The sequence below is a fragment of the Pseudomonas sp. 9.3L genome (genome assembly GCF_058536285.1).
In genome coordinates this window covers 1,070,215-1,185,557 of record NZ_JBZUBK010000001.1, presented here as the reverse complement: position 1 = coordinate 1,185,557, position 115,343 = coordinate 1,070,215, and the positions used below count along the sequence as shown (strand labels likewise).

Sequence of the window (115,343 nt, the reverse complement as noted above, 5' to 3'; positions counted from 1 at the left end):
TTCAATCAGCTGATTACCTTGGGCGCGCTCAAGGCGCTGCGTGCCAAGGGGGTGCACCGTAGCGACCTGGCCATTTGTGGGATCGACCGGCTACCGTTCGCGGATATTTTCGATTTCCCCATTCCCTGCGTGGCGCACGATGGCGCCTTCGCTGGAGCGTCCGCCATGCGCTTGCTGCTGGAGCGCATCCGCGACCCTCTAAAGGCCCCGGCCAGGGAAATTGTGATAGGGCAATTGGTTAATGGCTGAGGCCGCTGCTCAGCAGGGCGCTGTGACGGTCACCAACCGCACGCCAGCCCTACCGACTGGTGTAGCCCCCATCCACGGGCAGGCACACCCCACTGATCATCCCTGCCCCTTCGCTCAGCAAGAACAGCACAGGCGCCGCGACCTGAGCCGGCTCTGCAAAACGGCCTAGCGGGATGGCTGCCAACATCGGGTCACGCTTGGCGGGGTCGCCCCAGGCCATGGCTGCCATGGGCGTGAGGGTAACGGTGGGGTTCACCGCGTTTACCCGAATGCCATGCCGGCCCCATTCACCGCATTGCACGCGGGTCATCGCATCCATGGCGGCCTTGGAGGCGCAGTAACTCAGGTGGCTGTCCAACCCCACCATGGAGGCCTGGCTGGACACGTTGACGATACTACCGGCGATGCCGTGGGCAATCATGCGCTCGGCTACGCTGCCTGCGATCATTGCGGCAGCCCGTACATTCACTGCCATGACCTGGTCGAATACGGCAGGGTCAAGGTGCACCGCCGGGTGCAGCAAGGCGATGCCAGCGCAGTTGACCAAGCCGTCGAGCACGGGCAGCGCTGTGCAGGCCCGTATCACCGCCTCAGGGTCGGCGACGTTCACCTGCAGGGGAATGGCGCCCTGCCCTGCCAGTTGCTCCAACGCTGCAGTGTCTCGGCCCATGGCATACACCGTGGCACCGGCGGCCAGCAACTGGTGAGCCACCTCCAGGCCGATGCCGCTGGTGGCGCCGGTCACCAGTATGCGCTGGCCACTGAAGTCAAACGTGAGCTTACTCATCCTGGGTGCTCCGCAAACGATGGAAAATGGCCTTGAGGGCCGGGTAGCACTGGCAATACGCCTCGAACAGAGGCTGATAGCGGGCATGGGCTACAGGGTCTGGCGAGGCACGATGACGAAGGCGCACCCAGCCCTCGTCCAGCTGAACGTCGGAGACCAGGCCGGCGGCATGGGCAGCCAGCAGTGCAGCACCGTAGGCGGCTTCCACCTCCTGGGCGATGGACACCACTTCAAACCCTGTGATGTCTGCAATGATCTGCATCCACAGGTCCGAATGGCTCGCCCCTCCCACTACGATCAGCTGGTTATCCAGCACCTCCACAGCCTGGCGCCCCGCTTCGATGTTGTGGCGCAGGGCGTAGGTAACGCCCTCCAGCACGGCGCGGTACAGGTGGGCTTTGCCATGGAGCAACCCAAGCCCGATAAACGCACCGCTGGCCTTGGCGTCCCAGATAGGGCTGCGTTCGCCCATCAGGTAAGGCAGGAACAACAACGCATCACTGCCCGCTGGCACCTGGGTAGCCAGTGCCTCCAGGGCCAGGTGAGGGTCGACCCCTTGGGCCGCAGCCTGCGCTTCTTCAGCCTGGCAGAATTGCTCGCGAAACCAGCTGACGGACGCGCCCGCCGTCAGCGCGCCACCAAAGCTGTACAGGTCGCGCTCGCCGCGGTTCACATGAGGGAAACTGACCAAACCGTGCCGGGCATCAGCATGGTGATCCACATACCCCCAACACATGCTGGTACCGATCATGGCCACGTGTTTACCTGGCCGGTTCACCCCGGCGGCAAAGGTCGCCATGGCCGCATCCACCCCACCGGCCAGCACCGCGGTGCCGGCGCGCAGCCCCAAACGCGCCGCAGCATCGGGCAGCAAGCCGCCTACGACGTCACCGGAGTACAACAACCGGGAGGGCAGTACGCGGCCATCGATGCCCAGCGCCGCCAGCATCGGCGCTGACCAGGCCCGAGCCTTGATGTCGTACAGGCCACCAAGGTTGCCAGCGCTACTGTGATCCACGGCCAGCTCACCGGTCAGTGCATGGTTCACGTAGCTGTTGGGCGGCAACAGCCAGCGCACCCGTTTCCAGACCTCCGGGCGCTCTTGCTGAAGCCATAAGATCTTGGTGAAGCCGTAGTAACTGTCCACGCCATTGCCAGTGATAGCCTGCAGGCGGTCAGGGTCTTGCTCAGCCTTTACCTGCGCCACCTGAGCTTCGGCGCGCCGGTCCATCCAGATCAGGCAGGGGTGCAACGGCACGAACGCGTCGTCCACCGGAATGCCAGACCCGCCGTACAAACTGCTCACACACAGGGCCTTGACCTGGTCAGGCGGCACCTGGGCACTGGCCATGCAGGCGGCTACGCAGTGGTAGACCGCCTCAAGCCATACCGCCGGCCATTGCTCCGCCCAACCGGGCCTCGGGGTGTCTACCCGGTAGGCCTGGCTGTGCTGGGCAAGCACCTGGCCCTTGGCATCGACCAGTAAGGCTTTAGTGCTTTGGGTGCCGATGTCTACACCGATGACGAACGCCATGGCCGCGACCTCAGGCTTGACCCACGGGCTTGAGCAGCACCTTGATGGACCGGGTGGAGTTGGCCAGCTCGAACGCCTCCTCGAAGTCATCCAACCCAAAGCTATGGGTAACGATGCCTTTGGAGGTGATCAAGCCACGCTCGAACAGGTCTATCGCAACCGGGTAGCAATAGGGCCCCAAGTGCGCACCCCGCACGTCCAGTTCCTTGCGGTCGCCAATGATGGACCAGTCCGCGCTGGTGTCTGCGCCGAACACGCTGAACTCCACGAACCGCCCTAATTTGCGGATCAGGTCCAAGCCCTGGGTCACACCTGCAGGCACGCCGGTGGTTTCGATGTACACGTCGCACCCGTAGCCATCGGTCAAGCCGGCAATGATCGCCTTGGCGTCTTCTTTTGCGGGGTTGATGACCACGTCGGCGCCAAACTGACGGGCCAGCTCCAGGCGCTCGTCGACCATGTCGATCACCACCAGCTTGCGCGGCGTTTTAAGGTGCGCCACCTGGACCATGCACAGCCCCAGGGTGCCCGCCCCGGCAATGACCAGCACGTCGTCGAGCTGCACATCGCCGCGGTTGACGGTGTGGATCGCGCAAGCCATGGGCTCGATCAGGGCGCAGTCTTCCAGTGCAATGGCCTCCGGGATCTTGTGCACGATGGCGGTACGTGGGATTCGCATGTACTGAGCCATCCCGCCTTCGGCCACTTCGCGCTGGAAGCCGAAGATGTTGTGGACTTCGCACATCCAGTACTTGCCACTCTTGCAGAAGCGGCACTTCTCGCAGGGCACGATCTGCTCGGCGATCACCTTATCGCCCACGTTCACGCCGAAATGCGCTTCGGCGCCTTCGCCTGCGCTTTCCACATACCCAAAGAACTCATGACCCGGCACCACCGGGGCCTTTACCCAAGGGTTTTCGCCGCCCCAGAACATGGCCGCACCGGAGTGGCACTTGCAGTCACTGGCACAAATGCCACACGCGCCAATGCGCAGTACCAGCTCAAGGGGTTTTGCCTGCGGCTTGCCGATGCGCTCGAGGCGGTAGTCTTTTGGCGCGTGACACACGACAGCCTGCATGGTGTTGGGGTTATTGTTGTCCATGACGGTTTCCTGTTGTTCAAGACGAAAAGGCCCGGCGGCTATCGACGTCGCGATGCCGGAATCGGTAACAGCGCTTAGCGCCGACGCTGACGGCTGATGAAGATGGCAAGCAAAATGATTGCGCCTTTGATCACACTTTGTACGTAGGGCGATACGCCCAGCATGTTCAGCCCATTATTGAGCACGCCCAGCAACATCGCCCCCACCAGGGTGCCGAGGATCACGCCTCGGCCGCCAGCAATAGACGCGCCGCCCAGCACCACGGCTGCGATGGCATCGAGTTCAAAGGAGGCCCCGGCATTGGGCTGCCCGCTCATTAACCGAGACGCCAGTACCAGCCCGGCCAGCGCCGCTGTGAAGCCGCTGATGGCGTACACCATCAACTTGAAGCGCGGGGCGCGAACACCAGACAGCCGTACGGCTTCTTCATTGCCACCGATGGCGTACACATAGCGACCGACGCGGGTGTGCTGGAGCAACACCCAAGCCAGCAGGTAAGCCACCAGCATGATCATGATTGGCACCTGAATGCCCAGCACCTTGCCCCGGCCAAAGAACGCGAACCACTCCGGCAGCCCGGCGATGGGGTAGCCATCGGTGTACAACAGCCCCAAGCCCCGGGCGATCCCCATGGTTGCCAAGGTGACGATAATCGGCGGCATCTGCAGGTAGGCCACGAGTACCCCGTTACCCAACCCGAAGCCTGCGCCGAGCACCAGGCCCGCGCCAATGGCCAGAGGCGCGGGCACCCCGGCCACCAGCAGCCCCGCCGTGAGGGTGCCGGACAACGCCATTACCGGCCCCACAGACAAGTCAATTCCACCCGTGAGAATCACGCAGGTCATGCCGACTGCGATGATGGCGTTGATGGACACCTGGCGAACGATGTTTTCCAGGTTAGCGCCTGTGAGGAAGTTATCGCTGGCGAAAATCATGAACGTGGTCACCAGCAGCAGACCCACGAACGGGTAGAAGGCAGGCGATCGGATCAACTGCCGGGCCCAGTCGCTGCCGGGTCGTGCATAAGGCAGCGTGGCCTTTTCAATGGGCGAGTTCAGGTCGCTGGCTTGCGGTCGCATGGCGCATTACCTCTTCAGGATTGATGGCGCTACCTTCCAGGGTGGTAACAATCGCGCCTTTGTTGAAGACCGCCACCCGGTCACTCATGCCAATGATTTCTGGAAGCTCGCTGGAAATCAGGATGATGGCGTAGCCTTGTTCGGTGAGCGTGCGCATCAGGGTGTAGATTTCCGCCTTGGCACCTACATCAATGCCACGGGTGGGCTCGTCGAAGATGAGCACCTTGCATTGATGGTTCACCCAGCGGGCAATCACCACCTTTTGCTGGTTACCACCACTGAGGTTGATGACGGCGGTTTCAGGGCCTGGTGCCTTGATCGCCAGGGCTTTCATCAGCCCCGTGACACTGTCCCGCTCACGGCCACGGTCGATCAGCTTGCTGGCGCGTTCGTACTTGCCCAGATTATTGAGCGAGATGTTTTCGCGAATGCTGAAGTCCACAATCAGCCCTTCACTTTTGCGGCTTTCGGGTAGCAAGCCAATGCCGTGGGCCAGCGCTACCGCCGGGTCGTGTAACTTCACCGGCACGCCATTGAGCAGCACTTCGCGGCTGAAGCTGGGGAGCGCGCCAATCACCGCCAGCGCCAGCTCCGTGCGGCCTGAACCCACCAGGCCGGCGAAACCCAGCACTTCGCCACGGTGCAGGACGAATGGGTTATCAGGGCCTTTGCGGGTCAGGCGCAGCTGCTTGACGTCCAGCACCACGTCCCTGCCCACCGCCGTGGTTTTGGGTGGAAAGGCGTTTTCCAGTTTGCGGCCTACCATCATCTGTACCAACTGGTCGATATCACTGTGAGCCGTGGTCATGCCGCCTGCGTTTGCGCCATCACGCAGCACCGTGATGCGATCACACACTTGGAAAATCTCTTCCAAGTGGTGAGAAATAAAGATCATCGCCACGCCTTGGCGCTTGAGCTCACGCATTACGTCGAACAGCAGATCCGCTTCGCCAGGGGTTAGCGTTGCAGTAGGCTCGTCCAGGATCAGCAGACGGGCATCAAGTGCCAAGGCCTTGGCGATTTCCACGAATTGCTGTTGGGCCACGCTCAAGTGGTGCACCGGGCAGCTCAGGTCGATCGTAACCCCCAACCGGGCACACAGTGCTTCGGCTTTTACCCGCATGGCACGCTTGCACAACACGCCAACACGGTTCACCTGCTCATGGCCGAGGAAGATGTTCTCCACGGCATTGAGGTAAGGGATGAGGCTGAACTCCTGGAAGACAATGCCGATGCCTACCGCGATAGCATCGTGGTACGTCGCGAACTGACGCACCTGGCCATCGAAATGAATCGTGCCGGTATCAGGGTGCTCGACGCCCACCAGGATCTTCATCAGGGTGGATTTGCCCGCGCCGTTTTCACCCAGGACGGCGTGAATCTCGCCCTGCTCCACATTCAGAGCAATGCCCTTAAGCGCTTGCACGCCGTAATACCGCTTGGAGATATCGCTCAACTGCAAAAGGCTGCCCATGGTTCACCTTGCTTGCCGCTGCCTGCCGTGCCGGTGGCGCCGCGTGGCGCCACGGCGCCTTACCAGCTAAAGGTCTTGGCCTTCTCGCGGTCGACCAACAGTATGTCCACGGGCACGGTCTTGGGCACCTGAGCACCCCACTTGCGGGCCAGGGCCAAGCCCAGGGCGATTCGAATCTGATCGCGGGGATACTGAGCAGACGTTGCGATGAACTTGCTGTCCGGCTTCTGAATGGCTTTGATCGCCTCGGGCGCGCCGTCCACGCTCACCAGTTTCACGTCCATGCCGCTGCCCTCGATGGCCGCCAGGGCACCCAGCGAACCGTTGTCGTTGACGCTGAACAGCCCCTTGAGGTTGGGCTGGGCCTGGAGCATGTTTTCAGTCACGGTCAACGCCTGGTCGCGCTCCTGCTTGCCGTTCTGGATGCTGACGATTTTCATCCCTGGGAATTTGCCCAAGGCCTCTTTACACCCGCGTACACGTTCTAGAATCGGGACCACTGCGATCCCGTCCAGAATACCGACGTCGCCCTTGCCACCGAGCTTCTCACCCAGGTACTGGCACGCCTGCACGCCAGCGTCGAAGTTCTTGGAGCCGACGAACGTGTCCAGCGGCCCTTCGGCCTGGGCATCGACCGCTACCACGACCACGCCCTTGTCATGGGCCATTTTCACGGCCGATTGCACCCCTACGGAGTCGGTAGGGTTGATGACTAGGATATCGATGCCTTTTTGCAGCATGTCTTCAATGTCGCTGAGCTGCTTGGAGACGTCGTGATGGGCATCGGTCACCAGCAAGGTCGCGCCGATGCTGCCAGTGGCCTCTTGGAGCGCGTCTTTCATGGTGACGAAATACGGGTTGTTGATTTCCTGGAAAGAGGCACCCACTTTCAGCGGGGTGGGCGCCGCAGTGGCGGCCAGCGGCAGCCCGGCTAGCAGCGCGGCAGCCAGACACGTACGGGCAAAGCGAAACCTGGGGAAGGTATGCATGGTGTTAGACCCTGTCGTTTGTTGTTTTTGTACAGAATGTCATCGTTAACATAGGCCACGCTAGCAGAGCCCGAATGCGCTGGCAAGGCTGCCTACTCGTAAATATATGGTAACAGTCTAGGAAAGCGACGGGGCTTACACCTAGGTAGGATCGCGGGCCTACCCCTAGAGAGGTTTCTATGATTTCTGCTCGTCTTCTCACCATCGCTGTCGCTGTTCCCTTGCTCATCAGCACCTCCGTGAGCGCTCATGGGCTCTGGACCGAACACCGCCGCGGGCACATCGAGGTAGTGCTCGGCGAAGGGGCCGAAGACGACGCCTTCGATGGGGCCAGCGTCAAAGGCGCCTGGGCCTACGGGCCAGACGGCAAACCTTTGCCGCTGACCATCGAGCGCCTCACCGACCATGCTCGTCTCGCGCCCAAAGGGGATGCAGCCGTCACGGTGGTTGAGCTGGATGCCGGTGCATGGAGCGAGGCCGCCGATGGCACCTGGTCGAACAAAGGCCGCACTGATGTTAAAGACGCCAAACAGGCCATGCAGGTGATCAAGTACAGCATGGCGATCAACGAGCATTACACCAAACTTCCGGCGGTCGATACGTTGGGGCTGGTGATCGTACCAGAGGTAGACCCCACTACCCTCGGCCCAGGCAAGGCCCTGCCGGTGAAGGTACTAAGCAATGGCAAGCCTATGGCCGACGTGGCGCTGTTCGGTGACTACCGAGGCGCGCCCACTGCCGTAAGTGGCAAGACGGATGCCCAGGGGCGTGTGAGCATCCCCATTCGCAACGAAGGGCTGAACGTATTGGCCGTGGAGGCCATGGTGCCGGTCAAAGGCGACAAAAACGTAGACAGCCACGCCTACTTTGCCTCGCTCACCTTTGTAGGGGCGCCTCACGCGGAGTGATTCCACGCGCGGTATTTCGCGTACCGGCCCTGGCCCGGTACGCGAAATACCTCGCCGCTTCGATTGAAGGAAACGCTTAGCGCCCTCTTAGTGTCTACCCCTTACACATTACGTAAGGAGCAAGACCATGCTGAAGTTTCTGGGCGGTACCATGGGCATCATTTTCCTGATCGGCCTGATCGTGGTAATTGCGCTATTCAAGTTCATTTTCTGAACCAACAAGCGCCGCATTACCGATCCGAGGTCTGCTCCCAGGCCTCGCCCGCCAACCGATAACCGCTACGGCCCTGTCGCTTGGCTTGATACATGGCAGCGTCCGCTTGGGCAAGAATGCCTTCTGGAGAGCCGCCAGCACCTTCAGCATGCAGGGCAACCCCAACACTTGCGCCAATTGTGATCGTTACACCGGACAATACGAAGGGCTTGGCCATCGCGGTGCAGAGGCTGTGGGCAATCCGCCTGGCCGTGCTTTCGGCGCTCACACCTTGGGCCAGCACGACGAACTCATCCCCTGCGAGGCGGCAGGCGAAATCTGCCTTGCGCACGGTGTGTTGCAAGCGCGTGGCGACCTCTCTTAGCAATGCATCACCAAAGTCGTGACCGTGTACATCGTTCACCGCCTTGAAGCCGTCGAGGTCCAGGAACAATAGCGCAAAGGCAGGCGCGCTCATCTGGGCCATCTCACTGAGCATGTCGTTGAAGGCCCGGCGGTTGGGCAAGCCCGTCAATGGGTCGCGCATGGCCTCGTCACGCAACGACCGCTCGACAATCTTGCGCTCTGTTACGTCTTGGGACATGACGAAGAACCCATGGACCTCCCCGTCGCGGGTATCTGGTATGTAAGTAACAGCCCACACACGCTCGCCGTTACCTTCGTAATGCACGTTATCGTGTACCACGCGCTCCCCTGCCAGGGCCCGGCGGAAGCACGGCAGCAGTTGTTTATAAAGGGAGGGGGCCAGCACCTCTTTGATCTGTTTACCTATCAGCGTCTGGGGGTCGATCCCGAAGATCTGACGGTACACATCGTTATTGAAGCGATAGCGCAGGTCGCGATCCACGTGGGAAATCAAGATAGGCAGGTTGTCCGTAATGGTCTGAAGCGCACCACGGCTCAAGCGCAGCTCTGCCGTTCGTTGTTCAACCCTGTGCTCAAGCTCGGCCTGGTGCTCCTTGACCAAGTCTTCGCTGTGCCGACGCAAAGAGATATCTAGAATGTCTGCGATCAAGTGCAAGGGCCGACGCTGCTCATCCCTTACAACGGCCACGTTTACCTCAACCCACACCCAGCCGCCACTTCGGCACTTGTAACGCTTTTCAATGGAGTAGGTATCACGCATGCCCTCCATCAGCTCGGCATACAGCGAGTGGTCCGCTGCCAGGTCATCAGGGTGCGTAGTGTCCGCCACACGTTTTTGCAGCAGCTGCTCGCGGGTATACCCGGTCATTTCACACAGCTTTGCATTCACTTCGGTAAAACGCCCTTCCAGGTCGACCAACGCCTTACCGGTAGGCGCTTGCTGAAACACCGTGGCGAAATGCGCCTCCACCACAGCACGCGCCTTGCGTTCCTCGTCGTTCATCTCGCGCGTGGCCGTGGCCATGGAACGTTGCAGCAACTCGCGCTCTACCATCCGGGCCAAGTCCAGGAACGCGGCTTTTTCGGCCTCAGTGAGCACGCGGGGGCGTATATCCAGTGCGCATAAGGTGCCCACGACCAAGCCGCTCTCCGTTCCCAAGGGCACGCCCGCGTAGAACCGGGTAAAAGGCTCGCCGGTGACTAGGGGGTTGTCACAAAAGCGAGGGTCTTTGAGGGTGTCTTCGACAACCAGCATGTTCCGGCTTCCCAGGGCATACGCACAAAAAGCCATGTCACGTGGGACCTCACACCCCTCTATGCCCACCTTGGACTTGAACCACTGGCGGTTTACGTCGGTCAGCGACACCAGTGCGATAGGCACCTGTAGAAGCTGCGCCAACACGCGCGTCGCACGGTCGAAGCTTTCTTCGGCGGGTGTGTCCAGCAACGCAAGGCTGTGTAGCAGGCGCACGCGTGCGGCTTCGTTGGGTGGAACAGGAGCAATGTGCATAAATACTGTGACCGCGACTAATCAGACCGGTGCCGCCCAAGGTGCCACGGCACATAAGGCAGGCACGGTCTGTATCGGAATCAGGCACGGAAAACTTGAGTCACTGACGTTACAACGAGTGCGATGCCTGCGGTATGAACCGCAGGCCACTTCAGGGGTCAGGCGACTTTGAACATCGCGACCTTTTCGGTAAGGCGATCGGCCAACCGAGCCAGCTCCTGGCTGGCAGCGGCAACCTGCCGTGAGCCGCTGGCGGACTCGACGGTAGAGGCATGGATGCGGTTGATGTTCTGCGCGACCTCTTCGGCAACCGCGTTCTGCTGAACAGTGGCACTGGCGATCTGTGCGTTCATGTGGTTGATCGCCCCTACTTCCTCACTGATTTTGGAGAGGGCCTGTTGAGCGCTGCGCGTATGGGCAACGGTACGGGTGACCAAGTCGCAACTGCTGCGCATTGTTTGTGCGGCCGCTTCGGTACCGCTTTGCAGGGTACTGATCATCTGACGGATTTCTTCAGTTGACTGCTGGGTACGGTTAGCCAATGAGCGTACTTCATCAGCCACCACTGCAAAGCCCCGGCCATGCTCGCCAGCACGGGCCGCTTCAATGGCAGCGTTCAGGGCCAACAGGTTGGTTTGCGACGCAATGGCATTGATCACTTCGATTACGGTTTCGATTTTTTCGCTGTGCTTTGACACCGCTTCTACCGCCGACGTGGTCTGCGCCAAGGTAACGGCCAACTCGTCGATCGCATGGGTCGTGTCCCCAACCAAGCGGTTACCGCTCACGACTTCGTTATCAGCCTGACGCGTGGCGCCTGCGGCTTCCGAGGCGTAACCCGACACTTCACCGACCGTAGCAGCCATTTGGGTGATTGCAGTCGCAACCTGCTCGGCTTCACGAATCTGGGCACTGATGTGATCGTTGTTGGTGTTGGAGGTGGCCGATAGTTGGGTAGAGGATTTATTCACTTCCTGTGCTGCGATGCGCACTTGGGTAATGGTGTCAGACAGCCGACCCAATGCTGTTTTAAGTACCCCCATCACGCTGTCGGGGTAGCGCGTAACGATGGTCTGCTGCAGGTCTCCGGCCGCCAGGCGCTCGATGGCCTGCGCCACTTCAGTAGGCTCTGCACCCAGGGTCGATTTCACAAAGCGAATGATGAACACCGACAAGGTAATGCTCAGCAGCAACGCTATGCCAGTCGCCAGCAGCATCAGCCCGCGGAACTGGCTGGCAGTGGCCTGTACGGCACTGAGCTGAGACTTGATCGACGCCTCTTCAAGGTCGATCAGCGCGTTGATACGCTTGAGCCATTCGCTATAGTCCGCCGAGGTTTCACGCAGCAACAACGCCTGCGAGCCTGCGATGTCACCCGTACGACGCAGGTCGATGACTGCTTTTGTAGAGGCAAGTGTCTTCTGCTCAATCTCTTTGATGGCCCGCAGCATGGTCTGCTCTTGCGCCGTGGCAGTAGGCGAGCTCAGCAGCTGATCCATGGGCGTGGCGGATTCGATATAGGCATTTTCGAGGCTGGTAACTTCAGCCAAGTGGCCTGCCAAGGCCGCGTCGTTATCTACCAGCACCGCATCCCGTATGGCGATCGCCCGGTTATGCACGCTGCCGCGGAAGTTGATGGCATACCGCTGGATCTGGGCGGCGCTGCGGCTGACCTCCCCCAGGGTTGAATCGATAAACCCTACTCGCTGGATACCCACAGCGGTGATCAGGATGAGAAGCGATACAACGGCCGCGAAGCCGAGGCCTATACGTGTGGCCAGGGAAAAAGAGCGTGTCATGAGGGCGATCTCGGGAATGAGCGAAACTACGCCAGCCACTGATATCACTGAGCCAGCATTCGTTTCAATACAATACGGGGTTGCCCCTCACTCACACAATTGAAATTAACCCAACAGGTAATAGGGCCTTGCTATGGAACAGTGCCGAGAACGCTCAAAGTCAAGGCCCATGGTTCAGTTGTTACTAAATTGTCATGTACAGTGCGTTCGCCTTTCATCTGAAACAAGGACTCAATTCATGCCGCGACTTCCCTTCTCCCCCCTTGCTCGCCGTTTGGCATTCGCCATAAGCCTCTCAGCGCTGAGCCCAGCCGTGATGGCGGAGCCTCATAAGCAGGTTCAAGCCAGTGCAACGCACTACCAGGATGAGGCGCTTAAATTGTTGGAGCGGCTGGTCAACATTGACTCCGGCTCGGGGTATGAACCGGGGCTGTCGCAGGTGGCTGCCCTTACGATCGACGAGCTGGAAAAACTTGGCGCAACCATCGAGAGGGTGCCTAACACCGCGCCTGATACCAGTAAGCATGTGATAGCGACCCTAAAAGGCACTGGCAAAGCGAAGATCTTGCTGATGGCCCACATGGACACGGTCTTCAAGGAAGGCACGGCAGCAGAACGGCCCTTCCGCATCGAAAAAGGGCGAGCATATGGCCCTGGGGTCATGGATGACAAAGGCGGCATCGTGGCAGGCATCTACGCCCTGAAGGCCCTCAAGGACATGGGGTTCAAGGACTACGCCCAGATTACCTTCCTGCTCGACGCCAGCGAGGAGACCGGATCGGACGCCGCCACCGCGTTAATCAAAAAGACCGCTAAAGCCCACGACGTGACGCTGAACCTTGAGCCAGGCCGGCCCGCTGATGGCTTGGTGGTATGGCGCAAGGGCAGCGCGACTGCCGTGGTGGACGTCAAAGGCAAGGCTGCCCATGCCGGTGTAGCGCCGGAGCTGGGCCGCAACGCCGCCATGGAGGCCGCGCACCAGATCCTGCAACTGGGCAAGCTAGGTGATGAGGAGAAGAAAACCACGGTCAACTTCACGGTGCTCAAGGCCGGCGACCGTACCAACGTCATCCCTGACCAGGCGACCGCCAAGGCGGACGTACGCGTGGCCGTGCCCGAAGAGTTCGACCGCGTGGAGCAGGACATGGCCAGGATCTCGGCCAATAAGCTGATTGCGGATACGCAGGTGACCACCAGCTTGTTACGCGGCCTACCGCCTATGCCTCAAACTGCTCAGTCCGACAAGTTGGTTGCCATGGCGCAATCGATCTATGGCGAGCTGGGCCGCACGCTCACCATTGAAGGCAGCGGGGGTGCCGCAGACTCTAGCCTGTCCGCCGGCGTGGGCACCCCTACCCTGGACGGCTTTGGCATCGTGGGTGGCAATATCCACACGCCTGAAGAGTACGCAGAAGTGGACAGTGTCGCCCCGCGCATCTACCTGCTCACCCGGATGATCATGGAGTTGAGTGGCAAGTACTAAGGCCGCCTAGGCCTTGCGCGCTCAGTAATGACTTAATGGCTTAAAGGGAATAAACGCTCAGGGGTAGCGTCAGGCTAGGTGACTATCCGGCCTGGAGCCTACAGCAATGTCGAAACGCCTTCCCCTGAGCCCTGCGGCAACCCTCGCCAGGCTTGGTTTGATCGCTGCGCCGGTGGTGGTACTGGCCACCACTATGGCGTATGTACACGGTTGGCTGGACCCACACCGCGTAACCCCGGCCTTGGTGGTGGATACGTTACAGGCCAATGCGGGGGAGCATCCCGGCTACCGCCGCAACCATGCAAAGGGCGTGTGCGTCAGTGGCTGGTTCGACAGCAGTGGCCAACTGGCACAAGCCTCCACAGCTGCGGTATTCGCCCAGGGGCGCACGCCCGTGGTGGGCCGCTTTGCGCTGCCGGGGGGCAACCCTTATGCCCCTGACAGCAGCGTGCCCATTCGTAGCCTGGCCCTGCGTTTCACCCAAGCGGATGGCCAGCAGTGGCGTACCGGCATGAACAGCATGCCGGTTTTCCCAGTGGGCACCCCCGAGGCCTTCTTTGCCAGCCTGCAAGCCAGCCGACCCGACCCTGCCACGGGCAAGCCAGACCCTGCCGCACAAAAAGCCTTTTATGCCAGCCACCCTGAAACCGCACCCTTCCTGGCGTGGGTAAAAACCGCCAAGCCGTCTGCCAGCTTTGCCACCGAGCGTTATGACGGGCTCAATGCGTTCTACCTGGTGGCCAGCGATGGCACCCGTCAAGCAGTGCGCTGGGAAGTGATCCCGCAGAGCGTGACCCCCTCCCCCAGCGCGGGCGAGGGCGCAGACTACCTTTCACAGGACCTGCAGCAGCGGCTGGCAGCTGGCCCCTTGCGCTGGACCCTGCGCGTGACCTTCGCGAACCCCGGCGACCCGGTGGATGATGCCAGCAAACGCTGGCCTGACGATCGACGCACCCTTGATGCAGGCACCCTCGTTCTGGACCGCGCCGTGTCGCAGCTCGATGGCCCGTGCCGGGACATCAACTACGACCCGACCATCCTGCCGCAGGGGATCGAAACCTCAGGCGATCCGTTGCTACCTGCCCGTTCAGCGGCCTATGCCGATGGCTACCTGCGTCGCACCCGCGAAGTCGACACCCTTCACTCGCCCCAGGAGCAGCGCCCATGAGCACCCCACCCCGTCACTTTGCACCCCTGGCGCGCTGGTTACATTGGTCAATGGCCCTTGGGCTAATGACCATGCTGTTCGTAGGTGCGGGCATGGTAGCGTCGGTCTCGGCCCGACACGAATGGCTGGTTCAATTGCACAAGCCACTCGGGATCGCCCTGCTCGCCTTGGCAGTCGTTCGCCTGGCGGTACGCCTGGCCACTCGTCAGCCGCCGTTGCCCGCAGACCTGCCGGCGCCTCAGGCACTGGCGGCCAAGGCTTCCCACTGGCTGCTCTACGGTTTGATGCTGAGCTTGCCACTCATAGGGTGGGCGATGTTGTCAGCGGCTGGCGACCCGATCACTCTCGGCGCCGGGGTATACCTTCCGCCGCTGCTCAAGCCCGATGCGGCAACCTTTGCCTTCCTGCGCACCGCCCACGGGTACCTGGCGTACATGCTGTTCTGCACCGTGCTTGTGCACTTGGCAGCTGCGCTGTACCACGGCCTGATCCGGCGTGATGGGGTGCTCAGGAGCATGGCACGCGGCCGCTGACTGGCGCCGTGGGTTAGTGCACCCGCGCCTCGTTCCCGGTAAGGGAATCCCGCAGCATGGAGTCGAGGTTTTTCTCGATGGTCTGGCAGATGGTGTCCATCTGGATCTCGTGCTCACTGGTATGGAAGGGGCTTTGCAGGTCTGTACCAATACGTTCGATCGCCAGCAGCATGAAACCTACTACCGTAGACGCCAAAGGTGTAAACCAGCCTAACGACTCCACCAACCCCACGGGGACGATGAGGCAGAACAGCGAAATGAACAGCCGTGGGAAATACACATAGGGGTAGGGCAACGGTGTATTGGCGATCCGCTCCATGCCGCCTTGGCTGTTAGACAAATCCACTAGGGTGGACTCCAACCTGGACAGCCGAATGCTGTCCAGACGCCCCGCTTTGTATTCCAGGGCCAATAATGCCGCAGAGCCGTTGAGGATATCGTTGGCAAAGTTGTTGGTGCTGCGATTGCGCTCGAATTCCTCGGCAGGCACATACGCTCGGATCCGCTCATGGCAAGGTTGGCCGCGCAGTTGAGACGCCACACAGTTCACATACCCCACCTGGCGGCGTATCAGCACCGCCTTGATGGGGTTCTCTTCCATACCGTCGTTGTCCACCAAGGTCAGTACTTGGCGGGCAAAGCTACGCGAACTGTTAACCATCGCGCCCCAAAGGGTACGAGCCTCCCACCAGCGGCCATAGGCACTGCTGTTGCGAAAACTGATCAACACCACCAGCGCCGAACCCAGCAGGGTCAACGGCATCAGTGGCAAATTGATTTTGCTGTCGAGCACCAGCATGAAGTCGACAGTGACGGCAATGTCCCACAGCAGTAGCCAGAATAGTGCCCAGCCCACATAGCCCATGGTCTTGATGATTAAACGGTACTTTTTAACGATGGCAGCTTTCAAGACGAACCTCGCACAGGCAATCAGCATTAATGCGTAGCTCGGACGCCAGTTTTGGGATAAAGGTTCGCACGTTACGAGGCAAACCGACGGGCGCCTGAACCGTTTCACTTAAATGTGGCGGTGGCACTCCAGAAGCTGCCAGGATCGCTGCTCGAACCCGCGAGAAGCCCCCTTCCCAGCCAATCCGGTTCCCCTCGGCGGCCAATGCCGGGGTGCGGGTGGAGGTAGCGATGCGTTTCATGTAGTGATCCCCGCCCTGCCAGGGTTTGGTTTCAGCGATAAGCCGAGCACACCCGGCTGGGGCGTGGGCAAAACAGCCATGGCCTGGATAACCCTGATGGAGCGGTTGGGCTACGGGCAGCGGTGGGCTGCTCAAGGGGGCAACTGGGGCGCAGCCGTTACTACTGCACTGGGGCATATGTGCCCGCCTGGGCTGGTGGGTATTCACCTCAACATGGTGACGTTCCAGCCCACTGAGAACGAGATTGCACAGGCTACGCCGCAGGAACAACGCATGCTGGCGGATGCGAAACGCTATGACCAGGTGTATTCGGGGTACATGAAGCTACAAAGCACGCGCCCACAATCAGTAGGGTTTGCCCTAGCGGATTCCCCTGTCGGCCTGGCGGCATGGATTTACGCGTTGTTCCAGGATGTATCGCAAAGCGACGGGCAACCAGAACAGGTCATCGCGCTGGACGCCCTGATCGACGACATCATGATGTACTGGTTGCCCAACGCCGGGGCCAGTTCGGCGCGTTTCTATTGGGAGGCCATCCGAGAGATGCAGCGAAGCGGCCTGCCCGCTGCCCTACCCACGCCTGCCGGGATAAGCATGTTTCCTGGCGAACAACTGCGTTTATCAGAGCGCTGGGCACGTGCGCGATTTGACAACCTGAGGTTCTTTGGCGAAGCCGACCAAGGCGGCCATTTCGCTGCGATGGAGAACCCCACAACGCTCGTGGCGCCTGTGCGTGAGACCTTCCGTTCGCTGCGTTGGCTCGAGCGTTACCCTCCATGCCCGGAAGGGCGAATGTTATTCAAGGCATGTACGCACCGGGCTCACTGCACGTAGTCTTCCTGTAGGCACTCTTGAAACAGGAACGTCTCATGCAGTTGGAATGGCTCGAAGACTTCATCGAACTGGCCCGCGTGCGTAGCCTGTCACGGGCGGCCGAGAATCGGTGTGTGACTCACCCGGCGTTCGGTCGCAGGATTCGGGCCTTGGAGGAGTGGGCAGGCGCGGCGCTGATCGAACGCAAACAGCCGCTATCGCTGACGCCGGCCGGCTTGCTGTTTTTGGATGCCGCAACCCAATCGCTTGAGCTGCTGAACACTGTGCGGGCGCAGTTCCAGGCGGCAGGCCATAACCCGGACACTCCCGTGCGCATTGCCACAGGCCGCACCCTGGCCAGCGACTTTTTCCCAGATTGGTACGAAACGTTAACTGACCGCTTCGGGGTCTTCCCTGTCTCTCTCGTGACCAGCGGCGCTCAGGAAGCGATCAGGCGCCTGGCCGCCAGTGAGGTTGACTTACTGCTGATTTTTTCCAGCCCGCAAACTCACCTGCTGATCGATCCCGAGCGGTTTGAATCCATGACGTTGACCACCGAGGCCCTCTTACCAGTGAGCGCGCCTTTACCCGATGGCACACCGAAGTTTTGTATTTCCGCCGAGGGCCAGGGGCCCGCGGTGCCATGGCTGGCACTGTCGCCTTCGCTCACCCTGCGCGGCGCCCTGGCTCGCCACTTGGCCAGCCTGCCGCAACGGCTCAGCCTGCGCATGATTTATGAAGCTGACTCCTACGAGGCGATTCTCGAAATGACTCGGCGCGGCAATGGCCTGGCCTGGCTGCCGCGCATGGCCGTGAAGACGGCATTGCGTACTAGGGAATTAGTGATCGCTGCCGGCCCGCAGTATCAATTCACCTTCGACATTTCGCTGCATCGGCTGCGCGCCAATCGCGGTGAATTGCTGATGAGCATCTGGAAAGGGCTGCAGGACGACGCACCAATGAGGGGCGCGGGCTAATTCTTTTTAGCCACTGACCGCGCGGTGATCGCGCGCCCTTGCACCCCGTGCCGAAACAGCCCGCGGCTGTGCCGAATCAGCAATTGTCCCTGGCGGTGTGCTGATTGAAAGTGGGTACCGCGTCTGATGCACGCCGATGACATGACCCTTGGCGTCACCTCAGCGGCGCTGCCGTTCGCAGCCACTTGGCTGCCTTCAAAAAAATAACTCGATCAATAGGGTTCCATGGCCGGGTTGCGGCCGTTGATCCTCTCGTGAACTCGCCGGGGCACCGCTATGACCACACCATCATCCGCTTTGAATTCTGCGCCCCTCACCGGCAAGCGTGGGCCCTGGAAGGAAATCGTCGCCGCCAGCTTTGGCAACGCACTGGAGTTTTACGACCTGCTCATCTACGGCTATTTCGCTGTGGTGATCGGCAAGCTGTTTTTCCCTTCTGATAATGAGACCACGTCGCTGCTGCTGAGCGTCGGCTCCTTTGGGATTTCGTTTCTGATGCGCCCACTCGGCGCCATCGTGTTGGGCTCGTATGCTGACCGCGCTGGCCGTAAGGCTTCGCTCACCCTGTCGATCCTCATCATGATGATCGGCACGCTGATGATCACCTGCACGCCGTCCTATGAGCAGATCGGCTTGGCGGCCCCCTTGCTGATCGTAGTGGCACGTATGCTCCAGGGGTTTTCCACCGGGGGTGAATTTGGCGCAGCCACCGCCTTCATGGTCGAGCATGCCGACGCGCGTCGCCGGGGCTTTTTTGCCAGCTGGCAACTGTCCACCCAAGGCTTGGCAACGGTATTGGCCGCAGGTGTCAGTGCGCTGCTCAGCTACCTGCTGACGGATGTACAACTGGCTGACTGGGGGTGGCGTGTCGCCTTCGGAATAGGTTTACTGATTGGCCCGGTGGGGTTTTACATTCGCAGCCAGATCGACGAAACCCCTGACTTCCAGAAAGTCGCTGCCGACAAGCCGCAGAAAACGCCGTTGCGTGATGTATTGGTGAAGGGCCGCCTTAGCCTGTTGCTGGCGGTTGGTGTGGTCGCTGGTGCGACCGCGTTCAACTACGTGCACAAGCTGTACATGCCCACCTACGCCCTCAAACAGCTGCACATTGCCGCCACGTCTTCCTACCTGGGCGCACTGGTAACCGGCTTGACGCTGATGGTCATGGCGCCCGTGTTCGGCACCTTGTCGGATCGGTACGGCCGCTTCACCGTGTTGACCGTAGCACTGCTGGCAACAGGGCTGTCATCTTACCCCCTGTTCCTGCTGCTCACTCACTTCCCTAGCGTAACGACCCTACTCTTGGTGCAAGCCTTGGTGGGCGTTTTGATCGCCGCTAGCCTAGGGCCTATTCCTGCCATGCTCGCGGACGTTTTCCCAACCAGCATCCGGGGCACCGGGCTGGCGTTGAGCTACAACTTCTCAGTCACGCTGTTCGGCGGGTTCGCCCCCTTGATCGTGACTTGGATGATTGACGCAACCGGCAGCAAGATGGCGCCCAGTTTCTACGTGATCGGCACCGCACTGATCAGTGTGCTGGCCGTGGTCTGCCTCGCCCGGCGCATGCGCAACACCGGGCTTTCAGCTGGCGACCCCGCCTTTCATTGATAACCCGCCGCGCCGTGCCGTTGGGTACGGCACGGTGCACGAGCCTTTTTTACTGCCGGAGACACCCTCATGAAAACACTCGAAGACGTACGAGCTACGCTTAAACCTTACCCCATCGAGGTCGAATTTCCTGACCTCACGCCGTGGAAGCACAGCGCATCAGGTATTGATTATGTGCATTGTTTCGACAGCGACGTGCCAGGGCCGCATGTGATGGTTATGGCGCTAACCCATGGCAACGAAGTCAGTGGCGCAATCACCCTTGACCGCTTTCTAAAAGCCGGGCTGCGCCCTCGTCGTGGCCGCTTGACGCTTGCGTTTGGCAACGTCGAGGCCTACCACCAGTTCGACCCCCAGAACATCGACGCCACCCGCTACCTTGACGAGGACATGAACCGTGTATGGGTCGAGAGCCGCCTTGATGGCCCTGAGCAAACGCGGGAGCTGTGCCGTGCCAGGGCACTGCGACCCGTAGTTGAAACGGTGGACCTACTCCTCGATATCCATTCCATGCATGAAGAAGCCGCGCCCATCATGATGAGCGGCGCCTGCAAAAAAGGCTTGAGCATGGCTTCAGAGCTGGGTGTGCCGGCACACGTGATTGCCGACGTTGGGCACAAAAACGGCCGACGGCTGCGCGACTTTCAAGGGTTTGGTGATGAGTCGAGTCCAAAGAACGCCTTGCTCATCGAGACAGGGCAGCATGTCTCTGCCATCAGCGCCACCGTGGCCCTGGACACCGCAGCGCGCTTTTTGATGCTTACCGGCACGGTCGATGAAGCTGACGTCGCCCCGTTTCTACAACCCGCCACACCCGTCGCTCAGCAGTTTCTTGAGGTGACCGAGCCGATTATCGCCAAGACCATGGATTTTCACTTCTCTGAAGACTTCAAGGGCCTGGAGCTGATCGAACGCGCCGGCACCGTCATTGCCCACGACGGCGAGGAGCAGGTAGTGACGCCCTACGACAACTGCGTGTTGATACAGCCTTCCGTGCGCCACCTTGGCGAAGGCGTGACAGTGGTGCGGTTGGCCAAGGTCATTGAGGCGCCGTGATTAAGTGCAGGGCAGCGCGAAATAACGTGCTGCCCTTGATTACCAGGGTGCAACTATTATTAAGCCCTAAGTACTCGCTGTTGAACGCTCACCGAAACGTTCTTGGGTTCGATTTTGAGTTTGCCAAGCTGCTTTAGCAGCATTGAGATGTTTACCCGCGTATAACCTTCATTGGCCAAACTCAGACGCTTGGCCCCCATGACTGAATCGCCGAGGCCGGCAGTGAAGGGGCGCGAAGAAGCAGTATCCGGATCAGCAAGCCATTCTGACCATGAGCGTGGTGCTTCTTTGGGGTTTTGCTTGGCGTATTTGTAAAACAGCGAGATAAATTCCAAGCGGTCACTGCGAAGGCCAGCGCGCGGTGAGAGGCGTGCGCCGCCTATGCAATGGCGTGCCCTGCACAACACAGGGAACCTTTTTTCGCGTTAATTCACTCAGTGTGTCCAAGCAGCTGTTTACTCAACAGTGGTTCCTTGTCAGCCGTAGGCTCAGCACACCTGACCTGCCTTATGCTCAAGAGTGAAAAATGTTTCCGATTTCGAACGCCTTCGCCCATCGTACTTCGCCGGCCGTTGCCGCGGATAATGCCCACATACAGCAGGCCGAAGCTGGACCGTCCAATACCGTCAGCAGCGAGGTAGCCGAGCGGCCCCGGATGGGGTACGTGGACCAGCGCCATCGAAATGACGACCATGTGGCGCATTATGTTATCGCCCTGGAGCAGGCTGCGCGTCTAGATGCAGGGGATGGCGGCAAGGTATTGAGCCCAGCTGCCATGCAGGTGCGCAAGAACATGGCACAGCGGCTAGTCTCTTATATGAGTGAGCGCGGTATCGAAGCCCAAAATCAAACGCCGGAGCAACTGAGCCAACTGAAAAACGAATTTCTCTTCGCCCGATTACCTGAGGGATTAATTGATGGCATTGGCGACAATAGCCGAGCGTCAATGGATTCCGCTTTAGAGAAGTACCTGGACTGGCGTAAAAATGGCTTGATCACCATTCAACAGGGCGTCGTTATCGCAATTACCGAGCGGCAGCAGGCAGTCGCGCAGGGTAATATGCAGAGCTTGCGCAATTACCGCGTGGCGCTACAGGAACAGAAAAATCGCCAAGCCGGCGATGGCACAACAATGATCAGTGCGGCCGTGGCCGAAGAGCGCGGCGTTACCGCGTCGGGTTATCTGCAATGGATGAGCATCAATGAACATGCAGTCAGCGAGCTGACACCTGCCGACCTCAAGGCGCGCGCGGATGAATATGTCGCAGGCCGGGAAAGACTGCGCAAACGCAAGCGCGAGGGCAGTGAAGGTGCCAATACATCGACTTCTCATGTACTCGCTAACCAAGTCGGCAAATATCTGGATTGGCTGCACGCCGAGGCTGTGCAGAAGCAACGCGGCGTGTTGACTAGTCAGGTGGAGGGCAGTGAAGAAGCACTCCAGGCCAACCGGGCGGTGCTTGAGGATTATCGAGCGGCGCTGAAGTCTGCGCAGAGCACACCCACGCCCATCATCAGCAAGCCCATCAGCGCCAAAACCGCGCAAAACCGTGCCAGCTCCGCTTCGGGCCTGATCAAACATCTCAGTGACAAGGGACTGAACGTTCGCACGCTAGCGCTGGATGCGATGTCCAGCGAACTGGATGAGCTATATCGTAAGACGGCCACCAAGGCCACCAAGGCCACCGTTGACAAGCTTAAAAGCGAAATCGGCAAGTTTCTCGAATGGCGCAACCATGCTTTCCAAGGCGGTAGCGCTACCGCCGCCACTGCGTTTAGCCAAGATCAACTGGCTTGCCTTGAAAGCAATGCACAGTATCTGAGCCAATACCATTGCGCGTTACGGGACGCTGCAACGCCAGCACCTGGGCAGGCGGCGGCCCTGATTGGGGAAAATCCGCGCAAGAATCGTGGCATTACTGCGTCCGCGTTCGTCTCTTGGATCCAGGGTAATCATACGCTTGAGTCACTCGATGAGGACGAATGGCATGGTTTGAAGAATGACTACCTGCAAGCTAAGTTCACGCTGACGGAAGGCGCAAAACCTAGTTCTAGCTGGCGTGCCGAAGAAAGCAATTTGAACAAGTACATTGAATGGGCCATCACCGGTAGCGTTTCTACGCAAAAGGGTGGTGCCACGGCTGCACCTACGGACCGTTGGGCGCACACCAATACGCAGCGGCTGAGCAATTATCGCAATGCGCTAGCGACTGCAGCGCAGACACCTGCTGGCGACGGTGGCAAGCTGATAAGCCCTTTCGTTCAACAGAGCCGTGGGGCTGCGGCGAAGAATTTCATGCAGTGGCTTTCAGCAAAGCACATAGATTCCACCACGCTTGACCTTCCAGGCCTATCCGAGGCAATGAATAATTTTATTTACGATCGTTATCCGGGCAACTTGGCTAATCGCGAAAAGCTTATGAGCAATGTGCGGCCTTTCGTCGATTGGCAGGTGGAGAAGACCGTCAAGCCACAGCGTGGGGTTGATATTGTTCACGATCGTGAAATACAGGCGATCATGGAACAGAACAAATTCTGGTTGTCGCGCTACCACGACTCATTAACGGATGCCTCTGACGAAGGCGCGCAACACTTGTCTGCTTCGGCGCTAAAAAATCGCAAGGTGCAGGCAAATGGGTTTACGCGCTATTGCAGCCTTGAAGGGCATGTCCTTAAAAGACTAAAGAAGGACAATATAGACACGCTGAGCGCTGCCTATTTGTCGGATAAGCTTCCCGAGGTACGCGCCAGTGCGCGGAGCTCGCTGCGGCCGTATTTGGACTGGTTTGTGACAGAACGTTCAATCGCCAGTGGAAGATCGAGCCCAGGGCTGTTCGTGAGTGACGGTGAATAAGCGCGCGTGGGTTACACGGCTATGGTGTTCAGGGGGTGCTGTTCATTACAGCCTTAAACGCTGGGTAGCGCTGACGCGCTACCTAGAAGACGGGGCCGTGCCCAATCGACAACAACCAGGACGAAAACCAGATACGAGCGTGGACACTGGAACGCTCAAGCATGAGCCTGATCCAATCGGCACCCATGAACAGGCATGATCCGTGTGCCTATCTGAAAGATGTGCTGACACGGCTGCCTACATAGCGGGCGAGTGAGATCGAAGAGCTGCTGCCGCATCGATGGCAACCAATTTAGTTACTCAAGATGAAATGCCCCGGCGCTTACAAAGCATCATGTTGAACAGTGTCTTCACCAGACGCTTGCACTCGGTAGGCTTTTAAGGGTGAAGTGTTCGTGCTCCCCAGAATTCGCACCAAGAAAGACCATATTTTGACTAATACCCTGAAAGCTAGAACACCTAAGGAAGCTCTGAAGTAGGCATCGATTTCTGATGCCCTCGTGGCCCGAGGTTCAAAAAAGCTAGCCTGGTCAGGTAAACAGGCTTTTCCTGCTTTTAACTCATCGTTTTTCCTTCGAACAGCACCTTTTCCAAGGCGCTTTTCCGCATTACAGGTGCACCTCGGCCGTTGAGGGCTTTAGTGCGACATTGAATCGTATGCCATTGGCGGCTCGTAAAACGCTGACGTATGACAGAGGTCGGGAAATGGCGCGGCACGCTGAAATCACTCAGCGCACCGGCGTGGCGATCTACTTCTGCGATCCACACAGCCCCTGGCAGCGGGGAAGCAACGAAAACATCAACGGATTCCGCCAGTATTTGCCCAAGGGGGCCGATCTGTCAGGTGTAAGTCAGGAGCAACTGGATGCCATTGCATACCAGTTGAACATCCGTCCGCGTCAGCGATTTGATTATAAGTGCCCCATTGAAATGATGACTGCCATGATGGCTAAGCATCACCAGCCCCCCTCCTCCTTAACTCAATAGCTGTGTTGCACTCAGCCTTTGCAACCGCCCTTTTAAGAAAGCTGATTCGGTACACGGAAGCCAACGCTTAAGCGGTGTCACGGTCCGCACCGCAGCAGGCAGTCAGGCAGCGCTTATATCGCTGCGCTTCGGAACTCTATGGCGGGATTTACCACTCATTTCGGTTAATCTTAATCATAGGAGTCGTGCAAATGGCCATTCAGTTTCCAGGCGAGCGCACCATGCTACACCCGCCTACAAACCAAGATATTGAGTTTCCAGGTGAAATTAAAATTTTGAACCCTAATGGCGGGGTACAAGTGGCGACTGCGGCAGTTGCAGATCAACACCGAACACCTGGAGACGCACGGCCGACGGTCCCCATATCACCCTTCCGTTTAGCTGATTTACCTACAGAGTTACAACAAGCTGTAGGCCGTGAGGTACAAGCTAATCCCAATAGGCTTCAGGGCGCGAGTTCGATGGAAGCATTGATGGTGGCAAACAAACACCTACGTACAGTTCTCGAAGGTGATAAAAACACCGCACTAAAACATAGGATGAATAAAAAAATTATTAATGCAGTACATAGATTACCTCTTACCAGTCTAAGCACCTGTCCTCTTTCAACTCTCCAATTGGTTACGGCAACCAAAAGAAGAGAGGCTTTGAAATTGGCATTTTCGAGCGACGATGAAGTAGAACAATTGGAAGCTCTTACTGATTGGGCGAGCCGGTTGCCAGCACTAAGCAAAGCAGAGCAGAAAGAGCTAGTTGACTTCGCGATCGAGTGTCAAGACCAAAACTTAGAAGATCACATAAGCGACTTTATAGGCAATATGGGTTCAGGGTTGCACGTGCTTGATTCTAGGCAACATGAGTCTTTGGTAAACACCATTATAGGTATGGAAAACGATGGTAAAAGTCGGGCCATTTTGCATTTCGGAGAAGGCTTGCATTCGCTTCATGAAGATCTAAAACAAGCTTTGGTCGATACCACCTTACATATTAGTGATGCTGATTACAGCAGCGCTGCTATTTGTGGAATGGCTGAGGGCCTTGATGCTCTTGCTCCGTTTCAATGCACCAAGCTTGCCAAAGCGGCCTTAGCCATTGAAGATGAAGAGCTACGGGCCGATGCGCTCAATGCTTTAAGCCCTCATTTGGCTTTACTGCAACCGGCAGAACAGAACGGATTGATAGATGCTGCCTTTTCCCTAACTGATCTTGATGATCGAGCTCGGGTTATCGATGCGCTTACCCATAGCCTAGCCAAGTTTGATAATACCCAATATATTGAAATACTCACCCAACTAAGTTTAAAAATATCTAATTTTCCAGATCAAGATAAAGCAAATTTTATTCATAGGTGTGGCACAGAGTTAAAATTTTTGAAGCACCCTATGGATCATAGCCTCCATCACGCCTTGGTCAATGATGCATTCGCTATTCCAATGGAAGCACATCGAAGCTATGCTATTAGGGGCCTCGCTGATGGACTGCATATGCTTAGTATCAGCGATAGGGACCGTTTGGTAACGGCTGCATCAGTATTTACGGAGGAAGAGCACAAGCGTGATGCTTTAATTGGGTTGATTAAAAACCAAGAATTTCTAACAGGGGATCAACAAGCCTCGCTATTTGAGGCTATGCTGGAAATGACCAGTGAAAATAAGGCGATCACTATTTCCGAGCTAGGCACAGCAATCGGGTTACTTACTTCACCCCAGCGCGAACAATTGGTCACGGCTACGCTTGCAATGAATAATGAAATTGAAAAAAGCTTAGCCATCGCAGGTTTAGGAAAGGCTATCAAGAATCTAACCGATAATCAATGTGGTCGGTTGGTTGACGCTACGTTACATATGGTAAATGAAGTAAATAAAACCCAGGCCATTGAAGGTCTAGCCGGAATACAAGGCGCACATAGAGAGCGTGTGATCGACTGTGCACAAACGCTATCTGTCAGTAATCAAATCAAAGCATTGCACGCTTTAACCGAGCACATGACATGAGAGACTAGCATGTTTCGGCATCGCGCCCTGGGCTGATCTTGCCCACTTCCAGTGGACACCCCGTTAAGCGATACACTGCAACGAGGTGAACCATGGCAAGCCAAGCAAAAACGATGAAACACACCCGTAATCGTCACTCTCAACCTACAAAGATGAAGCGCTGGCCTTGGCCGACCGGGTCGGCGTCAAACAGGCTGCTGAGCAGCTCGGACTTCATGCGTCGCAGCTCTACGGCTGGAAAAACAAGAAGCATCAGGCCAAGGACAGTACCGAGCGCGAGCAATCGCTTGCCGACGAGAATGCACGGCTCAAGCGGCAGTTGGCTGAGCAGGCGGAGGAGCTGGCCATCGTAAAAAAGGCCGCCGCGTACTTTGCCAAGAACCTCAAGTAAAGTACGCCTTCATGCAGGCTCATACCCTGGAGTTCTCGATCAAGGCCATGTGTCGCGTGCTGGGCGTTGCGCGTAGTGGCTATTACGCGTGGCACTCATGCAACGCATCAGCACGTCTGCAGCGAAGAACCCAGTTGGATCAGCAGGTGGCCCATGCTTACGCTGCTCGTAAGGGCCGTAGTGGTGCGCCGCGCTTGTGTCACGACCTACGAGACGTGGGGCTGACCTGCAACCGCAAGACCGTTGCTGCCTCGATGCGTAGGCAGGGGCTGCGCGCCAAAGCCGCCAGGAAGTTCAAAGCCACCACCTACTCGCGCCACACGCTGCCGGTAGCAAAGAACCTGCTCAACCAGGATTTCACCGCCTCGGCACCGAACCAGAAATGGGTAGGCGATATCACCTACCTGCACACCAATGAGGGTTGGCTCTATCTGGCAACGGTCATTGACCTGTACTCACGCATGGTAATCGGCTGGGCTATGAGCGAGCGCATGACGGCGGATCTGGTCTGCGATGCCTTGCGCATGGCGCTATGGCGGCGCAAACACCCCTGTGGTGTCATTGTGCATAGCGACCGTGGCAGCCAATATTGCTCTGCGGCCTACCAGCACTTGATCGTCGCCTACCAACTCAGATGCAGCATGAGCGCCAAGGGTAACTGCTACGATAACGCATGTGCAGAGAGCTTCTTCCACAGCTTGAAGGTCGAATGCATTCATGGCGAGCAATTCAGCAGTCGTGCTGAAATGCGTGAAGCGGTGTTTGAATACATCGAAATCGATTACAACCGCCAGCGTCGTCACAGCACACTGGGGCACATCAGCCCACATGCCTACGAGGCTCGGATGAGTGCTTAAACCCGTGTCCACTGGTGCCGGGCAAGATCACTGCAGAAGAACCGACAAAAGCCACCCGTAAGGCTCGGACAGTAAAGCGCTATAAACACCCTGATACCGGCGAAGTCGTTGAGACCAAAGGCGGCAATCACAAGACTTTGAAAGCTTGGAAAAATGAATACGGGTCTGAGACGGTTGAGGCTTGGGCCGAATAACTCGCTCGAGCGCTTATCAACAGCGAAGGGATGCCAATGAGCCGGTTCCTAATTGAAGAATACGAGACGATTGACGTAGATGTGGTACGCGCCAACTGCGACCAGGTGTACGCAGTTGAACTGACGCTGGACGGACACGTCTGCGCCGGTACCCTGTGCGTTCTGGCGGAGCCGAACACGTGTGGTATCCCTGTGCGCAAGGCCATCGTCAACGACACGCATGCACCTTTTTCAGATCAAGAGACAGAGCGTGAAGCCCTGCTTCACGCTCTACGCAAGCTTTACAAACTCGCCTCTGGCCGAACGCTGCGGGTGCCTAAAGCGTGTATTGGAGCGGGCCCCTATGGGCTTGCAGCCCATAGCCCTCGTATTTATAGCGACCTTTGCCAAATACTGGCTGACCACTTTGGTTATCACCAACCGTTCAGCACGGCTACCCATCCCATGACGGGCAACTACGTCGGTGAGACATACCACCACGAGATTTTCAAAGAGGTGTGCATGCGAGGCGGGTATTACATGACCTCCTTCGTTGCAGAGAAGCATGGTCTGACCCTAGAACAGCTGAAAGCATATTGCCTGATTGCCGGGAGAGAGCTTGATGCCCAGGGCAAGCTATTTCCTTCCCACCTTCCAACCTATCGGTGGGCGAGTGATGATTAGGTGAGTTAGCTGTTCACAAGGGAAACCTGAAGGGTATGGGGGCTGACTGATGCATGTGGCTGCATAGAACGGGTGTTATGTTAAATCAAGGCAACTGCAATGGGGTTGGTCAGGAGGTCTGCGGAAGGTTGCTGCGCATTCGACCTTACCAATGGCGCCCGCCATCGGACGCTGGGGACCCCACTGGCTTCCCTCCCTTCCCTTCTCTAGGATCGTTCCATGTTGGCCGTTCTGTTTGGCGCTCCAGCGCTGGGATCCAGTCCAAATGCGCAGTTGTTCGAATGAGGTTCAGCCAGGGTCGATCCCGATGGATGTTTCATGGCAGGCGGTGCCTTTCACCGGTAAGGGAGCAGCCCCTGATGATATTGTGCACACACAGATAGGAGGCGATCCTGGCTTGATGTTCCTGTCGCAGGAATCCGGTGAGGACGCTTGGGACCTGATGAACTTAGTTGTCAGGGAAAACGTAGGGATGTAACTTGAGCCAGATCATCATTTATCGAGACGAAGACCGCGAGGTCGCAGTCCGTCTTGAAGGGGAAACCGTCTGGCTCAGCCAGCGCCAAATGGCCGATATTTTCGACTCCTCGACTGACAACATCGGTCTCCACCTGAAAAACGTCTACGCCGAGGGCGAACTCGAGGAGAAAGGAACAACCGAGCAATCCTCGGTTGTTCAAACCGAAGGCAGCCGACAGGTAAGGCGTCGGGTAAAGCTGTACAACCTCGATGCAATCATTTCGGTCGCGTACCGGGTCAATTCCAAGCGCGGTGTACACTTCCGTCAGTGGGCCACACGGATCCTGAAAGAACACCTGACCCAGGGTTTTACCATCAACCGGGAGCGGTTCGAGGCCAACGCACGCGAGCTTGAGGCCGCCTTGGTCTTGGTCCGCAAGACCGCGCAAGCTCCCGCTCTCAACGTCGACAGTGGCCGCGGGCTGGTCGAGATAGTCAGTCGCTACACACAGACGTTTCTGTGGCTGCAACGCTATGATGAAGGAATGCTTTCCGATCCCGTGGGTAGCCCGGGACGCGATCTTCCGTCCCTGGGGGAGGTACGAACTGCGCTCCACAGCCTGAAAACCCATCTGATGGAGCATGGCGAGGCCTCCGATCTGTTCGCACTCGAGCGAGGCGACGGACTGGAGGCGTTGCTGGGCAACCTCGAGCAGAGTGTCTTCGGGGAGCCCGCTTACCCTACACTGGAAAGCAAGGCTGCCCACCTGCTGTATTTTGTGGTGAAGAACCACCCGTTTACCGACGGCAACAAACGCAGCGGTGCCTATCTGTTCGTGGATTTTCTTCACCGGAACGGACGCTTGCTGGATGACAACGGCGCAGCGGTCATCAACGACACTGGCCTGGCTGCCTTGACCTTGCTGGTTGCCGAGTCGGACCCTCTGCAGAAAGAGACGCTGATACGCCTGATCATGAACATGATCGCGCCGGGCAACTCGCCTGGTGCTCGCCCAGCCGTGACGGGATGATCGATTGCAAGGGCGCTCTACTGCTGGTAGCAACGCGTCCCTGATGCATCGGCCTGACCTGCGTAGTCTGTACTCACTGACCGCTTACAGCGGATCCTCTGGATTACACAACGTCGGTGGCAGGAAGTACCGGGTTAGTAATATCACCCGGCCCGTAGGAACAGGTCACAAGGCGCCCAGGCTGTAGGGGATAATGCCTTCGGCACCATGCCCTGCACTGGGGTAAAGCAAATACCTTGATAGTGATCAGGGACCATCTGCTAGCCGGGAGTAGCTGGTCAAGTACTTCTGAGGTCATGTGCCGTCGGTGCCCCGGTGTGCTGAAGAATGCGGATCCGACGGCATTCAAATCCCCACTCCACCCATGGCCTCGCGCATTCCTAACGACCGCAGCGGTTACCTGGTCTCACGTCTGCTTGGTCATGTCAGTCATGCTTGTCGGCTGTCAACACATGACTGTCAGGGCAAGCCTTCCATCGCGCAGGAGCATCGCTAAAGACCGACCGGGCCGCCAGGCGCTAGGCTTGATCAGATCTTTCCAACCATGTACCGACAGCCCGATACGCTTGGCTATCAGATGCAGCGGTAATCCCCCCATTTTTAGCACGCGCCAGAAGTAGAGATCAGGCCACGAGGGCCAACTTCTGTTTGGGGGTAATGCCTCCGAGAGCCATATTCGGACGCTTGTGATTGTATGTCCAGATCCAGTTTGTGCCGTAATCCTGAACCTCTGCGATTGATTCAAACAGGTAATGACCCAGCCAGTCATGACGCAGGGTACGGTTGTAGCGCTCAACATAGGCATTCTGCTGTGGATTACCCGGTTGAATGTATTCCAGGCGGATACCCCGTTTCTGGGCCCACAGCGTCAACTTCGTGCTGATGTACTCAGGACCGTTATCGCTGCGGATGGTGTGTGGTTTACCACGCCACTCAATCACTTGATCCAGTGCCCGAACCACACGTTCGGCCGGTAGCGACAGGTCGATCTCCATGCTCAAGGCTTCGCGGTTGAAGTCATCAATCACATTGAAAATCCGAAAGCTGCGTCCGTCAGCTAATTGGTCGTGCATGAAGTCCATCGACCAGCACTGATTGATCGCCTCTGGAACGGCCAGCGGCTCGGGCTTTTCCCGCACGATTCGTTTGCGCGGTTTGATCCGCAGATTCAGCTCAAGTCCGCGGTAAATTCGGTACACCCGTTTATGGTTCCAGCGATAGCCCTTCACATTACGCAGATACAGAAAGCACAAGCCAAAACCCCAGTTTCGCTGGTTATGGGTAAGCCGAATCAAGTGATCGGCAATCTCGGCATTTTTCGTCGCTAGACGCGGTTGGTAGCGATAGCAGCAGAGGCTGACTTTGAAGGCCATACACGCCAGCTTGATACCGATCTTTCCTGAACGTACAGCCTGTTGCGCCATCTCTCGTCGTCGAGATGGCTTCACCACTTTTTTGCCATCGCTTCCTGGATGACTTCGGCTTTGAGACGCTCCTCGGCGTACATTTTCTTTAATCGACGGTTTTTTCCTCAAGCTCGCGTAGTCGAGCCATCAACGATGCGTCCATACCACCGAACTTGGCTCGCCACTTGTAGAAGGTAGCTGAGCTGATACCGTGCTCACGACACAGCTCTGGTACTGGGCTTCCAGCCTCGGCTTGCTTGAGGATGGCAATGATCTGGCTGTCTGAAAAGCGGGATGTCTTCACGCAGAATTTCCTTGATCCGATTAGGAGAAAATTCTACTTCCGGCGAGTACTTTTTTTCAGGGGGGATTACCCAGCGACAGCTTGTCGCGAAAGTACATCCGCCGGATTTTCCCATCATTTCCATGCTGAACACCCTGTGTTCTCCTGCTCGGAACATGAGCAGAAGCAGTTGAACACCTAGGTCAGTTTTGGGTTGCAAAACAGCCTTTACTGGGTCAGTTTTCGGTCAGCGGCAACAGCAGTCAGCCAATCAGACGAAATTCGCCCCAAATCGGCCAAAAGCAGGCGAGGTTGTCAATAATAGCTGTCATTCGACTCGACAATGAGCACTAAAAATTTTGCAATTCACCATAGCTGGCCTTTTGCCATAAAATGTGATATTTATTCTTGAGCCAACTGCTGATTTATAATAGGGTTTATATATGCCTCTACGCTTTAGACAAACGTTTACACTTTTCCCAGGTGTCCGCCTGAATATTGGTAAGCGTGGGATAAGCGCAAGCATCGGTATACCCGGCGCTACAGTAAATTTTGGAAGCAAAGGAATTAAAGCGACAGTAGGGTTACCCGGTTCTGGCTTATATTATACAACGCCTACCTTGCCATACGACGATGGGCGCTCTGTTGCCGTTCAGGTTAATCCCTCTTCCACCTTGCCTAATCTTGAATCCCGTCTGCCCCAAACTAATACCCCAGCCAGCGCTAAGACATATATGCCACAGATTGGCATGAATGAAATATCCAGTGCTTCGGTTGAAGTTCTAACTAGCTCATCACTTGTTCCCTTAAGGGATTTGATCGCTAAAGCACGAGCGCAAAGAGTAGAGGTTAGGGCTGACTTGCTAGATGCTATTACGGAAGAGTTAAGACAAAACAGCGAATTGTCGCGGCGTAAATCGAGCTTTTTCCGCTGGTTTTATAAGCGCCGTATTGCCGAGATTGATACTGAACTCTCCCTCACGCAAGCGGAAGTCTCTCGCCTTTCTTCGTGGGAGGAAAACACAAAAATCTCTATAAATTTTGAAAGTAGTGATGCTTCCCAACGGGCTTATGCCACAATGGTTCGTGCGTTTGATGTATTAAAGAAAAGTACCAGAATCTGGGATATTACGGCGGACAAGGCAACAGACCGTTTCTATGATAGAACTTTAGCTACGCGATCTGTTGATCGTCACCCTGTTACTTTTGACTTCAGCTCTACTGATTTGATTGAGTTCGCGGGAAGCGCAATGCGGTTTGAAAATGTTAATGGCGATGATATATTGTTATACCCAGGAGTGGCCGTTATTCCGCGAGTCGATGAAGCATTCGCCTTGATCGATATACGCGAGCTACAAATCCATGCTACAAGTCGAGGGTTTTTTGAAACTGAAGAAGTTCCCAATGATGCTGATATAACTGGGTATACATGGGCAAAGACAAATAAAAATGGATCGCCAGACCTTAGATTTAAAGATAACTTTAAGATACCAATATGCAGTTATGGAAACATTACATTTAAATCAAAAACTGGAGTAACAGAGGAGTACATGGTGTCTAATGCTTATGCAGCTCAAGCTTTTGCTCATGCAGTCAATCGTTACCAGCTAGCTTTAGCTGAATCGGATAATCTGGTATGAATAATTACCTTATAGCAGCTAGAGGTGTAGCGAATTGATTTATGGTATGATAGCGGCAAAAACTGAGTGCAACACCTGACCTTTCCGGTACGGTATGCCTATGTCCTATCAAGAGCTCAACATCGAAGAACGCGTGACCATCCAAATAGGCACTCTTCAGGGCCTGAGCCTGAGGGCCATTGCCAGGATGCTCGACCGAAGCCCTTCGACCATCAGCCGCGAAGTGCGCCGCAACAGTCTGACCGCTCATCGCTATTCAGCCAGCCAAGCCCAGCAACACATGCGCTCTCGCCGCCAGGTCTGCCGCCCTGCGCTAAAGCTGGTCCCAGGCAGCGACCTGTTCGATCTTGTGGTCTATCTGTTGCGACAACGCTTTTCCCCACAGCAAATTGCAGGCAAGCTCAGGTCCATGGAATTTCCTAACTTTGAAGACACCTTCGTCTGTCGCGAGACCATCTACAACGCCATCTATGCGCTGCCAGTGGGCGAGCTTCGCAAGGAACTGATCATCTGCCTTCGCCAAGGCAACACCACCAGGCGCCCACGGTCTGGCGGTGTTGACCGGCGCGGTCAAATCCCTGATCTGGTCAGCATTCACGTACGACCGCCAGAGGTAGAGGATCGGCAAATGCCGGGCCATTGGGAAGGCGATCTCATAAAGGGCAAGGCCAATGCATCGGCTGTCGGGACCCTGGTGGAGCGAAGTACAGGCTATCTGATGCTGGTCAGGATGAACGATGCGACGGCCACCTCGGCTGTTGAGGGCTTTAGTGCGGCATTGAATCGTATGCCACTGGCGGCGCGTAAAACGCTGACGTATGACAGGGGTCGTGAAATGGCGCGGCACGCTGAAATCACCCAGCGCACTGGCGTGGCGATCTACTTCTGCGACCCGCACAGCCCTTGGCAGCGGGGCAGCAACGAAAACATTAACGGATTGATCCGCCAGTATTTGCCTAAGGGAGCCGATCTGTCAGGTGTAAGTCAGGAGCAACTGGATGCCATTGCGTACCAGTTGAACATCCGTCCGCGTCAGCGATTTGATTACAAATGCCCCATTGAAATGATGACGGCTATGATGGCTAAGCATCACCAGCCCCCCTCCTTAACTCAATAGCTGTGTTGCACTCAGCCTTGGCAACCGCCTATTTTAAAAGGGAGATTATGAATTTCGATAGTAAGAAATATTAGCAGCTTAGCTTCAAAGGATTGATAAAGCTTAATAGCTGAGCAGAACGCCTTAGATAAGCCCAACACTGCTGGTGCGCGCCGGCACATTATAATTGCTGGTGGAATATGGACTATCTCTTTGTGCGCTGCGTCTCTTGTGGAACTGTACAAAGGCGGCATAGGTATAGGTGTTTCCAGAACGACAGATTATGTTGAATTGTAAATGTGCCGCGCAAGCGCTAAGTACCTGTGGCGTACCGAATTGACCGAAAGAAAAAGGCGCTACACACTGGCTGGTCCAGCATCGTCTGTGGTCTTGCGCAGGTAATGCCGGAGACTAAATGCCAATTTCCTCGAGCCAATAGATATTGGGATATGGGGGGTGTGGAGAAAAAGAACGCTGTGGCGTTACCTGCACTGGCATAGAGTAGTTCTTTAAACTGAGCTGGTCTAATGGCCCCGGACACCTCGATAGGTGAAAATGACCTTATCGAGGAGCTCCCATGACCAAGAAATACAGAAAATTCGACCCCAGCTTCAAGCTGGAAGTTGTCAAGATGATCAAGGACCAAGGGCGCAGCATTGCTGAAGTTTGCCGTGACCTGGACCTAGGCGAAACCGGTGTGCGCCGATGGCTGCAGCAGTACGACGCAGAGAGGCTCGGTCAGCCCGGCATTGGTAACCCATTGACTGCGGAACAGCAGCGTATTCGCCAGCTTGAGCAGCAAGTCCGCGAGCTGAAAATGGACAACGACATACTAAAAAAAGCTACGGCCTTCTTTGCCCGCGAATTGAAGTAATCCATCAGTTGGTTGATCAATTACAACGCAAGGCCTTCCCGGTGGCGCGTGTCTGCCGGGTGCTGCGGATTAGTAAGTCAGGATTCTACGAGGCACGTCAGCGTGCCGCAGAGAGGCGAGTGATCAGTCCAGTGCCGATCAGGCTGCGTGCTGCTTTTGCGGCCAGCGGCGGTGCGTATGGAAGCCGTCGGTTGCGCGAGGTTCTGCGTCGACAACAGGTCAACATCGGGCGCTACAAAGTGCGTCGACTTATGAAGGAAAACGGCCTCAAACCGGTGTGGAAAAGAAAGTTCGTGCATACCACCCACAGTGACCATGGTCTGCCTGTGGCCCCAAACTTGCTCGCACGGCAGTTCACGGTGGCCGCCCCGAACCAAGCCTGGGTGGCGGATATCACCTACGTACGCACCGGTAGTGGCTGGCTGTACTTGGCGGCGGTGTTGGATCTTTACTCGCGCAAGATCGTGGGCTGGTCGATGGCGCCGCACATGCACGCAGAGCTGGTAAACAGCGCGTTGCAGCTGGCGATAACGCAGCGTGCTCCACCACCTGGCTTGATCATGCACACTGACCGTGGCAGCCAATATGCCAGCGCTTCCCATCGCGAACTGCTGAGCCGCCATAAAATACGGCAGAGCATGAGCCGAAAAGGCGACTGCTGGGACAACGCAGTGATGGAACGGTTTTTCCTAAGCCTGAAAATGGAACGGGTATGGCGTCAGAACTATGCAAACCAGGCTGAGGCGATCAAGGATGTGACGGACTACATCGTACGGTTCTACAACAGCGAACGGCTGCACTCAACGCTGGGCTACAAAGCCCCGAATGAGTACGAGCGACTAGCGGGCTAGACACCACCTATTGAGGTGTCCGGGAAAACTTGACCACTACACCGTCGTTCAGTTTGGTATCGAGCAGGGCTACCTGCAGCTGCTTGTTAATCCCTTCAAGGGCACGACAGTAATCCCGCCCACGAAACGGAAAAAGACAGTGGCTCACCATGCAATTGATGCAGCCCGAAATTGGCTGCTGATGCTGGAGCAAGATGAGCGAATCGAAATGAAACGTGCACGTATCACTCCCGCCTGGTTCTGGCTCACGGTGTTCGAAACCTTTCACCTCACCGGTATTCGCCTCAAAGCGTTGCTGTCGGTTCGGCTAAAGGACGTTGATCTCAGGCAGCGTTTGCTAATGATTCGTGGCGAAACCGAAAAAACTCACCGAGACCATATGGTCCCTATTCCCGAAGATCTTTATCCCCTGTTAAAGCAGTTGGTAGAAGCGGCTCATGCCACTGGCTTTTACCCTAATGACCAGCTGTTTAACGTTAACCGCTTTTCGACTTACTACCATCGGGATGAAATGGACACAAACCAAGTGGAGGCCATGTACAAAAAGCTGATTGCGCTCACTGGTACCCGCATGACGCCCCACCGTTTCAGGCACACCTTAGCCAGTGACCTTATGCGACAGCCTGAGCGGAATATTCATATCACCAAGCTACTGCTCAACCACTCAAACATCGCGACGACCATGGAATACATCGAACCTGACTACGATGTGATGCGCACGGTAATGAACGAGCGGGCCGATGTTCAACGTGGCCGACCACGCCACTATGCCAAGGTTGAAAGAACCTCTGCCTCGGCGAACCCGGCTACGGCGCAACTTCAAGCGTTCGCTGCCGAGGCGCTACAAGGGTTGTCAGCAAAGCATGGCCCATCACCGGCTGGAGCGACCCGCCAGGGCTTAGCTAAAGATCCAAAGCACTCAGCTGAAGCAACTCCCCCACCTCTGGACCAAGGTTTCAAGTTGCTAAGCCTGCTATTACAAGCGAGCTTGGCAGGCAACATAGGCAATGAAAAGGTGCAGAGCACTAGCAGAGAAGAGGACGGTCTGGCTGTGGCAGAAAGCGAGAACAAGAACTGGATAGCAGGAATGACGCCAGGGTATCTACGCCGCGGTTAGGCTGCTGAAACAGCTTGAAGCAGCTCGATTGTGATTTGACAGCATTCTGTTCGCGGTATATGTTTTGCGCCAGACGGCTGCAAGCCAGAGCTACGGAAACGCGAAAACCCTCCAATGTGGAGAATTCAGGCAGAATATGGTGGGTCGTGTGGGATTCGAACCTACGACCAATTGGTTAAAAGCCAACTGCTCTACCAACTGAGCTAACGACCCCTTTTGGTGTGCCGTATCATACTGATTTTTAAGCAGTAATCAACCCTATGATGGCAAAAAACTAGAAATAGCGCGTGGGGTCTGGCACGCCAGCGGCTGCGAAGCCTTCAGCGCGTAGCCGGCAGCTGTCGCATTTCGCACAGGCACGGCCTTCGCTGTCCGCCTGATAGCACGACACGGTTAGTGCGTAGTCCACGCCATGGGCTACGCCTGCCCGCACGATGTCGGCTTTGCTCATGTTTTGCAGAGGCGCCTGTATGCGAAAGCCCTGCCCTTCTACCCCGGCCTTGGTCGCCAGGTTGGCCAGCCGCTCGAAGGCTTCTACGAATTCAGGGCGGCAGTCAGGGTAGCCGGAGTAATCCACGGCATTCACTCCGATAAAGATATCCTGAGCCTCCAAGACCTCTGCCCACCCTAATGCCAAAGACAGGAACACTGTATTGCGGGCGGGCACGTAGGTGACAGGTATACCTTCGGTAGGAGCTTCTGGTACGTCGATGCTGCTATCGGTCAGGGCAGAACCGCCCATGCCATCGAGGTTCAGGCCTATGACCTTGTGCTCAACGGCGCCCAGATCCCTGGCGACCCTGGCGGCCGCCTGGAGCTCAGCACGGTGGCGCTGCCCATAGTCGAAGCTCATCGTATAGCACGCATAATCCTGAGCACGGGCCATGGCCAATACCGTTGCGGAGTCCAACCCACCAGACAATAAAATAACGGCTTTTTTGACAGACACAGGTCACTTCCTCGTTTAACGGCCGGGTTCGTCGTTCCAAAGCAATTTATGCAACTGCAACTGGAAGCGAACCGGCAGGTTGTCAGCAACGACCCAATCCGCCAACTCGGACGCCTTGATATCGTGATGGCTTGGGGAGAACAGCACGTCTCCTGCACGCTCGGCCAAGTTGTACTCGATCATTTTGGAAACGGCCCAGTCGTAATCCTCTCGTGAACAGATCACAAACTTCACTTGGTCATGGGGCGTGAGCAGCGCCATGTTTTCGTACCGATTGCGGTGAGCCTCCCGCGAGCCGGGGGTTTTAAGGTCTACTACCCGGCTTACTCGGGTGTCTGTGGCACTGATGTCCAACGCGCCACTGGTTTCCAGGGACACGTCATAACCAGCCTCGCACAACCGCTGCAACAGGGGGATTGCATTAGGTTGCGCCAGGGGCTCGCCTCCTGTCACACATACGTAGCGAGGCCGGAAGGTCGCGACCTGTTCCATGATGCTATCAAGCGTATGGAGGGTGCCGCCGGTGAATGCATAAGCGCTGTCACAGTATTGGCACCGTAGGGGGCAGCCGGTAAGGCGCACGAATACGGTAGGTAGGCCAGCCGTTCGTGTCTCCCCCTGTAACGAGTGGAAGATTTCGGTAATGCGCAACGTATCAGACATAATCGCCACGGGCGTGGCAGCTAAACAGGCCACCCGCCTCCGCTAGCATCCGCACTCGCCGGCGCTGCCGGCGAGGTGAAGATCGTGAATAAGGGGCGCAGATTCTAACGAAAAAACCCGCGTCATGCGCGGGTTGGTTCATGAAGCTTGGCCGTGTGGTCAGAGTTTTTGCAGATCCCGCTGTGCCAACTGGGCGGCTGCAGTACCTGGATACTGGCTGATGACCTGCTGAAGGATCGGCTTAACGCGGTCGGTGTGGCCGAGGCGACGCTCGACATCTGCAAGCTTGTACAGGGCATCTGGCACTTTAGGGTGCTTAGGATACGCCTGGCTGACCCTTGCAAAGGCCTGGCCTGCACCCTGAAGATCGCCTTTGGCAAGGTTTACCTCACCCAACCAATACTGCGCGTTGCCAGCATATTGGCTGTTCGGGTATTTGCGCAGAAACGCCGCAAATGCCTGGCTTGCCCTATCAAAATCCTTCGCCTTGATCAGGTCAAAGGCGGCGTCGTAATACAGCTTTTCCTTGGCAGGATCAGCGGGTTCAGCGCTCGCTGCAGCCTGATCGGTAGCAGCAGGCGAAGCCATGTCGGCGCCAGGAGCAGCGCCGCCAGTGGCGGAATTGGTAGCGGCATCAGCACCTGTGGCCGATTGCTGCGCAGGTACCCCGGTGCCGATTCGGCGATCCAGGTCCTGATAACGGTCCAGCGCTTCTTGCTTCATTCGCTGGATATCGTTCTGCTGGACTTCTACCTGACCACGAAGGCGCGCGATATCTTCCTGCATTTGTTGAAGCTGCATGAACAGTTCGCCCTGCGCAGAGACAGGAGCCGATGAGGCCCCTGTCCCGGCATAGGCGCCGCTCGTGCCATAACCGGAGGGTGGATAGCTGCTGCTGTTGCCAGCGCTGCTTCCATCAACCACGGGAACCGCTGCCCACACCGAAACCGGGAGGGCAAGCGCCAGAACAGTTACAACACGGCGGCACGTTCGCATGATGAATTACTTACGCAGTTCGACGCGACGGTTTTGAGCCCAGGACTGCTCGTCGTTGCCAGTGGCGACAGGACGCTCTTCGCCGTAGGAAACGAGTTCCAGCTGAGCTGGGGAAACGCCTTGCAGAACCAGGTAACGCTGAACAGCCTTGGCACGACGCTCGCCCAGGGCCATGTTGTACTCACGGGTACCGCGCTCGTCGGTGTTACCTTCCAGAACGACGCGGGCGCCGTTGGCTTTCAGGTCCTTGGCGTGGACGTCCAGGGCACGCATGGCTTCTGGCTTCAGGTCAGAGCTATCGTACTCGAAGTAGAAGGTGGTGATGGCACGCAGAGCAGCTTCTTCGCTCATGCTGCTATCGACGGCACCAGTGTTTGCGCCGTAGCCGGCGTTTGGATCAACAGCACCAGCACCTGCGCCTTCACCAGCGTTATCACCGCCCTTGGAGGAGCAACCTACAGCTACAGCCATGGCCAGGGCCAGCGCAGCGAATTTACCAAACTTCAGCATTTCCATCGTAAAACTCCTAATGAACCCCAGTGTGTTATGTACAACGTTGTGCGCCGCGTCAGTTCAGGTAAGGGGACCAGGAAGGTTCTCTGACTTCGCCTTGAGCGGTAGGAAGCGGGAGCCTTACGCGTCCGTTTAAGGACACGAGCATCAAGACTCCCCGGCCCTGCGAGCGGGTGGCGTAGATTACCATGGTGCCGTTGGGCGCAACAGTAGGCGACTCATCAAGAGTTGAGTCCGTGAGGATCTTCACATTCCCACGCTGCAAATCTTGTGAAGCCACCTTGAAATTGGTGAAGCCATCTTGACGATGGATCATCACCAACGTCTTTTCATCGGCAGACAGTTTAGGGTTTGCATTGTAGTTGCCGACGAAAGTTACACGTTCAGCGTTACCGCTGCCGACCGAAGTTTTGTAGATCTGCGGCTTGCCGCCACGGTCGGATGTGAAATAAATAGTGGAGCCGTCCTTGCCCCAGAAGGGTTCGGTATCGATGGCCGGGCTATTGGTGACCCGTGTGAGGTTTCGGCTGCCCAAGTCCATCACATAAATCTCTGGGTTACCGTCCTTGGACAATACAAACGCCAAACGGTTGCCATCCGGCGAAAATGCTGGCGCGCCGTTCAAGCCTTCAAAGTTCGTCAGTTGTTCGCGGCGACCGGTGTCTACATACTGAATGAAGATACGTGGGCGCTTCTGCTCAAAAGACACGTAGGCGATACGCTTTCCATCAGGCGCATAACGCGGTGAAAGAATAGGCTCACGTGATTGCAATAAAGTAACAGCACGTGCGCCGTCGTAATCCGAACGCTGAAGTGTATAGCGCGTATTGTTCGTACCAAAGCGTTCGGCCGTCACGTACAGCATGCGGGTTGAGAACGCACCCTTGACACCCGTGAGCTTTTCGAAGGACTGGTCGGAAATAAAGTGCGCCATGTCGCGTAGTTGATCTACCCCACCGCTAACACTTCCCGAACTCACCTGCTGCTCGGTAGCCACGTTGAACAAGGTGTATTGAACCTGCAGGCGGCCGCCCGAAGGCACAATATTACCGACCATCAAGTACTGAGCGCCCAACGCTTTCCAGTCACGGAATATAACTTCACTCGGTTGGCTCGGCAGGCTGATCATGTTTTGCTTGGGAATTGGCGCGTAATAGCCTGAGTTACGCAAGTCATCTCCAATGATCTGGGCCATGTCGTCTGGCAGCACGCTGCCGCCCTGGAAGCCAAACGGCACCACCGCGATAGGTGTGGCGCGGTCAGAGCCGCTCGTGACCATAATGTTTTTTTCATCGGCGCTGGCGAACCCTGCCGCGCAACACAGCACGACAAGCAAGCCTCGTAGAAGATTAATCACAACGCAAGATCCTCAGGAGTGAACGTCATTTTGAAAGAACGGTATTGATTGAAATCGGCGGATTTCATGCCCTGCATCTCGGTAAGCCGGCCAATGTTCTTTACTGCGGCCACTGCCGAACTGTCAAACGGCCCATCCCCGCTGGACTTTGAGACACTAGCATTGGTAATAGTGCCATCGGGCAACATGCTGATCTGCAATACCACCGTCATCCCTTTGCGGGCTGAAGGTGGGCGAGCCCACCCTTCAGCAGCACGGGACCGGATCAGGTCGTCGAAGTTACCGGCCACCTCATCGCCCTGCTCATCGGCCAACGCCTGCTGTCGCTCGGGCTTATCGGACAGGAGATCAGCCAAGGCTTGAGCCTTCTTGTCTTCAGCGGCTTTGCGGGCAGCATCCTGTGCTTTCTTTTTAGCCGCATCGGCGGCTGCTTTCTTCTTGGCATCTTCGGCGGCTTTAGCTTTTGCATCAGCCGCCGCTTTGGCCTTAGCGTCGTCAGCGGCCTTTTTCTTGGCGTCTTCAGCCGCCTTTGCCGCCTCGGCTGCTGCCTCTTTCTTCGCCTCATCAGCGGCTTGTTTCTTGGCTTCTTCCTCTGCACGTTTTTTAGCGACATCGGCCTGCTCAGCCTTTTTAGCATCAGCGGCCTTTGCCGCCTCTGCCGCCTTGGCAGCTTCAGCGGCCTTTGCGGCGTCGGCCGCTTTCGCAGCAGCATCAGCCTTTTTAGCATCATCGGCTTTCTGCGCGGCTTCGGCTTTTTGAGCGGCTTCGGCTTTCTTTTGTTCCGCGGCCTTTATTTCCTCCTGCTCGACCTTTTTGGTTTCCATCTGCTCGACTTCTGTCTGACGCGCTGCCGATTTCTTGGCCTCGCCTGCAAGCTTCTGGTTGGTCTGAGTGGTGGCCTGGCTCTTGGACTTGAGCTGATAGAGGGTAGCCTGAACGATAGGCTTGGCCGGGGGTAGCTCCGGCGTCATGGCGAAACTGGCGAACAACATGCCAAAAATGAGCACGTGCAGCGCAACGGCCCATACCCAGGGCCAGAAGTAGTTTTCCGAGGCGGGGTGCTCTCGCTTTCGCATCACGGGGCCTCGGTAATCAGGCCGACATTACCTACGCCAGCCTTTTGCAGGCCACCCATGGCGCCCATTACTGCGCCATAGTCCACGGACTTGTCACCCCGGATGAACACCTGGGTTTTTTTACCGTTGGCATTGCCCTGGTTAATGATTGCCGTCACTGCTTGGGTCATCTGCGGCAGCGTATTGGCGCGAGCCTGCTGCTTGTCGGTGTCTACTTCGCTGCCCACGTTCCAGAAGTAGGTTTTATCCGCCTTGATGGAAATGGTCAGCACCTGAGTGTTGTTGTCTTGAGGCAGGGCTTCGCTGGAGACCTTGGGCAAGTCCACTTTTACGCCCTGGTTGAGCATGGGTGCGGTAACCATAAAGATGACCAGCAGTACCAACATCACGTCGATGTAAGGCACTACGTTCATCTCGGCCACCGGCTTGCGTTTTTGCCGAACTCGAGCCATTGGATGTACCTGCTTACTCTTCGCTGGTATGCACTTTACGGTGCAGGATCGCCTGGAACTCGTCGGCGAAGGTGTAGTAGCGGCTGATCAGGGTTTCGCTGCGGGCAGCAAATCGGTTGTAGGCGATCACCGCCGGGATGGCCGCAAACAGGCCGATCGCTGTAGCAATCAGTGCCTCGGCGATCCCCGGTGCCACGGTGGCGAGGGTAGCCTGTTGAACTGCTGCCAGGCCCCGGAAGGAGTTCATGATCCCCCACACGGTACCAAACAAGCCGATATAGGGGCTGGTAGAGCCGACAGTAGCCAGGAACGGCAGGGTTTGTTCGAGCTTTTCTTCTTCACGGGAGATCGCTACGCGCATGGCACGGCCTACGCCTTCCATCACGGCATCCGGGTCTACCCCGGGCTGTTGGCGAAGCCTGGAGAATTCCTTGAAGCCTGCGCGGAATATTTGCTCCACCCCCGAGTCAGGGTCTGGATTGCTGCCAGCCTGGCGGTACAGCTTGGAGAGGTCGATACCCGACCAGAAACGCTCTTCGAAGGCATCGAGGGCTCGACGCCCGGCGCGGATCAGGTTGCTGCGCTGAAAGATGATGACCCAGGAGGTGACCGAAGCGGCCACCAGGATCAGCATGACCAGTTGCACCACAATGCTGGCATTACTGACCAAACTCCACATGGAGGTATGGTCGACGGCGTTAGCTTCCACGCGGCTTCTCCTGCTTTTTAGGTGTACCCGGGGTATCGTCGGCGAAAGCCACCTGAAAAGCAGGTGGAATGGCCCGGGGCTTGAAATTATCGGCTCGCACGCAGGCCACCAGACACCGGCCTTCGCACAGCAACTGATGATCTGATGCACGTCTTACTTGATGTACGAAGCGCAGGCTAGCGCGGTTCAGCTCCCCTACCTCAGCACTAACCAGCAGCTCGTCATCCAACCGCGCCGGCGCGTGGTAACGCGCCTCGCTGGTATGCACCACGAACAGCAGGTTTTCGGCTGATAACACTGATTGGACATAGCCCAGCTCCCGCAGGCGCTCCGTGCGTGCCCGCTCCATGAACTTGAGGTAATTGACGTAGTAGACGATGCCGCCGGCATCGGTGTCTTCGTAGTACACGCGACAACGATAAACGAACGGCGCTGGCCCGGTTTGCGCGCGCATACTCTAGTGCGAACTCCGTAGGTTGCCAATCCAGCCACCCAATTGTTTTTTCAATGACTTGGAGGCCTGACGCCGCTCAAGCGTCACATCAGCCCCTAGGACCATGGAATTTGCGATTCGATCACCTGGCTGACACTTAATCATGCGGTTTCGCCCGGATAGCCAGGCTCGTTGAGCTCTGGGCGGTTCAAGCCGAAATGAAGGTAGGCGTGGCGAGTGACCACCCTCCCCCGCGGGGTACGCATGATGTAGCCCTGCTGGATGAGGTAGGGTTCGAGTACGTCTTCTATGGTGTGGCGCTCTTCGCTGATGGCCGCCGCGAGGTTATCGACGCCTACCGGGCCACCGTCGAACTTCTCGATCATGGTAAGCAGCAGACGGCGATCCTGGTGATCCAGGCCCCGCTCATCTACGTCCAGCATGTTCAGCGCCAGGTCCGCTACCGGTTTGGTGATATCACCCTTGCCACGCACTTGGGCATAGTCACGCACCCGGCGCAGCAAACGGTTAGCGATGCGCGGCGTTCCACGCGCTCGTCGAGCAATCTCGAAAGCGCCCTCTGGGTCGATGCTCAGGCCCAGAATGCCCGCAGACCGGCTGACGATAGTGGCCAAATCTGCATTGTTGTAGAACTCAAGCCGCTGGACGATTCCGAAACGGTCGCGCAGGGGGTTGGTGAGCATGCCTGCGCGAGTGGTAGCCCCAATTAGGGTAAAAGGCGGGAGGTCCAGCTTGATGGAGCGTGCCGCCGGCCCTTCACCGATCATGATGTCGAGCTGAAAGTCTTCCATAGCGGGATAAAGTACCTCCTCCACGATGGGCGACAACCGGTGAATTTCATCGATGAACAAGACATCATGAGGCTCAAGGTTGGTCAGCATTGCTGCAAGGTCGCCGGGGCGTTCCAGTACAGGGCCCGACGTGCTTTTGATAGACACACCCATCTCTTGCGCGATGATATTGGCCAAGGTGGTTTTACCCAGGCCTGGCGGGCCGAAAATCAGGGTGTGGTCCAGCGATTCGGCGCGCCCACGGGCGGCCTGGATAAACAGCTCCATTTGCTCGCGCACTACGGGCTGCCCAATGTACTCGGCCAGCTGTAACGGTCGAATGGCGCGGTCCTGTTGCTCTTCCCGGTCTCGCCCGGAGGCAGAGATCAAACGATCGGCTTCAATCAACTCAGTTCATCCCTTTGAGCGCACGGCGGATCAGGTCTTCGCTGGAGAGCCCCTTCTCATTGACAGCCGATACCGCCTTGCTGGCTTCCTGAGGCTTATAGCCCAGAGACACCAGTGCGCTGACTGCATCGGTTTCAGCCGTGGCGACTGCCATCCGAGGCTGCACGCCGTCGTCGGGCACCAGTTCGAACATCGCCGGCACGGTTTGCCAGGCCTTGAAGCGGTCCTTGAGCTCGACCAGCAGGCGCTCGGCAGTCTTCTTGCCAACCCCTGGCACCTTGACCAGCGCGCTGGTGTCCTGGGCCTGCACGCAACGGATAAGTTCGTCGACTTCGAGGCTGGACATCAAGGCCAGTGCCAGTTTGGGCCCTACGCCATTGAGGCGGATCAGCTCCCGAAACAGCTCGCGCTCGCGCCGCTCATAGAAGCCATACAGCAACTGCGCATCTTCGCGAACCACCAGGTGGGTATGGAGTGTAAGTACCTGCCCGACCGGGGGGAGGCGATACAGGGTTGTCATCGGCACCTCCAGCTCGTAGCCAAGGCCGTTGACATCCAGAATGATGTGCGGCGGTTGTTTTTCCGCCAGGGTGCCGCGCAAGCGTCCGATCACGTTGAATTCCTGAAATAACGGGCTGTTCACCAGCCAGCGTGCATGATCGCAGCATGGCGGGGATCGGCAAATGAAAAAGTTTTAGGAGATGCTGCGCCTAGAGCCGCAGCCGACCACCGCGGCTTCTCGCAGCACTTAGGCCATGAGGCACCAGGCTTGACCGCGTATGGGCGTGACACAGGGCGATTGCCAAGGCATCCGAGGCGTCTATCTGAGGCTTGGTGGTGAGTTTGAGCAAGTGCATGACCATCAATTGGACCTGCTCTTTGCTCGCCCCACCCGTGCCGGTGATTGCCTGCTTGACCTGAGTAGCCGAATATTCGGCTATTTCGAGCCCTTCTTCGGCCGCCGCCACGATCGCAGCGCCCCTCGCCTGGCCCAACTTGAGTGCCGAGTCGGCGTTACGTGCCATGAACACCCGTTCGATACCCATGGTGACCGGGCCATGGGTTTTAATGACTTCACGCACACTGCGAAACACTACCTGCAAGCGGTCATGCAACTCACCGCTGCCCGTACGGATGCACCCGGAAGCAACGTAGTCGCACCCTCGCCCCAGGCCACGGTCCAGCACTACCCCATAGCCTGTGATGCGCGATCCGGGGTCGATTCCAAGAATAAGGGTCAACCGAGTTGTTCCATGATGTCGTCAGAGATCGAGGCGTTGGAATACACGTTTTGCACGTCGTCCAGGTCCTCCAGCATGTCGATGAGCTTGAGCACTTTTTCCGCGCCCTCCTGGTCAAGGTCAGCCTGAGTGGTGGGCGCCATGATGATCTCGGCCTCCGCCGCCTTGAACCCTCTCGCTTCCAGTGCGTTACGCACGCCGTAGAAGCTGGCAAAGGAGGTATACACGTCCACCGAGCCGTCGTCATGGCCTACTACATCGTCAGCTTCGGCTTCGATGGCTGCCTCAGTCAGGGCGTCTTCGTCTATTCCCGGCGCGAAGCTGAGCTGGCCTTTGCGCTCGAACAGGTACGCTACGGAACCGTCAGTGCCCAGGTTGCCACCGCACTTGCTGAAGGCATGACGGACTGCAGCCGCCGTTCGGTTGCGGTTGTCTGTCATGGCTTCCACCATGACCGCAACACCGCCAGGGCCATAGCCTTCATAGCTCAGCTCTTCGACGTTCTCACCTTCGGTGGACCCTGCCCCACGGGCAATGGCACGGTCGATGATGTCACGGCTCATGTTGGCGCCAAGCGCTTTATCCAGTGCCAGACGCAAGCGCGGGTTGGCCCCTGGGTCACCACCGCCTTGCTTGGCGGCGACCGTGAGTTCACGAATCCACTTGGTGAAGATCTTGCCTCTTTTGGCATCCTGACGTTCTTTGCGGTGCTTGATGTTCGCCCACTTGGAATGACCGGCCATTACCGCCTCCAAAAACATTTAATGACAAACGGCCCCCGTGCGCGAACGCAGCGGGGGCCCGGGTAACACGTACCGATAACGCGTGCCTTATTCGGCCTTAGGCTGCTCGCGCAGGCGAATATGCAGTTCGCGCAGGGCCTTGGCGTCTACCGCGCCAGGAGCCTGGGTCATCACGTCGGCAGCGCTCTGGGTTTTAGGGAATGCAATCACTTCACGGATCGACTGGGCGCCGGTCATCAGCATGACCAGACGGTCCAGGCCAAAGGCCAGGCCACCATGGGGCGGCGCGCCGAACTTGAGGGCATCCAGAAGGAAGCCGAATTTCTCTTCCTGCTCCGCCGCGTCAATCCCCAGAAGGCGGAACACTGCTTGTTGCATTTCCTTGCGGTGTATACGGATAGACCCACCGCCCAGTTCCGTACCGTTGAGCACCATGTCGTACGCCCGAGACAAGGCGCCATTCGGGTTGGCTTCCAACTCGGCGGGGCTGCACTTTGGCGCGGTGAAGGGGTGGTGCACTGCACTGACACTGCCGTCGTCGTTTTCTTCGAACATCGGGAAATCGATGACCCACATAGGGGCCCATTCGCAGGTATGCAACTCCAGGTCGTTACCCAGACGGATACGCAGCGCGCCCAAGGCCTCGCTGACGATCTTGGCTTTGTCTGCGCCAAAGAACACGATGTCGCCATCCACCGCGCCAACGCGGTCGAGGATCACATTGAGGTTGGCTTCCGGAATGTTCTTAACGATAGGCGACTGCAGCCCATCTACACCCTTGGCGCGTTCGTTGACCTTGATATACGCAAGGCCTTTGGCGCCATAGATGCTGACGAACTTGGTGTACTCGTCGATTTTGCTACGCGGCATGCCCGCCCCGTTAGGGACCCGCAGGGCGGCCACGCGGCATTTGGGGTTATTGGCGGGCCCGCTGAACACTTTGAATTCCACCGCCTGCAACTGATCGGCGACGTCTACCAGCTCAAGCGGAATGCGCAGGTCCGGCTTGTCGGAACCATAGCGACGCATGGCTTCTTCGAAGGTCATATGGGGGAATTCGCCAAACTCTACATCGAGCACTTCTTTGAACAACTGGCGGATCATGCCTTCGGTCAGCCCCATGATCTCGCTCTCGTCCAGGAAGCTGGTCTCGATGTCGATCTGGGTAAACTCAGGCTGGCGATCTGCGCGCAAGTCTTCGTCACGGAAGCACTTGGCAATCTGGTAGTACCGGTCGAAGCCCGCCACCATCAGCAATTGCTTGAACTGCTGGGGCGATTGCGGCAATGCAAAGAAGCTGCCGGCATGGGTACGGCTGGGGACCAGATAGTCCCGCGCGCCTTCAGGCGTAGCACGGGTAAGGATTGGCGTTTCGACGTCCAGGAAGCCATTTTCGTCCAGGAAACGCCTTACGCTGCTGGTAATGCGTGACCGCAGTCGAAGCTTCTCTGCCATCTCGGGGCGACGCAGGTCGATGTACCGATAGCGCAGGCGGGTTTCTTCGCCCACATCGGAGTACTCATTGAGCGGAAACGGCGGAGTTTCGGACTCGTTCAGCACTTCAAGTTCATAACCGAGCACTTCGATGGCGCCTGACGCCATGTTTGGATTCACCGCGCCGGCAGGACGCAGGCGAACCTTACCCCGGACACGCACCACGTATTCGCTGCGCACACGGTCGGCGGCAGAGAAAGACTCGGCGCGATCCGGGTCGAAGACCACTTGGGCCATGCCTTCGCGATCGCGGATGTCGAGGAAGATCACCCCGCCATGGTCGCGACGGCGGTGAACCCAGCCGCAAAGGGTGATTTCCTGGCCGTCCAGGCTCTCGTTCAGTTGGCCGCAATAGTGGCTGCGCATCATGATGGTCGTTTCACTTATAGTCAGTCGTGTTCGGGCGGGCCTGCATCACCGGCAGTGTGCAGCACCCGGCGAGGGGGTTCAACTCAGTCGGCCTTATCGGCGCCAGCGAGGTTTTTCTTGGCGCCTGTCTTGAAATCGGTTTCGTACCAGCCAGTACCGCTCAGGCGGAAGCCAGCTCGCGACACTACCTTGCGCAACTCAGGGGCTGCGCAGGTCGGGCAATCGGTCAAAGGGGCATCACTGAATTTCTGGATAACTTCCAGTTGGTGGCCACAGCGCTCGCATTGGTAATTATACAGGGGCATTGGACAGGTGCTCGGCTAAACGTGACGCGCAAGGCGCGGGTTGACGTAAGCCCGGAATTATATCTGGTTAACCGCGCCAGGCTGCAAGCGCCTGCAGGTGCGTTTATCGTACCGCAGCGTTGGCCAACGCAGTGCCGTCTCCGACACAGGCCGTGTTATTCAACAGATATGCAACGCAAACCACTCTGACCAACCCACTGAAGTTTTTCACGCCCCCATGCCGCAGGTGGACCTCCCGGTCCAGGTAGGACAACAGCTGATTGACCGTACATTGGTTAAGGTCGGCCAGACGCTGCAGGATATCCCAGTACACGCGCTCTAAACGCAAGCAGGTCGCAAAGCCGTTAAGCCTTACCGACCGCGCGACAGGGCGTGCCAGTGCCATGTCGAAATCCTGCTCGAAGGGGTCGAGCAACCATTTGGCCGCGCCGCAGCTGCGGCCCGAGGGGGAACAACTCATAAGCATGCCATCACCTTCCCTGGTTTAAGCGACGCGTGGTAACGCGCCAAGCAGGCTTAATCAAAACCTTGCATGGGGGTATAGGAGAAGGCAGCGGAGAGATGGCTGAGGTAGGAAAATGCGCTATTAGATGAAGGCACAACAGCCACCCGGCGCTGGAAGCCGCCGGGTGGCAGTCGCGATTACTGGCTTTCGAGCATCGAACGAAGCATCCACGCAGTTTTTTCGTGGGTCTGCATACGTTGGGTCAACAAGTCTGCCGTCGGTTCGTCACTGACTTTGTCCAGCAGTGGGAACAGGCTGCGCGCCGTGCGAACTACGGCTTCCTGACCATCCACCAACTGGCGGATCATGTCTTCGGCGTGCGGCACACCTTCTTCGACCTTGATGGAAGACAACCGCGCGTAGGTGGCGTAGGTGCCCGGTGCCGGGAAGCCCAATGCTCGGATACGCTCGGCGATGAAATCCACAGCCAATGCCAATTCGTTGTACTGCTCCTCGAACATCAGGTGCAGGGTGCGGAACATCGGGCCACTGACGTTCCAGTGGAAGTTATGGGTTTGCAGGTACAGCACATAGGTGTCCGCGAGCAACCGTGACAAGCCATCAACGATGGACTTGCGGTCTTCTTCACTGATGCCAATATCAATTGCCATGGGGTTCCCCTTGTCTATGAATGTTTCAAAGCTGCGCTGGCCACTCTACCAAGACAGACGAACCGTCGCACGCCATGTAGTGAATGCCGGACGTGGTTGCCTACGCGACGGTCAACCGGTACGGATGCATTGAGTCCAAGGGGCTATTTCCTGTTAAATAGCCCGCGTGCCACCGGCGCGTTGCCAACTTCCTTCGAGTCACCGCTTTTTATCTTGTTCCATGCGGTTGTCACGCAGGCTTGGCGCGCAGGCGCATAGGCCATGTCCCTCCAGCCGTCTTTTGTTCAATACCGTACGTGTCCTGCGAGGGATCAGCGCTTCATGATCCTTTGACAATGTGAGTCATACCTATGTTAAAAACCGTTCACCTCCTGACAGGCGCGGGCGCGCTGTTACTAGCCGCCCTGCCCGGCGTTCTGCCGGAAACCCTGCCTTACCTTTCACAAAGCGATGCCTTCCACCTGGCCTTCATCGGGCTGGGCAACTTGTTGTTCGCCCCTGTGATTGCGCAATGGAAGCACAACCCACGGCAAACCCTGCAAGGCTTTGCCAGCGCCCTGCTGGTGCTTGCAGCGGTGTTACAAGCCCTGGTGCTGTATGCACCTCTGCCCTTGGTTGCAGGTGAGCCTGCCGTCTGGCTGGGGTTGTTGTCGATGCTCGCCGCGGCCGTGCTGCAGTTGTTCGCCAGCCGCCCGCGGCGGCATCCGGCTGCGCCTGCCCCGGCAAGCTTCAACCCTGCCAATCGGGATACCGGCACTGTGAAGTGGTTCAACACCTCTAAAGGCTTCGGGTTTATTTCCCGGGACTCAGGTGAAGACATCTTCGTGCACTTCCGGGCCATTCGGGGCGAGGGCCATCGTGTGTTGGTCGAAGGCCAGCGTGTGGAGTTCTCCGTCATGAACAGGGACAAAGGCCTACAGGCCGAAGATGTGGTTGCAGCGGCGCCAGGCCGCTAACCGGATACATCAGTAATGGGGGGGCGGCGCCTCGTCGCCCTCTTCCCCATACTGCCCAGAGAGTTCGCGATAGCGCTCGATCAATTGGCCCATCTGCGCCCCTAAGCGCTCCAACTGCCGCTGCTGCTCCACCACCACGTCATTCAAGGCGTGAATGGTGTCGTCTTGAAACGCCAGCCGTGTTTCCAGCTCTGTCACGCGGTCTTCAACGTTCACAGGCTAGCCGTCCAGGTCATAACGCCCTCAAGCCGGGCCTTGAGCTGTTGCGTGAACCGTTGCAACTGCGCCTCTTCGTAGATCACAGGGGGTACCTTTCCCCACACCGGCGCAGGCCATGCCGCATCGGTGGAAAAGCGCGCAATAACGTGAACATGTAACTGAGCCACGACGTTACCCAGCGCGGCAACGTTCATTTTGTCCGCGCCCAGCAACTGCTTCATATGGCAGGCAAGGGCTGTGGTTTCTACCGCTAACTGCGCCTGATCGGCTTCGCTCAATTCAAATACTTCAGTGATCCGTGGGCGGCGAGGTACCAGAATCAGCCAGGGGTAGTTCGCGTCGCGGCTAAGCAGCAACTGGCAGAGCGGAAAGTCACCCAACACCCAGGTATCGGCGTGCAGGCGAGAATCGAGTTCGAACAAGGGATGGCCTCCTAATGAGCGCACCAAGGGGGTGCCGACCTAGCATACCGATAGCTGCGTACAAGTCGATCACCGCAGCCGCTGGCTGACCCTTCCCCGTTGCACTTCTTTGTGGCAGAGCAGATTCAAAACCTGCCGTGCACAACCATCAGAGGGCCTGGCGCCAGCGTTTTAAAGGAGCAGACATGGGTGGCACACTGCCTACATTGCGAAGCGATCAGGTTAGGCTAGCCTCTGAAAGCACCAGTGCTACTTTTCGCACCATTTCGGAACATGGGGGCTACTATCGGTGCACGTTACCCTTGTTCATCAAGGGGTAACATCAGAAAGGTAACACTTTACTCAAACTTCACTGGGCACCATCCTAAGGCACTGCTACTGTCACGCCACACGAAACAGGCGCTTAGACCTTATAAATGGGGTGGTTTCTTGCGCTTTTTTTAAAAAAGTGAAAATTTTGTGAGTCGCTGGTAGGTTTGTGCACAGTTGTTGCTACTCAATAAGCAAGCTGCTTACGAGGCGGGGGGCCTGTCGGGCCAGCCTAGGCGTCTTCATATCCTGAGGCGTGGCGAGTACGGCACGTACATAACTGAAAGCGACACGCAGGTGAGTTTTTTCGCTGGGCTCCAGATGGCCGTATCGCGGGATCGCGGGCGTGAAGTAGGTTGCCCCAGACACTTAGTAAGCGTCGGCCAGATAAAAACCAAACGGCCGGCAGCACTCTTAAAACCAAAGGAGCAAGTCACGATGAAAGTGATGAAGTGGAGCGCAATCGCACTGGCAGTAACCGCGGCGGCGACCTCGCAGCTGACCATGGCCGAGGCCTTTGTCAGCGACCAGGCTGAGGCCAAGGGCTTTGTAGAAGACAGCACCTTCAACGTGCTGCTTCGTAACTACTACTTCAACCGTGGCCACAACGCTGGCCAGGATCAACGTGACTGGACTCAGGGCGTGCACGGCGTGTTCAGCTCCGGTTTCACAACTGGCACCATCGGGGTGGGTGTTGATGCCTTTGCCTACGGCGGCCTGCGTTTGTGGGGGCTAGACAAGTATGCAGGTTCGGGAAACCTGACCCTTGATTCCGATGGCGACAACCATAGCAACTTCGCCAAAGCGGGTGCCGCCGCCAAGTTCCGCATCTCGAAAACGATGCTGAAAGTGGGTGATCAACAGCCCACTACCAGTCCTGTATTTGCAGTGGGTGGTAGCCGTCTGGCGCCGCAAACCGCCAGCGGCTTTACGCTGATGAGCAGCGAACTAGAAGGCTTGGATCTGGAAGCTGGTCATTTCTATTCCGCCACCAGCCAGAACAGCAACAACCGTGACGGCGAGCTGTGGGCTAACTATGCTGGCGTGAGCGCTAAAAGTGCTGACTACCTGGGTGGTCGTTATGCGATCAACGACCAGCTTAGCGTTGGCGTCTATGGTTCTAAGCTGCAAGACATCTGGGACCAATACTACGGTAACGTGAACTACGTACTGCCGTTGAACAACGACCAGTCGCTTACCTTCGATGCAAACTACTACCGCACTACCGATGAAGGCAGCTCCAACGCAGGCGACATCGACAACAACACCTACTCGCTGTCGGCAGCCTTTGCCTTCATGCCTGGGCAGACATTGACCCTGTCCTTCCAGAAGGTGAATGGCGATACCCCCTTCGACTACATCGGCGTGGGTGACAACAACAAGGGTGGTGACTCCATCTTCCTGGCCAACTCGATTCAGTACTCTGACTTCAACGCCCCTGGCGAGAAGTCCTGGAAGCTGCAGTACAACCTGGATATGGCTACCTACGGCGTACCTGGCCTGAGCTTCATGACTCGCTACGCCTATGGTTATGACATTGATGGCAGCGGCGGTGACTTGTCTGGCGCCTATGTCACGCGTGACCGTGATGGCAATGTCACCGGTACCCTTTATGGGGATGACGGCAAGCACCACGAAACCAACTTGGAAGCCAAGTACGTGGTCCAAACCGGCCCAGCCAAGGATTTGTCGTTCCGTATCCGCCAAGCCTGGCACCGGGGTAACGCTGATCAAGCCGATGGCGATGCTACCGAGTTCCGCCTGATCGTCGATTACCCGATCTCGATCCTGTAATCGCTTCGCGGTTCGGTACGCTCCAGAAGCCCGGCCTAGCGCCGGGCTTTTCATTGGCGCTGCTTGCTCCGTACAATGACCCGCTACACACGAATTCAGCAACCGACACGGCCTACCATGCGCACCAGTCAATTCTTGCTCGCCACACTGAAAGAAAATCCGTCCGATGCGGTGGTCATCAGCCATCAGCTGATGCTGCGCGCAGGGATGATTCGCAAGCTCGCCTCCGGCCTCTACACCTGGCTGCCGATGGGCTTGCGCGTGATGCGCAAGGTCGAGGCCATCGTGCGTGAAGAAATGAACGCCGCAGGCGCCCTCGAAGTACTGATGCCTGGCATACAGCCCGCCGAGCTGTGGCAGGAGTCGGGCCGTTGGGAGCAGTACGGCCCCGAGCTGCTACGCCTCAAAGACCGCCACAACCGCGAGTTCTGCGCAGGCCCTACGCACGAAGAGGTCATCACCGACATCGCGCGCAACGAACTCAACAGCTATAAACAGCTGCCTCTGAACCTGTACCAGATTCAAACCAAATTCCGCGATGAGATTCGCCCACGCTTTGGCGTAATGCGCGGTCGCGAATTCATCATGAAGGACGCCTACTCCTTCCATGCCGATCAAGCATCCCTGCAACGCACCTACGATCGCATGCACCAAGCGTACTGCAACATCTTCTCCCGCCTGGGCCTTAATTTCCGCCCGGTAGAAGCAGACAACGGCTCGATAGGCGGCGCAGGCTCTCACGAGTTCCACGTACTGGCCTCTAGTGGCGAAGACGACATCGTGTTCAGTAACGGCTCAGATTACGCGGCCAATATTGAAAAAGCCGAAGCGCTGCCTCGTGAAACTACCCGCCCAGCCGCTACGCAAGCGCTGAGCCTGGTCGATACCCCCAACGCTAAAACCATCGCTGCGCTGGTAGAAGGCTTTGACCTGCCTATCGAAAAAACCGTCAAAACTCTAGTAGTGCATGCAGCGGAAGAAGGCAAGCTGATTGCACTGGTGGTGCGTGGCGATCACGAACTCAACGAAATCAAGGCAGCCAACCACCCCTTGGTCGCCAGCCCGCTGACCATGGCCAGCGAAGCTGAGCTACGCGATGCCATCGGCGCGGGCGCAGGCTCCCTGGGCCCGTTGAACCTGGCCCTGCCCTGTGTGATTGACCGCTCGGTCGCCCTCATGAGCGACTTCACGGTAGGTGCAAACATCGACGACAAGCACTACTTTGGTGTGAACTGGGAACGCGACCTACCGCTGCCTGAAGTGGCTGACCTGCGCAACGTAGTAGAAGGCGACCCGAGCCCTGACGGCAAGGGTACCCTTGAAATCAAGCGCGGCATTGAAGTGGGGCACATCTTCCAGCTGGGCACCAAGTACAGCGAAGCCCTCAAAGCCCAGGTGCTGGGCGAGAACGGCAAACCGGTACCGCTGACCATGGGTTGCTACGGCATTGGTGTGTCGCGCGTGGTCGCTGCTGCCATCGAACAAGGCCATGACGAGAACGGCATTATCTGGAGCGACGCCCTGGCGCCCTTCCAGGTGGCCTTGGTACCGCTGCGCTACGAAACCGAACAGGTGCGTGAAGCTACGGATGCGCTCTACCGCGAGCTGACCGACGCTGGGTTTGACGTACTGCTGGACGACCGCGACAAGAAGACCAGCCCAGGCAATAAGTTCGCCGATATGGAACTGATCGGCATCCCTCACCGCATCGTGATCAGCGACCGGTCCCTGGCCGAAGGTGAGCTGGAGTACAAGCATCGCACGCAAAGCGAGGCACAGCGCCTAGCGATCGCCGAGGTGCTGCCCTTCATTCGGGCATGCCTGAGCCGTTGATTATCGAGTAAGCGTTCATGTTCACACGAAGTTTCTCGAAGCTTGGAGGCGCCGCCTTGTGCGGTGCCTGTTTTCTGGCTGGCTGCGCTAACCAGATGTCACAGCGCAGCGAGCATGAAGCACGCACCGAGCGCAAACCTATCGAGCATCACTTGCTGATCGAAGCCGGCGACCCTGTAATGGAGCAGCCGCAACGCAGGGTACGTGTGTCCGAGCAAGCTACCTTCGAGGTGACTGATTTCGAGGTGACTCGCCGCTACGACCGCTATACGCCTTACCAGCCCTGGCGGGAGTTGTACGAGGTGCCGCTGGGTGCGGTAACAGTGGTCGCCGGCGTGGCCGCCAATGCCGTGAATGTGATTGCACTCGGGCACCTGCCTGACAACGTGACACATGGCTGGGTCAATTATGGCGTCGCTGGCCTCAATCCTTTCATGAACACCCAATCCAACGGCCGCGCCGAGCAAAACCTGGCGGGCATAGATGAGGCACAGAAGGATAAGCGCCGTGAAGTGATCAGCGAGCCCTGGGCGGAAAAACCTGTAGAGGTCACGGCGGGCTCGGACGTCTATGCCTTGACAACGGACCGCAAAGGCTCGTTACGTCTTGACCTGCTGGACGCACCCCTCGCGGATCAGGACGTGCGCCGCGTGACCCGGCTGGTGCTGTCGGTGAAAGACGATGACGGTATTTCCCGCGCGGACGCTTCGCTGCACCTGGCGCCCGAATTGCGCACCAAGGTGGCTGAAGCGCATAAGCTGATCTATGACGACCTCGAAGATGATGACGTGGCCCAGTGGGTGTACCGGGTCAAACGCCTGGCTCAACTCGGGCTTGAGGACGAAGCGAACCAGCTGCAACAAAGCTTGCTGGAACTCACGCGCAATGACCCAGAGTTGCAGCGGGATTTTATCAAGGTGTTGGCCAGGGATGCCGGCCGCCGCGTAGACCCCTAGCCCCTGCCCGCCCACTGACGTTGCGGTGCGGTGCCGCAACGGCGCCTAGCCTTCGCCGAACAGCTCCAGCTGGGTCAAGGCGCCACGCAGGTCTTGCAGGCGCACCCCCACCCCCAACAACCGCACAGGCTTCGCGCCTCGGGCATACGCCTGGCGGAGCAAGGTACGGTAGCTGCTGAGGTCGCGGGCAGCATTGGCCTGTTCCAGCGTAGTCTGGGTAAAGTCGTGGAACTTGACCTTGACGAAGGGCTTGCCCAAACGATAACTCCCATCCAGGCGCTCCACCCGCTGTGCCAGGGTCTCCATTAATTCCGGCAGCTTGCCTAGGCACGCGTCGAGATCTGGCAGATCGTGATCGTAGGTGTTCTCCACGCTCACCGACTGGCGACGGCTGTCTACGTGTACCGGCCGCTCATCAATACCCCGCGCCAACTGATAAAGCCGTTCACCAAACCCACCGAACTCACGGATCAAGTTCAAGCGCGGCCATTGCAATAAGTCCGAACAGGTCTCTATACCCAGGCGTACCAGCTTATCGGCGGTCACCTTGCCGACGCCATGCAGCTTGGCGACGGGCAGGTCGGCGACGAACGCCTCGACGTCCGCCGGCGTTATCACGAACAGCCCGTTGGGTTTGCGCCAATCACTGGCAATCTTGGCCAGGAATTTATTAGGCGCAACCCCGGCCGACACCGTGATATGCAAGCGCCTGGCGACGTCATTGCGTATGGCCTGGGCGATGCGCGTGGCGCTGCCATGGAAGTGCGGAGAATCGGTCACGTCCAGGTAGGCTTCATCCAGCGACAGTGGCTCGATCAGCTCGGTGTACTGTTGAAAGATGGTGTGTATTTCTTTGGACGCTTGTTTATAAGCGTCAAAGCGAGCCCGGACGATGGTGAGGTCTGGGCACAGCTTCAAGGCATGCCGGGAGGACATGGCTGACCGCACGCCATAGGCACGGGCCTCATAGTTGCAGGTGGCGATGACGCCTCGTCGATCAGCCGATCCCCCAACGGCCAGGGGCTTACCCGAGAGGGTAGGGTCATCGCGCATCTCGATCGCCGCGTAAAAGCAGTCGCAATCAATATGAAGGATTTTCCGCTGTGCCATCGCTACTCGAAACCTATGGTTACAGGTGAATGAATATACAGTCTTTTCCTGCCATTCGCCTGCCTGTCCGGCGTTAGGCCTGACAGCGCGCACTGTCGCCAAACTGCTGTTAAACCTTCGAAGCGCCGTTGGCAGACCTAAATACCTGACTAGGAAGCAGTTTTTTGAATCGCATGCTTGACAGCCCACGTGTAAGGCGTAGAATCCACCCCACAGACGCGGGATGGAGCAGTCTGGTAGCTCGTCGGGCTCATAACCCGAAGGTCGTCGGTTCAAATCCGGCTCCCGCAACCACACAGAGAAAGGCCACTTGAAAAAGTGGCCTTTTTTTTAGCTTACCGCTTGCCAATGAGCGCGTTGAACACGTGGCAAATCCAGGCTTCAATACCCCTTTTAGGACGGATCACGACATTTACGTTGACAGCTGCCAAAAGCTCTCTATAATGCGCAACCACAGACGCGGGATGGAGCAGTCTGGTAGCTCGTCGGGCTCATAACCCGAAGGTCGTCGGTTCAAATCCGGCTCCCGCAACCACATAGAGAAAGGCCACTTGAAAAAGTGGCCTTTTTTTTGGCTTACCGTTCGAGCCTGTGCCACCCTGCTGGAAGGTGGCGTGCAACACTGGCCGCACCGGCTAGAGTTTCATATAGCGCATACCGTGTTGGGATCATGAAGTGTCTAGGCAAACCCCAGCGTCTGCTCGAAGAATAGGCAGGTACCTGACGGTTCTCAAAAATTTCATTTTGTAGGGATTGGTAAGTTGGTCAGATACCTCCATCCTGTCGCGCTCAATAGGCGAGGTCATTGATGCGCCCCGAAATGTCTGAAGTGAACGACACTGCACCCCTACCTCCACCGCTCCCCTCCGGCCACCTGCGTTGGCTGGAACTCATCAGCCGTTATCGGCAGCCTCTGGGCGTAGGCCTCACGCTTGCCATGTTCTCGATAGCGCTCATCGCATGCCGGCGCATGCTCAGCGACTTGGACCTCTATGCCCTGCATGATTCTGTAACGGCGACCCCAACCACTGCCCTGCTGGCGGCTTTGGGCTTCACTGCCCTGGGTTTCGTGGTACTGCTGGGCTATGAATGGTCCGCTGCGCGCTATGCCGGCGCTACACTAGCCACGCGCGCCTGGGTGACCGGTGGCTTTACGGCCTTTGCGATTGGCAATGCGGTGGGCTTGTCGCTGCTGTCGGGTGGGTCGGTGCGCTACCGCCTGTATTCACGAGAAGGCGTGGGCCCCGCAGAGGTCGCGCGAATGACCCTGTTCGCCAGCCTTTCGCTGGGCTGTGCACTCCCGCCTCTGGCAGCATTGGCGTGCTTGAGCGACCTGCCTGCCGCGTCTACGGCTTTGGGCCTCTCGCCTGGCTTGTTAGGCACGGTGGCTGCAGCCATCCTGTTGCTGACCCTAGTGTTGGGCATCGGTGTCTACCGTCGTCGCGCCCTGGTACAACCCTTCCCGCACAACCTGATCGTACGGGCGGGGCGCAGCACCCTGCGCCTGCCCTCGCTGCGGCTTTGCGGCTTGCAACTGCTGCTCACTGCACTCGATGTGGCGGTGGCCGCTGCCGTGTTGTACAGCCTACTGCCTGAAGCGCCGCCGTTCGGGGCCTTCCTGCTGGTGTACCTGCTGGCCCTGGCCGCAGGCGTATTGAGCCATGTGCCCGGCGGGGTTGGCGTCTTCGAAGCCATTCTGCTGGCCGCCTTCGCCAATCAACTGGGCGCCGCACCTCTGGCGGCGGCCTTGCTGCTGTACCGCTTGATCTACGTCATGCTGCCCTTCTTGCTGGCCTGCCTGTTATTGCTGGCCACCGAAGCGCGTCGCCTGCTGTTCGCCCGCCAAGCCATTCGTGTGGCTTCTGGCCTGGCTGCCCCGATCTTGGCAGTACTGGTATTTTTGTCAGGCATGGTGCTGCTGTTTTCAGGCGCAACGCCTGAAATCGATTCGCGGCTCAAGCACATGGGGTTCCTGTTGCCCCACCGCCTGATCGATGCCTCACACTTTGCCGCGAGCTTGATTGGTGTGCTCTGCCTATTGCTGGCCCAAGGGCTGCGGCGTCGGTTGTCGGCAGCCTGGATGCTCACCATGGTGCTGCTACTGGTGGGTGCCTTGCTCTCGCTGCTTAAGGGCTTCGATTGGGAAGAGGCCAGCATTCTGGCCCTCACGGCCAGTTTGCTTGCAGTGTTCCGCCGTTCCTTCTATCGCCCTAGCCGGCTGATGGAGCTGCCTTTTTCACCGTTTTACCTGATGGCGGCAGCCTGCGTGGTAGGTGCGTCGATCTGGTTACTGTTCTTCGCCTACCAAGACGTGCCCTACAGCAATCGGCTGTGGTGGCAGTTCACCCTGGACGCAGATGCACCGCGAGGGTTGCGCTCGGCGCTGGGCAGTGCGGTGTTGCTGGTAATGGTGACGCTTACCTGGCTTCTGCGCACTGCCCGCCCGGTGATACACCTGCCCAGCCAGGAAGAGCTGACACGGGCCCGTGCGATTCTCATGGCCTCGCACCAGCCAGATGGCGGCTTGGCATTGACTGGGGATAAAGCGCTGCTGTTCCACCCTGACGACAAAGCCTTCCTGATGTACGCCCGTCGAGGCCGCAGCCTGGTGGCGCTGTATGACCCCATAGGGCCCACGCAACCCAGGGCCGAGATGATCTGGCAGTTCCGCGACCTCTGCGATTTCCACCACGCCCGCCCGGTGTTCTATCAGGTGCGCGCCGAGAACCTGCCCTTCTACATGGACATCGGCTTGACGGCCATCAAGCTGGGGGAAGAGGCCCGCGTGGATTTGCGCCGCTTCGACCTGGAGGCCAAAGGCAAGGAGATGAAAGACCTGCGCTACACCTGGAACCGTGGCACGCGCGATGGCCTTAGCATGGAAATATACGAGCCCGGCACGGCGCCGCTGGACGAATTGAAAGTGATCTCCGATGCCTGGCTGGCAGGCAAGAACGTCCGTGAAAAAGGCTTCTCGCTGGGGCGCTTCAGCCCTGATTACCTCAAGCATTTCCGAATCGTCATCATTCACTTCCAAGGCAAGCCGGTTGCGTTCGCCAACCTGCTCGAAACCAACGGCCATGAGTTGGCGAGCCTGGACCTGATGCGAGCTCACCCTGAAGCGCCCAAATTGACCATGGAGTTCATGATGGTCGGGCTGATCCAACACTATAAACAGCAGGGCTACGGGCGTTTCAGCCTGGGGATGGTGCCGCTGTCCGGGCTGCAACCCCGCCGGGGCGCGCCCTTGACCCAACGCCTGGGGTCAATGGTATTCCGCCGAGGGGAACAGCTCTATAACTTCCAGGGGCTTCGCCGGTTCAAAGACAAGTTCCAGCCGGATTGGGAGCCTCGCTACATGGCCGTGCCTGCGGGCCTCGACCCGCTGGTTGCATTGGCTGATACCGCCGCCCTGATTGCGGGCGGCTTGACTGGACTGGTGAAACGCTGATGATTCGACGTTACTGGCGCCCGGCGCTGATCGCGCTGCTGATCATACTGGCACTGGCTGCCGCAGGCTTCTGGTGGGCGACCCGCCCTGTTCCACCTGCCACTACCGAGGCCATAAGGCTAAGCGACGGCAGCGATGCCGTGCTGGCAACGCCTGGCCAGCACGCTCGGGTAACCCTCGCCGTGGCTGTACCCGCAGACCAGCCGCTGAGTGAGCGACAACTGGCAGACCTTAGCCGTACGGGTGCCGCACGTATCCTGCAAGTGGTAGTGCCCAAGGATGATTGCGTGGCTCAGCGCAGCGCCTTCGACGCCGCCCTCAAGCAACTGGGTAGCACCCCCGATGTAGTCGGCGGGATTGGGCCGGGCGCCTCGCTGGCATGGCAGTGGCTGGCGGGCCAGAGCAGTGATAAGGCCCGCGCCGTATCAGTAGACTTTGTGGTCGATCAACCCAACTGCAACGCGGAAGTTCCCAAGGCCGCCCCCCACGGCACCTGGTCTGTGGCCTGGAACGACTGGCCGGATGATGCCAGCGCGACGTTCGTACGTGGCCAAGCCAACGCCCAGAACAGCATCAGCGACTACGACGTCAAGCTGCCGCAATTGCTCAAGACCCAGCTGACCCAAGCGATGATGGGCAAAGACGACAAAGGCCATAAGCTCCCCGTTGTCGAGGTGCCTTCGGCTCAGCACAACGATACCGTTACGCTGTTCCTTTCAGGAGACGGCGGCTGGCGTGACCTGGATAAAGTGGTTGCAGAGGACATGGCCAAAGCCGGCTACCCAGTGGTAGGCATCGACACCCTGCGGTATTACTGGCAGCACAAGTCGCCTGAAGAGACCGCCGAAGACCTGGTTGAATTGATGCAGTATTACCGCCAGAAATGGGGCGCCAAGCGCTTCGTACTGGCCGGTTACTCGTTTGGGGCTGACGTATTGCCGGCGATCTACAACCGCTTGCCAGCGGAAGACCAAGCGCGCGTCGATACCATGATCCTGCTGGCGTTTGCCCGCAGCGGCAGTTTCGAGATTGCAGTAGAAGGCTGGTTAGGCCAAGAGGGCAAAGAGGCGCCTACCGGCCCCGAACTTGCTAAGGTGCCCGCTGCTAAGGTGTTTTGTATCTACGGTGCCGAGGAGGCGGAGGAAAGCGGGTGTACCGAAGCCACTGACCTGGGCGAAAAACTCCAGTTGCCCGGCGGCCATCACTTTGACGAGGACTACCCTGCCCTTGCGCAACGGCTAATGAAGGCCATCGACCAACGTAAGCACTAGGCGCTCACTGCGGCCCCGGCGCGCTGCCGGGGCCAGCCTCTGTCACATCTCTACCTGTGTGCCCAATTCAATCACCCGGTTCAGCGGCAACCTGAAGAACCTCAGGTTGCCATTGGCGTTCTTGAGCATGAAGGCGAACAGCGCTTCACGCCAGCGCGCCATGCCAGGCAGGCGGGAGGGAATAACCGTTTCCCGGCTCAGGAAATACGTAGTGCGCATTGGGTTGAAATCCAAGTCTTCGAGCTGGCACAAGGCAAGCGCACCCGGTACGTCTGGCTCATCCATGAAACCGTAGTGCAGGATCACCCGGTAGAACCCCTCGCCGAAGGCTTCGACCTCCACACGGCGTTCCTCAGGCACACGGGGTGTTTCCTCGCTCAGCACCGTCAGCAACACGATCTGTTGATGCAGCACCTGGTTATGCAGCATGTTGTGCAACAGCGCATGGGGCACTGCATCCTGGCGTGCGGTAAGGAACACCGCAGTGCCTTGAGCCCGGAACGGCGGCTGCACACTGATACTGCCAATAAAAATCGGCAGCGGCAGGCTGCCTTCATCCAAACGCTCGACCAACAGTTGCTTACCACGCTTCCAGGTGGTCATCAGCACGAACAACACGCTGCCTGCCAGCACCGGGAAGGCCCCCCCCTGGACAATCTTCGGCACGTTGGCAGCGAAGAACAGCAGGTCAACCAACAAGAAGCTGCACATCAGCGGCACGGCCACCACCACTGGCCACTTCCACAGCCGGATGATTACAACCGACACCAGCACAGTGGTACACAACATGGTGCCGGTCACTGCTACGCCGTAGGCCGAAGCCAGTGCGCTGGAAGACTCGAAGCCCAGCACCAGCAAAATCACACCCACCATCAACGACCAGTTCACCGCGCTGATGTAGATCTGACCCTGCTCGCTACTGGAGGTGTGCTGAATATGCATGCGCGGTATGTAACCGAGCTGGATGGCCTGGTGAGTCAGGGAAAACGCACCGGAAATCACCGCCTGGGAGGCAATGATCGTTGCCAGGGTAGACAGCCCTACCAAAGGCACCAGTGCCCACCCCGGTGCCAATAGGTAGAACGGGTTGCGCGCCGCGTCCGGGTTGTCCAGCAACAACCCGCCCTGGCCAAAGTAATTGAGCACCAACGCTGGCAGCACCAGCGCAAACCACGCACGCGCAATCGGCTTGCGGCCAAAGTGCCCCATGTCTGCATAAAGCGCTTCGGCCCCTGTCAGCGCCAGCACCACTGCGCCTAGCACCGCCACGCTGATACCGGGGTGACTCGCAAAAAAGCGCACCATCCACACCGGGTTGATGGCATGCAGCACTTCTGGGTGGTTGGAGATACCCAACACGCCCAACGCCGCCAATACCACGAACCAGCACACCATGATCGGGCCGAACAGCTTGCCGATGTTGGCGGTACCGTGCTTTTGCAGCACGAACAACCCGATCAGGATCACCAGCGAAATAGGTATCACCCAACGTTCTACGCCGTCGAAGGCCAGCTCCAGGCCTTCGACGGCGGACAGCACCGACACCGCTGGGGTAATCATGCTATCGCCGTAAAACAAGGCGGCCCCTACCAGGCCAAAGGCTATGAGCACGGATGTAAGCCTTGGGTGGCCTGCCGCGCCTTTGCGGGCCAGGGACAACAGCGCCATGGTGCCGCCTTCACCTTGGTTATCGGCGCGCAACACGAACAGCACGTACTTGATGGACACCACCCAGATCAGTGCCCAAAAAATCAGGGACAGCACCCCCAGCACACCATCGTGGCTGACGGTCACCCCATAGCCCCCCATAAACACTTCCTTGAGGGTGTATAAAGGGCTTGTGCCGATGTCGCCGTACACCACACCTACCGCCGCTACCAGCATTCCCAGCGGCTTCGCGGGGGCGTGGCCACCTTCTGCCTGACTGCTTGCCTGAACCATCGACCTCTCCTGCTACCCTTTATCTCGGCGAACGCCAAGTGGTGTGTGTGTTCTATCGCCGTATGTGCCTGGCGCAGTGCCGGTTGCGCGCGGTGGCGAAGCATAGCGCAGCGCCGGTCGTATTTCCCTGGTTTAACACTGGCAATGCAGCGCACTCATCGCTAGAATTGCGCACTTTTTGATCAGCCGCGCCCGGCGAGCGCTGGGCAGCCACGGCTGCACCCTACACCGAGGTAAGTCATGTCTACTGTTACCGTGCCCGCCGCTCCCAAGGTCGGCTTCGTTTCCCTGGGCTGCCCGAAGGCACTGGTGGATTCCGAGCGCATCCTCACTCAATTGCGCATGGAAGGCTACGAAGTAGTCCCGACCTATCAAGACGCTGACGTGGTGGTGGTCAATACCTGTGGCTTCATTGACAGTGCAAAAGCTGAATCGCTCGAAGTGATTGGTGAGGCCATCGCTGAAAACGGGCGCGTGATCGTCACTGGGTGCATGGGCGTTGAAGAAAGCGCCATCCGTAACGTACACCCCAGCGTGCTGGCCGTGACCGGCCCACAGCAATACGAGCAAGTGGTCAATGCGGTGCACGACGTGGTACCGCCGCGCCAGGACCACAACCCCCTGATTGACCTGGTACCGCCGCAAGGTATCAAGCTTACGCCGCGCCACTATGCCTACCTGAAGATTTCCGAGGGCTGCAACCACAGCTGTAGCTTCTGCATCATCCCGTCCATGCGTGGCAAACTGGTAAGCCGCCCCGTGGGCGACGTGCTGGACGAAGCGCAGCGCTTGGTCAAGGCCGGCGTCAAGGAGCTGCTGGTGATCTCTCAGGACACCAGCGCCTATGGCGTGGACGTGAAGTACCGCACCGGGTTCTGGAACGGTCAGCCGGTCAAAACCCGCCTCACCGAGCTGTGTGCTGCGTTGAGCACCTTGGGCGTGTGGGTGCGCCTGCACTACGTATACCCCTACCCGCATGTGGACGAAATCATCCCGTTGATGGCGGCGGGCAAAATCCTTCCCTACCTGGATATTCCCTTCCAGCACGCCAGCCCCAACGTGCTCAAGGCGATGAAACGGCCGGCCTTCGAGGATAAAACCCTCGCCCGCATCAAGCAGTGGCGCGAACTGTGCCCGGAGCTGGTCATTCGCTCTACCTTCATCGTGGGCTTCCCTGGGGAAACCGAAGAGGACTTCCAGTACCTGTTGAGCTGGCTCACAGAAGCCCAACTTGATCGTGTCGGCTGTTTCCAGTACTCCCCTGTAGAAGGCGCACCAGCCAATGCGCTGGCCGATTCGGTCCCTGATGACGTCAAGCAAAGCCGCTGGGACCGCTTCATGGCCCACCAGCAGGCGATCAGTGCCGCCCGGTTGCAAGCCCGTGTGGGGCGTGAGATCGAGGTATTGATCGACGAAGTCGATGAGCAAGGCGCTATCGGCCGCTGCTTCTATGACGCGCCGGAGATCGACGGTAACGTGTACGTGAGCGCCGACCGCCTGTTGCGCCCTGGCGATAAAGTCATGTGCCAGGTCACCGAAGCGGACGAATACGACCTGTGGGCCACGGCGCTTTAAACCCAACCGTGGCGTGGCGGGTAATAACCGCCACCTGTGTCCCTGCGCTTCTGCTTAACGGTGTGCCTTTCTCATGATTCATAACGATGTATTGCGCAGCCTGCGCTACCTGCTCAATGTCAGCGACGGGAAGCTGGCCGATATCATCCGCCTGGGCGGCCTGGACGTTCCCCTCGACACCCTGCGGTTGTACCTGAAAAAAGAAGAAGAGCCCGGCTTCACTCGGTGCCCCGATACCGTGATGGGGCACTTCCTTGATGGTTTGGTGATCGAGCGACGGGGCAAGGATGACAGCCGGCCGCCTCAGCCTGTTCAGGTGCCGGTTACCAACAACGACATCCTGAAAAAACTCAGGGTGGCCTTCGAGCTGCGCGAAGATGACATTCGGCAGACTCTTCAAAGCGTGGACTTCCCGGTGTCCAAGCCCGAGCTGAGCGCGTTGTTCCGCAAGATGGGCCATGACAACTACCGGCCGTGTGGCGATCAGTTGCTTCGTAACTTCCTCAAAGGCCTTACCATTCGGCAGCGCCCCTGACATGCAACACTGCGTGACGCCGGTGGGCTATATGCGCTCCTGCTTCAAGGAAAAGTTTGCCATTCCGCGTCAGCCGGCCTTGGCCAGCGCTGCACGTGGCTGCCTGGAACTGTTGCCGCCCTACGATCGGGCCGAGGCCGTGCAGGGGCTCGAAGGGGTAAGCCACGTCTGGCTATTGTTCATCTTCCACCAAGCGCTCGAAGAGCAGCCTCGGCTCAAGGTACGCCCTCCTCGCCTTGGGGGTAATCGCAGCATTGGCGTGTTCGCAAGCCGCGCAACCCACCGCCCCAACGGCATAGGGCAATCTGTGGTAAGGCTTGAGCGCATTGAACCCGGCAAGTTATGGCTTTCAGGTATCGACCTACTGGACGGAACCCCGGTGATCGATATCAAGCCCTACGTGCCTTATGCCGATCAAGTACCCGATGCCGTCAACCCATTCGCCAGCGCCCCCCCTGCGCAGGTAGCCGTCACATGGGCTGCGCAAGCCCATGTGCAGGCTACCGCTCATGGGTTACGCCTGGGCGAGGCCCTGGTCGAGTTGATCGAACAGTGCCTGGCGCAAGACCCCCGGCCGGCCTACCAGACGCCCTCCCCCGAGCGCCACTACGGCGTTCGGTTCTGGGACGTTGACGTGCGCTGGCGCTACCCATGCGCCGAGGTCATTGAAGTGCTGGACGTCGTAGCCCAGGCGTAAAAAAGCCGCCCTACGGGCGGCTCACGTTGCCTTCACGGCTGTACTCACTTCTCGACGAAGGCACGCTCGATCAGGTAATCGCCTGGCTCACCCATGCGCGCAGAGATCTTCAGGCCAAAGCTGTTCAGCACTTCGCTGGTTTCATCCAGCATGCTCGGGCTACCGCAAATCATCGCACGATCGTCCTGAGGGTTGATCGGCGGCAGGCCTATGTCGCTAAACAACTTGCCGCTGCGCATCAAGTCCGTGAGCCGGCCTTCGTTACGGAAAGGCTCACGGGTGACGGTGGGGTAGTAGATAAGCTTGCCCTTGAGGTCTTCGCCAAAGTATTCGTTCTGGGGAAGGTGCTCGGTGATGAAGTCGTGGTACGCCACCTCGTTGGCATAACGCACCCCATGGATCAAGATGACCTTCTCGAATCGCTCGTAGGTTTCAGGGTCCTGGATGACGCTCATGAAGGGCGCCAGGCCAGTGCCGGTGCTGAGCAAGTACAAGTGCTTGCCGGGGAGCAGGTCGTCCAGCACCAGGGTGCCGGTAGGCTTTTTGCTGATGATGATCTCATCGCCTTCCTTCAGGTGCTGCAACTGGGACGTGAGCGGACCGTCTTGCACCTTGATGCTGAAAAACTCCAGATGCTCTTCGTAGTTGGGGCTAGCGATGGAGTAGGCACGCATCAGCGGCCGGCCATTGGTCTGCTGGAGGCCGATCATCACGAACTGGCCATTCTCGAAGCGCAGGCCCGGGTCTCGGGTACACTTGAAACTGAACAGGGTATCGTTCCAGTGATGAACGCTAAGCACGCGCTCATGGTTAAAGTTACTCATCGACGAAAGGCTCCTGAAAACTCGGTACCCTGCCTGGCAGGTGCCGACGCTGCGGCATGATTGCGCAGTATTCTAAATGCAGTGACAATATCTGTTAAATGAATTATCAAGATATACCTAATCGGTTATATAGATATGCGATTTACCTTACGCCAACTCCAAGTATTCGTTGCGGTTGCACAACAACAAAGTGTGTCCAGGGCGGCCTCGCTGTTGGCGTTATCTCAGTCAGCGGCCAGCACCTCCATCACAGAACTGGAGCGCCAATCGAGCTGCCAGCTTTTTGATCGCGCAGGCAAGCGGCTGAGCCTCAATGCCCTTGGGCACCAGTTGCTGCCCAAGGCCGTAGCACTGCTGGATCAGGCCAAAGAGATCGAAGACTTGCTCAAGGGTAAGTCCGGTTTCGGTTCACTGGCAGTGGGCGCCACCCTTACCATCGGCAATTACTTGGCTACTCTGCTGATCGGGAGCTTCATGCAGCGTCATCCTGAAAGCCAGGTCAAACTGCACGTACACAACACCGCGCATATCGTTCAACAGGTGGCCCAGCATGAACTGGACCTGGGCTTGATCGAAGGCGACTGCCACCACGGCGATATTGCCGTGCAACCCTGGGTAGAAGATGAGCTGGCCGTGTTCTGCTCGCCCTCCCATCCCCTGGCAGCACGGGGCGAAGCCACCCTTGACGAGCTGGTCAGCGAAGCCTGGATACTCCGAGAACAAGGCTCTGGTACTCGGCTAACCTTCGATCAGGCCATGCGGCATCACCGTTCGTTACTGAACGTACGCTTGGAGCTGGAGCATACCGAGGCCATCAAGCGCGCCGTGGAGTCGGGCTTGGGCATCGGCTGTGTGTCTCGACTTGCCCTGCGCGATGCCTTTCGGCGGGGCAGCCTGGTGTACGTCGCAACCCCAGAACTAGACCTGGCTCGGCAGTTTTTCTTCATCTGGCACAAGCAGAAGTACCAAACCTGCGCCATGCGCGAATTCCTTGAGTTATGCCGCACCTTCACTGCGGGCGTTCGGCGCAGCGACGAAATCGTGCTCCGCCCGGTGGCTTAGCTCACACCAGGATCACAGCCCACACCAGGCCAATAAGGCTCAGGGCCACGAATTGCGCTGCGCTGCCCATGTCCTTCGCATTCTTGGATAACGGGTGACGTTCAAGCGAAATGCGGTCTACCGTCGCCTCGATAGCCGAGTTGATCAGCTCTACGATCAACGCTACCAGGCAGGCGAGAATGAGCACGGCGCGCTCCACCTTACTGACCTGCAACAAGAAGCTTAGCGGAATCAGTACGGCGTTGAGCAGCACGAGTTGGCGAAAGGCAGCCTCTCCCTTGAACGCCGCTCGCAGACCATCCATTGAATAGCCAGTGGCGTTGAAGATCCGTTTGAAGCCACGGTGGCCTTTGAAGGGGGACATGGGCGGGCCCTGAATTTAAGGTGCTGCACCTTACCCGATCAGCGCTCACCGCGCAGCCAGGGCGCATGGGATTTAACCGGTGGGAAGTGACGCCAATTGCTGTAGCAGCAAGGCAGCCTGGGTACGTGTGCGAACACCAAGCTTGCGAAAGATTGCCGTGACATGGGCTTTCACAGTGGCTTCAGACACGCTCAACTCAAAACCGATCTGTTTGTTCAATAGCCCTTCGCACACCATGGTCAGGACGCGAAACTGCTGAGGCGTAAGGTTTGCCAAACCTTCTCCCGCCGCCCGCGCCTGGGCACTGACCTCTACTGCGTGCGCCGCGACGGGCGGCCACCATTCATCACCCTCAAGCACCTCTTGGATAGCCTGCTGGATAACGCTTAAGGCACTGGACTTAGGAATGAAGCCTGCGGCGCCGAACTCCCGGGCGCGCGACACCACAGCCGGGTCGTCTTGGGCAGACACCATGACCACTGGCACCTGCGGGTATTGACCGCGCAACAACACCAAACCCGAGAAGCCGTACGCGCCCGGCATGTTGAGGTCCAGCAATACCAGATCCCAGTCCTGCCTGGCGGCCAGACATCTCTCTAATTCAGCGATGCTTTCAGCCTCTGACACCTGCACCGACGCCCCCAGCCCAAGCGTCAGCGCCTGACGCAGCGCACTACGAAACAGAGGGTGATCGTCGGCGATCAGAATAGGGTGGCTGGGCATTCAGTACTGATCCTGTAAGGGGTGTGCGGCTTGACCGGCGCCAAGCATGCCGAGGCGCACGGGGGTGGTCAAGTTGGCGGCGATACGGCACAGTCTGTGCCCTTTGGTGTTTATGTGATGTTCAGGGAGCGAACGATGCACCGCCAAGCCTTGCGTGCAGACCTCTTGATGCTGTTTACCGCGATGATCTGGGGCACGGGTTTCATTGCCCAAACCACCGGAATGACGCATATCGGGCCGTTTCTGTATTCGGGCCTGCGCTTCGCCCTGGGCGCAGTATGCCTGACGCCTCTTCTCTACTGGCGTGCCCGGCAGCGGCCCAAAGCGCCCGGCAGCACACGGGAACTCTGGGCAGCAGGTACAGCCGTTGGCCTGGCGCTGGCTGTGGGCATCAACCTCCAGCAATTTGGCCTTCAATTCACTACGGTCACTAACGCCGGGTTTATCACAGGCCTCTATGTGATCGTCGTGCCGGTCGTTGGGCTGGCGCTGGGGCACACGACCGGCGCAGGGACCTGGATCGGTGCCTGTCTGGCGGTGGTGGGTATGTACTTGTTGAGCGTGAACGAGCGATTCGAAGTGGCGCCCGGGGACTGGTTGCAATTGATGGGGGCATTTGTGTGGGCCGGCCACGTGCTCTTGGTGGGGCATTTCGCTAGCCGTCACGACGCCGTCAGGCTGGCGTTCATGCAGTTTGTGGTCTGCGCAGTCGCCAGCCTGGGGTTGGCAATGGTGTTCGAACCCTGGAACCTCACCGCCATCCTGGCGGCATTGCCGGCTGTGGCGTACGGAGGCGTGGTTGCAGCTGCGCTGGGCTACACCTTGCAAGTGGTTGCGCAGCGCCATGCAATCACCTCTCACGCCGCCGTTATTTTTTCCCTTGAGGCCGTGTTCGCTGCCCTGGCCGCGACCGTGTTCCTTGGCGAAGTACTTACCCCACGCGCTTACTTAGGGTGTGGCATCATGCTAGCCGGGATGCTCATTGCACAGTTATGGCAATACCGCACACGCCCTGCGCTGGCTTAGAACAGCCCCCACCTCAGGCGCATGGGCTGGGCAACCCACGCTTTGCTGCCAGGTAGTGGGCGCTGAACCGGTCTAGCCAGCCGTCCAGCGCCTCGGCGGCCTCGGCATCGCCTACCAACCCAAGGCACATCGCCGCCACTTCTGCCGTGCAAAAGTGATCTTCCCGCCGAGACCGCCGCAGCCGATAGCGGGAGAGGTCTTCTGGCGCCAGGCTTAGCACGGGGAACCGGTCCAGGTAAGGGCTTTTCCTGAACATTTTTCGCGCCTCAGACCAGGTAGCGTCCAACAGAATGAACAATGGCTGCTTGCCAGCTATCGGCGTGATCTGGTGAACCACACGGTCTGCCGGCTCCACGAACTCACCCGGAAATACCAACCACGGCTGAAAGCGCTCGTCGCTCAGCAAGGCCAGCAGGCCTGGGTCTACCTCTGTGCGCTGCCAACCAAACGCATAGGTATCGGTAATCACATCAGCGATCAGCCAACCGGTATTGGTGGGCTTGAGGGCTTCAACGTCATGCATCAGCAGGCACACCGCCGCCCGGCTGGACACCTGAGGCTGATAGGCGCACAGGCAATGGCTGGGCTTGACCCGGCAGCGCGGGCAGCGCGGTGTGTTAGATCCTCTTGCGGTGAAGGGCCGGGTACTGCGCGCCAGGCGCTCAGCCCGTAGGCGGGATACAGCATGAGGCATGGAAAAACCCACTTGGATAAAGCCGTATTCTACACAGCCACCACGGCAGGGCCCAAAGCCCTCGGTATATACTGCCTGGGCGCTACTGGAACACCCAGTGGTGTGCCCGGTCCAACGGGCTTGCGCCCAGGGCGCTCTTTGATCGAGGAGGTTTCATGCCACGCTTCACCCTTGCCCTTTCCCTACTGGCGGCCATGCCGCTCGGTATTGCTCAGGCAGCTTCACTGCAGGATTACGAGCTGACCAAGACTCTGGAAAACGTTGCCAAGCAAAGCAGTGTGGGTACGCCACGAGCCATCAACGAAGACATTCTTGATCAAGGCTATACCGTCAAAGGCACGGAGCTGGTCAACCACCTGGCCGTGCGCCCAAGCTATGCCCAGCAAATGCGCGATAACCCCAATGACGTTTATCTGCAGTTGGGCGCCAGCGTCTGCCGCAACGAAGGCTACCGCAAGCTCCTTGCACGCGGCGCCGTAATGCGTGTTGAGTTCAACGAGATAAAGACCAAGAAACACGTGGCCACTCACCGTTACACCGCTACCGACTGCGGCCTCAAGCCCTGATGTCATTCGCCGCCTGATCGGTGTGCTGCCTGAGGCCGTTCTGTAGATTGCCTGCGTACAAGCGGCCTTATCGATGCCCATGGAGATCGCATGCCTTACCTGCCTGACGAAACCCTTGCCCGACACTTCGACCGCTCAGACCACAACGTGCCTGAAGCAGTAGAGGCCCAGCTCAAGCGTCTTAACCCAGACAGCCTTAATATTGCGCTGTATCGGGACATGATGCTTACGGTGTTGCGCATGGCCCAAGAGGACCGCAACCGCTGGAATGCGAAAATCACCCTGCAAACCTTGCGTGAACTCGAACAGGCGTTTCGGGTATTAGAGGCACACAAAGGCCGTCGCAAAGTCACCGTATTCGGGTCGGCGCGCACGCCTCAAGAACACCCGATGTATGCATTGGCTGAAGCGCTGGGGCAGGCACTGGCGGCCTCAGACCTTATGGTGATTACCGGCGCCGGAGGCGGCATCATGGCGGCAGCCCACCAAGGCGCCGGCCGAGAGCACAGCCTGGGATTCAATATCAGGCTACCTTTCGAACAGCACGCGAACGCAACGGTGGAGGGTACCGACCGATTGCTGCCTTTCCATTTCTTCTTCATTCGAAAGCTGTTCTTTGTAAAAGAAGCGGATGCACTGGTGCTCTGCCCTGGCGGGTTCGGCACGCTGGATGAGGCGCTGGAGGTGCTGACGCTTATCCAGACAGGCAAAAGCCCGTTAGTACCCATTGTGCTGTTGGACGTGCCGGGCGGCACCTTTTGGACAGAAGCGTTGGCGTTTGTTCGTAATCAGCTGGACGCGAACCACTATATTCTTCCCAGTGACCTGAAGCTTATGCGATTGGTACACGACGCTGAAACAGCGGTAAACGAGGTTAACCAGTTTTACGCAAACTTCCACTCCACCCGCTGGCTGAAGACGCTATTCATCATTCGCATGCATCACCCTTTAACGCCAAAGGCCCTCGATGCGATACAGCGCGCATTCGCAGACATCAACATTGGGGGCCCTTTCGAGCAGCACACTGCAGTGCCTGAGCATCAGGACGAACCGGAGCTGTTTCACTTGGCTCGCCTGGTGTTCACGTTTAGCGGCCGTAATCAGGGCCGATTAAGAGAATTAGTAGACTTCATCAATCAGCCGGACAATTGGCAGGATCAACGCTAATCACGCCCACTGAGCAAGCGCCCGACCAAGTCCATAGGGTAGCCCCTATACACTAGAAATCGAGTTTGGCGGGCGCGCTCTTTGATATCGGCCGGGATCTCGCCCGAGAACTTCCGCTTCCAGGTTTCGCGCAGCAACAGTGCCCAGTCATGGCCGCAGGTCCGTAGTGCTTGCTCGACATCTGCACGCGCCAAGCCTCGTTGAGTAAGGTCTTCACGGATACGGGCAGGGCCGTAGCCGGACCTGGCGCGATAATGGATAAAGCTTTCGAGGTAACGGGCCTCGGACAGCAACCCTTCCTCAGCCAAGCGATCCAGTGCGGAAGCAATCAGCTCCGGGGAAGCGCCGCGCTGCTTGAGCTTGCGCTCGAGCTCTACCCTCCCGTGCTCACGCCTGGCAAGAAGGTCCATCGCCGTACGGCGCACGGCAACCGGCGTATCAAGGATCATGGTTGCCATGGCCGCTACTTACACCTCGTTATGCGTCGTTTTCAGCGTCTACCGCTTCATCAGCGGCGGCCACGGCAGCTTTTTTAGGCTCCGGCGTAGCGCCACTGTTGAGCAGCTTGTCGCGAACTTGCTTCTCCAGCGCGGCTTTCACTTCAGGGTTTTCTTCCAGGTACTTGGCAGCGTTGGCTTTACCCTGGCCGATCTTATTACCCTGATAGGCGTACCACGCACCGGACTTGTCGATGAAGCCGTTGGCTACACCCAGGTCGACGATCTCGCCATTCAGGTAAATCCCTTTCCCGTAAAGGATCTGGAATTCGGCCTGGCGGAAGGGAGGCGATACCTTGTTTTTCACGACCTTGACGCGGGTTTCGCTGCCGACGATATCATCACCTTCCTTTACCGAGCCGGTACGGCGGATGTCGAGGCGGACCGAGGCATAGAACTTCAGCGCGTTACCACCTGTGGTGGTTTCCGGGCTACCAAACATCACACCAATCTTCATACGGATCTGGTTAATGAAAATCACGAGGCAGTTGGCGGTTTTGATGTTACCGGTAATTTTACGCAGGGCCTGGGACATCAAACGAGCTTGCAGGCCCACGTGCATGTCGCCCATTTCGCCTTCGATCTCAGCCTTGGGTACCAGCGCGGCCACGGAGTCCACGATGATCACGTCCACCGCATTCGAGCGCACCAGCATGTCGGTGATTTCCAGCGCCTGCTCGCCCGTATCGGGCTGAGAGACCAGAAGGTCATCGACGTTTACGCCCAGCTTGCCCGCATATTCCGGATCTAGCGCGTGCTCGGCGTCCACGAAGGCGCAGGTAGCGCCAGCGCGCTGAGCCTGTGCGATGACCGACAGCGTAAGCGTGGTTTTACCGGATGATTCAGGGCCGTAGATTTCAACGATCCGCCCCTTGGGCAAACCGCCGATACCCAGGGCAATGTCCAGCCCCAGCGAACCGGTTGAAATAGCAGGGATGGCTGAGCGCTCGTGATCGCCCATGCGCATAACGGCGCCTTTACCGAATTGCCGCTCGATCTGACCCAAGGCCGCAGCCAGGGCACGCTTTTTGTTGTCGTCCATTGAATTCCTCATGATTTCGACAAGGCCGCTGACGCGTGGCGCGCGACCTGCACTGGCCAATAACTGTATAAGTAGCCAGTATTATTCCACACCTTCCACGCCTCGCCTACCCCTGGCTTGGGTTTTCTCCGTCTGCCAAGGACAGCAAACGCTCCAGCGCTGCCTTCACTGTGTATTGCCTTACAGCTTGTCGATCACCATTGAATTGCTGGCGTTCCGTAATTATTTGCTTCCCGTCGGCCCAGGCAAGCCAGACAGTGCCTACGGGCTTCTCTTCACTGCCGCCGCCAGGCCCTGCAACACCGCTGACAGCAACGGCGAAGCGCGCACCAGCGTGAGCCTGAGCGCCACGGACCATGGCCTGCACGACCTCCTCGCTGACCGCCCCGACTTGATCGAAGAGGGCTTCGGGCACCCCGAGCTGAAGGTGCTTCTGCCGATTGGAATAGGTTACGTAGCCAGCCTCGAACCAGCCAGAGCTGCCGGCCACCCGCGTGATCGCTTCTGCGATACCGCCACCGGTGCAGGATTCTGCGGTGGTTACCATAGCGCCTGTCTGCTGAAGACGCTGCCCGAGCGCAGTGGCCAAAAGGGTGATGTCATCCATGAAAGGTCCTCGTGTAAACATGAGCAAGGGCCGGCTTAGCCGACCGGGAAGACTTTCCCTTGCCTAGGCGCTGCTGTCTACCTGCAATAGGCAACGGGAGGTTGCTAGCGTGTGCTGAGGGCTATTAGGCCTATAAGGCGCTAGAAGATTTGCGACTCACAGCCCACCCGATCACTACCATCGCAAGGCCGGGGAGAAGGAACTGAGGCGCCTGTAACGCAACGCCCAGCGCCAGAAACGGAATACTGGTTACGCACCACGCGTTGCTGAACAGCTTGGTCAAGGCAGCGCCCTCTCAGATAGATCCACTGCTTTAGTTATCGCCAATGCCTTTAAGTGCCCAGGGGCGTAGTCATGGAATGTCTCAGACAAGCCTTGCAGTGGCCGCCGTCACGCTCGTTGACCTTAACCGTCAGCGATACCCGGAAAATCTCTGTAGTATTGGACAATTTCCCTTTGTCTAATAGACAGCATCCCGCTAGGCCACTAATGACGGACCTCTCAAGCCACACCCCGATGATGCAACAGTACTGGAGGTTGAAGAACCAACATCCAGACCAACTCATGTTTTACCGCATGGGCGATTTCTACGAGATCTTCTACGAAGACGCCAAGCGGGCCGCGAAGCTCCTGGACATCACCCTGACGGCACGGGGCCAGTCGGCAGGTCAGTCGATTCCCATGTGTGGCATTCCCTACCATGCCGCAGAGGGCTACCTGGCCAAACTGGTGAAGCTGGGCGAGTCCGTGGTCATTTGCGAGCAGATCGGTGACCCGGCAACCAGCAAGGGGCCGGTGGAGCGTCAGGTGGTGCGGATCATCACGCCGGGTACCGTCAGTGATGAGGCCCTGCTCGACGAACGCCGGGATAACCTCATCGCTGCCTTGCTCGGCGACGAGCGCCTGTTTGGCCTGGCGGTGCTGGACATCAACAGCGGGCAGTTCATTGTGCAGGAGCTCAAAGGCTGGGAGCACCTGCTGGCAGAACTGGAACGCATCAACCCGGTAGAGCTGTTGATTCCTGACGACTGGCCCCAAGGCCTGCCGGCAGAGAAGCGCCGTGGCGTAAAGCGCCGAGCGCCCTGGGACTTTGAGCGTGATACCGCAAAAAAACTGCTGTGCCAGCAATTCGGCACACAGGACCTCAAAGGCTTTGGCTGTGAGCAGCTTACCTTGGCCGTCAGCGCTGCAGGCTGCCTGCTGGCCTACGCGCGAGAAACCCAGCGCACCGCCCTGCCCCACCTACGCGGCCTGCGCCAGGAGCGCCTGGACGACACCGTCGTGCTGGACGCCGCAACGCGACGCAACCTGGAATTGGACATCAACTTGGGGGGTGGCCGCGACAATACCTTGCAATCGGTACTGGACTGCTGCCAGACGGCCATGGGCAGCCGAATGCTGACCCGGTGGCTGAATCGCCCACTGCGCGAGCTTAAAACCCTGGCGGCACGGCAAAGCTCAATCCGCTGCCTGCTGGAGCAGTATCGTTTCGAAGGCTTACAGCCTCAGCTCAAACACATTGGTGATCTGGAGCGGATCCTGGCACGGATTGGCCTGCGCAATGCCCGGCCTCGGGACTTGGCGCGGCTGCGCGATGCCTTGGCCGCCCTGCCGGAGCTGCAAAACGAGCTGACTGACCTGGAAGCGCCGCACCTGGCGCAGTTGGCCGCTATCACCGGCACCTACCCTGAACTGGCCGCTTTGCTGGCCAGGGCGATCATCGATAACCCGCCCGCCATCATCCGCGATGGTGGCGTACTCAAGACCGGGTACGACAGTGAACTCGATGAGCTGCTCGGCCTTAGCGAGAACGCCGGTCAGTTCCTGATCGATCTGGAAGCCCGAGAAAAGACACGTACGAGCCTGTCTAACCTCAAAGTGGGGTACAACCGGGTACACGGCTACTTCATCGAACTGCCGAGCAAACAGGCCGAGCAAGCACCCGCCGACTACATTCGTCGACAAACCCTCAAAGGTGCCGAACGCTTCATCACGCCTGAACTCAAGGCGTTCGAGGACAAAGCACTGTCGGCCAAATCCCGGGCCCTCGCCCGAGAGAAAATGCTCTACGAGGCGTTGCTGGAAAACCTCATCGGCCATCTGGCCCCCCTTCAGGACACCGCTGCGGCCTTGGCGGAGTTGGACGTACTGAGCAATCTGGCCGAGCGTGCGCTAACCCTGGACTTGAACTGCCCTACCTTCGTGCAAGAGCCCTGTATCCGTATCGAGCAGGGCCGCCACCCCGTGGTAGAGCAGGTACTCACCACACCCTTCGTGGCCAACGACCTGAGCCTTGACGATACTACCCGGATGCTGGTGATCACCGGCCCGAACATGGGCGGTAAATCCACCTACATGCGCCAGACCGCGCTGATCGTGCTGTTGGCGCATATTGGCGCGTTCGTGCCGGCCGCGCGCTGCGAGCTGTCGCTGGTGGACCGTATCTTCACCCGTATTGGCTCCAGCGATGACCTGGCGGGCGGCCGCTCTACCTTCATGGTGGAGATGAGTGAGACGGCGAATATCCTGCACAATGCAACCGACGCCAGCCTGGTGCTGATGGATGAAGTAGGCCGAGGCACCAGTACGTTCGATGGGCTGTCGCTGGCGTGGGCTTCCGCGGAGCGCCTGGCGCAACTCAAAGCTTTTACCCTGTTCGCTACCCATTACTTCGAACTGACGGTACTTCCTGACAGCGAACCGGTGGTCGCCAACGTGCACCTCAATGCCACTGAGCATAATGAACGCATCGTCTTCCTGCACCACGTGCTACCAGGCCCCGCCAGCCAAAGCTATGGCTTGGCGGTGGCGCAACTGGCAGGGGTACCTGCGCCGGTAATACAACGCGCTCGAGATCACTTGGCCAGGCTGGAAACCGCCAGTCTGCCCAAAGAACCTGCAGCATTGAGTGCTGGCAAGCAGCCCGTGCCTCACCAGAGCGACCTGTTCGCTCAACTGCCACATCCGGTACTCGATGATCTCGCCAAGGCAGACCTGGACAACCTGACGCCTCGCGCGGCACTTGAGCTGCTTTATACACTCAAAAACCGGGTCTAACGTCAACGCACGCAAGCTGATAGAATCCCGCGCGGTCTGGCGTACCACCACGCCGCTCGCCGGGGCCGGCCAACACTACTGCCTTACCCTGCACCGAACCCGTCGAGCCCTTGCCGTGGGGCCGCCGCCTGAGGAGAAAATTAGAAATGACCTTCGTCGTCACCGACAACTGCATCAAGTGCAAATACACCGACTGCGTAGAAGTGTGCCCGGTGGATTGCTTCTACGAAGGCCCGAACTTCCTGGTCATTCACCCCGACGAGTGCATCGACTGTGCGCTGTGCGAGCCTGAATGCCCTGCGCAGGCCATCTTCTCGGAAGATGAAGTGCCTGAGGGCATGGAGGCCTTTATCGAACTCAACGCTGAGCTTGCCGACGTTTGGCCAAACATTACCGAGCGCAAGGACAAGATGGAAGGCGCTGAAGCAGCAGACGGGGTCAAAGGCAAGATCGCAGACCTGGAACGTTAAGACCTGGGCCATGCTTCAGTCAGCATGGCCATCCTGAATTTCAGGCGTAAAAAAAGGGGGCCTTAAGCCCCCTGTATGGTCTTCCCTAGTCCTTGTAGTCCTATCATCATCCTGATGAATCGCCTCTTGCGATGTCCTGGCTTCCGTCCTGGTAGCCTGTGCTGATCCCTGTGCACGCCCCAATCATAGGGCTTTGTCAGAACCGGGCAAGGGCCCGTGGTTTTGCAAAACACGTCAGTAAATTTAGGTTTCCGCAATAAAACTAATAACTATCAGCGAGTTAGGTAAATTCGTAGTCCACCTTACGAAATTTTCACAACTTATACAGCGGTTTACCTACAGCCTTTGTAAGCAATTTCCTACGGCAGTTTGAGACTGACGTCCTGCTCCTCATAAAAAAGCCCCACGGGCTATTGACCTGTGAGGCTTGAGTTAGAACGCTTGATCAGCGAAACAGGGACTCGCTGGATAAACCGTTACGCTCAAGGATTTCACGCAGACGCTTCAGGCCCTCTACCTGAATTTGCCGCACCCGCTCCCGGGTAAGGCCAATCTCAAGCCCAACGTCTTCCAGCGTACTGCTTTCATGACCTCGCAACCCAAACCTGCGCACCACAACTTCTCGCTGCTTGTCGGTCAACTCCGAGAGCCACTGATCGATGCTCTGAGACAGGTCGTCGTCCTGTAGAAGCTCGAAGGGGTCGGTGGGGCGGTCATCTGTGAGCGTGTCCAGCAGTGTCTTATCTGAATCCGGCCCCAAGGACACGTCTACCGATGACACCCGCTCGTTGAGCCCAAGCATGCGTTTTACTTCACATACAGGCTTTTCAAGGAGCGCAGCGATTTCCTCGGGAGACGGCTCATGATCGAGCTTTTGGGTCAGCTCACGCGCAGCCCGCAGGTAGACATTCAGCTCTTTGACCACATGGATAGGAAGGCGAATGGTACGGGTCTGATTCATGATTGCCCGTTCGATGGTCTGGCGGATCCACCACGTGGCATAGGTTGAGAAGCGGAACCCCCGCTCGGGGTCGAATTTTTCGACTGCGCGGATGAGCCCCAGGTTGCCTTCTTCGATCAAATCCAGCAGTGAAAGGCCGCGATTCACGTAGCGGCGAGCAATCTTTACCACAAGGCGAAGGTTGCTTTCGATCATCCGCTTACGGCCAGCAGGGTCGCCTTTTTGCGATAGCCGGGCGTAGTGCACTTCTTCCTCGGGAGACAACAGAGGCGAGAAGCCGATTTCGTTTAGATAGAGTTGGGTCGCATCCAGTGCGCGCGTGTAGTCAATGTACTTGTGTTGTTTGAGCGCGGGCTGCCGTGGCCTGGCGCGGGCCGCGGGTGGCGGAACGCTCTGATCGGCCGTGGCGTCCAATACGATACCGGTTTCCGCGAGGAGCACGTCATCGTCGATGTCAAACTCCGGCGCTTCTCTGTTAAGAGCCATTGTTATAGTCCCTTGCTGAGTTCGACCTCAAGCCCAGGCGCCGCCTGCTTCCATGGCCGCACCAGAGCCCGTCCCTACTACGTAGTCAGCGACAGGCTACAGCGTTGTTCAACGTCGCGGCAGAAATTGCATGGGGTCTACCGGTTTGCCCTGACGGCGAATCTCGAAGTGCAGTTTCACCCGGTCCGTACCCGTGGAGCCCATTTCGGCAATCGTCTGCCCGGCTTTGACTTGCTGCCCCTCCCGAACCAATAACCTACGGTTGTGACCATAGGCGCTCACGTAGGTATCGCTGTGTTTGATAATCAAGAGCTCGCCGTAGCCCCGCAGCCCACTCCCGGCGTATACCACGGATCCATCAGACGCAGCGAAAACAGGCTGTCCCAAATCCCCGGCGATATCAATTCCTTTATTCAAACTACCGTTTGAAGCGAATTTTCCTATGAGTACACCGTTGGCAGGCCAGGTCCATCCGCCCTTTATGACCTCTCCTGCTGGCACAGGGGTAGGCGTAGGGACAGACGCGTTGCCCACCGGTGCGCTAGAAGACCCGGGGCTGACGACGACAGTGCCAGGTGTAGGGCGCCGGGTAATGGTGGTAGTGCTGGAAGACGACGTAGAGTTGCTGCGAGTAACCACTGTGGTAGGCGACCCCACAGTGGGCGTAGCAGCACCCCCTGGCCCATCGAAGCGCAAGGTTTGGCCCGGATGAATGGTAAAGGGCGGCGGTATGTTATTTCTTGCCCCCAGCGCCTTGTAATCCCAGCCGTAGCGGAACGCGATGGAATACAAGGTATCGCCCCGCCTGACGACATATTGGCCTGTAGTGACTTGTGGGCGTTGAGGGTTGGCCCGGTCGACCACGCGAACGCCACTGCTCGGCGAGCTGGAACACCCTGCAAGCAGGGCTGCGATAGCCAGCGCAACAAGAAGGCGCCCTTGGGCGCGCGTGGGTGTTGGCCGGCCAATAACTCTCAGACTCACCCGCTACTCCCTTTGGATGATGGATCACACAAAACCGGCATTATAACCGAGCCCACTCGCCGGCCATGCCGGAAAGCCTTACTAAACAAAAAGATGCGTCACGAAACCCAAGGCCTTCCTATGACCTGTACCAGCGCCTGGAATTCCCGCCCAGGCGCCTCAGGCCAGAGGCCCGGTGAGCAGGGGCACGAAGCGTACCGCACCTAGCGCATGTCGCGCGAAGCCATGTTCCTCGCGAATGATCAGCATCAATTGCTGCACGTCCCCTGCCCCTACGGGAATGACCATCCTGCCGCCCGGCGCTAATTGATCCAACAGCGCCTGAGGCACGTCGGCGGCCACCGCCGTGACGATGATGCCGTTATACGGGGCCAGCGCAGGCCAGCCTTCCCAGCCGTCCCCCCAGCGGAAGACAACGTTGCGTACGTTGAGGCTCTGAAGGCGCTCTTTGGCTTTGTCCTGAAGGCTTTTTATCCGCTCTACGGAAAACACCCGTTCTACGGATTGGGCCAGCACTGCCGTTTGGTAACCCGAGCCGGTGCCGATTTCCAGCACTTTGTCCAAGGGGCCTGCCGCTAACAGCAACTCGCTCATGCGGGCCACCATGTAGGGCTGGGAGATGGTCTGGTTGTTGCCGATGGGCAACGCGGTGTCTTCGTAAGCGCGGTGAGCCAGCGCCTCATCCACGAACAAGTGACGTGGGGTTTTGCGCACCACATCCAGTACATGCTGGTTGCTAATGCCTTCCTCGCACAGGCGCTGTATCAGTCGCTCGCGGGTACGTTGGGAAGTCATTCCAATGCCGCGATGCAGCAAGTCATCTTGCCCACGCATCATTGTAATGCCTCAAGCCAATGACCCAGCCCTTCGAAGGCCGGCTGAAAAGTGCGGTCCAGCTGCAACGGCGTCACCGATACATAGCCTTGGAGCACGGCATGGAAGTCCGTGCCGTCGCCACCGTCTTCGGCGTCACCTACCGCGCCAATCCAGTAGCCCGGCCGGCCGCGCGGGTCTACTACCAGGCTGGGCCGTGCGGCCCGTGCACGGTGCCCAAGGCGGGTGAGGCGAATACCCCGCACCGCTGCCAAGGGCAGGTTTGGCACATTCACGTTTAGCAGGGTACGGGGTGGCAGGGTAAGGTCTGATTGCGCTTCTATTAACTTGCGGGCATACCAGGCAGCCGTGGGCAGGTTGTCTGGCTGTCGGGAGACCAGCGAAAACGCAAACGCCGTATGACCGGTGAATCGGCCTTCCAACGCGGCGGCTACGGTTCCGGAGTAAATCACGTCATCGCCAAGGTTCGCACCCAGGTTGATACCGGAGACCACCATGTCTGGCGCCTGTTCCAGCAGTGCATTGATACCCAGGTGTACGCAGTCGGTGGGTGTTCCGTTGAGGCTGATAAAGCCGTTGGGCAGTGTAATCGGGTGCAGCGGACGATCGATGGTCAAGGCACTGCTGCAGCCGCTCCGGTCTTGGTCGGGGGCGATCACCGTGCAGTGGGCGAACTCCGCCAGCGCAGCGTGAAGCGCGGCGATGCCTGGGGCGGTGACCCCGTCGTCATTGGAGATCAAGATACGCATGGGCTTTCCGTCTACCCCGCTTGCACCAGGTCGAAGAGTTCGCGGACCACGACGGTCGCGAAGCACCCGGTGGGCAGGATGAAATCCAGTTGCAGAATGTCAGGCTGGGGATAATGCCACGACAGCTCTCGTATGGGCAGCCGCAGAATACGCCGTTCGTGGTCCAGCCCCGCCTCGTTCAGCCATGCGCAGAGCTGCGCCTCGTGGGCCGTCACCTCGTGTTCGAGCGCAGCGGTCGCCCCGGTGGCGGGCGAAATGCCTCGCCCTGGCAAAGGGCCAGTGGGGTGGAGGTCTAGCACTGCTAAGCGCGGGTCAGCACACTCTGCCTCGCCGGCGACAAAAAAACTGCGGCTGTCGGTGAAGGCCAACACATCACCCGGCTGTGCCTGGTTCCAAGTGCCCTGCGCTACCCGCTGAGCCAGCACCTGATTGAACACATGGCTGCGCGCGGTAGAAAGCAGGCGTGAGCGCAGGTTGCGCTGCTCCGGTAGGCGCTCGTTGGCGGCGTAGTGCCGTGCCTGAACCAGGTTTGCACCCTCGTGACCAAAGCGCTGAGGGCCGAAATAGTTGGGCACGCCATGAGCCTTGAGCCAGGTTAACCGCTGCTCAATCGCCTGTGGGTCAGCGCTCAAGGAGGTCAGGCGCAATGAAAAGCCGTTGGCCGAGTGGGCGCCGCGCTGAAGCTTGCGCGCGTGGCGGGTGGCCTGCAGCACACGCAGGCTGGCATCTTGGGCGCTGGTAAGGTCCGGATCGGCTTTGCCCGGTAAATGAAGGCTGAACCACTGCCGCGTGAGCGCCATACGATCTTTCAAGCCCGCATAACTGATGGCTTTAAGCGGAACTCCAGCCGCGCGTGCCAGGCGCCGAGCAGCCTCCTCGGTATTAAGCTCACGCTTTTCGACCCACAGCCACACATGCTCGCCCTCCCCCGACAAGGGAATATCCAGCACTTCGTTGACTTGAAAATCTTCGGCAGTGGCCTTGAGTACTGCGGTACCGAGCGAGGCGCCCGACGCGCGCGGGCCTAGGAGGTGGTCATCGCTCATGCGGGAAGCAACAGGGCAACCGCATGCACGGCAATCCCTTCCTCACGCCCGGCGAAGCCTAGTTTTTCAGTGGTAGTCGCCTTGACGTTGACCTGGTCGACCGCCGCTTGTAGGTCCTCGGCAATCAATGCTCGCATGGCCTCGATGTGGGGCGCCATTTTGGGTGCCTGCGCGACAATGGTGGCGTCTACGTTGCTCACGGCCCAGCCTTTGTCGCGTACCAGTGCAACGACATGACGCAGCAGCGCTCGGCTATCTGCCCCTTTGAAGCGAGGGTCGGTATCAGGGAAATGCTTGCCAATGTCACCCAGCGCTGCAGCGCCCAGTAACGCATCGCTCAATGCATGCAACAGTACATCACCGTCAGAGTGCGCCACCAGCCCAGAGCGATGGGCGATGCGCACCCCTCCGAGGGTAATGAAGTCGCCTTCACCAAAGCGGTGAACATCGTAGCCGTGGCCGATACGCATAGAAAAACGCCCTGTTTGAGTCAGGGCGCGATTCTACCTTGCCAAGGCCTGCTTGGGCACCGCCGTGGCTCTGGCATGCCGCTAAGGGATAAGCCCGAGGGCGGATGCGTGATGGCGCAGGTGATCCTCGATAAAGCTTGCGATGAAGTAATAGCTATGGTCGTAGCCGGGCTGCAATCGCAAGGTCAGCGGGTAACCTGCATCGTTCGCAGCCTTTTGCAGCACCTCGGGCTTGAGTTGCGTGCTCAGGAAGTCGTCTCGATCGCCTTGGTCTACCAGCAAGGGCAGGCGCTCGCTGGCGGTAGCCATTAGCAGGCTGCTGTCCCATTCACGCCAGCGGCTGCGGTCATCGCCCAAGTAAAGACGAAACGCCTTCTCACCCCAAGGGCAGTCCACGGGGTTGCTGATCGGTGCGAATGCTGAAATCGAGCGGTACCGGCCGGGATTACGCAAGGCGCAGACCAGCGCGCCATGCCCGCCCATGGAATGACCGGCAATGGCACGCTCATCACTGGCCGGAAAGTTAGCCTCGACCAGCGCTGGTAGCTCGCTCACAACGTAGTCATGCATCTGATAATGCTTCAGGTACGGGGCCTGCGTAGCATTGAGGTAAAACCCCGCGCCTAGTCCGAAGTCCCAGGCGCCGTCCGGGTCATCTGCTACGTCTGGCCCGCGTGGGCTGGTGTCAGGTGCAACCAGGATCATTCCCAACTGGGCCGCAATTCGGTGCGCCCCGGCTTTTTGCATGAAATTTTCGTCGTTGCACGTCAGGCCCGACAACCAATACAGCACGGGCAGTTTCTGCCCCGACTCCGCTTGCGGTGGCAAGTACACGGCAAACGTCATGTCACAGCCCAAGGTGGAAGAGCGGTGCTTGTAACGCTTATGCCAGCCGCCGAAGCTTTTCTGGCACGACAGGTTTTCCAGACTCATGCTCAGGCTCCTTTAGAAATGCACCACGCTACGAATGCTCTTGCCTTCATGCATCAGGTCGAAAGCCTTGTTGATGTCCTCAAGGGGCATGGTGTGGGTGATGAAGGTGTCCAGGGGGATCTCGCCCTTCTCGGCCATCTCTACATAGCTCGGCAACTCGGTACGGCCACGTACGCCACCAAAGGCGCTACCGCGCCAGACGCGGCCGGTGACCAATTGGAACGGCCGGGTTGCGATTTCCTGACCGGCACCTGCCACCCCGATGATGACCGACTCGCCCCAACCTTTGTGGCAGCACTCCAGGGCGGCACGCATCAACTGCACGTTGCCAATACATTCGAACGAGAAATCCACTCCACCGTCGGTCATGTCCACAATGACCTCCTGGATTGGCTTGTCGAAGTCTTTAGGGTTGACGCACTCGGTTGCACCCAGCTGCTTGGCGATTTCGAATTTGCCGGGGTTGATATCAATGGCGATGATGCGGCTGGCCTTGGCTTTGACGGCCCCCAGAATGGCCGACAGGCCGATCCCGCCCAGCCCGAAGATCGCTACGGTGTCACCGGGTTTTACCTTTGCGGTATTGAGCACCGCGCCAATGCCGGTAGTAACGCCGCAGCCAAGCAGGCAGACCTTCTCCAAAGGCGCTTCCTTGGGGATACGCGCCACGGAGATTTCAGGCAGCACGGTGTATTCGGAGAAGGTCGACGTGCCCATGTAGTGGAACAACGGCTTGCCCTGGTAGGCGAAACGGGTAGTGCCGTCGGGCATCAGGCCTTTGCCCTGGGTAGCGCGAATCGCCTGACAGAGGTTGGTCTTGCCCGACAGGCAGAACTTACATTGCCGGCATTCGGGGGTGTACAGCGGAATCACATGATCGCCCACGGCGACCGAGGTCACGCCCTCACCTACTGCCTCAACGATAGCGCCGCCTTCATGGCCCAGAATCGTCGGGAAAATACCCTCGGGGTCTGCACCGGACAGGGTATAGGCGTCGGTATGGCACACACCGGTAGCGACGATCTTGAGCAGCACTTCGCCAGCCTTGGGCATGGCAACGTCTACTTCGACGATTTCCAGCGGCTTATTCGCCTCGAATGCAACGGCAGCACGTGACTTGATCATTGGAGGTTCCTTTTGAGAGCCAGAGAAAACACCAGTGTAATTCATGCCCTCTAAATGGATAATCGAGTGATAAGGGAAACATTATTGCTATAGAGGGATAATCATGTCGCTTCTTCGCTGGGAAGGCATAGACGAGTTTGTGGCGGTAGCAGAGCTGGGCCACTTCAGCGCGGCGGCCATCCAATTGGGCACTTCGTCTTCGCATGTGAGCCGGCAAGTGGCGAATCTGGAAGAGCGGCTTCAGGCGCGGCTGTTTTACCGCAGTACCCGGCGGGTCAGCCTGACCGAGGCTGGCCACACCTTCCTTCAACACTGCCGGCGGCTGCATGATGGCCGCGAAGAAGCCATGCGTGCGGTGCACGACCTGGCCAGTGCCCCAAAGGGCTTGTTGCGCATGACCTGTGCGGTGGCGTACGGGGAGCGGTTCATTGTGCCTTTGGTCACAGACTACCTGGCGCGCTATCCCGAGCTTCAAGTCGACATCGAGCTGACCAACCGCCCGCTTGACTTGGTCAACGAGGGGCTGGACCTGGCCGTACGCCTGGGCCGCCTACACGCGTCTCGCCTGGTCGCCAGCCGCTTGGCGCCACGGCGGATGTACCTGTGCGCAGCGCCCCGCTACCTTGAGCGGTACGGCAGGCCTCACAGTGTGTCGGAATTGGCGCGGCATAACTGCCTGGTCGGCAGCAGCGACCACTGGTCCATGCAAGTCGATGGCCGCGAGCTGAGCCTGCGCGTGCAAGGCAATTGGCGGTGCAACAGTGGCCAGGCGGTGCTGGACGCCGCACTCAAGGGCATGGGCCTGTGCCAGCTACCGGATTATTACGTGCTCGAGCACCTGCGCGGCGGGGCGCTGGTGTCGTTGCTCGATGCGCACCAGCCACCCAATACGGCAGTGTGGGCGGTATACCCGCAACAGCGGCACCTTTCACCCAAGGTGAGAGGGATCATAGAGCACTTGCGCCAGGGGCTGGCGGGGCGACACGAGTACGCTGGCTAGCGCCGGAGCCAGGCCAGGTCTTCCGGCCGGGTAATCTTGATGTTGTCGCTTCGCCCTTCGATCAACCGAGGGGCGTGGCCCGCCCACTCCATAGCCGATGCCTCATCGGTAATGTTTACGCCCGCGACGCGGGCATCGGCCAACGCGCGCTGTAGCGGCCCAAGGCGGAACATCTGAGGCGTGAACGCTTGCCACACCACACTGCGGTCAAGGGTTTCGCTGACTCGGCCATCTGCGCCTACGCGCTTGAGGGTGTCCTTGGCAGGCACGGCCAGCAAGCCCCCTACCTCATCATGGGCCAGTTCAACCAACAGCCGGTCCAGGTCTGCAGCAGCGAGATTAGGGCGCGCGGCATCGTGCACCAGTACCCAATCCCGGCTGCCTGCCCCCAGCTCGGTCAGGCCCAGCAATGCGTTGAAAACGGAGTCAGAGCGCTCGCCGCCACCGGTGGCCTCATGCACCTGAGGTAAGCCAGCGCACGCAAGCGTAGGCCACCAAGGGTCGTGCCCTGCCAGGCTGACCACAAGGCCACGCAGGCCAGGGTGGCCCAAAAAACAGTCAAGGGTGTGTTCGAGTAAGGTCTTGCCCGCATGAACGAGGTACTGCTTAGGGCGATCGGCGCCCATCCGGGTGCCTACGCCAGCCGCCGGAATAACGACCCAGAAGGTGACAGGTGCCGGGTTCATTGGGTGATCTGGTACAGGGTTTCGCCATCCTTGACCATGCCCAATTCATGCCGGGCACGCTCCTCGACGGTTTCCATACCCTTTTTCAACTCAAGCACTTCAGCATCCAGTACGCGGTTGCGCTCTTGCAGCCCCTGGTTTTCAGCCTTCTGGTCGGCGATCTGTTGTTTGAGCTCTGCCGCTTGGGCAAAGCTACCCGTGCCTACCCATAGCCGGTGCTGCAGCCCCGCGAGCAACAGGATAAGAACCAGGAACAACCAATAGGGACTGCGCATCGAGACATCCGAAAAAATGGCTAACTGCTTGCCAGATAGCACAAAGCCCAGCGTCTGCCAGGCTTGGTGCATTCAAGCATTACCGAGGAGCGATCAAGCGACCGTTTCCAGCCGCCTTTTTACCACTTCCTGCTCAGCCGCGAAACTCGGCCCGACCACGGTAAGGTGCCTTCTCGCCCAACTGCTCTTCGATACGCAGCAATTGGTTGTACTTGGACACCCGGTCGGAACGGCACAGCGAGCCGGTCTTGATCTGGCCAGCCGCAGTACCCACTGCCAGATCGGCAATGGTGGAGTCTTCGGTTTCACCCGAGCGGTGAGAGATGACAGCGGTATAACCGGCGGCCTTGGCCATCTGGATGGCTTCCAGGGTTTCGGTCAAGCTGCCGATCTGGTTGAACTTGATCAGGATAGAGTTACCGATGTGCTTGTCGATACCTTCCTTGAGGATCTTGGTGTTGGTCACGAACAAATCGTCGCCGACCAATTGCACCTTTTCACCGATCTTGTCGGTGAGGATCTTCCAGCCAGCCCAATCCGACTCATCCAGGCCGTCTTCGATGGAGATGATGGGGTAGCGCTGCGTCAACCCTTTGAGGTACTCGGCGAACCCTTCGGCATCGAAGCTGTGGCCTTCGCCCGACAGGTTGTATTTGCCGTCTTCATAGAATTCGCTGGCAGCGCAGTCCAGTGCCAGCGTCACGTCGGTGCCCAGTTTATAGCCTGCTTTTTCAACGGCTTCGGCAATGGCCTTGAGGGCGTCTTCGTTGGACGTCAGGTTCGGCGCGAAGCCGCCTTCGTCGCCCACCGAGGTGCTCAAGCCACGTGCCTTCAAGACCGCCTTGAGGCTGTGGAAGATTTCAGCGCCCATGCGTAGGCCATCGGCGAAACTTTTAGCCCCGACCGGCTGCACCATGAATTCCTGGATGTCCACGTTGTTGTCGGCATGCTCGCCGCCATTGATGATGTTCATCATCGGCACGGGCATGGAGTACTGGCCCGGGGTGCCATTGAGGTTGGCAATGTGGGCGTACAGGGGCAGGTCCTGGTCCTCGGCAGCCGCCTTGGCCGCAGCCAGCGACACCGCAAGGATTGCGTTCGCGCCCAGGTTGGCTTTGTTTTCGGTACCGTCCAGGTCGATCATCGTGTGATCGAGCGCTTTCTGGTCAGCCGGGTCTTTGCCTAGCAGTGCGTCACGGATAGGGCCGTTGATGTTGGCTACCGCCTTGAGCACGCCTTTACCCAGGTAACGGCTCTTGTCGCCATCGCGCAGCTCCAGCGCTTCGCGCGAGCCAGTGGACGCACCGGACGGCGCACAGGCGCGGCCCATGATGCCGTTGTCCAGAAGCACGTCGGCTTCCACGGTCGGGTTGCCACGGGAATCCAGAACTTCACGACCTTTGATGTCGACGATGTTTGCCATTGTTATACACACTCCAGATTGGACGAAACGACGCAACCAAGGGTTGCACCTAGCCCCGCGAGGCCAGCATCACTGCGCGGGGCACCTGCACGATACCGATGCCGACCGGCGAAACCCTGGTCAGGCGGTCTCTATGATCGGAAAAGCCTTGACCAGTTCATCCAAGGCCTTGAGTTGGCTCAAAAAGGGTTCGAGCTTGTCCAGGCGCAGAGCGCACGGGCCATCGCAGCGGGCATTGTCAGGGTCTGGGTGGGCCTCGAGGAACAGCCCGGCCAGGCCTTGGCTGATGCCTGCCTTGGCCAGGTCGGTGACCTGCGCACGACGACCACCGGCTGAATCCGCTCGGCCACCAGGGGTTTGCAGCGAATGGGTGACGTCGAAGAAGACCGGGTACTTGAACTGCTTCATAAGGCCGAAGCCGAGCATGTCTACCACCAGGTTGTTGTAGCCAAAACTGGAGCCGCGCTCGCACAGCACCAGTTGATCGTTCCCGGCTTCCTCGCACTTGGTCAGGATGTGCTTCATCTCATGGGGCGCCAGGAACTGCGCCTTCTTGATATTGATGACCGCGTTGGTGCGGGCCATGGCCACCACCAGGTCGGTTTGCCGAGACAAGAAAGCCGGTAGCTGGATGATGTCGCACACCTCGGCGACCGGCGCTGCCTGGTAGGGCTCATGCACATCGGTAATCACCGGCACATTGAAGGTCTGCTTGATCTCCTGGAAGATCTTCAGGCCCTCTTCCAACCCAGGCCCACGGTAGGAGTTGACCGAGGAGCGGTTGGCCTTGTCGAAACTGGCCTTGAACACATAAGGAATGCCGAGCTTCTCGGTCACCTTTACGTACGCTTCGCACACCCGCATGGCGAGGTCTCGCGACTCCAGCACGTTCATGCCACCAAACAGTGCCATAGGTTTGTCGTTGGCCAGTTCGATACTACCGACGCGAATCACTTTCTGTGCCATGGTTCAGCCCTTGTTCCGATGTGCCAGTGCCGCTTTGACGAAGCCGCTGAACAGCGGGTGGCCATCGCGCGGGGTGGAGGTGAATTCAGGGTGGAACTGGCACGCCACGAACCACGGGTGGTCCTTGCCCTCGACGACTTCCACCAGCGCCCCATCACCAGAGCGACCCGACACCACCAGGCCCGCCTCAAGCAACTGAGGCAACAGGTTGTTGTTCACTTCATAGCGGTGACGATGCCGCTCGATAATCACATCTTTGGCATAGCAGTCATGCACCTTGGAGCCAGGCTCCAGTAGGCAGTCCTGCGCACCTAGCCGCATGGTCCCGCCCAGGTCGGACGTTTCCGTGCGGGTTTCGACCGCGCCGGTGGCATCGGCCCATTCGGTAATCAGGCCCACGACCGGGTGAGCGCTGTTACGCTCGAACTCGGTGGAGTTGGCATCAGCCCAGCCCAGTACGTTGCGAGCGAACTCGATCACCGCGACCTGCATACCCAAACAGATGCCCAGATAAGGCACTTTGTTTTCGCGGGCGAACTGGACCGCCCGAATCTTGCCTTCAACGCCGCGCAAACCGAAGCCGCCAGGTACCAGGATCGCGTCCACGCCTTCGAGCAGGCCGGTGCCCTGGTTCTCGATGTCTTCGGAGTCGATGTAGCGCAGGTTGACCCGGGTACGGTTCTGGATGCCCGCGTGGCTCATGGCCTCGATCAGTGACTTGTACGCATCGAGCAGCTCCATGTACTTGCCGACCATGGCGATGGTGACTTCATGCTCGGGGTTTAGCTTGGCATCGATGACCTTGTCCCATTCGGCAAGGTCGGCACCTGCGCACTGCAGGCCAAAGCGCTCTATAACGAAATCGTCCAGCCCCTGAGCATGCAGCACGCCAGGAATCTTGTAGATGGTGTCTACGTCTTCCAGGGAGATGACCGCACGTTCTTCAACGTTGGTGAACAGCGCGATCTTGCGGCGCGACGATACGTCCACGGGGTGGTCGGAACGGCAGATCAGGACATCGGGCTGCAAACCAATGGAGCGCAGCTCTTTCACCGAATGCTGGGTAGGCTTGGTCTTGGTTTCGCCGGCCGTGGCAATGTAAGGCACCAGGGTCAAGTGCATGAGCATGGCGCGGCGCGCGCCCACTTCGACTCGCAACTGGCGGATCGCTTCCAAGAAAGGCTGTGACTCGATGTCACCGACGGTACCGCCGATTTCTACCAGGGCCACATCGGCGTCGCCAGCACCCTTGATGATGCGGCGCTTGATCTCGTCGGTGATATGCGGAATCACCTGGATGGTTGCGCCCAAATAATCACCCCGACGCTCTTTGCGCAGTACATGCTCGTACACACGGCCGGTGGTGAAGTTGTTGTTCTGGGTCATGGTGGTGCGAATGAAGCGCTCGTAGTGGCCCAAGTCCAGGTCAGTCTCGGCGCCATCGTGGGTAACGAACACTTCACCGTGCTGGAAGGGGCTCATGGTCCCTGGGTCCACGTTGATGTACGGGTCCAGCTTGAGCATGGTGACCTTCAGCCCCCGCGCCTCCAGGATGGCCGCCAGTGAAGCCGATGCGATGCCTTTCCCCAATGAAGAAACAACACCGCCCGTGACGAAGATGTAACGCGTCATGAAAAACCCTAGAAGTCTGCGTTAAAGCGGTCGGAGCCGCCGGGGAAAGCGAAGGAAGGCCCGGCGCGCGGAACGGCGTTCCGGCAGCGTAGGCCCCGAGACCAGCGGCCGAGCCGAGTGAAGTTCAACACAGGCTGCGCTCGCTGTGCCAGCGAAGAGCGCCGGCGGGAGCCGCTACAGGTTTTCAGTCACTCGACAAGATTGCTGGGTCATCGGCAACTTATGCGGTTCTGGGAACACGCAGAAGCTGTATCAAGAAGGGAGGGTAGTCTACCGGAAACCCGCTTTCATCTCAAACACCGGTCGTTCGTCGGTGGTCGCCAGCGCAGTTCGCCAGGGATAACAGAGAGCGCCGGGACGTTCGCCACTGCCACTAATTGCCCGTTTACCCACAGCAGGGGCAGGCGTGAACGTACAAAACCGGGTACGCCAGCTTCGTTGAGCAGCCGCTTCAAATCCCGGCGTCCGCGGCCGGGTAGCGTCATGCACTCGCCGCCCTGGCGATAGCGCACCTGTGCGCCCACCCCCGGTGTTACCCCTTGCCAATGGACCTCTCCATTGCCAGGCAGGCATACCCTGTCGCCCGCCAGTACGGTGCGCTCACCTAATGCAGGTGGCTCGATTAGCCACGCACCCGCCAGCCACCACAGGCGGTCACCACTGCGGCGCACTACGCCGTCGGCCAATACCCACTCAGGGGCTGCCTTCAAGGCAGCATCGCGCAGGCAAACCCATCCGGCCCAGTGATGGGTGTCCGGTAGGCGACCTAACGGAGCAAGCCAGGCCTGCAACGCATTACGCTGCCGGGCCTCACTCAATGCTCGCAGCGGTGTCAGGGCCAGCGACGGCAAGGTTAACCAAGGGAATGGCGCACCTACGCGCGCCGGGGCGAGGTCTTGGTCGGCAACCTCGTCGAGCAAGGCCAGGGCTTCGGCGAAATGCCCTGCACTGCGTGCCAGATTGGCTGATGCAGCAGGCCAGCGCGCGTGTAGCTGAGGCATCACCTGATGACGAAGGTAGTTGCGGGCATGCCGTGTGTCGGCATTTGACGGGTCTTCGACCCATTCCAGATCCACACGGCGTGCATACTCGAACAACGCGCTGCGTGCTACCTCCAACAAGGGCCTGCACACCACACCCTGGCCCAGCGCACGTTGCTCAGCCATGGCGGCAGCCCCTCGCACGCCGGCCCCCCGCATAAGGCGCAGCAGCAGGGTTTCAGCCTGATCATCCAGGTGTTGACCGGTAAACAGCACCTCGCCCTGCTGCAACTCAGCGGCAAAAGCTTCATAGCGGGCATTGCGAGCGGCTTGTTCCAGGCTCGCGGTATGGCTGACCTGAACATGCACGACGGTCAAGGGTACGCTCAAGGCCTCACAGAGGCGCTCGCAGTGTTCGGGCCATGCCGCTGCAAGGCTTTGCAAGCCATGGTTCACGTGAATGGCGCGAAGTGGCGGCATGGAGTGCTGGCGTGCGAGTGTTGCCAAGGCATGCAGCAATACAGAGGAGTCCAGGCCACCTGACAACGCAATGACCCAGCCCGGCGAGGAGCGCCACGGGCTTAGCTGGTGTAACAGCTGGCTGGTCAGCGTCACCGGCTAGCCCTCCCCTGTTGCCTGAGGTGCCAGCCAAGGCTGGCACCTTCATGCAGATTTACAGGCCGTAGCTCATCAGCCGCTCGTAGCGACGGTCGAGCAACGCAGGGGTATCGAAGCCTTTGAGCATGTCCAACTGCTCGATCAACGTCGCCCGCAAGGTACCTGAGGCCAACGCGACATCGCGGTGGGCGCCGCCCAGTGGCTCGTCGATAACCTTGTCAACAATCCCAAGGCCCTTGAGGCGCTCGGCAGTGATACCCATGGCTTCGGCCGCGTCCGGCGCCTTGTCGGCGGTTTTCCAGAGGATGGAAGCGCAGCCCTCAGGCGAGATCACCGAATAGGTGGAGTACTGAAGCATGTTCAGTTGATCGCATACACCGATAGCCAGCGCACCACCCGATCCACCCTCGCCGATCACCGTGGCGATGATCGGGGTTTTCAAGCGCGCCATTACGCGCAGGTTCCAGGCGATTGCCTCGCTCTGATTGCGCTCTTCGGCATCGATACCAGGGTAGGCACCGGGGGTATCGATGAAGGTGAGAATGGGCATTTTGAAACGCTCGGCCATTTCCATCAGGCGGCACGCCTTGCGGTAGCCTTCTGGCCGGGGCATCCCGAAGTTACGGCGCACTTTTTCGCGGACTTCGCGGCCCTTCTGGTGACCGATCACCATCACTGGCTGGCCGTCCAGGCGCGCGGCACCGCCCACGATGGCCGCGTCATCGGAAAAGTGACGGTCTCCGTGTAGCTCTTCGAACTCGGTGAAGATCTGCGGAATGTAATCCAGGGTATAGGGGCGACGCGGGTGACGCGCCAGGCGAGCGATCTGCCAGCTGGTCAGGTTGCCGAAGATGCTCTCGGTCAGCGTGCTGCTCTTTTCCTGAAGGCGAGAGATCTCATCGCTGATGTTGAGTGAGTTGTCGTTACCCACAAGGCGCAGCTCTTCGATCTTGGCTTGCAGGTCAGCGATAGGCTGTTCGAAATCCAGGAAATTCGGGTTCATAGGCTTCCGTCTAGGGTCGACGGCCAGTCGGCCGGTTGATCCGTTTGGCGCCATACCATACGGAAGTGGCGCCTTGAGGTCGAGAGGTAAAAAAAGCGCAGGGTACAGGATAGGCACCGGCGCGGGCCAGGGCAGGATCGGGCACCCTGCTTATCGATAATTCAGAAAGACGTTCTCGCGCCCAAACTGGTCACGCAAGGCTTGGATCAGGTTGTCCGCCGGGTCGATACGCCACCCCTCCCCCAACTGCAGCAAGGCACGGGCCTCGTTGGAACTGTAGTCGAGGGTAATCGGGCAGGCGCCTCGGTGCTTGCCCAGCAGCGTGCCCAGCCAGGTAATACGGTCACCACCCAAGGCATCAACATTGACTTTGATGCGTAGGCTCTCGGCAAGCTGGGTGCGGGCGTCTTCCATGCTTAACACACGCTTCACGCGCAGGCGCAGGCCCCCGGAAAAGTCGTCGTTGCTCACCTCCCCTTCTACCACTACCACCGTGTCGGTCTGCAACAAGGCTTGGGCGCTGTGGAAGGCATCGGCGAACAGCGAAGCCTCGATGCGCCCGGAACGGTCATCGAGGGTGATAAAGCCCATCTTGTCGCCTTTCTTGTTTTTCATCACGCGCAGCGCCACGACCATGCCGGCAATGGTCTGGGTGTCGCGGGCCGGCTTGAGGTCAATGATGCGTTGACGGGCAAACCGGCGAATCTCTTTTTCATATTCGTCGATAGGGTGGCCTGTGAGGTACAGGCCCAAGGTGTCTTTCTCACCTTTGAGACGATCCTTGAGCGACAGCGGCCGGGCTTTGCCATGGTTGGCGTAGACATCGGCGTCCGGCTCGGCAAACACCCCACCGAATAAGTCCACGTGGCCGCTATCCTGGGTGCGCGCCGTTTGCTCAGCCGACTTGATCGCTTCTTCCATGGCGGTCAACAGCACGGCACGGTTGCGGTCAATGTTGGCCTGGTACGCCTTGGGCTCATCATGGAAATGCGGCCCGAGGCGATCCAGCGCCCCGCTGCGCACCAGGGCATCAAGGGTTCGCTTATTGATGCGCTTGAGGTCCACCCTTGCGCAGAAATCAAACAGGTCCTTGAAGGGCCCCGCCAGGCGCGACTCGACAATCGCCTCTACTGGCCCTTCGCCAACGCCTTTGATCGCACCCAGGCCATAGACGATACGACCATCGTCGTTGACCGTGAACTTGAAATCCGAAGTGTTCACGTCAGGGGCGTCGAGCCGAAGCTTCATGCTGCGCACTTCTTCGATCAAGGTCACGACCTTGTCGGTGTTGTGCATGTCGGCTGACAGCACCGCTGCCATGAAGGGCGCAGGGTAATGTGCCTTGAGCCAGGCGGTTTGGTAAGACACCAGGCCGTAGGCCGCGGAGTGAGACTTGTTGAAGCCGTAGCCTGCAAACTTTTCGACCAAGTCGAAGATGTTGCCTGCCAGGTCCGCGTCGATGTTGTTTTGCGCGCAGCCTTCAATGAAGCCGCCACGCTGCTTGGCCATCTCTTCGGGTTTTTTCTTACCCATGGCACGACGCAGCATGTCAGCGCCACCCAGCGTATAGCCGGCCATCACCTGAGCGATCTGCATCACCTGTTCCTGATACAGGATGATGCCGTAGGTAGGCGCCAGTACCGGCTTGAGCCCTTCGTACTGGTAATCGGGGTGCGGGTAGGCCAATTCGGCACGGCCGTGCTTGCGGTTGATGAAGTCGTCCACCATGCCCGACTGCAGCGGGCCCGGGCGGAACAGTGCGACCAGTGCGATCAAGTCTTCCAGGCAGTCAGGCTTGAGCTTCTTGATAAGCTCTTTCATGCCCCGGGATTCAAGCTGGAACACTGCCGTGGTTTCGGCTTTTTGCAACAGGCTATACGTAGGTTTGTCGTCTAGCGGGATGAAGGCGATATCCAGCGGCGGCTCGTTCACCTTGGCACGGTCGCGGTTGATGGTCTTCAGCGCCCAGTCGATGATGGTCAGGGTACGCAGGCCGAGAAAGTCGAACTTCACCAGGCCCGCTGCCTCTACGTCATCCTTGTCAAACTGGGTGACCAAGCCATCGCCGGCTTCATCGCAATAAATGGGCGAGAAATCAGTAAGCTTGGTAGGCGCGATCACCACGCCCCCTGCGTGCTTGCCTACGTTACGGGTAATGCCTTCAAGCTTGAGGGCCATGGCCCAGATCTCTGCGGCCTCTTCGTCAGTGGCCAGGAAGTCTCGAAGCATCTCCTCCTGCGCGAAGGCCTTTTCCAGGGTCATGCCCACTTCGAAAGGGATCATCTTGGAGAGGCGGTCCGCCAACCCATAGGACTTACCCTGTACACGGGCCACGTCGCGAACCACGGCCTTTGCAGCCATGGAGCCGAAGGTAATGATCTGGCTTACCGCGTTGCGGCCGTATTTGTCGGCCACGTACTCGATGACCCGGTCGCGGCCATCCATGCAGAAGTCCACGTCGAAGTCGGGCATCGACACCCGTTCAGGGTTCAGGAAGCGCTCGAACAGCAAGTCATATTCGAGCGGGTCCAAGTCGGTGATTTTCTGCACGTAGGCCACCAGCGAGCCGGCGCCCGACCCCCGGCCAGGCCCTACTGGCACCCCGTTGCTCTTGGCCCACTGAATGAAGTCCATCACGATCAGGAAGTACCCGGGGAACCCCATCTGAATGATGATGTTGAGTTCGAAATTCAGCCGGTCTACGTACACCTGGCGCTTGGCTTCGTAGTCTGGCGTGGTGTCGCGAGGCATCAAGACCGACAGCCGCTCTTCGAGGCCATCGAAGGACACCTTGCGGAAGTACTCATCGATGGTCATCCCGTCCGGGATCGGATAATCCGGCAGGAAGTGCTTGCCCAGCTTCACCTCGATGCTGCAACGCTTGGCAATCTCTACGGTGTTTTGCAGGGCATCGGGCAGGTCGCTGAACAACTCCGCCATTTCCTCGGGGCTTTTGAGGTACTGCTGGTCGCTGTAATTACGTGAGCGACGCGGGTCGTCCAAGGCACGGCCTTCCCCGATACACACTCGGGTTTCATGGGCCTCGAAGTCTTCGGCCTTGATAAATCGCACGTCGTTGGTTGCCACCAGGGGAGCGCCCAGGCGATCAGCCAACGCCACCGCAGCGTGGAGGTAGTCTTCGTCCCCGGCGCGGTTGGTGCGCTGTACTTCGATGTAAAAGCGGTCCTCGAATAGCGCCAGCCACTCGCGCAACAGCACTTCTGCCTGTGCCGGGTCATTGCCCAGCAACGCCTGCCCGATCTCCCCTTCCTTGGCCCCAGACAAGGCAATGACGCCTGCACGGGCCTCGGCAATCCACGACCGTTCGATCACGATCACGCCGTTACGCTGGCCCTCGGTATAACCCCGGGAAATCAACTCGGTGATGTTGCGGTAGCCTTCAGCATCCATGGCCAGCAGCGTGATGCGGCTCAAGGGCGAGTCGGGGGCAGAGCCTGCCAACCACAGGTCGGCACCACAGATAGGCTTGACCCCTGCCCCCATGGCCGCCTTGTAGAACTTCACCAACGCGCACATGTTATTCATGTCGGTAACTGCCACGGCCGGCATGTTCATCCCGGCCAGGCTTTTGATCAACGGCTTGATCCGTACCAGGCCGTCAACTAGGGAATATTCGGTGTGCAAGCGAAGGTGAACGAATGAAACCGGCATGGGCGTTCCGTGGGCGATTAAGACGAGAGCGGGGAATTGTACCGAGGCAAGGCGCCTAATGCATGAGCGTCAGGCGTCAGCGTAATCGGTATCACGTGCTTGGTACGCCGCGCGTACCGGGGCAAAGGAGCGCCGATGAATAGGCGTAGGGCCAAGCCGCGCCAGTGCTTCGAGGTGCACCGGAGTGGGGTAGCCTTTGTGGCTGCCCATTCCGTACCCAGGGTAGATCAGCTCGAACGCGGTCATTTCCCGGTCACGGCTGACTTTTGCAAGGATCGAGGCTGCGGCGATCGCCGGCACCTTGGCGTCCCCCTGGATAACCGGCGAACTGGGCACTGACAGCACCGGGCAGCGGTTGCCGTCGATGAGCGCCCTGCACGGTGTGATATGCAACCCGTCAACGGCGCGCTGCATGGCCAGCATCGTGGCGTGCAAGATGTTCAGGCGATCGATTTCATCCACCTCGGCCCGCGCGATACTCCAGCTCAAGGCCTTTTCGCAGATCTCCTCATAGAGGGCCTCGCGTCGCGCTTCGGTGAGTTTCTTCGAATCATTCAGGCCCAAAATCGGGCGCGCCGGATCGAGAATGACCGCAGCTGTAACCACCGCGCCACACAAGGGGCCACGCCCTACTTCATCGACGCCCGCGACCAGTGCTTCCACCAAGGTGTAGTCCAGGCCCATCTGTAATTGTGCAGGTTGCATAGCGAGGTTCCAATCAGCGTGACAGCAGGCCCAGCACCGCGCTGGCGGCCTGGTTGGAGGCATCCTGCCGAAGGGTGCGATGAATCGCATCGAAACCCTCTGTTTGCGCCTCGGGGGCTTCCAGCAAAGGCAACATTGCTTGCGCCAGTGCCTCTGGCGTGGCGGCGTCCTGCAGGATTTCTGGCACGAGCGCACGCTGGGCGAGCAAGTTGGGCAAGGACACATACGGGCTTGTGACCATACGTTTGAGTACCCACCAGGTCAACGGCGCCAGGCGATAGGCCACAACCATCGGTCGTTTGTAGAGCAGCGCTTCCAGCGTAGCGGTGCCCGACGCGATAAGCACGGCATTGCAGGCCGCCAGTGCCTCATGCGAGCGCCCATCCAGCAGCGCAATAGGTAGATCGCGGCCTTCCAGCAGTGTCTCTAGCTGGGTACGGCGCTCAGGGCTGGCACAGGGCAGTACGAACCGCAGGCCGGGGCGGGCCATCAGCAACCGCTGCGCCGTCTCGAAAAACAGAGTGCCCAGGCGCCTGACTTCGCCACCACGGCTGCCGGGCATCAAGGCAATTACTTGGTCCTGGTCAGCAAACCCGAGGGCCTGTCGGGCCGCTGCACGATCGGCGTGCAGGGGTATCTGGTCTGCCAGGGAATGCCCGACAAAACGCACGGGCACCCCTTGCGCCTCGTAGAAGCGAGCCTCGAAGGGGAACAAGGTAAGCATCAGGTCGCAGCCCTGGCGAATTTTTTGCACCCGCTTTTGCCGCCACGCCCACACTGACGGGCTCACATAATGGACGGCCTTAATGCCTGCCTGATGCATACGGGCTTCGATGGCTAAGGTGAAATCAGGGGCGTCGATGCCAATGAACACGTCAGGCCTGGCCTGTAGCAGATCCTGAATCAAAACCTTGCGCCGGCCCAGTAACTCACGCAGCCGCCCCAGGACCTCTACCAGCCCCATTACCGCTAGGCGCTCCATTGGGAATGAGGACCGTAACCCTTCGGCCTCCATCAAGGGGCCACCTACGCCAATGAAGCGCACCTGAGGGCTACGCGCCTTGAGCGCTCGCATGAGGCCGGCACCCAGAATGTCACCGCTGGCTTCGCCGGCGACCAGGGCCACGCACAACGGGGTAGAGCCTGCCGTCATCAGCGGGTAATGCCGCGGGATGAATCGCGGATGGACGCGGCAAACAGCGCCACTTCCGGGCACTCCTCGGTCATCACGTCCAGTTGAGTCAGTGCCTGCTCAATCGTAAGGCCCTGGCGGTACACCACCTTGTAGGCGTTGCGTAGCGCGTGCAGGGTCACGTCACTGAACCCTCTGCGCCGCATGCCTTCAAAATTCATGCTGCGGGCCTGGGCCGGGTTACCAAAGACCGTTACGAAGGCAGGCACATCCTTGCCGATGGTGGTCCCCATGCCGGAAAAGCTGTGGACCCCGATATGGCAGTACTGATGGACCAAGGTATACCCGGACAGAATAGCCCAGTCCCCTACATGAACGTGCCCGGCCAACGCCGTATTGTTTACCAGGATGCAATGGTCGCCGATCACGCTGTCATGCCCGATATGAGCATAGGCCATGATGAGGTTGTGGTCGCCCAATGTGGTTTCAAACCGGTCCTGCACCGTACCGCGGTGGATGGTCACGCCTTCCCGGATCACGTTATGGTCACCAATGACGAGCCGGGTGGCTTCGCCTTTGTACTTCAAATCCGGGGTATCTTCGCCAATGGACGAGAACTGGTAGATCCGGTTGTGCTTGCCCACTCGGGTGGGCCCGCGCATGACCACGTGAGGGCCGATGACGGTCCCTTCGCCGATTTCAACCCCTGCGCCGATGATCGACCACGGGCCTACCTCAACGCCCTCGGCCAGCACGGCCGAAGGGTCGACGATTGCACGAGGGTCGATCAAACTCATAGCTTGCGTTCCGCACAAATGATTTCAGCGGAGCACACAGGCTTACCGTCTACGGAGGCCTGGCAGTCGAACTTCCAGATCTGGCGCTTGCAACTGATGAAGCGCGCCTCGAGGATCAGTTGATCGCCTGGGGTCACAGGCTGGCGGAAACGCAGCTTGTCGGAACCTACGAAATAATACAGCGTGCCGTCCGACGGTTTGACGTCCAGCATCTTGAAGCCCAGGATGCCCGCGGCCTGGGCCATGGCCTCGATGATCAGCACACCCGGCATGATGGGGTGGGCCGGAAAATGACCATTGAAGAAAGGCTCGTTGATACTGACATTCTTGTAAGCGCGAATGCGCTGGCTCTCGACATCCAGTTCCACTACCCGGTCAACCAGCAGGAAAGGGTAGCGGTGAGGCAAGTATTCGCGAATCTCGTTGATGTCCATCATATCGGGGGGAAGCCTGTATAAAAGAGAGGGAGCGCGCACGCGTGCGGGGCCGCGCAGGTGCGGCACTCCTTGCCTCAGCAGCGCCGTCTAGCGGCAGGACACTGCTGATATTGAAAAAGGATCAGCCATCTGATGCCCCGTGGTCACCACGGGTCACCGCTTCGATTTGCTTTTCTGCCTGGCCGAGCCGCCGGTACATATCATCCAGCTGGCGCAAGCGCGCCGCACTTTTACGCCACTCGGCCGCAGGCTGCATGGCGGTGCCAGAGGAGTAAGCACCCGGTTCGGTAATGGAACGGGTGACCATCGTCATGCCGGTAACGAACACGTTGTCGCACAGCTCGATATGGCCGACCAGCCCCACACCACCCGCCAGCATGCAGTGCTTGCCGATTTTGGCGCTGCCCGAGATACCCACACAGGCCGCCATGGCGGTGTGGTCGCCGATCTGGACGTTGTGAGCGATCTGGATCTGGTTGTCGAGCTTGACCCCGTTGCCGATGAGGGTGTCAGCTAGCGCACCTCGGTCGATGGCAGTGTTGACGCCGATTTCCACGTCGTCGCCAATACTCACTCCACCGATCTGGGCAATTTTTTGCCAGACGCCTTTATCGTTGGCAAAGCCGAAGCCTTCGCCGCCCAGTACCGCACCCGATTGAATAACCACACGCTTACCGATACGCACGTCGTGGTAGAGGGTGACCCTGGGCGCAAGCCAACCACCCTCGCCGATCACGCTGCGCGCGCCGATGAAGCAGTGAGCACCGAGGGTTACGCCCGCGTCGATGACCGCGCTACTCTCGATGACCACAAACGGGCCAATACTGGCAGTCGGGGCCACTGTGGCATCTGGGGCAATGCACGCACTGGGGTGTATGCCGACCGGCGCGCGGGGCTTGGGATCAAATGAGTGAGATATTTGGGCGTAGGCCAGGTAAGGGTCGGGCACTATCAAGGCGTTCCCGTCAAAGCCTTCAGCATGCTCGCGCTTGAGCATCACCGCGCCGGCCTGGGTAGTCGCCAGGTGCTTGCGGTATTGCGGGTTGGCCAGGAAGCTCAACTGAGAAGGGCCGGCCTCCTGCAAGGTGGCCAGCCCGTCAATTCTGTGCGCTCGGGCGCCGATAAGCTCGGCGCCCAGAGTGTCGGCGATGTCGCCGAGGGTAAGGCTCGACGTCATCATCACTTGGACTGATTCATGCGCTCGATAACTTGGCGGGTGATGTCGTACTGAGGCTTGACATCGATTACTGCGCCGCGCTCCAGCACCAGATCAAAGCCGCCCTGCTTGATCACACCTTCCACTGCACCGTCGAGTTTGGGCTTGAGCTGCTTGAGCATGTCGCGGTCTGCAGAGGCTTTGGCTTCGTTCAGTTCCTTGGACTGGAACTGGAAATCACGGGCCTTCTGCTTGAAATCCAGCTCCAACCGCTCACGTTCAGGCTGCTGCATCTTGTCACCGCCTTTTACCAAGCGGTCCTGAATGTCCTTGGCGCTGCTTTCGAGGGACTTCAGTTTGCTCAGCTGTGGGCCGAACTTCTTCTCGGCATCCACGGCATATTTCTTGGCGGCATCTGATTCGAGCAGTGCCATTTGGTAATTGAGCACCGCAATTTTCATGTCGGCGAAGGCCGGGGTAGCGAATATGGCAGCGGCCAGTACAACCAGTTGGGTCAGCTTACGCACGATACACTCCTGCGAATTCGTTGTTATGAGTACCAAGGCACGACGCTTAGAACGTCTGCCCCAGCGAGAATTGGAAGATCTGGGTTTCGGCTTCTTCGGGCTTTTTGATCGGCATTGCCAGGCTAAAGCTCAACGGGCCCAGTGCAGTGATCCAGGTCACACCTAGGCCTACCGACGCCGCCACATTGGAGAAGTCGATGGAGCCACAGTCTTTGGTTCTGACCGGATACTCTTTGCTCGCAGTCGAGTATTGGCACTTGGAGTCGAAGACGTTACCCACATCGGCGAACAACGAAGTACGCAACGATTTTTGATCCTTCACGAACGGCATGGGGAAGAGAATCTCCGCGCCGCCGGTGATCATCACGTTACCACCGAAGGCCAGGCTGTCCTGATCCGGGTCGTTGGTGGCGGGCGTACTGCGCGGGCCCAACGTGCTGTCTTTGAAACCGCGCACGGAGTTAAAGCCACCCGCGTAGTAGTTTTCATAGAACGGCAAGCCGTCGCTGGAGCCGTAGCCATCGCCATAGCCCAACTCAGTATGGAGGCGCATGGTGTAGTTTTCAGTGATTGGTGCAAACAACTGGCCACGGTAGTCAAGCTTGTAAAATGACAGGTCGCTGCCTGGTGTAGTGGTTTCCAGGGTGAGGCTCTGCGAGTGCCCGCGCGTCGGTAGCGTACCCCGGTTCAGGGTAGAGTCAGACCAGCCCACCGAGGCTTTGAAGTTGGTGAAGCTATCGCCTTCACGGTCGATGAAGTCGTAGATTTCACCAACGGTGTAGGTACCGGTGTTGATCTCATCCTTCTGTACGGTCAAACCGAAGGTAAGACGCGACGTTTCGCTGATGGGGTAGCCGAAGTTGAGGCCCGCGCCCAGGCTGTCTACGGCGTAGCTCGCTACGTCCACATCCAGGTCGTCGTAGTCGGTCTTGCGATAGAAGGCGTTATAACCCAGGCTCACACCGTCAGGCGTGTAGTAGGGGTCGACGAAGCTGAAGTTGTAACGGGTCTGGTACTCAGAACGGGTAAGGCCGATGCTCACCTTGTTACCGGTACCCAGGAAGTTGCTCTGGCTGATCGAGCCACCCAGGATCAGGCCTGCGCTCTGGGCAAAGCCCACGCTGGCGGTAATCGAGCCGGACGGTTGCTCTTCGACCGTGTAGTTCACGTCTACCTGGTCATCCGTACCCGGTACGGCTGGGGTTTCGACGTTCACTTCCTTGAAGTAGCCCAGCCGCTCAAGGCGGGTCTTGGACTGGTCGATGAGGTAAGTAGAAGCCCACCCCCCTTCCATCTGGCGCATTTCGCGACGCAGTACTTCATCGTCGGTTTTGGTATTTCCGCGGAAGTTGATCCGGTTTACGTAAGCGCGCTTACCTGGGTCTACCGCGAAAGTGATGTCCACGGTGTGGTCATCATCATGGGGCTGAGGCACGCCGTTGACGTTGGCGAAGGTGTAACCTTCGTTGCCCAGGCGGCGGGTGATGAGGTCCGAGGTGGAGGTCATTACCTTGCGCGAGAATACTTGGCCCGGTTTGACCAGCAACAGGCTCTTGATTTGATCCTCAGGGACCTTGAGGTCACCGCTGAGCTTCACGTCACGTACCTTGTACTTCTCGCCTTCGTTCACATTCACTGTGATAAAGACGTGCTTTTTGTCAGGCGTGATCGACACCTGCGTGGACGCAATGTCCATGTTGATGTAGCCACGGTCCAGGTAGTACGAGCGCAACCGCTCCAGGTCACCGGACAGTTTTTCACGGGCATACTTGTCGTCGTTCTTGAAGAACGACAGCCAGTTGGTGGTCTTTAGCTCGAACAGGTCAACCAGGTCTGCTTCAGGGAACACCGTGTTGCCGACCACGTTGATGTGCTGGATCGCGGCAACGGTACCCTCGTTGATCTTGATTTTCAGACCCACGCGGTTGCGCGGCTCGGAAACCACTTCAGTGTCAACGGTGGCAGAGTAACGGCCTTGCGCAACGTACTGGCGCTGCAACTCGTTACGTACCCCTTCGAGAGTAGCACGCTGGAAAATCTCGCCCTCTGCAAGGCCCGATTGCTTCAGACCCTTGAGCAGGTCATCCGTGGAGATGGCCTTGTTGCCTTCGATATCGATGCTGGCGACCGAGGGCCGCTCAACAACGTCGATGACCAGGACGTTACCGTCGCGCCCCAGTTGAATGTCTTGGAAAAACCCGGTTTTGAACAGCGCCCGCGTGGAGTCCACCAGCGTGCGGTCGTCGGCTGTTTCGCCCACGTTAAGGGGCAGTGCACCGAACACGCTGCCTGCGGACACCCGCTGCAGGCCGTTGACTCGGATATCGGAGATGGTGAAGGACTCGGCGTGAACTTCGGCGATCATCAGTGCGGACAACACCGCAGTTAGCAGCAGACGTTTCATGAAGTCCTTTCTTATTCCAACTGGCAATAAACAAACTGCCGCAAAAGCGGCAGGTTCGCAATTGTGCGACTCATTACAACCGACCCAGGTCGTTTATCAGCGCGAGGAGCATAACCCCAACCACGAGACTGATACCGATCTGGACCCCCCAGCCCTGTACCCGATCGGACACCGGCCGACCCCGAACCCATTCGATCAGGTAGAACAGCAAGTGCCCCCCATCCAGGACGGGAATAGGAAGCAAATTGAGAACTCCCAGGCTGATACTCAGATAAGCCAGGAAATTCAAGAAATCCCCAAGGCCCGACTGGGCCGAAGCGCCCGCCACTTTAGCAATGGTTATCGGTCCACTCAAGTTTTTTACCGACAGCTCGCCAAAGAGCATTTTCTTCAACGAATCAAGGGTCAGTATGCTCATTTCCCAGGTACGACGGGCACCCTCGATAATTCCCTCCAGCGGGCCATAGCGGACCTTCCGCAGCATGTCTGCGGGCCACTGGACTTGAGCAACACCTGCACCCAGGTAACCTGTAGCCGCATCGCCCTCCCCTTTACGGGCCAAGGCCACTGGCACATCGATGCGTTGACCGTCACGTTCGACCGTCAGGGTCACGCGCTTGTCTGCACGTTGACGTACACCGTCTACCACCTGCTGCCAATCGACCAGCGGTGCACCTTCCAACCCAACCAGGCGGTCCCCAGACTTGAGCCCCGCAGCCTTGGCAGGCCCCTTGGGGTCGATTTCGGCCAACACTGGCTCTAACGCTGGGCGCCAAGGGCGCACCCCCAGGGAGCGCACCGTGTCGGGCTCCTCGCTGCCCTTGAGCCACGCCACCAGGCTGAGGTTGTGATCACTGGCTATGCCATTTTCATCTCGGGTCTGGATGGCCAGATTGCCGGTTTCACCCAGCCTTCTCACCAGCTCCATATTGACAGCCGACCAGCCGGAAACCGGCTCACCATCCACCTGAATGATTTCCTGCCCCGCCTGCAAACCCGCGTTCGCCGCCAGGCTGCCAGGCTCGACGGCGCCAATGACCGGGCGTACCTGTTCGCTCCCCAGCATGGCCAGGAACCAGAAAAACACGATGGCCAGCAGGAAGTTTGCGACAGGCCCCGCAGCAACGATGGCAATACGCTGAGCGACAGGCTTACGATTGAACGCTTGGTCTAGCTCGGCGGGCAAGACCTCGGCTTCACGCTCGTCGAGCATCTTGACGTAGCCACCCAGCGGAATGGCCGCCACCATGTACTCCGTGCCGCGCTTGTCAGACCATTTGAGCAGGGGCGTACCAAACCCTACCGAGAACCTCAAGACCTTGACCCCACAGCGCCGAGCCACCCAGAAGTGGCCAAACTCATGAAACGTTACCAGTACGCCCAGTGCAACCAGGGTACCTACCAACATATAGAGCGCGCTCATAGGCTTCTCCGCAGTACCTGGGGGCGTTTGACTGCCCGTAGGGCGAACCAATCGGAACTCATAGGTTGCGCCGAGTCAACCACTGCTCGGCAGCGCAGCGGGCGCTAGCGTCAGCAGCAAACACAGCTTCGAGGTTTTCCAGTGCCTTTCCAGGCTGCTGGTCAAGTACAGATTCGATCATACTCGGGATCTGGGTATAACGGATGCGCCGTGCGAGAAACGCTTCCACCGCCACTTCGTTGGCGGCGTTAAGCGTAGCCGGCGCGCTGCCCCCGGTTTCGGCGGCTTGCCGTGCAAGGCGCAAGCAGGGGAAGCGCTGCTCGTCAGGTGCCTGGAAATCCAGCCGTGCGATGCTGAAGAGGTCCAGCGGCGGTACGCCCGAATCGATCCGCTCAGGCCAGGCCAAGGCACTGGCGATCGGTGTGCGCATGTCCGGGTTGCCCAGTTGTGCGAGCACAGACCCATCGATGTAATCCACCAGCGAATGAATGACGCTTTGAGGGTGTACCACCACCTCAACCTGGGAAGGCCGGGCATCGAACAACCAGCAGGCTTCTATCAGCTCCAGGCCTTTATTGGCCATGGTGGCAGAGTCCACGGAAATCTTGCGGCCCATGGACCAGTTAGGGTGCGCACACGCCTGCTCGGGTGAAACGCTCTCCAGCGCTGCCAACGGCGTATCACGAAAGGGCCCACCGGAGGCCGTAAGCAATATGCGACGAACTCCGATAGGCCCCAGACCTTGACCATAATTACTGGGCAGGCACTGGAAGATAGCGTTGTGCTCGCTATCGATGGGCAGAAGCACCGCATTGTGGTCGCGAACCGCCTGCATAAAGAGGCCGCCGGACATCACCAGCGCTTCTTTATTGGCCAGCAGTACCTTCTTCCCTGCCCTGATGGCAGCCAATGTCGGGGGCAGGCCCGCAGCACCCACGATGGCTGCCATTACGGCATCTGCTTCGGGTGCAGCGGCTACGTCGCACAACCCCGCCTCGCCATGCAGGACGTCCGTGGCCAACCCTGCGTTACGCAGGCGCTGGGCAAACGCGCCTGCATCTGCAGTGTTAGCCACCACCACCACCTGAGGCAGATGGCGCTTGCACAGCGTCAGTAGCTCGTCGAGTCGGGTATGGCCTGTTAGGGCATACACGTCATAGCGATCGGGGTGGCGGGCAATGACATCAAGGGTGCTTTGCCCTATCGAGCCAGTCGCCCCTAACACAGTAATACGCTGCACGGCCCTCACACCATGCCCCAGCCAGCAGCCCACAACAGCCCGGCAAACACCGGGATGGCTGCCGTCAGGCTGTCGATGCGGTCTAGCACGCCACCATGGCCTGGCAACAAGTGGCTGCTGTCCTTGATACCGGCCTGGCGCTTGAACATGCTCTCGGTGAGATCACCCACGATGGAGACCAGCACGATCACAACCGTTGCGACCAGGGCAGCGATCACCTGCCCGGCAGACCATTCGCGCACCATGCCGGTGACCAGCGTCACGACCAGGGCGATACCCAGCCCACCGTACACGCCAGCCCAGCTTTTGCCAGGGCTGACCGCCGGTGCCAGCTTGCGCTTGCCGAAGGCACGGCCTGAGAAGTACGCGCCGATGTCGGCTACCCACACCAACACCATCACCGCCACGATCAACCAATTGCCAGTGCCGGACGGCCAGCGCTTGAGTAGCAACAGCCCTTCCCAGGCCGGTAGCAATACCAGCAGGCCAATGAGAATCTTGCAAGCGATGCTGGACCAATAATGGGCGCTGCCCGGGTACGTCATCACCAGCCAGGTGGCCACGGCCCACCAGATTACCGCCAGCCCCAACACCCAGGGGGCCAGCGTTGGCACCATGTACAACACCACGAGCATGCCGGCTACCACAGCAGCGAACAGACACCGTGAGGGTTGTGATACCAGGCCTGCCAGACGTGCCCATTCCCATGCGCCCAAGGTCACCACCGCGCCAATGAACAATGCAAAGCCGCCGCCATCGAGCAAGAAGAAACCACAGAGGGCCAGGGGCAGCAGCACCAGGGCAGTGAGAATGCGTTGTTTAAGCATCAGGCACGGGCTCCAGCTTCGACCTGCTCGCTGGTTTTACCGAAGCGACGCTGGCGGGAAGCGAAATCAGCCAGCGCAGTGCGCATGGCATCGTGTTTGAAGTCCGGCCAGTACAGGTCGGAGAAATATAATTCCGCGTAGGCTAACTGCCATAGCAGGAAGTTGCTGATGCGGTGCTCGCCCCCCGTGCGGATGCACAGGTCAGGCAGAGGCAGCTCGCCAGTGGACAAGTAGGCCTGCAGACGCTCCGGCGTAATGTCCTCAGGCCGCAACATGCCGCCCTGCACCTGCCTGGCCAACTGCTGGGCAGCCTGTGCAATATCCCACTGCCCGCCGTAATTGGCGGCGATTTGAAGCACAAAGCGGCCCGAACCCGCCGTCAACCCCTCCGCTTCGGCCATGGCGGCCTGCAGGTCGGGGTGAAAGCGGCTACGGTCGCCGATGATACGCAGGCTGATATTGTTTTCGTCCAGGCGGCGCGCCTCGCGGCGCAACATGGTGAAAAACAACTCCATCAGCGCACCGACTTCTTCGGCGGGCCGCTGCCAGTTTTCACTGGAGAAGGCAAAGAGCGTCAGCACTTCTACATGGGCTTCAGCGCAGACTTCGATCACGGCGCGTACCGCGTCCACACCCGCCTTGTGACCGGCGACACCTGGCAACAGGCGTTTTTTAGCCCATCGGTTGTTGCCATCCATGATGATCGCCACGTGCCGGGGAACGGACGCAGGCGCTGCCGGCTTAGTTTTTTGCATGGAAACGCCCAGGCCTTTGCTTATACAGCCATCAAGTCGGCTTCTTTGGCTTTGACAGCCGATTCAATCTCAGCCACGAACTTGTCAGTCAGCTTCTGTATATCGTCCGCCGCGCGACGCTCTTCGTCTTCGCTGATTTCTTTTTCTTTTACCAGATCCTTGAGTTGGCTGATTGCATCGCGACGGATGTTGCGAACAGCCACGCGACCGTCTTCAGCGGCTTCACGCGCCTGCTTGGTGAAGCCCTTGCGGGTTTCCTCGGTTAGCGCAGGCATGCTCACCAACAACAACTCACCCAGGTTGGTAGGGTTAAAGCCCAAACCGGCGCTTTGGATAGCCTTGTCCACGGCGCTGAGCATGTTGCGCTCGAACGCGACCACTTGCAGGGTTCGGGAGTCTTTTACCGTAACGCTGGCCACCTGGTTAATAGGCGTATCGGCCCCATAGTAAGGGACCATTACCGCTTCCAGAATGCTGGGGTGGGCCTTGCCGGTGCGAATACGGCCAAAGGCATGGCTCAGCGAATCCAGGGACTTCTGCATACGCGCCTGGGCGTCTTTCTTGATTTCGTTGATCATTATTCGCCTTCCTCGATCAATGTTCCTTCTGCCCCGCCCACTACGATGTTCAGCAGGGCGCCGGGTTTATTCATGTTGAACACGCGCAATGGCATGTTGTGATCGCGACACAGGCAAATGGCCGTGAGGTCCATGACGCCCAGCTTGCGATCCAGTACTTCGTCATAGGTCAGCCGGTCGAATTTCTCGGCGTGCGGATCCTTGAAGGGATCGGCAGTGTACACACCATCGACCTTGGTCGCCTTCAGCACGACGTCCGCACCGATCTCGATCCCTCTGAGGCAAGCGGCCGAATCGGTGGTGAAGAAGGGGTTACCCGTACCTGCGGAGAAAATTACCACATCGCCCGTGCCCAGGTGACGAATCGCTTTGCGACGATCGTAGTGATCGGTAACACCGACCATAGAGATCGCGGACATGACGATGGCCGAGATGTTGGAGCGCTCCAGTGCGTCCCGCATTGCCAGCCCGTTCATCACGGTGGCGAGCATACCCATGTGGTCACCGGTGACTCGGTCCATCCCGGCAGCACTCAAGGCTGCGCCGCGGAAGAGGTTGCCGCCGCCAATCACCAGGCCAACCTGCACCCCGATGCCGACCAGCTGACCGACTTCCAGGGCCATGCGGTCCAGGACTTTGGGATCGATACCAAACTCCTCGGACCCCATCAGGGCTTCGCCGCTTAATTTGAGCAAAATGCGTTTATAGCGAGGTTGACGACTACTCACCTGCTGGGCCATTGCGTATCACTCCTGCGGCGTTCTTGAATATTCAGGCCGGGGCCTGTTCACACATGCGCATCTGGCGCCTACCGCGATGCCCAAGGCATTCACGGGGTATTACAGAAACCTACCGGGACCTACCGGGACCTAATTTGACAAAGAGGCTGCGCGCGTGAGCGGGCAGCCTCTTTGGGTGACAGTGACGAACCTGTCTTACTGCTTGCTGGCAGCGGCCACTTGTGCGGCAACTTCATCAGCGAAGTTGTCTACCGGCTTCTCGATGCCTTCGCCTACTTTGAAGTAAGTGAAGGAAACGATTTCAGCGCCGCCCTGCTTGGCCAGAGCGCCTACGGTGAGCTCTGGGTTCTTGACGAACGCTTGCTCTACCAGGCTGGCTTCGGCCAGGAACTTCTTGATACGACCTGCCACCATGTTTTCCACGATATTGGCAGGCTTGCCCTTGATTTTTTCTTCGTTGAGCGTCATGAACACGCCCTTTTCACGCTCGATGGCTTCGTCGGACACTTCCGATGGCAGCAGGAACTCAGGGTTGCTGGCCGCTACGTGCATGGCGATGTCCTTGGCCAGCTCGACGCTACCGCCCTTGAGAACGACCGCAACGCCAATCTTGTTACCGTGCAGGTAGGTACCGACTACGTCGCCTTCTACACGCACCAGACGGCGGATGTTGACGTTCTCACCGGTCTTGCCTACCAACACCAGGCGATCCGACTCCATGGCTTCGATCAACGGCTCGACGGTGGTCAGCTTGTCAGCGAACGCTTTGTCGACGGCGTTGGCAACGAAGGCCTTGAAGTCGTCTTGCAGGGCAAGGAAGTCGGTCTGCGAGTTGACTTCCAGCAGTACGGCGGTTTTGCCGTCGTCTTTGATGGCGATTGCGCCTTCGGCCGCTACGTTGCCGGCCTTTTTAGCCGCCTTGATGGCGCCAGAGGCACGCATGTCGTCGATGGCTTTTTCGATGTCGCCGCCGGCCTTGGTCAAGGCCTTCTTGCAATCCATCATGCCTTCGCCGGTACGCTCACGCAGTTCTTTAACCAGCGCTGCAGTAATCTCTGCCATTTCAAAATCCTCTCGAACAGGTTTTCGGCCATACCGCCCGCGTAGGGGCATTGAAATTCGTGCCGCTGGTGAGGCTACCGCACCAGCGGGTGGCAAAAAGGGGGCCTAGCCCCCTTTTTGCGTACCGTGCCCTGTTAAGGCGCGGTGGCTCAGCCTTCTACGGCTTCGCTTGCAGCAGCTTCCTGGACGAATTCGCCAGTGCCGCCTGCTACGTTGTTACGGCCACGGATGACGGCGTCTGCCATCGAACCCATGTACAGCTGGATGGCGCGGATGGCGTCATCGTTACCTGGGATCACGTAGTCAACGCCTTCCGGGCTGCTGTTGGTATCGACAACGCCGATGACCGGGATGCCCAGCTTGTTGGCTTCGGTGATAGCGATGCGCTCGTGGTCAACGTCGATCACGAACAGTGCGTCAGGCAAGCCGCCCATGTCCTTGATACCACCCAGGCTGCGATCCAGTTTTTCCAGATCGCGGGTGCGCATCAGCGCTTCTTTCTTGGTCAGCTTGGTGAAGGTGCCATCTTCAGCCTGGGTTTCAAGGTCACGCAGACGCTTGATCGATGCGCGGATGGTTTTGTAGTTGGTCAGCATGCCGCCCAACCAGCGATGGTCAACGTAAGGCGAGCCGCAACGTGCTGCTTCTTCGGAGACGATCTTGCCAGCGGAACGCTTGGTGCCAACGAACAGGATCTTGTTTTTGCCCTGAGACAGTTTTTCGACGAAGCTGAGGGCTTCGTTGAACATCGGCAGGGTTTTTTCAAGGTTGATGATGTGGATCTTGTTGCGCGCGCCGAAAATGAACTTGCCCATTTTCGGGTTCCAGTAACGGGTCTGGTGGCCGAAGTGCACACCGGCCTTCAGCATATCGCGCATGTTGACTTGGGACATGATAGTTCCTTGATAAGTCGGGTTAGGCCTCCACGTATCCCAATGATCCAACCCATCGCCTTTCGGCCCGGGCACCCAGGTCATTGTGTCGATACGTGTGTGGGTTAAGCCTTGCGCGGGCACTCCCCCGCAAAGCGGCGCACTTTATATCACACAACGCAGCAAAGATAAACCGGCTAAAAGCGCCCTGCGTTTCGCCCCGCGTCAGGGTAATCGCTGGCCCTGCGGCAATGCCCACCCTGCCCCCACGGCCGCCCTTGTGCCGGGCTATGGTAGAATTGCGCCCTTGCATTATTGACCTGCGCCGTAAGTGCCGAGAGAGCCTGTATGACAGTTACTATCAAAACCCCCGAGGACATCGAAAAAATGCGCGTGGCCGGCCGCCTGGCCGCTGAAGTGCTGGAAATGATCGAGCCGTATGTCAAGCCTGGCGTGACCACCGAAGAGCTGGACCGCCTGTGCCACGACTACATCGTCAATGAGCAGAAGGCTATTCCCGCCCCGCTCAACTACAAGGGCTTCCCGAAGTCTATCTGCACGTCCA

General features: G+C 58.6%; 103 protein-coding genes, 3 tRNA genes and 7 pseudogenes (2 of these 113 only partly in view). 42 read left to right on the top strand and 71 right to left on the bottom strand.

All coding sequences use genetic code 11. The annotated features are described in order from the left end of the window. A protein-coding gene (locus tag AC4LE2_RS05430; RefSeq protein WP_491824662.1) for a LacI family DNA-binding transcriptional regulator crosses the window boundary here: on the top strand, positions 1–249 show its end. 759 nt of this gene lie to the left of the window's left edge; only the last 249 of its 1,008 coding nucleotides appear in the window; its start codon lies off the left edge, out of view; the stop codon is at positions 247–249. A 49-nt stretch (positions 250–298) separates the two neighbouring features. Here AC4LE2_RS05430 and AC4LE2_RS05425 read toward each other — a convergent pair whose 3' ends face one another. The 6 genes from AC4LE2_RS05425 to AC4LE2_RS05400 form a co-directional block, all read right to left on the bottom strand. Beyond that, positions 299–1,036: an SDR family oxidoreductase gene (locus tag AC4LE2_RS05425; RefSeq protein WP_491824660.1), complete on the bottom strand. Its 738-nt coding sequence runs from the start codon at positions 1,034–1,036 to the stop codon at positions 299–301. Beyond that, complete coding sequence (locus tag AC4LE2_RS05420; protein WP_491824659.1) at positions 1,029–2,570, bottom strand: FGGY-family carbohydrate kinase; 1,542 nt, start codon at positions 2,568–2,570, stop codon at positions 1,029–1,031. The genes AC4LE2_RS05425 and AC4LE2_RS05420 overlap by 8 nt, the downstream gene beginning before the upstream one ends. 10 nt (positions 2,571–2,580) lie before the next feature. Further along, on the bottom strand, positions 2,581–3,672 hold the full coding sequence (locus AC4LE2_RS05415; protein ID WP_491824657.1) for a zinc-binding dehydrogenase: 1,092 nt from the start codon (positions 3,670–3,672) through the stop codon (positions 2,581–2,583). A gap of 74 nt (positions 3,673–3,746) precedes the next feature. Next, a complete protein-coding gene (locus tag AC4LE2_RS05410; RefSeq protein ID WP_491824655.1) occupies positions 3,747–4,751 on the bottom strand; it encodes an ABC transporter permease in 1,005 nt (334 codons plus the stop codon). Continuing rightward, positions 4,714–6,225 (bottom strand): sugar ABC transporter ATP-binding protein, encoded by a 1,512-nt coding sequence (locus AC4LE2_RS05405; protein WP_491824653.1) that lies wholly within the window; start codon positions 6,223–6,225, stop codon positions 4,714–4,716. Before AC4LE2_RS05405 ends, AC4LE2_RS05410 begins: the two co-directional genes overlap by 38 nt. Before the next feature lie 59 nt (positions 6,226–6,284). Next, positions 6,285–7,214: a substrate-binding domain-containing protein gene (locus AC4LE2_RS05400; protein WP_491824651.1), complete on the bottom strand. Its 930-nt coding sequence runs from the start codon at positions 7,212–7,214 to the stop codon at positions 6,285–6,287. Between the two features lie 179 nt (positions 7,215–7,393). Between AC4LE2_RS05400 and AC4LE2_RS05395 the strand changes: the two genes are divergently transcribed. Together AC4LE2_RS05395 and AC4LE2_RS05390 are read left to right on the top strand one after the other, a co-directional pair. Then, complete coding sequence (locus AC4LE2_RS05395) at positions 7,394–8,122, top strand: DUF4198 domain-containing protein (RefSeq protein WP_491824649.1); 729 nt, start codon at positions 7,394–7,396, stop codon at positions 8,120–8,122. 127 nt (positions 8,123–8,249) lie between these two features. After that, positions 8,250–8,336, top strand: a complete 87-nt coding sequence (locus tag AC4LE2_RS05390) for a small membrane protein YohP (RefSeq protein WP_491828053.1) — start codon at positions 8,250–8,252, stop codon at positions 8,334–8,336. 16 nt (positions 8,337–8,352) lie between these two features. On the opposite strand, the gene AC4LE2_RS05385 is transcribed toward AC4LE2_RS05390, so the two are convergent. After that, complete coding sequence (locus AC4LE2_RS05385; RefSeq protein ID WP_491824647.1) at positions 8,353–10,212, bottom strand: bifunctional diguanylate cyclase/phosphodiesterase; 1,860 nt, start codon at positions 10,210–10,212, stop codon at positions 8,353–8,355. Between the two features lie 158 nt (positions 10,213–10,370). Beyond that, on the bottom strand, positions 10,371–11,078 hold the full coding sequence (locus AC4LE2_RS05380; protein WP_491828052.1) for a methyl-accepting chemotaxis protein: 708 nt from the start codon (positions 11,076–11,078) through the stop codon (positions 10,371–10,373). 1,171 nt (positions 11,079–12,249) lie between these two features. On the opposite strand from AC4LE2_RS05380, the gene AC4LE2_RS05375 reads away from it, so the two are divergent. From AC4LE2_RS05375 to AC4LE2_RS05365, 3 genes are all read left to right on the top strand, one after another. Beyond that, positions 12,250–13,494, top strand: a complete 1,245-nt coding sequence (locus AC4LE2_RS05375) for a M20/M25/M40 family metallo-hydrolase (RefSeq protein WP_491824646.1) — start codon at positions 12,250–12,252, stop codon at positions 13,492–13,494. Positions 13,495–13,600: 106 nt separating this feature from the next. Then, positions 13,601–14,662 carry a catalase family peroxidase gene (locus tag AC4LE2_RS05370; RefSeq protein WP_491824644.1) on the top strand — a complete coding sequence of 354 codons (1,062 nt, stop codon included), beginning with the start codon at positions 13,601–13,603 and terminating at the stop codon, positions 14,660–14,662. Next, positions 14,659–15,195 (top strand): cytochrome b, encoded by a 537-nt coding sequence (locus AC4LE2_RS05365; protein ID WP_491824642.1) that lies wholly within the window; start codon positions 14,659–14,661, stop codon positions 15,193–15,195. The genes AC4LE2_RS05370 and AC4LE2_RS05365 overlap by 4 nt, the downstream gene beginning before the upstream one ends. A gap of 13 nt (positions 15,196–15,208) precedes the next feature. On the opposite strand, the gene AC4LE2_RS05360 is transcribed toward AC4LE2_RS05365, so the two are convergent. Then, positions 15,209–16,105: a bestrophin family protein gene (locus tag AC4LE2_RS05360; protein WP_491824640.1), complete on the bottom strand. Its 897-nt coding sequence runs from the start codon at positions 16,103–16,105 to the stop codon at positions 15,209–15,211. Between the two features lie 244 nt (positions 16,106–16,349). Here AC4LE2_RS05360 and AC4LE2_RS05355 point away from each other — a divergent pair, with 244 nt between their 5' ends. The 4 genes from AC4LE2_RS05355 (at position 16,350) to AC4LE2_RS05340 (ending at position 20,800) form a co-directional block, all read left to right on the top strand. Further along, a complete protein-coding gene (locus AC4LE2_RS05355) occupies positions 16,350–17,180 on the top strand; it encodes a hypothetical protein (protein WP_491824638.1) in 831 nt (276 codons plus the stop codon). Positions 17,181–17,215: 35 nt separating this feature from the next. Continuing rightward, positions 17,216–18,136 carry a LysR family transcriptional regulator gene (locus tag AC4LE2_RS05350; protein ID WP_491824636.1) on the top strand — a complete coding sequence of 307 codons (921 nt, stop codon included), beginning with the start codon at positions 17,216–17,218 and terminating at the stop codon, positions 18,134–18,136. Positions 18,137–18,412: 276 nt separating this feature from the next. Next, positions 18,413–19,744: an MFS transporter gene (locus AC4LE2_RS05345; protein WP_491824634.1), complete on the top strand. Its 1,332-nt coding sequence runs from the start codon at positions 18,413–18,415 to the stop codon at positions 19,742–19,744. Between the two features lie 69 nt (positions 19,745–19,813). Beyond that, complete coding sequence (locus tag AC4LE2_RS05340) at positions 19,814–20,800, top strand: M14 family metallopeptidase (protein WP_491824633.1); 987 nt, start codon at positions 19,814–19,816, stop codon at positions 20,798–20,800. A gap of 224 nt (positions 20,801–21,024) precedes the next feature. Here the strand turns inward: AC4LE2_RS05340 and AC4LE2_RS05335 are convergent. Then, positions 21,025–21,159: pseudogene (locus tag AC4LE2_RS05335) on the bottom strand (tyrosine protein phosphatase); the annotation flags it as partial. A gap of 167 nt (positions 21,160–21,326) precedes the next feature. Between AC4LE2_RS05335 and AC4LE2_RS05330 the strand changes: the two are divergent. From AC4LE2_RS05330 to AC4LE2_RS05295, 8 genes and pseudogenes are all read left to right on the top strand, one after another. Then, a complete protein-coding gene (locus tag AC4LE2_RS05330; protein ID WP_491824631.1) occupies positions 21,327–23,654 on the top strand; it encodes a hypothetical protein in 2,328 nt (775 codons plus the stop codon). Positions 23,655–23,691: 37 nt separating this feature from the next. After that, positions 23,692–23,899: pseudogene (locus AC4LE2_RS05325) on the top strand (IS66 family transposase); the annotation flags it as partial. Between the two features lie 373 nt (positions 23,900–24,272). Next, a pseudogene (locus AC4LE2_RS05320) lies at positions 24,273–24,641 on the top strand (IS30 family transposase); the annotation flags it as partial. 191 nt (positions 24,642–24,832) lie between these two features. After that, entirely contained in the window at positions 24,833–26,635 is a 1,803-nt protein-coding gene (locus AC4LE2_RS05315) for a hypothetical protein (protein WP_491824629.1), read from the top strand. Between the two features lie 92 nt (positions 26,636–26,727). Further along, positions 26,728–27,883 (top strand): annotated as a pseudogene (locus AC4LE2_RS05310) (IS3 family transposase). 44 nt (positions 27,884–27,927) lie between these two features. Next, positions 27,928–28,077: pseudogene (locus AC4LE2_RS05305) on the top strand (histone-like nucleoid-structuring protein, MvaT/MvaU family); the annotation flags it as partial. Between the two features lie 36 nt (positions 28,078–28,113). Then, complete coding sequence (locus AC4LE2_RS05300; RefSeq protein ID WP_491824628.1) at positions 28,114–28,740, top strand: hypothetical protein; 627 nt, start codon at positions 28,114–28,116, stop codon at positions 28,738–28,740. Positions 28,741–29,219: 479 nt separating this feature from the next. Next, the gene (locus AC4LE2_RS05295) at positions 29,220–30,230 is read left to right on the top strand and encodes a virulence RhuM family protein/type II toxin-antitoxin system death-on-curing family toxin (protein ID WP_491824626.1); all 1,011 of its coding nucleotides are present in this window, start codon (positions 29,220–29,222) and stop codon (positions 30,228–30,230) included. A gap of 623 nt (positions 30,231–30,853) precedes the next feature. Here AC4LE2_RS05295 and AC4LE2_RS05290 read toward each other — a convergent pair. After that, positions 30,854–31,940 (bottom strand): annotated as a pseudogene (locus tag AC4LE2_RS05290) (IS3 family transposase). A gap of 422 nt (positions 31,941–32,362) precedes the next feature. Between AC4LE2_RS05290 and AC4LE2_RS05285 the strand changes: the two are divergent. From AC4LE2_RS05285 to AC4LE2_RS05270, 4 genes are all read left to right on the top strand, one after another. Then, positions 32,363–33,559: a DUF4236 domain-containing protein gene (locus AC4LE2_RS05285; protein ID WP_491824624.1), complete on the top strand. Its 1,197-nt coding sequence runs from the start codon at positions 32,363–32,365 to the stop codon at positions 33,557–33,559. Positions 33,560–33,659: 100 nt separating this feature from the next. Continuing rightward, positions 33,660–34,676 carry an IS30 family transposase gene (locus tag AC4LE2_RS05280; RefSeq protein ID WP_491823487.1) on the top strand — a complete coding sequence of 339 codons (1,017 nt, stop codon included), beginning with the start codon at positions 33,660–33,662 and terminating at the stop codon, positions 34,674–34,676. Between the two features lie 556 nt (positions 34,677–35,232). Beyond that, positions 35,233–36,380 (top strand): IS3 family transposase gene (locus tag AC4LE2_RS05275; protein WP_491824623.1). Its coding sequence is split into 2 segments (ribosomal slippage): positions 35,233–35,488 and positions 35,488–36,380, totalling 1,149 coding nucleotides; the frame shifts between segments, so codons are not numbered across the junction. Between the two features lie 10 nt (positions 36,381–36,390). Beyond that, positions 36,391–37,497, top strand: a complete 1,107-nt coding sequence (locus tag AC4LE2_RS05270) for a site-specific integrase (RefSeq protein WP_491824622.1) — start codon at positions 36,391–36,393, stop codon at positions 37,495–37,497. 137 nt (positions 37,498–37,634) lie between these two features. Here AC4LE2_RS05270 and AC4LE2_RS05265 read toward each other — a convergent pair. The 18 genes from AC4LE2_RS05265 to AC4LE2_RS05180 all read right to left on the bottom strand — a co-directional run bounded on the left by AC4LE2_RS05265 (position 37,635) and on the right by AC4LE2_RS05180 (position 51,112). Further along, a tRNA-Lys gene (locus tag AC4LE2_RS05265) sits at positions 37,635–37,710 on the bottom strand. A 61-nt stretch (positions 37,711–37,771) separates the two neighbouring features. Next, positions 37,772–38,446, bottom strand: a complete 675-nt coding sequence (gene queC / locus AC4LE2_RS05260; protein ID WP_491824621.1) for a 7-cyano-7-deazaguanine synthase QueC — start codon at positions 38,444–38,446, stop codon at positions 37,772–37,774. Positions 38,447–38,461: 15 nt separating this feature from the next. Next, positions 38,462–39,109, bottom strand: a complete 648-nt coding sequence (gene queE / locus AC4LE2_RS05255; protein WP_491824619.1) for a 7-carboxy-7-deazaguanine synthase QueE — start codon at positions 39,107–39,109, stop codon at positions 38,462–38,464. 159 nt (positions 39,110–39,268) lie between these two features. Further along, positions 39,269–40,105, bottom strand: coding sequence for a tol-pal system protein YbgF (ybgF, locus tag AC4LE2_RS05250; RefSeq protein ID WP_491824617.1), 837 nt, complete (start codon positions 40,103–40,105; stop codon positions 39,269–39,271). A gap of 6 nt (positions 40,106–40,111) precedes the next feature. Then, complete coding sequence (gene pal, locus AC4LE2_RS05245; protein ID WP_491824615.1) at positions 40,112–40,621, bottom strand: peptidoglycan-associated lipoprotein Pal; 510 nt, start codon at positions 40,619–40,621, stop codon at positions 40,112–40,114. Positions 40,622–40,673: 52 nt separating this feature from the next. Then, positions 40,674–41,975, bottom strand: a complete 1,302-nt coding sequence (gene tolB, locus AC4LE2_RS05240; RefSeq protein WP_491824613.1) for a Tol-Pal system beta propeller repeat protein TolB — start codon at positions 41,973–41,975, stop codon at positions 40,674–40,676. Beyond that, on the bottom strand, positions 41,972–43,051 hold the full coding sequence (tolA, locus tag AC4LE2_RS05235) for a cell envelope integrity protein TolA (RefSeq protein WP_491824612.1): 1,080 nt from the start codon (positions 43,049–43,051) through the stop codon (positions 41,972–41,974). The genes tolB and tolA overlap by 4 nt, the downstream gene beginning before the upstream one ends. Then, positions 43,051–43,503, bottom strand: a complete 453-nt coding sequence (gene tolR / locus AC4LE2_RS05230; protein WP_491824610.1) for a protein TolR — start codon at positions 43,501–43,503, stop codon at positions 43,051–43,053. Before tolR ends, tolA begins: the two co-directional genes overlap by 1 nt. 13 nt (positions 43,504–43,516) lie before the next feature. After that, positions 43,517–44,212 carry a protein TolQ gene (tolQ, locus tag AC4LE2_RS05225; protein ID WP_491824608.1) on the bottom strand — a complete coding sequence of 232 codons (696 nt, stop codon included), beginning with the start codon at positions 44,210–44,212 and terminating at the stop codon, positions 43,517–43,519. Beyond that, on the bottom strand, positions 44,202–44,666 hold the full coding sequence (gene ybgC, locus AC4LE2_RS05220; protein WP_491824606.1) for a tol-pal system-associated acyl-CoA thioesterase: 465 nt from the start codon (positions 44,664–44,666) through the stop codon (positions 44,202–44,204). The genes tolQ and ybgC overlap by 11 nt, the downstream gene beginning before the upstream one ends. A 140-nt stretch (positions 44,667–44,806) precedes the next feature. After that, complete coding sequence (gene ruvB, locus AC4LE2_RS05215; RefSeq protein ID WP_491824604.1) at positions 44,807–45,844, bottom strand: Holliday junction branch migration DNA helicase RuvB; 1,038 nt, start codon at positions 45,842–45,844, stop codon at positions 44,807–44,809. A 1-nt stretch (position 45,845) separates the two neighbouring features. After that, positions 45,846–46,457: a Holliday junction branch migration protein RuvA gene (gene ruvA / locus AC4LE2_RS05210; protein WP_491824602.1), complete on the bottom strand. Its 612-nt coding sequence runs from the start codon at positions 46,455–46,457 to the stop codon at positions 45,846–45,848. A gap of 97 nt (positions 46,458–46,554) precedes the next feature. Further along, complete coding sequence (gene ruvC / locus AC4LE2_RS05205) at positions 46,555–47,085, bottom strand: crossover junction endodeoxyribonuclease RuvC (RefSeq protein ID WP_491824601.1); 531 nt, start codon at positions 47,083–47,085, stop codon at positions 46,555–46,557. Continuing rightward, a complete protein-coding gene (locus AC4LE2_RS05200) occupies positions 47,082–47,828 on the bottom strand; it encodes a YebC/PmpR family DNA-binding transcriptional regulator (protein ID WP_491824600.1) in 747 nt (248 codons plus the stop codon). Before AC4LE2_RS05200 ends, ruvC begins: the two co-directional genes overlap by 4 nt. An 87-nt stretch (positions 47,829–47,915) precedes the next feature. Continuing rightward, positions 47,916–49,691 carry an aspartate--tRNA ligase gene (gene aspS, locus AC4LE2_RS05195; protein WP_491824599.1) on the bottom strand — a complete coding sequence of 592 codons (1,776 nt, stop codon included), beginning with the start codon at positions 49,689–49,691 and terminating at the stop codon, positions 47,916–47,918. A gap of 83 nt (positions 49,692–49,774) precedes the next feature. After that, positions 49,775–49,996, bottom strand: coding sequence for an FmdB family zinc ribbon protein (locus tag AC4LE2_RS05190; RefSeq protein ID WP_491824597.1), 222 nt, complete (start codon positions 49,994–49,996; stop codon positions 49,775–49,777). Between the two features lie 103 nt (positions 49,997–50,099). Then, positions 50,100–50,456, bottom strand: a complete 357-nt coding sequence (locus AC4LE2_RS05185) for a ribbon-helix-helix domain-containing protein (protein ID WP_491824595.1) — start codon at positions 50,454–50,456, stop codon at positions 50,100–50,102. 182 nt (positions 50,457–50,638) lie between these two features. Further along, positions 50,639–51,112 carry a Dps family protein gene (locus tag AC4LE2_RS05180; RefSeq protein ID WP_491824593.1) on the bottom strand — a complete coding sequence of 158 codons (474 nt, stop codon included), beginning with the start codon at positions 51,110–51,112 and terminating at the stop codon, positions 50,639–50,641. Between the two features lie 350 nt (positions 51,113–51,462). Here AC4LE2_RS05180 and AC4LE2_RS05175 point away from each other — a divergent pair. Together AC4LE2_RS05175 and AC4LE2_RS05170 are read left to right on the top strand one after the other, a co-directional pair. Next, positions 51,463–51,783: pseudogene (locus tag AC4LE2_RS05175) on the top strand (cold shock domain-containing protein membrane protein); the annotation flags it as partial. A gap of 87 nt (positions 51,784–51,870) precedes the next feature. Then, the gene (locus AC4LE2_RS05170) at positions 51,871–52,068 is read left to right on the top strand and encodes a cold-shock protein (protein ID WP_491828051.1); all 198 of its coding nucleotides are present in this window, start codon (positions 51,871–51,873) and stop codon (positions 52,066–52,068) included. Positions 52,069–52,077: 9 nt separating this feature from the next. On the opposite strand, the gene AC4LE2_RS05165 is transcribed toward AC4LE2_RS05170, so the two are convergent. Both AC4LE2_RS05165 and AC4LE2_RS05160 read right to left on the bottom strand, forming a co-directional pair. Then, positions 52,078–52,284, bottom strand: a complete 207-nt coding sequence (locus tag AC4LE2_RS05165; protein ID WP_491824591.1) for a SlyX family protein — start codon at positions 52,282–52,284, stop codon at positions 52,078–52,080. Further along, positions 52,281–52,709 (bottom strand): HIT domain-containing protein, encoded by a 429-nt coding sequence (locus AC4LE2_RS05160; RefSeq protein ID WP_491824589.1) that lies wholly within the window; start codon positions 52,707–52,709, stop codon positions 52,281–52,283. Before AC4LE2_RS05160 ends, AC4LE2_RS05165 begins: the two co-directional genes overlap by 4 nt. 747 nt (positions 52,710–53,456) lie before the next feature. Here AC4LE2_RS05160 and AC4LE2_RS05155 point away from each other — a divergent pair. The 3 genes from AC4LE2_RS05155 to AC4LE2_RS05145 all read left to right on the top strand — a co-directional run bounded on the left by AC4LE2_RS05155 (position 53,457) and on the right by AC4LE2_RS05145 (position 57,601). Continuing rightward, positions 53,457–54,812, top strand: a complete 1,356-nt coding sequence (locus AC4LE2_RS05155; protein ID WP_491824588.1) for an OprD family porin — start codon at positions 53,457–53,459, stop codon at positions 54,810–54,812. A 117-nt stretch (positions 54,813–54,929) separates the two neighbouring features. Next, positions 54,930–56,645: a proline--tRNA ligase gene (locus tag AC4LE2_RS05150; RefSeq protein ID WP_491824586.1), complete on the top strand. Its 1,716-nt coding sequence runs from the start codon at positions 54,930–54,932 to the stop codon at positions 56,643–56,645. Positions 56,646–56,662: 17 nt separating this feature from the next. Next, positions 56,663–57,601, top strand: a complete 939-nt coding sequence (locus AC4LE2_RS05145) for a hypothetical protein (protein WP_491824584.1) — start codon at positions 56,663–56,665, stop codon at positions 57,599–57,601. Positions 57,602–57,646: 45 nt separating this feature from the next. Here AC4LE2_RS05145 and dinB read toward each other — a convergent pair whose 3' ends face one another. Continuing rightward, positions 57,647–58,711 carry a DNA polymerase IV gene (gene dinB, locus AC4LE2_RS05140; protein ID WP_491824582.1) on the bottom strand — a complete coding sequence of 355 codons (1,065 nt, stop codon included), beginning with the start codon at positions 58,709–58,711 and terminating at the stop codon, positions 57,647–57,649. A gap of 217 nt (positions 58,712–58,928) precedes the next feature. Between dinB and AC4LE2_RS05135 the strand changes: the two genes are divergently transcribed. From AC4LE2_RS05135 to AC4LE2_RS05120, 4 genes are all read left to right on the top strand, one after another. Further along, positions 58,929–59,005: transfer RNA gene (locus AC4LE2_RS05135), tRNA-Met, on the top strand. Positions 59,006–59,169: 164 nt separating this feature from the next. Continuing rightward, positions 59,170–59,246, top strand: a tRNA-Met gene (locus AC4LE2_RS05130). A gap of 285 nt (positions 59,247–59,531) precedes the next feature. After that, positions 59,532–62,162: a bifunctional lysylphosphatidylglycerol flippase/synthetase MprF gene (gene mprF / locus AC4LE2_RS05125; RefSeq protein ID WP_491824580.1), complete on the top strand. Its 2,631-nt coding sequence runs from the start codon at positions 59,532–59,534 to the stop codon at positions 62,160–62,162. After that, entirely contained in the window at positions 62,162–63,433 is a 1,272-nt protein-coding gene (locus AC4LE2_RS05120; RefSeq protein WP_491824578.1) for a virulence factor family protein, read from the top strand. Before mprF ends, AC4LE2_RS05120 begins: the two co-directional genes overlap by 1 nt. Before the next feature lie 42 nt (positions 63,434–63,475). On the opposite strand, the gene AC4LE2_RS05115 is transcribed toward AC4LE2_RS05120, so the two are convergent. After that, entirely contained in the window at positions 63,476–65,374 is a 1,899-nt protein-coding gene (locus AC4LE2_RS05115; RefSeq protein ID WP_491824576.1) for a potassium transporter Kup, read from the bottom strand. 240 nt (positions 65,375–65,614) lie between these two features. Here AC4LE2_RS05115 and rimO point away from each other — a divergent pair, with 240 nt between their 5' ends. The 3 genes from rimO (at position 65,615) to tsaA (ending at position 68,181) form a co-directional block, all read left to right on the top strand. Continuing rightward, positions 65,615–66,949: a 30S ribosomal protein S12 methylthiotransferase RimO gene (gene rimO, locus AC4LE2_RS05110; RefSeq protein WP_491824574.1), complete on the top strand. Its 1,335-nt coding sequence runs from the start codon at positions 65,615–65,617 to the stop codon at positions 66,947–66,949. Between the two features lie 73 nt (positions 66,950–67,022). After that, entirely contained in the window at positions 67,023–67,484 is a 462-nt protein-coding gene (locus tag AC4LE2_RS05105; RefSeq protein ID WP_491824572.1) for a YehS family protein, read from the top strand. A gap of 1 nt (position 67,485) precedes the next feature. Then, entirely contained in the window at positions 67,486–68,181 is a 696-nt protein-coding gene (gene tsaA / locus AC4LE2_RS05100) for a tRNA (N6-threonylcarbamoyladenosine(37)-N6)-methyltransferase TrmO (protein ID WP_491824570.1), read from the top strand. Between the two features lie 44 nt (positions 68,182–68,225). Here tsaA and fpr read toward each other — a convergent pair whose 3' ends face one another. Continuing rightward, positions 68,226–69,005 (bottom strand): ferredoxin-NADP reductase, encoded by a 780-nt coding sequence (gene fpr, locus AC4LE2_RS05095; protein ID WP_491824568.1) that lies wholly within the window; start codon positions 69,003–69,005, stop codon positions 68,226–68,228. A 135-nt stretch (positions 69,006–69,140) separates the two neighbouring features. On the opposite strand from fpr, the gene AC4LE2_RS05090 reads away from it, so the two are divergent. Beyond that, complete coding sequence (locus tag AC4LE2_RS05090; protein WP_491824566.1) at positions 69,141–70,067, top strand: LysR family transcriptional regulator; 927 nt, start codon at positions 69,141–69,143, stop codon at positions 70,065–70,067. A 1-nt stretch (position 70,068) separates the two neighbouring features. Here AC4LE2_RS05090 and AC4LE2_RS05085 read toward each other — a convergent pair whose 3' ends face one another. Next, positions 70,069–70,431 carry a diacylglycerol kinase gene (locus AC4LE2_RS05085; RefSeq protein WP_491824564.1) on the bottom strand — a complete coding sequence of 121 codons (363 nt, stop codon included), beginning with the start codon at positions 70,429–70,431 and terminating at the stop codon, positions 70,069–70,071. 72 nt (positions 70,432–70,503) lie between these two features. Further along, entirely contained in the window at positions 70,504–71,154 is a 651-nt protein-coding gene (gene erdR / locus AC4LE2_RS05080; protein ID WP_491824562.1) for a response regulator transcription factor ErdR, read from the bottom strand. 135 nt (positions 71,155–71,289) lie between these two features. Between erdR and AC4LE2_RS05075 the strand changes: the two genes are divergently transcribed. Then, positions 71,290–72,180, top strand: coding sequence for a DMT family transporter (locus AC4LE2_RS05075; protein ID WP_491824560.1), 891 nt, complete (start codon positions 71,290–71,292; stop codon positions 72,178–72,180). 13 nt (positions 72,181–72,193) lie between these two features. Here the strand turns inward: AC4LE2_RS05075 and AC4LE2_RS05070 are convergent, their stop codons facing one another. Then, complete coding sequence (locus tag AC4LE2_RS05070) at positions 72,194–72,874, bottom strand: tRNA-uridine aminocarboxypropyltransferase (protein WP_491824558.1); 681 nt, start codon at positions 72,872–72,874, stop codon at positions 72,194–72,196. Positions 72,875–73,029: 155 nt separating this feature from the next. On the opposite strand from AC4LE2_RS05070, the gene AC4LE2_RS05065 reads away from it, so the two are divergent. Both AC4LE2_RS05065 and AC4LE2_RS05060 read left to right on the top strand, forming a co-directional pair. Next, positions 73,030–73,440, top strand: a complete 411-nt coding sequence (locus AC4LE2_RS05065; protein WP_491824556.1) for a quorum-sensing-regulated virulence factor family protein — start codon at positions 73,030–73,032, stop codon at positions 73,438–73,440. Between the two features lie 90 nt (positions 73,441–73,530). Beyond that, positions 73,531–74,607, top strand: a complete 1,077-nt coding sequence (locus AC4LE2_RS05060; RefSeq protein ID WP_491824554.1) for an LOG family protein — start codon at positions 73,531–73,533, stop codon at positions 74,605–74,607. Here the strand turns inward: AC4LE2_RS05060 and recX are convergent. From recX to AC4LE2_RS05045, 3 genes are all read right to left on the bottom strand, one after another. Next, positions 74,604–75,065, bottom strand: a complete 462-nt coding sequence (gene recX, locus AC4LE2_RS05055) for a recombination regulator RecX (protein ID WP_491824553.1) — start codon at positions 75,063–75,065, stop codon at positions 74,604–74,606. The two genes, AC4LE2_RS05060 and recX, sit on opposite strands and share 4 nt — an antisense overlap. A gap of 19 nt (positions 75,066–75,084) precedes the next feature. Beyond that, complete coding sequence (gene recA / locus AC4LE2_RS05050; RefSeq protein WP_491824551.1) at positions 75,085–76,146, bottom strand: recombinase RecA; 1,062 nt, start codon at positions 76,144–76,146, stop codon at positions 75,085–75,087. 106 nt (positions 76,147–76,252) lie between these two features. Further along, complete coding sequence (locus AC4LE2_RS05045) at positions 76,253–76,753, bottom strand: CinA family protein (RefSeq protein WP_491824550.1); 501 nt, start codon at positions 76,751–76,753, stop codon at positions 76,253–76,255. Positions 76,754–77,242: 489 nt separating this feature from the next. On the opposite strand from AC4LE2_RS05045, the gene mutS reads away from it, so the two are divergent. Both mutS and fdxA read left to right on the top strand, forming a co-directional pair. After that, a complete protein-coding gene (mutS, locus tag AC4LE2_RS05040) occupies positions 77,243–79,810 on the top strand; it encodes a DNA mismatch repair protein MutS (protein ID WP_491824549.1) in 2,568 nt (855 codons plus the stop codon). A 146-nt stretch (positions 79,811–79,956) separates the two neighbouring features. After that, complete coding sequence (gene fdxA, locus AC4LE2_RS05035; RefSeq protein WP_491824547.1) at positions 79,957–80,280, top strand: ferredoxin FdxA; 324 nt, start codon at positions 79,957–79,959, stop codon at positions 80,278–80,280. Between the two features lie 445 nt (positions 80,281–80,725). On the opposite strand, the gene rpoS is transcribed toward fdxA, so the two are convergent. The 8 genes from rpoS to AC4LE2_RS04995 form a co-directional block, all read right to left on the bottom strand. Further along, a complete protein-coding gene (gene rpoS, locus AC4LE2_RS05030) occupies positions 80,726–81,727 on the bottom strand; it encodes an RNA polymerase sigma factor RpoS (protein ID WP_491824545.1) in 1,002 nt (333 codons plus the stop codon). A 108-nt stretch (positions 81,728–81,835) separates the two neighbouring features. Further along, entirely contained in the window at positions 81,836–82,711 is an 876-nt protein-coding gene (locus AC4LE2_RS05025) for a peptidoglycan DD-metalloendopeptidase family protein (protein WP_491824544.1), read from the bottom strand. Between the two features lie 159 nt (positions 82,712–82,870). Next, positions 82,871–83,506 carry a protein-L-isoaspartate(D-aspartate) O-methyltransferase gene (locus tag AC4LE2_RS05020; RefSeq protein ID WP_491824542.1) on the bottom strand — a complete coding sequence of 212 codons (636 nt, stop codon included), beginning with the start codon at positions 83,504–83,506 and terminating at the stop codon, positions 82,871–82,873. A gap of 38 nt (positions 83,507–83,544) precedes the next feature. Continuing rightward, positions 83,545–84,294, bottom strand: a complete 750-nt coding sequence (surE, locus tag AC4LE2_RS05015) for a 5'/3'-nucleotidase SurE (protein WP_491824540.1) — start codon at positions 84,292–84,294, stop codon at positions 83,545–83,547. A gap of 11 nt (positions 84,295–84,305) precedes the next feature. After that, on the bottom strand, positions 84,306–85,340 hold the full coding sequence (truD, locus tag AC4LE2_RS05010) for a tRNA pseudouridine(13) synthase TruD (RefSeq protein WP_491824539.1): 1,035 nt from the start codon (positions 85,338–85,340) through the stop codon (positions 84,306–84,308). Further along, a complete protein-coding gene (ispF, locus tag AC4LE2_RS05005) occupies positions 85,337–85,810 on the bottom strand; it encodes a 2-C-methyl-D-erythritol 2,4-cyclodiphosphate synthase (protein ID WP_491824537.1) in 474 nt (157 codons plus the stop codon). Before ispF ends, truD begins: the two co-directional genes overlap by 4 nt. Before the next feature lie 81 nt (positions 85,811–85,891). Next, a complete protein-coding gene (gene fghA / locus AC4LE2_RS05000) occupies positions 85,892–86,743 on the bottom strand; it encodes an S-formylglutathione hydrolase (RefSeq protein WP_491824536.1) in 852 nt (283 codons plus the stop codon). A gap of 12 nt (positions 86,744–86,755) precedes the next feature. Next, positions 86,756–87,868, bottom strand: a complete 1,113-nt coding sequence (locus AC4LE2_RS04995) for an S-(hydroxymethyl)glutathione dehydrogenase/class III alcohol dehydrogenase (protein WP_491824535.1) — start codon at positions 87,866–87,868, stop codon at positions 86,756–86,758. 103 nt (positions 87,869–87,971) lie between these two features. On the opposite strand from AC4LE2_RS04995, the gene AC4LE2_RS04990 reads away from it, so the two are divergent. Beyond that, a complete protein-coding gene (locus AC4LE2_RS04990) occupies positions 87,972–88,868 on the top strand; it encodes a LysR family transcriptional regulator (protein WP_491824533.1) in 897 nt (298 codons plus the stop codon). On the opposite strand, the gene ispD is transcribed toward AC4LE2_RS04990, so the two are convergent. The 23 genes from ispD to rpsB all read right to left on the bottom strand — a co-directional run bounded on the left by ispD (position 88,865) and on the right by rpsB (position 114,799). Continuing rightward, positions 88,865–89,554 (bottom strand): 2-C-methyl-D-erythritol 4-phosphate cytidylyltransferase, encoded by a 690-nt coding sequence (ispD, locus tag AC4LE2_RS04985; RefSeq protein WP_491824532.1) that lies wholly within the window; start codon positions 89,552–89,554, stop codon positions 88,865–88,867. The two genes, AC4LE2_RS04990 and ispD, sit on opposite strands and share 4 nt — an antisense overlap. Beyond that, positions 89,551–89,829, bottom strand: coding sequence for a cell division protein FtsB (ftsB, locus tag AC4LE2_RS04980; RefSeq protein ID WP_491828050.1), 279 nt, complete (start codon positions 89,827–89,829; stop codon positions 89,551–89,553). The genes ispD and ftsB overlap by 4 nt, the downstream gene beginning before the upstream one ends. 133 nt (positions 89,830–89,962) lie before the next feature. Continuing rightward, on the bottom strand, positions 89,963–91,252 hold the full coding sequence (gene eno / locus AC4LE2_RS04975; protein ID WP_491824530.1) for a phosphopyruvate hydratase: 1,290 nt from the start codon (positions 91,250–91,252) through the stop codon (positions 89,963–89,965). Positions 91,253–91,372: 120 nt separating this feature from the next. Then, on the bottom strand, positions 91,373–92,218 hold the full coding sequence (gene kdsA, locus AC4LE2_RS04970; protein ID WP_491824528.1) for a 3-deoxy-8-phosphooctulonate synthase: 846 nt from the start codon (positions 92,216–92,218) through the stop codon (positions 91,373–91,375). A 3-nt stretch (positions 92,219–92,221) separates the two neighbouring features. Further along, positions 92,222–93,850: a CTP synthase gene (pyrG, locus tag AC4LE2_RS04965; protein WP_491824526.1), complete on the bottom strand. Its 1,629-nt coding sequence runs from the start codon at positions 93,848–93,850 to the stop codon at positions 92,222–92,224. A gap of 287 nt (positions 93,851–94,137) precedes the next feature. After that, positions 94,138–95,445, bottom strand: coding sequence for a tRNA lysidine(34) synthetase TilS (gene tilS, locus AC4LE2_RS04960; RefSeq protein WP_491824524.1), 1,308 nt, complete (start codon positions 95,443–95,445; stop codon positions 94,138–94,140). 58 nt (positions 95,446–95,503) lie between these two features. Then, positions 95,504–96,451, bottom strand: a complete 948-nt coding sequence (locus AC4LE2_RS04955; protein WP_491824522.1) for an acetyl-CoA carboxylase carboxyltransferase subunit alpha — start codon at positions 96,449–96,451, stop codon at positions 95,504–95,506. 150 nt (positions 96,452–96,601) lie between these two features. Continuing rightward, complete coding sequence (gene dnaE, locus AC4LE2_RS04950; RefSeq protein ID WP_491824520.1) at positions 96,602–100,123, bottom strand: DNA polymerase III subunit alpha; 3,522 nt, start codon at positions 100,121–100,123, stop codon at positions 96,602–96,604. A gap of 69 nt (positions 100,124–100,192) precedes the next feature. After that, positions 100,193–100,828: a ribonuclease HII gene (gene rnhB / locus AC4LE2_RS04945; protein ID WP_491824518.1), complete on the bottom strand. Its 636-nt coding sequence runs from the start codon at positions 100,826–100,828 to the stop codon at positions 100,193–100,195. A gap of 13 nt (positions 100,829–100,841) precedes the next feature. After that, positions 100,842–101,981: a lipid-A-disaccharide synthase gene (lpxB, locus tag AC4LE2_RS04940; RefSeq protein WP_491824516.1), complete on the bottom strand. Its 1,140-nt coding sequence runs from the start codon at positions 101,979–101,981 to the stop codon at positions 100,842–100,844. After that, positions 101,981–102,757, bottom strand: coding sequence for an acyl-ACP--UDP-N-acetylglucosamine O-acyltransferase (lpxA, locus tag AC4LE2_RS04935; RefSeq protein WP_491824514.1), 777 nt, complete (start codon positions 102,755–102,757; stop codon positions 101,981–101,983). Before lpxA ends, lpxB begins: the two co-directional genes overlap by 1 nt. Next, positions 102,754–103,194: a 3-hydroxyacyl-ACP dehydratase FabZ gene (fabZ, locus tag AC4LE2_RS04930; protein WP_491824512.1), complete on the bottom strand. Its 441-nt coding sequence runs from the start codon at positions 103,192–103,194 to the stop codon at positions 102,754–102,756. The genes lpxA and fabZ overlap by 4 nt, the downstream gene beginning before the upstream one ends. A gap of 121 nt (positions 103,195–103,315) precedes the next feature. After that, positions 103,316–104,377 (bottom strand): UDP-3-O-(3-hydroxymyristoyl)glucosamine N-acyltransferase, encoded by a 1,062-nt coding sequence (gene lpxD / locus AC4LE2_RS04925; RefSeq protein WP_491824510.1) that lies wholly within the window; start codon positions 104,375–104,377, stop codon positions 103,316–103,318. Beyond that, positions 104,374–104,877 (bottom strand): OmpH/Skp family outer membrane protein, encoded by a 504-nt coding sequence (locus AC4LE2_RS04920; protein ID WP_491824508.1) that lies wholly within the window; start codon positions 104,875–104,877, stop codon positions 104,374–104,376. Before AC4LE2_RS04920 ends, lpxD begins: the two co-directional genes overlap by 4 nt. 46 nt (positions 104,878–104,923) lie before the next feature. After that, positions 104,924–107,281 carry an outer membrane protein assembly factor BamA gene (gene bamA, locus AC4LE2_RS04915; RefSeq protein WP_491824506.1) on the bottom strand — a complete coding sequence of 786 codons (2,358 nt, stop codon included), beginning with the start codon at positions 107,279–107,281 and terminating at the stop codon, positions 104,924–104,926. Between the two features lie 73 nt (positions 107,282–107,354). Next, positions 107,355–108,704, bottom strand: coding sequence for an RIP metalloprotease RseP (gene rseP / locus AC4LE2_RS04910; RefSeq protein WP_491824504.1), 1,350 nt, complete (start codon positions 108,702–108,704; stop codon positions 107,355–107,357). Between the two features lie 58 nt (positions 108,705–108,762). Further along, positions 108,763–109,953 carry a 1-deoxy-D-xylulose-5-phosphate reductoisomerase gene (gene ispC / locus AC4LE2_RS04905; protein WP_491824502.1) on the bottom strand — a complete coding sequence of 397 codons (1,191 nt, stop codon included), beginning with the start codon at positions 109,951–109,953 and terminating at the stop codon, positions 108,763–108,765. After that, positions 109,950–110,771 carry a phosphatidate cytidylyltransferase gene (locus AC4LE2_RS04900; RefSeq protein ID WP_491824500.1) on the bottom strand — a complete coding sequence of 274 codons (822 nt, stop codon included), beginning with the start codon at positions 110,769–110,771 and terminating at the stop codon, positions 109,950–109,952. Before AC4LE2_RS04900 ends, ispC begins: the two co-directional genes overlap by 4 nt. Then, positions 110,771–111,526 (bottom strand): polyprenyl diphosphate synthase, encoded by a 756-nt coding sequence (gene uppS, locus AC4LE2_RS04895; protein WP_491824498.1) that lies wholly within the window; start codon positions 111,524–111,526, stop codon positions 110,771–110,773. The genes AC4LE2_RS04900 and uppS overlap by 1 nt, the downstream gene beginning before the upstream one ends. Before the next feature lie 20 nt (positions 111,527–111,546). Continuing rightward, positions 111,547–112,104, bottom strand: coding sequence for a ribosome recycling factor (gene frr / locus AC4LE2_RS04890; RefSeq protein WP_491824496.1), 558 nt, complete (start codon positions 112,102–112,104; stop codon positions 111,547–111,549). Beyond that, positions 112,104–112,844 carry a UMP kinase gene (gene pyrH / locus AC4LE2_RS04885; protein WP_491824495.1) on the bottom strand — a complete coding sequence of 247 codons (741 nt, stop codon included), beginning with the start codon at positions 112,842–112,844 and terminating at the stop codon, positions 112,104–112,106. Before pyrH ends, frr begins: the two co-directional genes overlap by 1 nt. A 195-nt stretch (positions 112,845–113,039) precedes the next feature. Further along, complete coding sequence (gene tsf / locus AC4LE2_RS04880) at positions 113,040–113,906, bottom strand: translation elongation factor Ts (protein ID WP_491824494.1); 867 nt, start codon at positions 113,904–113,906, stop codon at positions 113,040–113,042. 149 nt (positions 113,907–114,055) lie between these two features. Further along, positions 114,056–114,799, bottom strand: coding sequence for a 30S ribosomal protein S2 (gene rpsB / locus AC4LE2_RS04875; protein ID WP_491824493.1), 744 nt, complete (start codon positions 114,797–114,799; stop codon positions 114,056–114,058). 327 nt (positions 114,800–115,126) lie between these two features. On the opposite strand from rpsB, the gene map reads away from it, so the two are divergent. Continuing rightward, on the top strand, positions 115,127–115,343 hold the beginning of the coding sequence (gene map / locus AC4LE2_RS04870) for a type I methionyl aminopeptidase (RefSeq protein ID WP_491824491.1). The gene runs 569 nt beyond the window's last position; the window shows 217 of its 786 coding nt (coding positions 1–217); its start codon is at positions 115,127–115,129; the stop codon falls past the right edge of the window.

Bases quoted from the DNA above. Each gene is read 5' to 3' on its own strand.
- AC4LE2_RS05425 (WP_491824660.1), bottom strand. From the start codon at position 1,036: ATGAGTAAGCTCACGTTTGACTTCAGTGGCCAGCGCATACTGGTGACC.
- AC4LE2_RS05420 (WP_491824659.1), bottom strand. From the start codon at position 2,570: ATGGCGTTCGTCATCGGTGTAGACATCGGCACCCAAAGCACTAAAGCC.
- AC4LE2_RS05415 (WP_491824657.1), bottom strand. From the start codon at position 3,672: ATGGACAACAATAACCCCAACACCATGCAGGCTGTCGTGTGTCACGCG.
- AC4LE2_RS05410 (WP_491824655.1), bottom strand. From the start codon at position 4,751: ATGCGACCGCAAGCCAGCGACCTGAACTCGCCCATTGAAAAGGCCACG.
- AC4LE2_RS05405 (WP_491824653.1), bottom strand. From the start codon at position 6,225: ATGGGCAGCCTTTTGCAGTTGAGCGATATCTCCAAGCGGTATTACGGC.
- AC4LE2_RS05400 (WP_491824651.1), bottom strand. From the start codon at position 7,214: ATGCATACCTTCCCCAGGTTTCGCTTTGCCCGTACGTGTCTGGCTGCC.
- AC4LE2_RS05395 (WP_491824649.1), top strand. From the start codon at position 7,394: ATGATTTCTGCTCGTCTTCTCACCATCGCTGTCGCTGTTCCCTTGCTC.
- AC4LE2_RS05390 (WP_491828053.1), top strand. From the start codon at position 8,250: ATGCTGAAGTTTCTGGGCGGTACCATGGGCATCATTTTCCTGATCGGC.
- AC4LE2_RS05385 (WP_491824647.1), bottom strand. From the start codon at position 10,212: ATGCACATTGCTCCTGTTCCACCCAACGAAGCCGCACGCGTGCGCCTG.
- AC4LE2_RS05380 (WP_491828052.1), bottom strand. From the start codon at position 11,078: ATGGCTGCTACGGTCGGTGAAGTGTCGGGTTACGCCTCGGAAGCCGCA.
- AC4LE2_RS05375 (WP_491824646.1), top strand. From the start codon at position 12,250: ATGCCGCGACTTCCCTTCTCCCCCCTTGCTCGCCGTTTGGCATTCGCC.
- AC4LE2_RS05370 (WP_491824644.1), top strand. From the start codon at position 13,601: ATGTCGAAACGCCTTCCCCTGAGCCCTGCGGCAACCCTCGCCAGGCTT.
- AC4LE2_RS05365 (WP_491824642.1), top strand. From the start codon at position 14,659: ATGAGCACCCCACCCCGTCACTTTGCACCCCTGGCGCGCTGGTTACAT.
- AC4LE2_RS05350 (WP_491824636.1), top strand. From the start codon at position 17,216: ATGCAGTTGGAATGGCTCGAAGACTTCATCGAACTGGCCCGCGTGCGT.
- AC4LE2_RS05345 (WP_491824634.1), top strand. From the start codon at position 18,413: ATGACCACACCATCATCCGCTTTGAATTCTGCGCCCCTCACCGGCAAG.
- AC4LE2_RS05340 (WP_491824633.1), top strand. From the start codon at position 19,814: ATGAAAACACTCGAAGACGTACGAGCTACGCTTAAACCTTACCCCATC.
- AC4LE2_RS05330 (WP_491824631.1), top strand. From the start codon at position 21,327: ATGTTTCCGATTTCGAACGCCTTCGCCCATCGTACTTCGCCGGCCGTT.
- AC4LE2_RS05315 (WP_491824629.1), top strand. From the start codon at position 24,833: ATGGCCATTCAGTTTCCAGGCGAGCGCACCATGCTACACCCGCCTACA.
- AC4LE2_RS05300 (WP_491824628.1), top strand. From the start codon at position 28,114: ATGAGCCGGTTCCTAATTGAAGAATACGAGACGATTGACGTAGATGTG.
- AC4LE2_RS05285 (WP_491824624.1), top strand. From the start codon at position 32,363: ATGCCTCTACGCTTTAGACAAACGTTTACACTTTTCCCAGGTGTCCGC.
- AC4LE2_RS05280 (WP_491823487.1), top strand. From the start codon at position 33,660: ATGTCCTATCAAGAGCTCAACATCGAAGAACGCGTGACCATCCAAATA.
- queE (WP_491824619.1), bottom strand. From the start codon at position 39,109: ATGTCTGATACGTTGCGCATTACCGAAATCTTCCACTCGTTACAGGGG.
- ybgF (WP_491824617.1), bottom strand. From the start codon at position 40,105: ATGCGAACGTGCCGCCGTGTTGTAACTGTTCTGGCGCTTGCCCTCCCG.
- pal (WP_491824615.1), bottom strand. From the start codon at position 40,621: ATGGAAATGCTGAAGTTTGGTAAATTCGCTGCGCTGGCCCTGGCCATG.
- tolA (WP_491824612.1), bottom strand. From the start codon at position 43,051: ATGCGAAAGCGAGAGCACCCCGCCTCGGAAAACTACTTCTGGCCCTGG.
- tolR (WP_491824610.1), bottom strand. From the start codon at position 43,503: ATGGCTCGAGTTCGGCAAAAACGCAAGCCGGTGGCCGAGATGAACGTA.
- ybgC (WP_491824606.1), bottom strand. From the start codon at position 44,666: ATGCGCGCGCAAACCGGGCCAGCGCCGTTCGTTTATCGTTGTCGCGTG.
- AC4LE2_RS05200 (WP_491824600.1), bottom strand. From the start codon at position 47,828: ATGGCCGGTCATTCCAAGTGGGCGAACATCAAGCACCGCAAAGAACGT.
- aspS (WP_491824599.1), bottom strand. From the start codon at position 49,691: ATGATGCGCAGCCACTATTGCGGCCAACTGAACGAGAGCCTGGACGGC.
- AC4LE2_RS05190 (WP_491824597.1), bottom strand. From the start codon at position 49,996: ATGCCCCTGTATAATTACCAATGCGAGCGCTGTGGCCACCAACTGGAA.
- AC4LE2_RS05185 (WP_491824595.1), bottom strand. From the start codon at position 50,456: ATGAGTTGTTCCCCCTCGGGCCGCAGCTGCGGCGCGGCCAAATGGTTG.
- AC4LE2_RS05180 (WP_491824593.1), bottom strand. From the start codon at position 51,112: ATGGCAATTGATATTGGCATCAGTGAAGAAGACCGCAAGTCCATCGTT.
- AC4LE2_RS05155 (WP_491824588.1), top strand. From the start codon at position 53,457: ATGAAAGTGATGAAGTGGAGCGCAATCGCACTGGCAGTAACCGCGGCG.
- AC4LE2_RS05150 (WP_491824586.1), top strand. From the start codon at position 54,930: ATGCGCACCAGTCAATTCTTGCTCGCCACACTGAAAGAAAATCCGTCC.
- AC4LE2_RS05145 (WP_491824584.1), top strand. From the start codon at position 56,663: ATGTTCACACGAAGTTTCTCGAAGCTTGGAGGCGCCGCCTTGTGCGGT.
- dinB (WP_491824582.1), bottom strand. From the start codon at position 58,711: ATGGCACAGCGGAAAATCCTTCATATTGATTGCGACTGCTTTTACGCG.
- mprF (WP_491824580.1), top strand. From the start codon at position 59,532: ATGTCTGAAGTGAACGACACTGCACCCCTACCTCCACCGCTCCCCTCC.
- AC4LE2_RS05120 (WP_491824578.1), top strand. From the start codon at position 62,162: ATGATTCGACGTTACTGGCGCCCGGCGCTGATCGCGCTGCTGATCATA.
- AC4LE2_RS05115 (WP_491824576.1), bottom strand. From the start codon at position 65,374: ATGGTTCAGGCAAGCAGTCAGGCAGAAGGTGGCCACGCCCCCGCGAAG.
- rimO (WP_491824574.1), top strand. From the start codon at position 65,615: ATGTCTACTGTTACCGTGCCCGCCGCTCCCAAGGTCGGCTTCGTTTCC.
- AC4LE2_RS05105 (WP_491824572.1), top strand. From the start codon at position 67,023: ATGATTCATAACGATGTATTGCGCAGCCTGCGCTACCTGCTCAATGTC.
- tsaA (WP_491824570.1), top strand. From the start codon at position 67,486: ATGCAACACTGCGTGACGCCGGTGGGCTATATGCGCTCCTGCTTCAAG.
- fpr (WP_491824568.1), bottom strand. From the start codon at position 69,005: ATGAGTAACTTTAACCATGAGCGCGTGCTTAGCGTTCATCACTGGAAC.
- AC4LE2_RS05090 (WP_491824566.1), top strand. From the start codon at position 69,141: ATGCGATTTACCTTACGCCAACTCCAAGTATTCGTTGCGGTTGCACAA.
- AC4LE2_RS05085 (WP_491824564.1), bottom strand. From the start codon at position 70,431: ATGTCCCCCTTCAAAGGCCACCGTGGCTTCAAACGGATCTTCAACGCC.
- erdR (WP_491824562.1), bottom strand. From the start codon at position 71,154: ATGCCCAGCCACCCTATTCTGATCGCCGACGATCACCCTCTGTTTCGT.
- AC4LE2_RS05075 (WP_491824560.1), top strand. From the start codon at position 71,290: ATGCACCGCCAAGCCTTGCGTGCAGACCTCTTGATGCTGTTTACCGCG.
- AC4LE2_RS05070 (WP_491824558.1), bottom strand. From the start codon at position 72,874: ATGCCTCATGCTGTATCCCGCCTACGGGCTGAGCGCCTGGCGCGCAGT.
- AC4LE2_RS05065 (WP_491824556.1), top strand. From the start codon at position 73,030: ATGCCACGCTTCACCCTTGCCCTTTCCCTACTGGCGGCCATGCCGCTC.
- AC4LE2_RS05060 (WP_491824554.1), top strand. From the start codon at position 73,531: ATGCCTTACCTGCCTGACGAAACCCTTGCCCGACACTTCGACCGCTCA.
- recX (WP_491824553.1), bottom strand. From the start codon at position 75,065: ATGGCAACCATGATCCTTGATACGCCGGTTGCCGTGCGCCGTACGGCG.
- recA (WP_491824551.1), bottom strand. From the start codon at position 76,146: ATGGACGACAACAAAAAGCGTGCCCTGGCTGCGGCCTTGGGTCAGATC.
- AC4LE2_RS05045 (WP_491824550.1), bottom strand. From the start codon at position 76,753: ATGGATGACATCACCCTTTTGGCCACTGCGCTCGGGCAGCGTCTTCAG.
- mutS (WP_491824549.1), top strand. From the start codon at position 77,243: ATGACGGACCTCTCAAGCCACACCCCGATGATGCAACAGTACTGGAGG.
- fdxA (WP_491824547.1), top strand. From the start codon at position 79,957: ATGACCTTCGTCGTCACCGACAACTGCATCAAGTGCAAATACACCGAC.
- rpoS (WP_491824545.1), bottom strand. From the start codon at position 81,727: ATGGCTCTTAACAGAGAAGCGCCGGAGTTTGACATCGACGATGACGTG.
- AC4LE2_RS05020 (WP_491824542.1), bottom strand. From the start codon at position 83,506: ATGACTTCCCAACGTACCCGCGAGCGACTGATACAGCGCCTGTGCGAG.
- surE (WP_491824540.1), bottom strand. From the start codon at position 84,294: ATGCGTATCTTGATCTCCAATGACGACGGGGTCACCGCCCCAGGCATC.
- truD (WP_491824539.1), bottom strand. From the start codon at position 85,340: ATGAGCGATGACCACCTCCTAGGCCCGCGCGCGTCGGGCGCCTCGCTC.
- ispF (WP_491824537.1), bottom strand. From the start codon at position 85,810: ATGCGTATCGGCCACGGCTACGATGTTCACCGCTTTGGTGAAGGCGAC.
- fghA (WP_491824536.1), bottom strand. From the start codon at position 86,743: ATGAGTCTGGAAAACCTGTCGTGCCAGAAAAGCTTCGGCGGCTGGCAT.
- AC4LE2_RS04995 (WP_491824535.1), bottom strand. From the start codon at position 87,868: ATGATCAAGTCACGTGCTGCCGTTGCATTCGAGGCGAATAAGCCGCTG.
- AC4LE2_RS04990 (WP_491824533.1), top strand. From the start codon at position 87,972: ATGTCGCTTCTTCGCTGGGAAGGCATAGACGAGTTTGTGGCGGTAGCA.
- ispD (WP_491824532.1), bottom strand. From the start codon at position 89,554: ATGAACCCGGCACCTGTCACCTTCTGGGTCGTTATTCCGGCGGCTGGC.
- ftsB (WP_491828050.1), bottom strand. From the start codon at position 89,829: ATGCGCAGTCCCTATTGGTTGTTCCTGGTTCTTATCCTGTTGCTCGCG.
- eno (WP_491824530.1), bottom strand. From the start codon at position 91,252: ATGGCAAACATCGTCGACATCAAAGGTCGTGAAGTTCTGGATTCCCGT.
- kdsA (WP_491824528.1), bottom strand. From the start codon at position 92,218: ATGGCACAGAAAGTGATTCGCGTCGGTAGTATCGAACTGGCCAACGAC.
- pyrG (WP_491824526.1), bottom strand. From the start codon at position 93,850: ATGACGCGTTACATCTTCGTCACGGGCGGTGTTGTTTCTTCATTGGGG.
- AC4LE2_RS04955 (WP_491824522.1), bottom strand. From the start codon at position 96,451: ATGAACCCGAATTTCCTGGATTTCGAACAGCCTATCGCTGACCTGCAA.
- dnaE (WP_491824520.1), bottom strand. From the start codon at position 100,123: ATGCCGGTTTCATTCGTTCACCTTCGCTTGCACACCGAATATTCCCTA.
- rnhB (WP_491824518.1), bottom strand. From the start codon at position 100,828: ATGCAACCTGCACAATTACAGATGGGCCTGGACTACACCTTGGTGGAA.
- lpxB (WP_491824516.1), bottom strand. From the start codon at position 101,981: ATGACGGCAGGCTCTACCCCGTTGTGCGTGGCCCTGGTCGCCGGCGAA.
- lpxA (WP_491824514.1), bottom strand. From the start codon at position 102,757: ATGAGTTTGATCGACCCTCGTGCAATCGTCGACCCTTCGGCCGTGCTG.
- fabZ (WP_491824512.1), bottom strand. From the start codon at position 103,194: ATGATGGACATCAACGAGATTCGCGAATACTTGCCTCACCGCTACCCT.
- bamA (WP_491824506.1), bottom strand. From the start codon at position 107,281: ATGAAACGTCTGCTGCTAACTGCGGTGTTGTCCGCACTGATGATCGCC.
- rseP (WP_491824504.1), bottom strand. From the start codon at position 108,704: ATGAGCGCGCTCTATATGTTGGTAGGTACCCTGGTTGCACTGGGCGTA.
- AC4LE2_RS04900 (WP_491824500.1), bottom strand. From the start codon at position 110,771: ATGCTTAAACAACGCATTCTCACTGCCCTGGTGCTGCTGCCCCTGGCC.
- uppS (WP_491824498.1), bottom strand. From the start codon at position 111,526: ATGCAAAAAACTAAGCCGGCAGCGCCTGCGTCCGTTCCCCGGCACGTG.
- frr (WP_491824496.1), bottom strand. From the start codon at position 112,104: ATGATCAACGAAATCAAGAAAGACGCCCAGGCGCGTATGCAGAAGTCC.
- pyrH (WP_491824495.1), bottom strand. From the start codon at position 112,844: ATGGCCCAGCAGGTGAGTAGTCGTCAACCTCGCTATAAACGCATTTTG.
- tsf (WP_491824494.1), bottom strand. From the start codon at position 113,906: ATGGCAGAGATTACTGCAGCGCTGGTTAAAGAACTGCGTGAGCGTACC.
- rpsB (WP_491824493.1), bottom strand. From the start codon at position 114,799: ATGTCCCAAGTCAACATGCGCGATATGCTGAAGGCCGGTGTGCACTTC.